Here is a 115,343-nt window from a genome sequence, read left to right on the forward strand (position 1 = left end):
GCCAGGCGCTGCATGCCCAGCCGCCGCGCGTCCGTGTGGCCAGCACCGTGGGCGCCGGTGATTCGCTGGTGGCGGGCATGGTCCACGGCCTGCTGCTGGCCGAAGCCCCGGCGCAGACCCTGCGCCGCGCCACCGCCATCGCCGCCCAGGCGGTGACTCAGGTCGGCTTCGGTATCAGCGACCGCGAACAACTGGCGCGCCTGGAAGCCGCCGTGCAACTGACAGAACAACAAGAGGGTTGCCGATGAACATTGCCATTGTCACCGCCTGCCCCAACGGTCAGGTGTCCAGCGTGCTGAGTGCGCGCTTGCTGGCGGCGGCCGCGCAGCGCCGCGGCTGGAATACCTGCGTCGAAGTCGTGGACGCCGAACATCCCGAGCGCCAGCTCACCCCCGAGCAGATTGCCGATGCCGACTGGGTGTTGGTGGTCAGTACCGGTGCGCTGGACCTGGCCCGGTTTTCCGGCAAGCGTGTGTACCAGAGCACGCCGGCCCAAGCCCTGGCCGACCGCGAAGGGTTTCTCGACCAGGCTGCCGCCAACGCCCAGGTTCACGTCGACGTGCCTGCCCTCGTGCAGCCGCCCGCGGCTGCGCGCATTGTCGCGGTCACCGCTTGCCCGACCGGCGTGGCGCACACCTTCATGGCTGCCGAGGCCCTGCAGCAGGCCGCCCAGCAGCTGGGCTATTCGCTCACCGTGGAAACCCAAGGCTCGGTTGGTGCGCGCAACCCGCTTTCGGCCCAGGCCATCGCCGAGGCCGATGTAGTGCTGTTGGCCGCCGATATCGAGGTGCCCACGGCCCGTTTCGCTGGCAAGCGCATTTACCGCTGCGGCACGGGCATCGCGCTCAAGCAGGCGCGGGCGACGCTGGACAAGGCCCTGGCCGAGGCCAAGGTGGAAAGCGCAGGCGACACGGCTGCCAGCGCCGCTGCCGGCAAGGCCGAGAAGGCTGGGGTCTACAAGCATCTGCTCACGGGCGTGTCGTTCATGCTGCCGATGGTGGTGGCCGGCGGCCTGTTGATCGCGTTGTCGTTCGTCTTCGGTATCGAGGCCTACAAGGAGCCCGGCACCTTGCCGGCCGCCTTGATGCAGATTGGCGGCGAGGCCGCGTTCAAACTGATGGTGCCGCTGCTGGCGGGCTACATCGCCTGGTCCATCGCCGACCGTCCGGGCCTGGCCCCGGGGATGATCGGCGGCTTGCTGGCCGGCACCCTGGGCGCCGGTTTCATCGGCGGCATCATCGCCGGCTTTCTGGCCGGTTACAGCGCCAAGGCCATCGCCCGTTGGGCGCGCTTGCCGAGCAGCCTCGATGCGCTCAAGCCGATCCTGATCATTCCGCTGCTGGCCAGCCTGTTCACCGGCCTTGTGATGATCTACGTGGTCGGCCAGCCGGTGGCGGCCATGCTCGAAGGGCTGACGCACTTTCTCGACAGCATGGGTACAACCAATGCGATCCTCCTTGGCCTGCTGCTGGGCGGCATGATGTGTGTCGACCTGGGCGGGCCGATCAACAAGGCCGCCTACGCCTTCTCGGTCGGGCTGCTGGCTTCGTCGAGCTACGCGCCGATGGCTGCGACCATGGCTGCCGGCATGGTGCCGCCGATTGGCCTGGGGATCGCCACGTTCCTGGCCCGGCGCAAGTTTGCCCAGAGCGAGCGCGAGGCGGGCAAGGCGGCGTTGGCGTTGGGCTTGTGCTTCATCTCGGAGGGGGCGATCCCCTTTGCAGCCAAAGACCCGCTGCGGGTGATCCCGGCGAGCGTGGCCGGTGGCGCGTTGACCGGGGCGCTGTCGATGTATTTTGGCTGCAAGCTGATGGCGCCGCATGGGGGGCTGTTCGTGCTGCTGATCCCCAATGCGATCAACCATGCGCTGCTGTATCTGCTGGCGATCGTGGCGGGCAGCCTGCTGACAGCGGTGGTGTATGCCTTGATCAAGAAAAGTGAGCGGGTGGAGTTGGCGGTGGCGCCGGTGAAGGGTTGAGCCCTTCGCTGTCATGACGGGCCTCATCGCCGGCAAGCCGGCTCCCACAGTGTCCGCGGAGCTGTGAAACCTGTGGGAGCCGGCTTGCCGGCGATAGGGCCTCAACGTCGATGCTTCTGCCGCAACGGCACCAGCAAATCCCCCAGCCCGTTGTGGTCGATCTCGTGCATCAACGCCAGTAACCCTCCCAGTTCCCCCGCCGGAAACCCCTTGCGCGCGAACCACGCCAGGTAGTCACCTGGCAGATCGGCAATGATCCGCCCCTGGTATTTACCAAAGGGCATGGTGCGCGTGACCAGCAGTTCGAGGGTTTCCGGATTCATGGGGAATACCTGCAAGAGAAATGCGCCGACCATACTGCAATCTGCACGAGCGCCCAAGCGGCAATCATGCATAACGCCGTTTCCCCAATTTTTTAGTCAATCACTAACTAATTGATTCAAAAGGGATTTATTTTTATTAACGGCTTGGCACGAAGGCTGCTCCGGTATAGCTGACCTTCACCTGCCAAGGAGTTTTGCCATGAGCAACCCCAACAAAGACGTGATCGACGTACTCAACGACCTGATCGAGTACAGCAAGGACGGCGAGAAGGGCTTCAAGACCTCGGCCGATGATGTGAAAAACCCTGAACTCAAAGCATTCTTCGTTCAGCGTGCGGGTGAGTGTTCCGCTGCTGCAAGCGAGTTGCAGAGCGAAGTGCGCCGGCTGGGTGGGGATCCTGAAACGTCCACCAGCATCAGCGGTGACATGCACCGTGGCTGGGTCAACCTCAAGTCGATGGTCACCGGCAAGGACGAGGAAGCTGTGCTCAATGAAGTAGAGCGCGGCGAGGACCATGCCCTGAAGGCCTACAAGGAAGCACGCGAGAAGCTGGTCAAGCTGGGCCGTGCTGCCAGCGACCAGAGCTACGCGCTGGTCGAGAAACAGTTGCAAGGCGTGCAGCGCAACCATGATCAGGTGAAAGCGCTGCGTAACGCCGCCCGCGCTCGCTCCTAGGTGGCAGGCCCCTCGACTCGGTTGCGGCCATTGGCCTTGGCTCGGTAGAGGGCTTCGTCCGCCGCCCCCAGTACCTGGGCCAGGTCGTGCTGGGTACCTGGGTTGTACACGCCGATGCCGACGCTGACCGTGACCGAACGGGCATCGTCGGCAAACGCCGTCAGGGCTTCGACGCTTGCCCGAATGCGCTCCGCCAGGAGCAGGGCACCCGACAGTTCAGTTTCCGGCAAGATCACCTGAAACTCCTCCCCACCGTAGCGTGCCGCAAGGTCCGCGGGACGGCGCAAGCACTGTTCGAGGGCTTTGGCCACTTCACGCAATGCATGGTCGCCACCGGCATGGCCATGGCGTTGGTTGAATGCCTTGAAATGGTCCACATCCACCATCAGCACCGCCAATGACTTGCGGTTACGCTGGGCGCGGGCCCATTCCAGACGCAGCACCTGGTCCAGCCGACGACGGTTGGCAAGGCCCGTGAGGCTGTCGGTAGCGGCCAGGGTGGCCAGGCCTTGTTCGGCTTCCTGGCGGCGCTGCAGTTCGCGGCCCAGCAGCAAGGTCAGCCAGAGGATGCCGATGCACAGCACGCCCGTGGCGACACTGACCAGAATCGCCGTGCGCCGCCATGATTCGAACACCTCGTCGGCCGAATGCACCACCAGCACGATCAAGGGCAAATCCGCGACCCGGGCGAAGGTGTACATGCGCTGGGCACCGGTACGGGCCGAACGTGCCGTGAAGCTGCCACTGCGCTCGCCGAGCACGCGCTTGAAGTTCGGTCGCTCGCTGTAGTCGTTGCCGATCAGTGGGTCTTGCGGGCGGGTGGGTTGCCGGGCGAGCAACTGGCCGCTGGTGTTGAACAGGTTGATGCTGCTGTCGTCACCGATATCCAGGCGTTGGAACAGCTCGCTGAAATAGGAGAGGCGCAAGGCGCCCGCGGCCAACCCGGCGAATTCGCCCGAGGGGCCGGAGATTCGCCGGCTGAAACTGATGCACCAGTCCAGGTCGCCCAGCCTGGCCTTGAACGGCGGGCCCACCAGCAAACCGAGGTTGGGGTCATTCAGATGGGCCTGGAATACCCCGGTGTCGGCGAAGTTGGCCTTGCGCGGCACACTGCTGGTGGAGTCGCCCACCACATCGCCTTGTTTGTCGAGCCACAGCACATCGCCGCGTTTCTTGTCGACGAAGGCTTCATTGAACAGCAGGCGCTGGCGCAGTGGCCCGGGAATCTCGGGCAGTTCCTTGCGGTTGACCGCCCAGATCAGGCCTTGCAGGGACTGATCGTAGAGTTCGGCGTTGCGCAGGATATCGCTTTCGATCAGCTGCACGATGTTGTTCGAAGCGCGGATGGCCGACAGCTCGACACTGTCGCGCTCACGGGCCAGCAGGTAGCTGACGATGGCCACGATAGCGAGCACGGCAAGGCAACTGCCCAGGTTGAGGATCAGCTCGGGGTGCGACCTGTAGAGTGCGAGACGCGGTAATGGAGTGGGCATGCGCGCTACTGCTGAGGCAGGGCCATTTGCGGCGGCGACATTCTAGGGAAGCGGGGGTTGTCGGACAAGATTTGTCCGACGGAATCGTGCGGGGGCTGCTTTGCAGCCCAACCGCCGGCAAGCCGGCTCCCACAGGTACAGCGGTGAGTTCTTGTGGGAGCCGGCTTGCCGGCGAAACGGGGGACAAGCCCCCCGCCTGCCATCTCAGATCAGAACACGTTCAATGGATAATCGATGATCACCCGCAGCTCGTCGTTGTCGCTGTTGCTGTCGATCGACGCATACCCCTGGCTGCCACGGTGGGTGGCATAACGCACCAGCACCGACAGGTCCTTGAGGTTGCCTTCCTGGAACACGTACTTCACGTCCAGGTCTCGCTCCCAGTGCATGGCGTTCTTGCCATCGGCGCGGTAGTAGTCGTAGTGGCTGGTGTCCTGGGTAGCCTTGGTCAGGTCTGCCTCACCGCGCGAGTACGACACGGTGGTGCTCAACCCAGGCACGCCGACACCGGCGAAGTTGTAGCCGTACTGCAGCTTCCACGAACGCTCGTTGGGGGCGTTGAAGTCCGAGTACATGCGCGAGTTGTCCAGGTACACGCTGTCGCCCAGGTTGATGTAGTCGAACGGCGTGTTGCCGTTGACCCGCTGGTAGGCGGCGGTGACGCTGTGGTAACCGGCATTGACCGTGAAGTGCAGGCTGTAGGTGTTGTTGTCGATCTTGCCCAGCAGCGCCTGGCCGGTGTCCTGGGTGTGGTAGAAGTGCACGCCCGGGTTGAGGCTGACCAGGTCGTTGACCACGTAGGTGTAGTCGAAGTCGGCGTAGTACTGGTTCCAGATGTCCTTCAGCTCGGCGGCATACAGGTTGGCGCTGAAATTTTCGGTGCCGGTCCAGGAGGCGCCAGCCCAGTTCAGGTGCTCGCTCTTGTCGCCGTCGGCCAGCGCACCGTAGTAGGTGTCGATGCGGCGGTGGCCGCTCTGGTTGTACGGTTTGGTGAAGCTGGCCTGGCCACCTTCGAGCAGCAGGCCGTCGATGCTGGTGTTGGTCAGGCTCACACCACGGAATGTCTGCGGCAGCATGCGGCTTTCGCCGCCAGCGATCACCGGGTTGGTGAGGAACAGGTCACCGGCCTTGAGCTCGGTGTCGAATGCCTTGAGCTTTACCGCCGCGCCAGCGGTGGAGAACGAGTGCGGGGCAGCGCCCAGCTCGCCGTCGTCCTTCACATGCGAAGGCAGGATGCTGGTACCGGCATGGCCGCCACCACCGTCGAGCTTCAGGCCCAGCATGGCATGGGCGTCGAGGCCGAAACCGATCACGCCAGGGGTGTAGCCGGACTCGAATCGCGCGACCGCGCCCTGGCCCCATTCGCGCTTGTCACGCGCGCCAGGGTTGAGGTTGTTGCGGTTGAAGTAGGCGTTACGGAAATGCAGGTTGAACGACGAGCCTTCGATGAAGCCATCAGCCTTGTCTTCATCTGCCTGGGCGGCGAGGGGCATCGTTGCAGTCAATGCAATGAACAGCGGGGTAAAGCGAAACGCGGAAGACACCGGTACAAGCTCCTTTGGTCTGACGTTGAGGCAGTTTTTATTTTTGAATGTGCAACTTTCTTGTTGGAGACGTAACAACCGGGCTGATCGTCAAAGCACATAAAAAAAGCCGCTGATCGGCAGCGGCTTTAAGAGGCTAACATATCGACAGCGGTGCTGCCCATGACGTAGCCGAGGGAAAACTTACGCGACAACGAGTTGAACTCAGCTGTCGGCGTTGGTATCGATGGATACTTTTGAAACTCTCTGTTCCGGGGTTTTCACGGCATCGTTCTGATTGGCGACGGCTTCGCGAGCTTCCTGATGAACAGCGGCGAGTTCTGCGTTACGGGCGACGAAGGCCTGGGATTCTTCAGCCATGGCCAGGGGCGACAACAACAGGGAAGACAGAACGAAAACGCTGGCAATACCCATACTGTTGGACATTTTGAAACTACCTTCTTGCGCTGCAAGTGCTAATGAGGACAGGGCTAAAGTTAGTCCTTTAAAGGCCCTGGAAACAGCGTCCCCGGTGATAAGCACTATTGCGCAAAAGGTAACGATCTTGCTGGAAAGCCATTAGACTTTCGCCCCAAACCCGCGAGTTTGAGCGCTTGGCAGGCGAATGCCGAAGGTGTTCGCGCCTGCCTCGCTGTACACAAAAACTTCGCCGCCATGCATCACCGCAATCGCCTTGACGATCGCCAGCCCCAACCCATGGTTGCCCCCGCCACTGTTGCTGCGGGCCGCATCCACGCGATAGAACCGCTCGAACAGCAGTGGCAGGTGGGCATCGTCGATCGCCGGCCCCGGGTTGCTCACGGCAATGCTGACCTGCTGCGGTCCGGCATCGATATGCACGCGGATGATCTGGTTCGGCGCGGTGTGCTGTACCGCGTTGTTCAGCAGGTTGATCAGTGCCCGGCGCAGTTGGGCCTTTTCGATCGGGGCCTGGGCATCGCCATCGACACTGACGCTGACCTGGGCGTCTTCGAGGATGTAGTCCAGGTAATCGAGGGTGGTGGCTACCTCTTCGGCCAGCGACGCCTGGGTCAGTGCCGTGGCCTTGCTGCCCTGGTCGGCGCTGGCGAGGAACAGCATGTCGTTGATGATGCTGCGCAGGCGCTCGAGCTCCTCCAGGTTCGATTGCAGCACTTCGAAGTAATGCTCGGCACTGCGGCCACGGGTGAGGGCGACCTGGGTCTGGCCGATCAGGTTGGTCAGCGGTGAGCGCAGTTCGTGGGCGACGTCGGCGTTGAAGGCTTCCAGCCGGGAATAGGCCTGGCTGACCCGGTCGAGTGCGGCATTGAAGGCGCCGGCGAACTGCGCCAGTTCCGGTGCCAGGTCGCTGGTTTGCAGGCGGCCATCCAGGCGCGGCGGCGCCAGCGCCTGGGCTTCGTTGGACAGGGCCAGCAGCGGGCGCAGGCCGATACGCGCCACCCAGTAACCCAGCACCGATGCCAGCAGCACACCCAGCACCGCGAGGCCGACGATGGCCACCAGCAGGCTGTGCTGCGCCTGCCAGAAGGTTTCGGTGTCGATGCCGATCAGAAAGCGCAGCGGCGGTCGGTCGCCCAGGGCCGGCAGTTCGCTGACCAGCACCTTGTACGGATAGGGGCGGTCGGGCAGGCGCAGGTCGCGCATGCCTGGCGGGCCCTCGGCGAAGGCCCGTACCAGCTCGCTGGGGTGGCCGTACTCGAAGGCCGGGTTGCTGCTCACGACCCAGAAGCGGATACGTTTGTCTTCTTCGCTGAGTAGGTTGAGCTTGTTGTTGATCTTGGCCCAGTGCTCGGGCGTACCGAAGCGGTTGAGGGTGGATTCGAGCACGCTGTAGCGGGCGTCCAGCTCGGCCTGGGGCAACAGGTCGAGGCTGCGGTCGACCTGGCGGTACAACGCCGAGCCGATCAGCACGAACACCCCCAGCGCCACCAGGATGAACAGCGCCGACAGGCGCAGCGCGATGGAGTTAACCGGCACGGTTTTCCAGGACATAGCCCATGCCTCGGATGGTATGCAGCAGCTTGTTGTCGAACGGCCCATCCAGCTTGGCGCGCAGGCGTTTGATCGCCACCTCGACGACATTCGCATCGCTGTCGAAGTTGATGTCCCAGACCAGCTCGGCGATGGCGGTCTTGGAGAGGATTTCGCCCTGGCGCCGGGCCAGCACGCTGAGCAGCGAGAACTCCTTGGCGGTCAGCTCCAGGCGGGTGCCGGCGCGGCTGGCCTTGCGCGCCATCAGGTCGATCCACAGGTCGCCGACCTGGATCTGCAGCGGCTCGTGGCTGCTGCTGCGGCGGGTCAGGGCCTGCAGGCGGGCGACCAGTTCGAGGAAGGAAAAGGGCTTGCCGAGGTAGTCGTCGGCGCCTTCGCGCAGGCCATGGATGCGGTCTTCGACGCGCTCGCGGGCGGTGAGCATGATCACCGGCGTCTGCTTGCGCGCACGCAGGGCACGCAACACCCCGTAGCCGTCCAGGCCCGGCAACATCACATCGAGCACGATCACGGCGTAGTCGCCTTCAAGGGCCAGGTGCAGGCCGTCGATGCCGTCACGCGCAAGGTCGACGTTGAAGCCCTGCTCGCTCAGGCCGCGATGCAGGTAGTCGGCGGTTTTCTCTTCGTCTTCGATGATCAGCACACGCATGGTCTTGTCTCAGCTGGTACTTGGCGCGGCCGCGCGGGCCGCCTGACGGCGATGGAACAGGCGTTCCAGGGCCAAGTATATGACCGGGGTGGTGAACAGCGTCAGCGCCTGGCTCACCAACAGGCCGCCGACCACGGCGATACCCAGCGGCTGGCGCAGCTCGGCGCCGGTACCGAAGCCGAACATCAGTGGCACCGCGCCCAGCAGGGCGGCCAGGGTGGTCATGATGATCGGGCGGAAGCGCACCAGGCACGCCTGGCGAATCGCCTGCTCGGGTGTCATGCCCTGGTGGCGCTGGGCTTCCAGGGCGAAGTCGATGAGCAGGATGCCGTTTTTCTTGACGATGCCGATCAGCAGCACCACGCCGATCAGCCCCATGATGCTGAAGTCCTGGCCGCTGCCCCACAGCAGGATGATCGCACCCAGGCCTGCCGAGGGCAGTGTGGAGATGATGGTCAGCGGGTGGACCAGGCTCTCGTAGAGCACACCGAGGATGATGTACACCGCCACCAGGGCGGCGAGGATCAGGTAGGGCTGGCTCGACAGCGAACTCTGGAACGCCTGGGCGGCCCCCTGGAAATTGCCGGCGATGGCGTCGGGCATACCCAGCTCGCGCTGGGTGCGTTCGAGGATCTGCACCGCATCGCCCAGGGCCACGCCGGGCGCCAGGTTGAACGACAGGTTGGCGGCCGGGAACAGGCCGTCATGGCTGATCGACAGCGGCCCGGTGCTGGGCGCGGCCACATGCGCCAGGGCCGACAACGGCACCATTTCGTTGGTCAGCGGCGAGCGCAAGTAGAAGAAGTTGAGGCTTTCGGCCTTGCCGCGCTGGCGGGCGTCCAGTTCGAGGATCACTTTGTACTGGTTGGTCTCGGTCTGGAATTCGCTGATCTGCCGCTGGCCGAAGGCGTCGTACAGCGCCTGGTCGACGTCGGTGGTGGTCAGGCCGAAGCGCGCCGCGGCCTGGCGGTCGATGTCGATGCGCGTGACGCTGGCGCCCAGTTGCAGGTCGTTGGACAGGTCGCGGAACGCCGGGTTTTCACGCAGGCGCTCGGTCAGGCGCTGGGTCCACAGGTTGAGGGCGACGCCGTCATTGCTCTTGAGCACGTACTGGTACTGGGTGCGCGAAGGGCCGGAGCTGAGGTTGATGTCCTGGCCGGCGCGCAGGTACAGGACGATGCCGGGCACCTGGGCCAGCTTCGGGCGGATCCGGTCGATCCATTCGCTGGCCGACACATCGCGATCGCCGCGCGGCTTGAGGGAGATCCAGAAGCGGCCGTTGGCGATGGTCTGGTTGCTGCCGGTGACCCCGACCGAGTGCGAGTAGGCGCGCACCGCCGGGTCATCGCCGATGATCTTCGCCACCGCCAGGTGCTTTTCGATCATCGAGGGGTAGGAAACGTCCGCTGCTGCTTCGGTGGTGCCGAGGATAAAGCCGGTGTCCTGCAGTGGGAAGAAGCCCTTGGGGATACCCACGTAACCGGCCACCGCCAGCGCCAGGGTAATGCCGAACACCCCCAGGGTCAGGCGCCGATGGGCCAGGGCACGGTCCAGGCCTTTTTCGTACCAGTGCAGCAGGCGCGTGCCGAAACCGCCGGCATGTTCGGCGGGTGGGCGGCGCATGAACAGGGCCGCGAGGGTCGGGGCCAGGGTCAGCGACACCACCACCGAGATCAGGATGGTCGCCGTGGCGGTCAGGGCGAATTCCTTGAACAACCGCCCGACCACGCCACCCATGAACAGCAACGGAATGAAGGCGGCGATCAGCGAGAAACTGATCGAGACCACGGTGAAGCCGATTTCGCCGGCGCCCTTGAGCGCGGCGGTGCGGCCGTCGTCGCCGGCTTCCAGGTGGCGATGGATGTTCTCCACCACCACGATGGCATCGTCCACCACGAAGCCCACGGCGATGACGATGGCCACCAGCGTCAGGTTGTTGAGGCTGAAACCGAGCACGTACATCAATGCGCAAGTGGCGATCAGCGACACCCCCAGCACGCTGGAAACGATGAAGGTGGCCGACCACTGGCGCAGGAACAGCGCCATCACCCCGATCACCAGCACCACGGCGATCATCAGCGTCAGCTCCACTTCGTGCAGCGAGGCGCGGATGGTCTGGGTGCGGTCCTGCAATATCGACACTTGCACCGATGCCGGCAGCATCTCCTGCAGGCGGGGCAGGGCGTCGAGCACCCGATCGACGGTATCGACGATGTTGGCCCCAGGTTGGCGGAAAATCACCAGGTTCAGCCCAGGCTGGTCGCCCGACCAGGCCTTGACGTAGGCGTTCTCGGCACCGTTGATCACCTTGGCCACGTCGGCCAGGTGCACCGGCGCGCCGTTGCGGTAGCTGACGATCAGCCTGGCGTAGTCCTCGGGGTGGAAAAGCTGATCGTTGGCGGCGATGGTCGATACGCTGTGCTCGCCATACAGCGCACCCTTGGCCAGGTTGAGGCTGGTCTGCTGGATGGCCTGGCGCATGTCGGCCAGGGTCAGGCCGATGGCTGCCAGCTTCTCGGGCTGCGCCTGCACCCGGATCGCCGGGCGCAGCTGCCCGGTGATGTTGATCAGGCCGACGCCTTCGATCTGGCTGAGCTGACGGGCAAGCAGGGTCTCGGCGTAGTCGCTGAGTTCGTTGCCCGGCATCTGTGCGGAGCTGACGGTGAGGATCACCACCGGGCTGTCGGCCGGGTTGACCTTGCGCCAGGTCGGCGGGCTGGGCAGGTCCTGGGGCAGGCGCGCGGTGGCGGTGTTGATCGCCGCCTGGACCTCCTGGGCGGCGGTGTCGATGTTCTTGTCGAGGGTGAACTGCAGGATCAGCGTGGTCGAGCCCAGGGCGCTGCTGCTGGTCATCTGGGTCATGCCGGGGATGGCGCTGAACTGCACCTCCAGGGGCGTGGCGACCGAGGAGGCCATGGTTTCGGGGCTGGCGCCGGGCAACTGCGCGGTGACCTGGATGGTCGGGAAGTCGGCCTCAGGCAAGGGCGCCACGGGCAGGCGCGGGAAGGCGATGGCACCGAGCAGCACCAGGGCGAAAGTCAGCAGCAGGGTGGCGATGGGGTGGTCGATGCACCAGGCAGAAACGCCATTGCGGGTGTTCATGGCTGGCTCCTGCGTTCGGCCATCTCGGCCTGCGTCGGCGCGTCCGGGGTGATCTCGACCCGGGCGCCGGGCTTGAGGCGTGACTGGCCGTCGAGCACCAGGCGGTCACCGGCCTTGACCCCGGCGACTATGTTCAGCGTGCTGTCCTGGTACAGCACCTTGACCGGCACACTGGTCACCTTGTCGCCGTCCACACGGTAGACGAAATGGCCATCGATGCTGCGTTGCACCACTGGCGGCGGCACCACCAGGGCGTCTTCGTCTATCGCTGTGCGCAGGTGCACGGTCACCAGCTGGCCTGGCCACAGGCGGCCGTCCTTGTTGTCGAACTCGGCTTTCACTCGCACGGTGCCGGTGTTGGCGGAGATCTGGTTGTCGATCAGTGCCAGGTGGCCTTCGCCGAGCAGGCTGCGCTCGCCATCGGCATCCATGTAGGCCTGCACCAGCGCCGGTGTGGGCGCCTTGAGCAGGCTCTGCAGCGTCGGCAGCATCTGCTGCGGCAGGGAAAATTCCACGGCGATCGGGTCGATCTGGGTCACGCTGAACAGGCTCTGGGTTTCGCTGGTGCGCACCAGGTTGCCGGGGTCGATATTGCGGATGCCGACCCGTCCGGTGACCGGCGAGCGGATCTGTGTGTAGGAGAGCTGGACTTCGGCATTGGCGATGGCCGCCTGGTTGCCCTTGACCGTGGCCTGCAGCTGGTTGACCAGCGCCTGTTGCTGGTCGAGGGTCTGCTTGGACACCCCGTCATCGGTGCTGAGCAGCCGATAGCGCTTGAGGTCGACACCGGCCACCTGGATCTGCGCCTGGCTCTGGCCGAGCTGGGCGCGGGCCTGGTCGAGCGAGGCGCGGATGCTGCGGTCGTCGAGGGTGGCGAGCAGGTCGCCTTGCTTGACCCATTGGCCTTCCTTGACCAGCACCTGGGTCAGCACGCCCTCGACCTGGGGCCGCACCTCGACACTGTGCAGCGACAGCACCGAGCCGATGGCACTGGCGTAGCGGGGCACGTCCTGCTGGGTGACGCTGACCACGCGCACCGGGATGGCCGGCTGTGCGCGGGCTACCGGCGCCTGCCGCTGCTGGCCGTACCAGATACCCAGGAACGCCAGGGCGAGCAGTGCGGCGGCGGCCAGGAGGAGAGAGCGGGAAGGACGTCGCATCGGTGCGGGCACCTTGGCCAAGGGTAGGGGGAAGGAGTGTCAGTACTCCATCTTATAGCCCCCTGACCGGGTCGGCAGCGTGACCGCTGGCTGACAGCGCTGACAGTTTCGGACGTTTCCCAGTGCCTCATCGCCGGCAAGCCGGCTCCCACAGGGTCAGCCAGCGCCTGCGATTCCTGTGGGAGCCGGCTTGCCGGCGATGAGGCCTGACCTGCTCACTTGGCCTCAGGATTCCACTCACTGACAAAGGCATGCTGCTGCTTGCGGTCATACAGGCACAGCTCCGTACCCGTACGCCCCTGCATGTGCTTCTGTGGATAAACCCCTTCGATCAGCAGGGCACTGAACCCCACCTGGTCATCGAACTCCACAGGTTTGCCGCGGGCGTGGGCATCCTTGAACTGGCTGGCCGCCAGGCAAGCCTTGAGCATCTGCTGGCGCTGCTCGTTCCAGGCCTGGCTGCTGGAGGCCTGGGCGTTAACGCTGAAGAGGGCGCAAGCGATCATGAGAGAGCTGAAAAACTTCATGGCGCGGTTCCGACGAAGATCCGAGGGGCGCGAATTATGCCCAGTCATCCCCGGCATCGGGCCGGGGAGTTTGTCGCCGAATATGACAGCACGGACCGTCAGCGCTCGGCAAACACCACGGTACGAGCGGCCACCACCAGGCAGTCGGTAAGCTCGGGCGAAGAGAACTTGGTGAGGATGGCATTGGCCCCGGCCAGCCTGGCTTTTTCGGCGCTCATCACGCTGTCCAGCGAGGTGTGCAGCAGCACGTAGAGGTGCTGGAAGTCCGGTGTCTCGCGCAGGGTGCGGGTGAACGCGTAGCCGTCCATTTCCGACATTTCGATGTCGGACACGATGATGTTGATCTCCTGCGCGGTGCCCTGCAGTTCGAGCAGCACGTTGATCGCATCCTTGGCGCTGCGTGCGGTGTGGCAGTCGATGCCGAGGTTGCGCAAGGTGTGGACCGACTGCTGCAGCGCTACCTGGCTGTCGTCCACCACCAGGATGTTGGCGGCGGCCAGCAGGCTGGCGTCTTCTTCGCTGAGTGCGCCCGGGTGCGCCACGGGTTCGGGCGGGGTGATGGCGTGGATGACCTTTTCGATGTCCAGCACCTGTACCAGGTTGTCGTCGACCCGGGTGACGCCGGTGATGTACGAGCGGTTGCCCGAGCCGAAGGGCGGCGGCTTGATGTCGGTACTCAGGCAATGAACGATGCGGCTCACGGCCTGTACATGCAGGCCCTGGCGCGAACGGCTGACCTCGGTGACGATCAGGCAGCCGCCGTCGGGGTCGGCCAGCGGACGTTCGCCGATGGCCCGGGACAGGTCGATGACCGACAGCGAATTGCCGCGCAGGGTCGCTACGCCTTTCACATGCGGGTGCGATTCGGGCAGCTTGGTCAGCGATGGGCAGGGAATGATCTCGCTGACCTTGAGCAGGTTGATTGCCATCAGCTTACCGCTGCGCAGGGTGAACAGCAGCAGGGAGAGCGAGTCCGCGCGGGCGTTTTGCGTGGCCATGGGGACCTTCGTGGTGGGAGACAGGGGTAACGGGTTATCGGCCTGATTGCGTGGGGCTTTAACTTTGCTGCGGGTTTGATGGCCCTATCGCCGGCAAGCCGGCTCCCACAGGAATCGCAGGCGCTGCTTGACCCTGTGGGAGCCGGCTTGCCGGCGATGGCCGCGCAGCGGCCCCTAGCGCTCGCGCAAGGCCTCCCTGGCCCGGTTCAGCGGCTTGATCAGGTAATCGAGAATGGTCTTTTCACCCGTGCGGATATCCACCGTGGCAATCATCCCCGGCACGATGGCAAAGCGCTTGCCGGCCTTGTTCTGCAGGCTGTCCTGCTCGGTACGGATGAACACCCGGTAATAGTAGATTTCCGGCTTCACCTCATCTTGCAGGGTATCCGGCGAAATCCCCACCACCTTGCCATCCAGCCCGCCATACACCGAGTAGTCATAGGCACTGATCTTCACCTTGGCCGCCTGGTCGGGATGGATGAAGGCGATGTCCCGTGGCGCGATGCGGGTTTCGATCAGCAGCCGCTCGTCCATCGGCACGATCTTCATCACCTGCCCGCCCGGCTGCACCACACCGCCCAAGGTGTTGACCTCGATGTCCTTGACGATGCCGCGCACCGGCGAGCGCAGGGTCAGGCGCGACAGCGAATCGCTGCGCCCGCGGATCACTTCCGACAGGCTGTCGGCCTCGGCGCTGGCCTTGGCCAGCTCTTCCCGGGCGCGTACCAGGTAGTCGGAACGCGCTTCGTTGGCCTTGAGCTCCAGCTCCGAGCGCTGGCGGTTCAGGCGGATCACCTCGACCCGGCTGGAGGCGCCCATCTTGGCCAGGTTTTCGGTGATCTTCAGCTCGCTGCGCACCAGCCGCAGCGAGTCCTCGATGCCCGCCAGGGTCTGCTCCAGGCCGCGACGCCGGGTTTCGTACAGGGCGGTTTCGGCCTCGATCAGCTCGGGCGAATCACGCAGGCTGTCGGGGAAGCTCAACGGCTTGCCGGTCACCTCGGCGCGCAGCCGCGCCACACTGGCCTTGGCCGCGCGGTACTTGGCCTCGCTTTCGCCGACGCTGGAAGCGGTCTTGGTCGGGTCGAGCTGGGCCAGCACCTGACCGCGCTCGACCAGGTCGCCCTCGGCCACGTTCATCTCGGCGACGATGCCGCCTTCGAACGATTGGATCACCTGCTCCCGCGAGCTGGGGATTACCTTGCCGGTGCCGGTCGACACTTCGGTCACCTCGAACCAGGCGGCCCAGCCGAGGAACGCGGCGAGCATCAGCGCACACAGGATGATGACGCGCCCGGCGCGCAGCACGGCCTGGTCGTCCTGGCCATCCAGGTAGGACGCGGGCAGTTCATGGTTGCTCATGCCTGGCCTCCTTGCAGTTTCGCCAGGGCCGCGTCGCGGCTGTCGTCGATGACGATGCGCCCGCCATCGAGCACGATGATCCGCTCGACCCGCTGCAGCACGCTCAAGCGGTGGGTGGCGATCACCAGCGTGCGGCCCTGGCAGAAGCGGTCGAGGTTATCGAGCAGCTTGCGCTCGGTCATGTCGTCCAGCGAGGCAGTGGGTTCGTCCAGCAGCAGCACCTGCGGCTGGCGCACCAGCAGGCGAGACAGCACCAGGGCCTGGCGCTGGCCGCCCGACAGGCCCAGCCCGCCTTCGAGAATCAAGTGGTCCATGCCCTTGGGCAGGCGCCGGACGAAGTCCAGGGCGCCGGTGGCGGCCAGCGCGGCGACCAGTTCCTGATCGCTGGCCTGGCCGGCGCCGAGGGTGAGGTTTTCCCGCAGGGTGCCGTGGAACAGCTTGGCGTACTGGGGCAGCAGGCCGACGTCGCGGCGCAGGTCGGCCGGGTCGAGGTGGGCCAGGGCGATGCCGTCCAGGCTGACCTCGCCCTGGGCCAGGTCCATGGCCCCGCCCAGGGCCTGCAGCAAGGTCGACTTGCCCGCGCCATTGCGCCCCAGCACGGCGATGCGTTCGCCCGGCTGGATGTCCAGCACGCCGATGTTCAGCACCGGGGGCGCTTCGGCCTCATAGCGGAAGTTGGCCTGGCGCAGCTTGTACTCGCCGCGGATCGCCGGCAGGTGCACCCGGGCTTCGCCCTCGGGGTGGTCGACCGGCGACTGCATCAGCTTGTCCAGGCCTTGCAGCGCCACCTTGGCCTGCTGCCAGCGGGTCAGCACATGGGTGAGCTGGGCCAATGGCGCCATCATTCGCGACGACAGCATCGACGCGGCCACCAGGCTCCCGGTGGTGAGGTCGCCGGCAATCACCATGGGCGCACCGATGACGATGACCACCGCAAACACCGCGCCCTGCACGTTCTGTGTCCAGGTCACCAGGCCGTTGGTCAGGGTACGCAGGCGCAGGTTGGTGTGGGCGCAGGCGGCGTTGTACTGGTTCCACTGCCGCTCGAACCGCGCCTCGGCCTGTAGCGCCTTGATTTCGTCCAGGCCCTGGATGCTTTCCACCAGCATGGCATTGCGCAGCGACGACTCGCGCATCGAGGCGTTGGCCAGGCGCGCCAGCCGCCGCTGCGCGAGCAGGCCGGGTAGCACCATGGCCAGCAGTGCCACCAGCGGAATGAGCACCAGCACCCCGCCAATCAGCCAGAACACGAACAGGAACAGCAAAAAGAACGGCAGGTCGGCCAGCGCCGTGGCGGTGCTCGACGTAATCAGGTCGCGGATCGACTCCAGCTCGCGCAATTGCGAGATGAACGAGCCGGTGGACTTGGGCCGTGCCGAGTTGCGCAGGCGCAGGGCATGGCCATAAACCAGGTCCGACACGCGCAGGTCGGCGCGCTTGCCGAGCAGGTCGGTCACCTTCAGGCGCAGCAGGCGCATGCTGAAATCGAACACCAGCGCCAGCACCACGCCGCCGAACAACACGTACAGGGTCGGCAACGATTCGGCGGGGATCACCCGGTCGTACACCTGCATGGAAAACAGCACGCCGGCCAGGGCCAGCACGTTGGCCACCAGCGACGCGACCATCACTTGCCCGTAGGGGCGCAGGTCGCGCAGCACGATGCGGGCGAACCAGTGGCGGTCGTAGGGCGCGGTGTAGTCGTCGGTGCGCACATCGCGCAGGGGCCGCGCCGGGCGCATCAGCGCGACCCGGTTGATGCGCCCTTCGAGCGCGGCGCGCGGCAGGCGCGAGGTCAGCCGCTGGTCGCCGGCGAACACCACTGCCAGCTCGTTGTCCTCGGTCACCGCTTCGACCACCGCCAGTTGGCCATCATCGAGCTCCAGCACCAACGGCGTGCGCCACTGCTTGAGGGCCTTGGCATCGAAACGCACGAAGCGCAGCGCAAGGCCCGCCTGGCGCGCCATGTGGCGGAGGATCTCGTCCAGCGGCCGGGCATCCTCCACCGCCGCCAGGCGGATGCGCTGGGGCGAGACGTCCAGGCGGTAGTGGTGGGCGACCTGAAGCATCACCTCCAGCCAAGGCCCGAGGTCGGGGCGTTCGGCCACTGCCTGTTCGGCGTTGGGCTGTGGATTGGCCTGGCTCGCATTGACGGTTGGGTTCATGGCTCGATCTCCACCCCTTGCAGGTTGCGCCCTTCCAGACCCAGCGCGCTGCGCAGGGCGCCGGTGTTGTACAGGCAGTCGACATCCAGGCGCAGCAGGTCGGAGCGCGTGCCGGCGAGGTCGAAACGTGACTGATAGATTTCCTGCTCGGCGTTGAGCAGGTCGAGCAGCGGCCGTGTGCCCAGGTCCAGGTACTGCCGGCCATAGAGCATGCGCGCCTCCTGGATACTGACCTGACGGGCTTCCAGCGAACTCAGCCGACGGCCCAGCCCGGCGGTCTGCGCCATGGCTTCGGCGAGGCCACGACGGGCCTGCAGGCGCGCGGCATCCTCGGCCGAATCGGCGGCGCTCAGGGCATGGCCGGCGGCGCGGGTGCGGGCGCTGATGGCGCCGCCCTGGTAGATCGGCACCTCGAGGTTCAGGTAGATGCCGGCCTGGGTCCGGTCGAGGCTGTGGTTGTCGCGGTTGTAGTCGTTGTCCAGGTAATGGTTGACCTGCGGTTGCAGCGACAGGGTCGGGTAGGCTTCGGCCTTGGCCTGGGCCAGCTCCGCCTTGGACTGCGCGCGCAGGGCCAGGGCCATGAGCACGGCGGGCAGGCGGTCGTCGCCCTGGGCCGGGCGCTTGCAGGCCTGGTTCAGTTCAGGGGGTGTTTCTTCGGCCAGTGCCGGTGGCGACACGCGGCCAAGCAGGGCGGCCAGGATCGAGCGCCAGCGCTGGTACTGCGCCTGGTACTCCTCGAGGGTGGCGCGTGCGCCTTCTACCCGCGACTCGGCCTGGACCACATCGGAGCGGGTGCTGGCGCCCATGTCGCTGCGCTGACGGGCCATGCCGGCGATGTCATCGACCCCGCGGATCTGCTCGCGGGCGATGATCATCAGCTGCTCGTAGCGGCGGGTTTCGATCCAGGCGTAGGCGGTGTCACGGGCCAGGTCATCGAGTACCAGCAGGATATTGGCCTGGGCGCGGGTGGCGGCGGCGTGGGCCGCATCGACGGCGCTGTCGACCTTGCCGAAATCGTAGAGCATCTGTTTAAGCGACAGGTTCAGGGCCTGGCTGTTGCGGTCGCCGCCGTAACCACTGTCGTAACCGGTGCGGATGCCCCCGGAAATCTGCGGGTAGTAACCGGCGCGGGCAACGTTGATGCCTTCGCCTTGCTTGTACAGGTTGCCGATGGCCTCGGCGATGCTCGGGTGCCACTGCGCGGCGGCCAGCACGGCCTCGGCCAGCCCCAGCCGGTCGCCCTGGAAGGGGGCCTGGCCGGACGGGGGACGGGCGGGGATGGCGTCGGGGGCATCGCGCAGCAGCGATGGCCCGATGGTGCGCAGCGTGGGATCTATGTCATCGGCTGCCAGGGCGACCGGGTGGGTAGTAATCACCAGGAGCCCAAGGGCTCCCAGCAACAGCGGTGACAGCGGACTGCGTCGCTTCACGAAATGCCCTTACTGCTGTTCGTCCATGCCGCCGGGCGTGATGCCCGGCGGGTTGCTGCGCCTTCAGACGACATGGATGCCGTTCTGTACCCACAGGTGGTGGCTTGGGTCCTCCTGGGCCGTGTATTGGTTGTAGTCGACGCCGTCTGCGCTCTGGTTGCCGGTCAGGGTCCAACTGTCGGTGAGGTGAACCGAGTCTTTTTCATCCCCTTTGATGATCAGGGTGTCCTTGCCGGTTTCGGTGATTGCCACCACGTCCGCCAGGTTGAGGGTCAGCGCTACCGAACTGGTGTCGTTGAGGTCGATGACTTCGATGTCGTGGACGCGCCCGACCAGGTTGCCCAGGTCGATGCTGGCATCGCCCCCGCCCCACAACAGGGTGTCGGTGCCGGTGCCGCCGTCGATGCTGGCGAACTGCTGGTCGACCACCACCAGGGTGTCGTCCCCTGCGCCGCCTTGCAGGGTGATGTGGCCACCCTGACTGCCATCGAGGTGGTCGTTGCCGTCGGTGCCGGCGATGACTTCGCTGGAGGCCGCCGCCGCGACCAGTGCCGTGCCGTCGTCGCCGCTGTCGGCCAGCATCGAGGAGGTGGCAGTGAAGCCGCTGGCGCCGTCCAGGTTGATGGTGAGGGTGGCGGTGTCGCTGGTGCCGTTGGGGTGGGTCAATTCGTAGGTGAAGGTGTCGTGCTGGCCGATCACCGCCGAAGTGAGCCCATTGTTGAGGGTGTAGGTGTAGCTGCCGTCCGCATGCACCAACAGCGAACCGTAGGTGCCGGCCACGGTGATGCCGTTGTAGCCAGGGACGGCGTAGGTATTGCCCGCGACCAGCACGCTCAGCACGGTGAGCGAGGAACCCAGGTTGTCGGCCCCGGCGGGGTCGGTGATCAGGTTGCCGTTCACGGCGGTGTAGCCGCCGACCACGAACTCGGTGAGGTGCGTGGTGGTGGTGTTGAGGCTGGTGGTGATCGAACTGAGCAGGCCGATACCGCTGGAACCGACGCGGACCTGGTAGCTGCCGGCACCCTGGCCGGTGAAGGTATAGGCGGCGCCACCGCCCAGCAGGGTCAGCAGCGAGCTGCCCGGTACCGACTGCACCAGGACGTATTGGCCGGTGCTGGTATTGAGCTTGTACAAGGCGATGGTGGTGTTGCCGAGCAGGGTCAGCAGGTTGGTCGAGTTGATCACCACTTGCAGGTCGGCGCTGGTGTCGGCGGCGACCGTGGTGGTGTAGATGGCCTGGCGCGAGCCGATCACCGGCAGGCTCAGCGTGCCCAGGGTGGCGCTGCTGCTGTCGACCCGGTTGGCCAAGGTGATGTGGGTGCTGTCGACATCGTTGACCGCATCCACCACCGTGGCCGGTGCGCTGAGGTTGCTGTCGCTCCAGATCTCCGAGGCTTGCGGGCTGTCGATGCGCACATAGAGGTTGGCGACATCGGTCAGGCCGTTGCTGTGTACCAGCTGGTAGCTGAACACATCCACCTTGCCGACGCTGGACGGCGTGCCGTTGGGCGTATAGGTGTAGGTGCCGTCGGCGCGGATCACCAGGGTGCCGTACAAGCCTTGCACTTCGGTGGCGCTGCCGGCGCTGACATAGCTGCCGTTCTTCAGCACCTGGAGTACGGCGGCGCTGTCCGGGCCGCGGGCATCGGTGCTGCCATCGACACCGGGATCGCTGATGACGTTGCCGGACACCGGTGTGCCGGTGCCGGTGAACTGGGTCAGGTTGGTGGTATCGATGTCCAGGGTGGTGGTGACGTTGGTGATCAGGCCAATGCCGCCACTGCCGACGGTCAGGCGGTATTCGCCGGCCTGCAGCACGCCGATGTCGACGCGGATGCCCTGGCCCAGCGGCAGCAGGATCAGGTCGAGCAGGCCCTGGCTGGTGCCGGTGGCCAAGGTTATCCAGGCGCCGGAGGCGTCCTTCACCTGCAGGGTGAAGGTGGCGTTGTTGAGCAGGGCCAGGGCGCTGTTGGTGGTCAGGGTCAGGGTCGGGTCCACCGTGGCGCCGGCGCCGACCGTCCAGGTAAAGGTCTTGCTGAAGCCGGACAGCAAGGTGGTGAAGCTGTCGTTGTAGGTCTGGTGGCTGACCACCGGCGCCAGGTTGACGGTGGCCGTGGCCAGGTTGTCGCTGGCGATCACCGGGGCATTGGCATCGATGTCCGGGGCGGTGACGTTGACGTTGCCGGAGGTGTTGTTGCGTGGGTCGGTCAGGGTTATCGACAGCACCTGGCCGTTGTCCTGGGCAGGGCTCAGGGTGACGGTGAAGGTGCCGTCGGGTTGTACGGTCGCGGTCTGCAGCACGGTGCCGCTGGCACTGCGCACGGTGACGGTGGCGCCGGGCTCACCGCTGCCGCTGAGGGTGCTGCCATCGGCACTGATCACCAGGTTGCTGGCGACTGCAGGCGGGGTGAGGTCCGGTGCGGTCAGTGAAGTACCGGTCGAGACATTGCCGGTGGCATCGGTGAGGGTGACGCTCAGGGCCTGGTGGTCGATCTGCGCCGCGGCCAGGCTGACCACGAACAGGCCGTTGCTGCCCACGATGGCGGTGCCGAGCACGGTGCCGGCACTGTTGCGCACGGTGACCGTGCTGCCGATCTGGCCAGAACCGGTCACCGTGGTGCCGGTGGCGTTGATGCTGGCCACCGGCGCGGCTGGCGGTGTCGTGTCTGGCGCGGTGATGGCGGTGCTGGTGGACGAGTTGCCGGCGGCGTCCGACTGGCGAACCACCAAGGCCTGGCCGTCGTTTTGGGGGGTGGTCAGGGTGACGCTGAAGGTGCCGTCGCTTTGCACGATGGCAGTGCCCAGCTGGCCACCGGGGCCTTGCACGGTCACGGTCGCACCCGGCTCGCCGTTACCGGTGAGCACGGTACCACCGGCATTGATCGACAGGTTGCTCGGCGCCAGCGGCGCCTGGGTGTCCGGCGCGGTGAAGCTGGTGCTGGCGGACACGTTCTGCGCGGCATCGGCCTGGCTCAGGCTCAGTACCTGGCCGTTGAGCTGGGCGCTGCCGAGGTTGATGCTGAATCCCCCCGCACCGTTGACCAGGCCAGTGCCGAGCACGTTGCCGGCCGCGTCCCGCACGGTGACTGTCGCGCCGGCTTCACCGGTACCGCTCAGCGCCAGGCCGTTGGCCGACAGCGCGGTGACCAGCGGGTTGGCCGGAGGCGTGATGTCGGCCGCCGTGACGAATATCGGCTGCGACTCGCCACCGAGCAGCGACACCGCCGTCACCGTCAAGTGTTGCCCGTTGAGCTGGGCGGTGTTCAGGGTCAGGGTGAAGCCACCGTCAAGGATGTTCGCCACACCGCTGCCGATCAGATTGCCGGCGGCGTCGTAGACGCGGATCGACGCGCCGGTGGCGGCGGTACCCGACAGGGTCAGGCCGTCGGCGGCCAGCGCTACATTGGTGGGTGGTTCTGGTGGTGGTACCAGTGGTGTGGAATAAGTCGCTACCGCCGAGGTGTTGTTGGCAGCATCGGTCTGGGTAACGGCCAAGGACGCGCCTGAACCGGGTGCCGGTTGCAGGTTGATCGAAAAATTGCCGCCGCTGTCGACCTGACCGGTGCCGATTACCACGCCGCCGAAGCTGACCGTCACGGTCGCACCCACTTCTCCACGTCCGGTGAGGATGTCATAGGTGTTGTTGACGGCGAGGTTGGTCACGGTGCCGGGCGGGGCGGTGTCGACGGTCTGGTACTCGGCCGGCAGCGAAGTGTTGCCTGCCGGGTCGGTAGCGATCACCGTCAGCAGTTGGCCGTTGTTCTGCGCCGGGCTGAGAGAGACGGTGAATTCGCCGCCTGCCGACACGGTGACGGTACCGACCACCGTGCCGGAGGGGTCGCGTACGGTGATGGTGGTGCCCGCTTCACCCGTACCGCTGAGCAATGTGCCATTGCCGGTCAGGGTCAGGTTGCCGGGCTGTACCGGCGGGGTCAGGTCGGGCGCGGTCAGCTGCAGCGGTGGCGAAGGGTTGCCGGTGGCATCCTGGGCAATGACGGTCAGTACCTGGCCATTGATCTGTGCCGCAGTGAGGTTGAGCACGAAGGTGCCGTCGGCACCGACCACACCTTGGCCGACCAGATCGCCTTGGTTGTTCATCACGGTGACGCGAGTGCCCGCTTCGCCTGTGCCGATGAGCTGCGTGCCACCGGCATTGAGCGCAGCTATCACGCTTGCCGGTGGCGTGATATCGACCGCCGTGATCGTGCTGATCGGCGAAACGTTGCCGCTGGCGTCCAGCAGGCTCACTTGCAGCAGTTCGCCATTGAGTTGCGGTGTATTGAGGTTGACCACGAACGTGCCGTTGGCGGCGACCGTGGCGGTGCCGATCTCCAGGGTGCCGACGAACACGCGCACGGTGGTGCCGGCCTCGCCTGTGCCGATCAGCTGGTCGCCGCTGGCGTTCAGGTGCAGCCCGACTGCTGCTGCGGGCGGCGTCAGGTCCGGTGCATCGACCGTGACCGGTGCGCTGATGTTGCCGGGTGGGTCGGCCTGCTGCACCGACAGCACTTGCTGGTTGATCTGCGGTGGCGTCAGCTGAACGCTGAAGCTGCCATCGGCGAGCACCAGGGTGGTGCCCAGGACCACGCCGGCGGCGTTGGTCACAGTCACGGTCGCTCCCACTTCGCCGCGACCGCTGACGACGCTGCCGTCGGCGTTGATCAGCACATCGGTGAGGGCGGCAGGCGGCGTGAAGTCAGGGGTTTGCAAGGTGGCGATGGCCGACACGTTGCCGGCGGCGTCGGTCTGGGTGAGGCTCAGCAGCTCGGCATTGCCCAGCGCCGGGTTGAGGGTGATGGTGAAATGGCCGCTGGCATCGACCTGCGCCGTGCCAATCTCGACACCGGCCGGGTTGCGCACGCTGACCAGCGCCCCCGCCTCGCCACGGCCGGTCAGGGTAAGGCCATCGCTGGAGATCGCCAGCTCGGTCGGCGCGGCGGGTGGGGTGGTGTCTGGCGCGGTGATCGGGCTTGGATTCGACTGGTTGCCGGCGGCGTCGGTCAACACCACTTGCACGGGCTGGCCATTGGCTTGGGGCGCACTGAGGCTGACCTGGAAGGTGCTGTCGCCACGGACCACGGCGGTGCCCAGCACGCTGCCATCGGCGGCCAGCACTTTCACCGTGGTGCCGGCCTCACCGGTACCGTTGAGCAAGCTGCCACCTGCGCTGAAGGCAAGGTCGGCGGCGGCATCGGGGGCCACGCGGTCGGGCGCGGTCAGGCTGACACTGTTCGACTCGTTGCCGGCGGCGTCCGTCTGGCTGGCACTGAGGTGTTCGCCGTTGATCTGCGCGCTGCTCAAACCAATGCTGAAATTGCCGTTGGCATCGACCACGCCACGGCCCAGGTCGATCCCGCCTTCACCGATCACGGTGACGGTGGCGCCCGGCTCCCCGCGGCCGCTGAGGGTCAGGCCGTCGTTGGCCAGTACCAGGTTGGTCAGCGGTAGCGGGGCGGTGCTGTCCGGTGCCTGCAAGGTGGCCGGCAGCGAGGCGCTGCCATCCGTGCCCACGGCGCTGACCTGCAGCACTTCGCCATTGGCCTGGGCGCTGCCGAGGTTGACGCTGAAAGTGCCATCGTTGCCGACCAGGGCCGTGCCCAGCAGCGTGCCGCCGGGACCGTAGACATTGACCGTGCTGCCCGGTGTGGCGCTGCCAGTGATCACCAGGCCATCGGCAGACAGCACCAGGTTGTCGGGCGTGTCGGGTGCCAGGTTGCCCGGCGCGCTGACCGTCTGTGGCGGCGAGACGTTCTGCGCGGCATCGGCCTGGGTGACGCTGAGGCTTTCACCGGCAGACGCCGCCGGGGCGAGGCTGACGCTGAAGCGGCCATCGCTGCCGACCGTGGTCGTACCGAGGGCGCTGCCGTCTGGGGCGCGCACGGTAACCGTGGCACCCGCTTCACCCGTGCCGGTCAGGGTGGCGCCATCGACCGAGACGGCCAGGTTGGCGACGGCGGCGGGTGGGGTGGTGTCGGCAGCGGTGTACGGCGTGCTGGCCGAGACGTTGCCTGCGGCATCGGTGGCGCTGACCTGCAAGGTCTGGCCGTTGGTCTGGGGACTGTTCAGGGTGACCTGGAAGGTGCCGTTGGCGTTGGCCACGGCAGTGCCGAGCAGATTGCCCGCAGCATCGCGCACACTGACCGTGCTGCCCGCTTCGGCGTTGCCGCTCAGTTGCAGGCCGCTGCCGGCCAGGGCCAAGGCGCTGGGCGCTGGCGGTGGGGTGAAGTCCGGCGCGGTGACGGCGACGGCGACCGAGGTGTTGTTGCCGGCGTCGGTCTGGGTCACGCTCAAATGCTGGGCATTGAGCTGGGCGCTATCGAGGGTGAGGGTGAAGCTGCCGTTGGCGGCCACCAGGCCGCTGCCGATGATAGTGCCGTCGGGGCCGCGCACGGTCACGGTGGCACCGGCTTCGCCCAGGCCGGTCAGGGTCAGGCCATTGTTGTTGAGCACCACGTTGCTCAGCGCGGCCGGTGGCGTCAGGTCCGGGGTGCTCAGGGAAACGGCAGGCGAGGCATTGCCTGCGGCATCCACCTGGCTCACGCCGATCGCCTGGCCGCTGGACTGTGGCGTATCGAAGGTCACCGTGAAACGGCCATCGGCCCCTACGCTGGCGCTGCCGACCACGTTGCCGGCGGCATCGCGCACCTGCACGGTGGCGCCGACTTCGCCGCTGCCGGACAACTGCTTGCCATCGGCGCTGAGCGCTACGTCGCTGACCGCGGCTGGTGGCGTGCGGTCGGGGGTCGCCAGGCTGACGGGCCCGGACACGTTGCCGGCGGCATCGCTGAGGGTGACTTGCAAGGGACTGCCGGTGGTTTGCGCACTGGGCAGGGTGATCTGGAACTGGCCGCTCTGGTTGACCGTACCGGTGGCCAGGATCGCACCACTGGCATCGCGCACGGTGACCGTCGCGCCCGCTTCGCCCTGGCCGCTGACCACGGTGGCGGCGCTGTTCAGGCTCAGCCCGGTGGCCGCGTTCGGCGCCTGCAGGTCGAACGCCTGTAGGGTGGCGGCGAGCGAGGTGTTGTTGGCGGCGTCGGCCTGGGTAATGGTGAGGGTCTGGCCGTTGGCCTGGGGCGGCACCAGGCTCACGCTGAACAGCCCATTGCTGCCCACGGTCGCGGTACCCAGCACGGTCCCTTGTGCATCCACAACGCGCACGGTCGCGCCCACTTCGCCGTGGCCGGTGAGGGTGGTGCCGCTGCGGTCGAGGCCGAGCTGGTCCGGCGCATCCGGCGCGGTGCTGTCTGCGGCCACGATGGTCGCCGGTACCGAAAGCTTGCCGTCCAGCGAGGCGCTGACCTGCAGCGTTTGCGCATTGAGCTGGGCGTTGCTGAAGAACACCCGGAACGTGCCGTCACTGCCGACCGTGGCGGTGCCCAACGTGGTGCCGTTCGAGGTCACGGTGATCAACGAACCCACGGTGCCTTCGCCGATGAGCAGGAAGCCGTCGCTGCTGATGTGCAAGTCGCTAGGGGTGGCTACTTCAGTGCCATCAGGGCCGTTGAGCGTGGTGGGGGTTTCATGACCGGCCCCATCGTCCACCACCACTTGCACGACATCGCCGCTGGCCAGCGGCGGGTTCACCGTGATCACGAAGGTGCCGTCAGGCCCGGCAGTGGCGGTGCCCAGAATTGTGCTGCCATCGCGCACGGTGACGGTGCTGCCAGGCTCGGCGTTACCGCCGACAGTGGTGCCATCGGCGCTCACGGTCAGGTCGGTAGCCGCTGCGGGTGGGGTGATATCCGGGGCGGTGATGTTCGACGGCGCGGACGCGTTGACCCCGTCGGTGACGACCACGCTCACGGTTTCGCCATTGGCCAGTGGCGGGGTGAGGGTCACGGTGAAGCTGCCGTCAGGGTTCACGGTCGCGCTGGTCACCGTGCCGCCGGGGCCGGTGATGGTGACGTTGCTTGCACCTGGCGCATGGCCGGTGATGGCGGTGCCGTCCGCGCTGAAGGTGACATCGACCAGTGTGGGCGGTGTGTGATCGGGTGCAGTGGCCTGGCCTGCGCTGGAAACATTGTTGGCTGCATCGGTCAGGGTGATCTGCAGTTGTTGGCCATCCAGCTGTGCAGGCGACAGCGCCACCGTGAAGTTGCCACCTGCGGGGACCACCACGGTGCCCAGCAAGTCACCGTTGGCATTGCGCACTTGCACGGTCGAACCGACTTCGCCGGTGCCGTGCAACAGGGTGCCGTCGGCGCTCACCTGCAGACCGGTCGGCGTGGCTGGAGCGGTCGTGTCGGCGGCGGTGATGGAAGCTGATGGCGAGAGGTTGCCAGCCGTGTCTTCCAGCACCACCGACAGCACTTGGCCGTTGGCCTGGGCCGGGCTCAGCGTGATGCTGAAGGAGCCATCCTGGGCGACTGTGCCACTGCCCAGCACTTGCCCGGCCGCGTCGCGCACGGTCACCGTAGCACCGGCCTCGCCCTGACCACCGAGCAATGTCCCGCCAGCGGTCAATGTCAGGCCCTGGGCGATTCCCGGTGCTTCAAGATCGCTGGCGGTCAGGGTCTCGGCGCCGGAGGTATTGCCTGCCGCGTCTGCCTGAGTGACCGACAAGGTTTGGCCGTTCAGCTGCGCAGGGTCGAGGGTCACGTGGAAACTGCCGTCGGCTGCCACCACGGCGGTGCCCAGTACCACGCCGCCAATTCCGGTGACCTGCACCGTGGCGCCGGGTTCACCTGTGCCCGAGACAACCGTGCCATCGGCGGACAAGCTCAGCCCTCCGGGCGTACCGGGTGCCACACTGTCCGGCGCGGTCAGGTCGGCCGCTGCAGAGACGTTGCCGGTCGGGTCTTGCTGTTCAACGGTCAATGCCTGGCCGTTGGTCTGCGCCGGCGTGAGGGTGATTTCGAAGCGACCGTCGCCCGCCACTACTGCAGTGCCCAGCACGCTGCCATCCGGGCCGCGCACGGTGACCGTGGCGTTCGGTTCGCCGGTGCCGGTGACGGTGGTGCCGCTGGCATCGATGCTCGGGTTGGCGACAGCTTGCGGCGGTGTGCTGTCCGGCGCCGTGAAGCTGACCGGGCCGGCGCTGTTGCCGAGGCTGTCGGTGGCCTCCACGCTCAGGCTTTCGCCGTTGCGCCGGGGCTGGTCGAGGGTCACGTCGAAGTGCCCGTCGGCGCCCACCTGCGCGGTACCCAGCACACTGCCATCGGCGCCGCGCACGGTGATGGTCGAGCCCGCCTGGCCAAGGCCGGTGAGGTGCAGGCCGGCGCTGTCGATGGCCAGCGCCGAGGGTTGCTGCGGACCGTCCAGGTCAGGGGCGACGAGGGTCGCGGTCGAACTGTTGCCCATTGCGTCACGCAACACCACGTCCAGTACCTGGCCGTCGGTCTGGGCCGGTGCCAGGGTGAGGGTGAACTGGCCATTGGCGTCGACCACGGCCGTCCCCAGCACCGTGCCCTGGGCATCGCTGACCTGCACGCTGGCACCCGGTTCGCCGCGTCCGGTGAGCGTGATGCCATCGGCACTGAGTTGCAGGTCGCTGGCTTGGTTGGGCGGGGTGATGTCCGGTGCCGTGATGGGGGTTGGCAGCGAGCTGTTGCCCGCGGCATCGATTAGCGTGATGGTCAGTTGTTCGCCATTGGCTTGAACGGGGTCAAGGGTGACGCTGAAGCTGCCATCGGCCTGGACGATGGCGGTGCCCACCACCTGGCCCTGGTCGTTCAGGACCTTGACCGTGGCACCCACTTCACCATGGCCGGAGACGGTGCGCCCGTCGGCGCTGATCTGCAGACCGCTGGCCGGTGCTGGCGGGGTCGTGTCTGCGCCACCGGGGTCGATGTCCGGCGCAGTGACCACGGCAGCCGTGGAGGTGTTGCCGGCGGCATCGGTGGCCGTTACCTGCAACTGTTCGCCATCGACCTGCGGCGGAGTGAGGGTAATGCTGAAATTGCCATCGGCCCCGACCAGGCCGCTACCGATCAGGTTTCCCTGGGCATCACGTACCTGCACCGTGCTGCCGGCCTCGCCACGGCCACTGAGTTGCCGGCCGGTCGGATCGATCAGCAGGCCGCTGGGCGCATCGGGTGGCGTGCTGTCCGGCGGGTTGCCCAGGCCATCGTCCGGGGCGCTGATGGTGCCGGCGGCGGAGGTGTTGCCAGCGGCGTCCTGGGCCGTGACTTGCAGTGCCTGGCCGTCGGTCTGGGGGGGTTGCAAGGTAACGCTGAACGCGCCGTCGGCGCCTGCCACCGCGGTGCCCAGCAGCGCGCCGTCGGCACCGCGCACTTGCACGGTGGCGCCGGGTTCGGTGCGCCCGCTCAGGGTCGTGCCTTGCCCATTGATCGCCAGTTCGCCGGGGGCCTGCGGCGCGGTCATGTCCGGTGTGCCGACGGTGCCTGCCTGCGAGCTGTTGCCCGCGCCATCGGTCAGGGTGACATCTAGGTTGCCACCGTCGAGCTGGGGCGCACTCAGCGAGACGTCGAAGGTGCCGTCGGCGCCCACTGTGCCGCTGCCGATCACATTGCCGGCGGCATCGCGCACGGTGATCGTGGTGCCCGTTTCGCCACGGCCGGTCAGGTGCAGGCCATCGGGCGATACCAGCAGATCGATGGCACTGGCGGGTGGCGTGGTGTCGCCAGGTGAGGAACCGCCACTGCTGCCACCACTGCTGTGGTGGTCTGCAGCGGCGGCCGCGCCGCCGACACCGAGCAGGCTGAGGCCGGCAATCGCCCAGGTCGGCGTGGCACTGCCGGCCACCCCGACGCCGGCCACCAGCTCATCGAGCGAGGCCACTTCGTCGAAGGTGAAACCGGTAAAGGCAGCGGCGTCATAGTTGGCGTGCCACAGGGTACCGTCTTCGCCAACGAACACCATGTCACTGCCGACGCCGGCCTGGTCCACGGCGAAGAAGTTGCCGACGGTGACCTTTTCCCCTGATTTGAGGGTGACGATCAGGTCCTGGCCACGGCGGGTGACGGTCGCCACCTGGTCGGGAGCCACCGGCATCTGCACGACACCCGGGCTGTTGAGCGTGATATTGCCCCAGGCACTCTGGGTGGCGACGGCGGATTGCTTGTCGGCGACGACGATGTTGTCCATGGTTGCTCCCTGCTGGTGTGCGGTACGGGTCGGCTTCTGCGACCCTTGCCTCGCGCAACCTCCCCCCGCGAGCGGACCTGTTGCGCGCAACGGGGCCGTGTAACGGCCCTGTGACCGGTGGTTAGGGAGATATAGCAGTCCAGCAGGAAGCAACCAGAGGCTTTCTGGGTTAATCCTTTGGTAAGAATGCGTCTAGCGCAGGCCTAAGCGCTTGGCCAGGCGGCTCAGATTGGCACGGTCCAGGCCCAGCTCGCGGGCGGCGGCGGCCCAGTTGTCCTGATGGCGCTGCAGGCAGGCGTCGATCACCTGGCGCTGATAGGCGTCGATGGCGTCGCGCAGGCCACCCTCGGGCAGCGAAGGCGCAGGCAGCAGGGCAGGGGAGGGCGCCGCCGCCGTGGCGGGGACGGCGCGCAGGTCGAGGTCGCTGGCTTCAAGGGTGAGAATGCGAGGGCGCTGTGGATGTTGGCCCATGGCCTTGAGCGACGAGCGGCCGATCAGATGTTCCAGCTCACGCACATTGCCGGGCCAATCATAGGCCAGCAGCGCAGCCTGGGCTTCGCTGCTCAGGCGCAGGCTGTTGAGGCCCAGGCGCGATCGGTTCTGTTCGAGGAAGTAACCGGCCAATAGCAACACGTCGCGGCCACGCTCGCGTAAAGGTGGCACCTGCAGCGGGTAGACGCTCAAGCGGTGATAGAAGTCGGCGCGGTAGTTGCCGTTGCGTACTTCCGCCGCCAGGTCGCGGTTGGTGGCGGCGATCAGGCGCACATCGACTCGGTGATCGCGGTCCGAACCCAGGCGCTGCAGTTGCCCGCTCTGCAGCACCCGCAGCAGCTTGGCCTGCACGGCCAGCGACAACTCACCGACTTCGTCGAGAAACAGCGTGCCGCCATTGGCCAGCTCGAACTTGCCCCGGCGCTCGCCGTGGGCACCGGTGAAGGCGCCACGCACATGGCCGAACAACTCGCTCTCCACCAGGGTATCGGGCAGGGCGGCGCAGTTGAGACTGACCAGCGGCTTGTCGGCGCGGCTGCTGGCCTGGTGCAGGGCTTGCGCCACCAGTTCCTTGCCCACGCCGGTTTCGCCGGTGATCAGCACGGTCAGGTCGCTGCTGCCGACCAGGCGGATTTCTTCCACCAGTTGTTTGTGGGCCTTGCTCTGGCCGATCAGTTCCCGGTCCTGGCCGCTGGCCTGGCGGTAGATCTCAGCGCGGTAGTGTTCGTCTTCGGCGCGCAGGGCCAGGTGTTCGATGCGCTCGGCTACGGTGACGGTGGCGGCCGCCAGGCTTGCGAAGGCCTGCAGGGCGTCCAGCTCCAGGCTCTGGAACTGCCCGGGGGTGAGGGCGTCGAGGGTCACCAGGCCCCAGGGCCGTTCATCGACCATCAGCGGGCAACCCATGCAGTCGTGCACTTCCAGGGCGGCGTCGTGGGCGTTGACCAGGCCATCGTAGGGGTCGGGCAGCTCGGAGTCGCTGGCAAAGCGGGTGGGTTCGGCGCGGCTGAGGAGGATCTGGAAGCGCGGGTGTTCACTGACCTTGAAGCGCCGCCCCAGGGTGTCGGCGCTAAGGCCATCGACGGCCAAGGGCACCAGCCATTCGCCGTCCAGGCGCAACAGCGCGGCGGCGTCGCATGGCAGCAGGCCACGCATGGCCTGGAGCAGGCGCCGGTAACGTTCCTGGTCCGGCAGGTCGCGGGAAAGGTCGCTGACCAGAGGGAGCAGGGCGGTGAGCAAGGGCTTTGCGGTCATAAAGACTCCTATTGGTCGTTATGACTATACGCCGGGGTAGGTCGTTTTGACATGATCGGCGTCAATCCCCTGATTTTGCTGGCGCCAAAAGTTGGCACGATTGCTGTAGTGGTCAACGCAACTTATTCAAGCCCCGTGCTCAGGAGTCGTTGCAAATGCTCAATGCCGAACAACGTGCAATCATCAAAGCTACCGTGCCCCTGCTGGAAACCGGCGGCGAAGCGCTGACCACCCACTTCTACAAGATGATGCTCAGCGAGTACCCCGAAGTGCGCCCTCTGTTCAACCAGGCCCACCAGGCCAGCGGCGATCAGCCGCGTGCCTTGGCCAATGGTGTACTGATGTACGCGCGCCACATCGACCAACTGGAGCAGCTGGGCGGCCTGGTTGGCCAGATCATCAACAAGCATGTGGCCTTGCAGATTCTGCCGGAGCATTACCCGATCGTCGGTAGCTGCCTGCTGCGCGCCATCGAGGAAGTGCTGGGCAAGGAAATCGCCACCCCTGAGGTGATCGCTGCCTGGGGCGCTGCCTACGGCCAGCTGGCCGACATTCTGATCGGCGCCGAAGAAGGCTTGTATAAACAGAAGGAAGAGGCCGCGGGTGGCTGGCGCGGCACCCGCGAGTTCCAACTGGTACGCCGTGAACAGGAAAGCAGCGAAATCGTCTCCTTCTATTTCGCTCCGGTCGACGGCAAGCCGGTGCTCAAGGCCGAGCCAGGCCAGTACATCGGTCTGCAGCTGTTCATCGACGGTGCCGAGCAGCGTCGCAACTATTCGCTGTCGGCCCTGTGCGATGGCCAGCAGTACCGCATCAGCGTCAAGCGCGAAGCGGGCGGCAAGGTTTCCAATTACCTGCATGATCAGCTGATGGTCGGCGAAACCCTGCAACTGTTCCCGCCGTCCGGTGACTTCACCCTGGCTGCCAGCGACAAGCCGCTGGTGCTGATCAGCGGCGGTGTGGGTATCACGCCCACCCTTGCCATGCTCGAGTCTGCGCTCAAGACCCAGCGTGCGGTGCATTTCATTCACTGTGCGCGCAATGGCGCGGTGCATGCCTTCCGTGACGTGATCGACGGGTTGGCCGAGCGCCATCCGCAACTCAAGCGCTTCTATTGCTATGCCGAGGACGATGGTTCGCGTGATGCCAATGCCGTTGGCCTGCTGAGCCAGGAACTGCTGGCCGAGTGGTTGCCGCGCGAGCGTGATGTGGATGCCTACTTCCTTGGGCCCAAGGGCTTCATGGCGGTGATCAAGCGTCACCTGAAGGGGCTGGGCGTGCCGGAAGGGCAGAGCCGTTACGAGTTCTTCGGGCCGGCGGCTGCGTTGGAGTGATGTTGGCAGGGGCCGCTTTGCGGCCCTTTCGCGACACAAGGCCGCTCCTACAGGACTGCGCGATCCCTGTAGGAGCGGCCTTGTGTCGCGAAAGGGCTGCGCAGCAGCCCCATCCTCTTCTTCTCTATATATAAGGAAGCATCAGCCGCAACGGCCATCTTTCACCTTAATCCTCCTTTAATCACTGTATCCTTCACTCCCGGGTGTCGAGGGGCTTGCCCCTGCGCGGCACCTGATCTGCCGCTTTTCACCGGCCGACGTTGAACCGACGTTGCCGCAGCCGGTCTGAAGCCATCTCCGGATAGTCCTGCGCAGTGCTGTCTCGCGCTTCCTCGACACGCTACAAGGCCCTGCCTGCGTGTAGACTTGCGCCAGGCAGGCACATGACGCTGCCCTCTATCCATCGAAGGAACCGGCAATGAACGAACTGACACTGCGCCTGAATCGGGAACGGCGCTTTCTGGTGCTGCTGGGGCTGATCTGTCTGTCCCTGATCGGCGGCGCGTTGTACATGCAGGTCGTGCTGGGCGAAGCGCCCTGCCCACTGTGCATCCTGCAGCGCTATGCCCTGCTGTTCATCGCGGTCTTCGCTTTCATTGCCGCGGCGATGCCTGGACGTCGCAGCCTGACCTTCTTCGAGTGCCTTGTGGTACTCAGCGCGATTGGCGGAATCGTTGCGGCCGGCAACCATGTGTATATACTCGCCAACCCCATGGTCAGCTGCGGTATCGACACCCTCCAGCCGATCGTCGATGACCTGCCCCTGGCCAAGCTCTGGCCATTGGCGTTTCAGGTAGACGGCTTCTGCAGCACGGCATACCCGCCGATCCTCGGCCTGTCGCTGGCGCAATGGGCACTGGTGGCATTCGTGCTCACGGCCATCCTGGTTCCGCTCGGCATCTACCGCAATCGGCGCCATCGTTAGACATTAGTCCCGAATTCAGTGAGGTCTTTTGCACCCACAGAGAAGAGGGAAAATCCTGCTCCCGCTTGATCCAGATCAATCACAAACCCTTGCCACATGCGGCTTTGAGGTCTATCAAGCGGGGTGCGACAAACTGTCGCGAAGTTGAATTTCAGATCCCTATTGTTACGCATTCTGTAAAAGACTGTTGCTCAATAAGTCATAGTCAAGGGTTGGCGACCTCACTACAATCGCCCCCAATTTCCGTTCGGCACTGCTTGCGAGTCGCAGGATTGAAGGAAGCCCAGCGCTTTCTTTTGCTGACTTCGTCAAGTTTCGCCCAGCGGCGATACCGAGCGGATACCCCTCCGCGTTTTCCCGCACCAAATGGACTTGGTCTGAAGTACAGGCCTGTTGCCTACGAAACCATAAGCACCGCTAACCCGCTTGAGCCAAGGTCCTGCAGTCGGACCCCAGGCAGGAGCGAGTACGGGCGTGAATTGCCTCACTTGGCAGGACGAAGTGCTGGCTACCAAAACACAAATTGCATTGAAGCAAGCTGATCTAGAGGTCGTGAGATGAGTAAAAAGCGTTACCCCAGACTGTTTGGCATATTGCCCTTTTTAGGCATGCTTTTACTCAGTGGGTGCAACTGGACCCTGCTCGACCCGAAAGGTCAGGTCGGCATTGAGCAAAAGAACCTCATCCTCATCGCTACCGGCCTGATGCTGCTGGTGGTGATCCCGGTCATCCTCATGACCGTGGCGTTCGCCTGGAAGTACCGTGCTTCCAACAAGGCGGCCACCTACACCCCCGACTGGTCGCACTCGACCAAGATCGAGGCTGCGGTGTGGATCATCCCGATCATCATCATCATCGCCCTGGGTTATGTCACCTACCACTCCACCCACAAGCTGGACCCATACCGTCCACTGGATTCGGACGTGAAGCCGATTCAGATCGACGTGGTCGCTCTGGACTGGAAGTGGCTGTTCATCTACCCGGAGCAGGGCATCGCGACGGTCAACAAGATCAACTTCCCGGCTAACACCCCGGTCAATTTCCGCGTCACTTCCGACGCCGTGATGAACTCGTTCTTCATCCCGGGCCTGGGTGGCCAGATCTACGCCATGGCCGGCATGACCACCAAGCTGCACCTGATCGCCAACGAAAACGGCGAGTTCGACGGTATCAGCGCCAACTACAGCGGCGCTGGCTTCACCGGCATGAAATTCAAGGCTACTGCAACTTCCCAGGAAGACTTCGACAAGTGGGTCGCCGAGGTCAAGCAGTCGCCGTTGAAACTGGGCGAGGCAGAGTACGAAGCTCTGGCCAAACCTAGCGAATACAACCCAGTCGCGCTGTACAGCGAGGCACCAGCAGAGCTGTTCCAGTCGATCGTTGACAAGTACGAAGGCATGAACCGCGGCAAGCCGGTCCACGAAGAAGCAGGCAGCAAAGATCTGGCCACTACCAAGGGTGTGGAATCGAGTATGCAACCAGCTGCCGGGGCAGAGGAGTAAGAGATGTTCGGTAAATTAAGCCTGGAGGCGATACCCTATCACGAGCCGATAGTCATGGTGACGCTTGCCATGATCGCGCTCGGCGGTATCGCTGTCGTCGGTCTAATCACCTATTTCCGCAAGTGGACCTACTTGTGGACCGAGTGGCTGACCACGGTCGACCACAAGAAAATCGGGGTGATGTACATCATCGTCGCGATGATCATGCTGCTGCGCGGCTTTGCCGACGCCATCATGATGCGTACACAGCTGGCTGCTGCTACCGGCGGCTCCGAAGGCTACCTGCCGCCTGAACACTATGACCAGATCTTCACCGCCCACGGTGTGATCATGATCATCTTCATGGCGATGCCGTTCTTCACCGGCCTGATGAACCTGGCGGTTCCTCTGCAGATCGGTGCACGTGACGTTGCCTTCCCGTTCCTGAACTCCCTGAGCTTCTACCTGCTGCTGGCAGGCGTGCTGCTGGTCAACATCTCGCTGGGCGTTGGTGAATTCGCCAAGACCGGCTGGGTTGCCTATCCGCCGCTCGCGGGCATTCAGTACAGCCCTGGGGTGGGTGTCGACTACTACATCTGGGCGCTACAGCTCTCAGGCTTGGGTACGACGCTTACCGGTGTGAACTTCCTCGTCACCGTGATGAAGATGCGCGCACCTGGCATGAAACTGATGGACATGCCGATCTTCACCTGGACCTGCACCTGGGCCAACGTTCTGATCGTCGCTTCGTTCCCGATCCTGACCGCCGCACTCGCTCTGCTGACTGTTGACCGTTATCTGGACTTCCACATTTTCACCAACGAGCTTGGTGGGAACCCGATGATGTACGTCAACCTGTTCTGGGCGTGGGGTCACCCTGAGGTTTACATCCTGATCCTGCCGGCCTTCGGCGTGTTCTCGGAAGTGACTTCGACCTTCTCCGGCAAGCGTCTGTTTGGCCACCACTCGATGATCTATGCATCGGGCGCGATCGCCATCCTGGGCTTCGCTGTATGGCTGCACCACTTCTTCACCATGGGTGCCGGCGCCAGCGTCAACACCTTCTTCGGCCTGGCGACGATGCTGATCTCCATTCCGACCGGTGTGAAGCTGTTCAACTGGCTGTTCACCATGTACCAGGGCCGTGTGCGCTTCACCGCACCGATGCTGTGGACCCTGGGCTTCATGATCACCTTCTCCATCGGTGGCATGACCGGTGTTCTGCTGGCTGTTCCAGGTGCTGACTTCGTGCTGCACAACAGCCTGTTCGTTATCGCTCACTTCCACAACGTGATCATCGGTGGTGCGGTGTTCGGCTACATCGCCGGCTTCGCCTTCTGGTTCCCGAAAGCCTTCGGTTTCACCCTGAACGAGAAGTGGGGCAAAGCTGCCTTCTGGTTCTGGATCTCGGGCTTCTACGTAGCGTTCATGCCGCTGTACGCCCTGGGCTTCATGGGCATGACCCGTCGTCTGAACCACTCCGACAACCCACTGTGGGAACCCTACCTGTACGTTGCCGTCGTCGGCGCCGTGCTGATCCTGTTCGGTATCGCTTGCCAGCTGATCCAGCTCTACGTTTCGGTCCGCGACCGCAACCAGAACCTGGACGTGACCGGCGACCCATGGGGCGGTCGTACTCTGGAATGGTCGACTTCGTCGCCACCTCCGTTCTACAACTTCGCCCACATGCCTGAGCAGGTTGGCCTGGATGCCTGGCACGAAACCAAGCAGACCGGTAACGCCTACAAGCCAGCGAAGAAGTTCGACGCGATCCACATGCCGAGCAACACCTCCACCGGTTTGTTCATGGGCCTGTTCCTGACCGTCTTCGGCTTTGCCTTCATCTGGCACATCTGGTGGCTGGTCGGCGCAAGCCTGCTGGCAACCATCGCAGTCTTCGTTCGCCACGCTGCGCGTGATGACCAGGGCTACATGGTTCCGGCCGAAGAAGTGGCGCGCATCGAAGGCGAGCGCATGAAAGCGCTGGCCAAAGCAGGTGCTCTGCCTGCCGGCGCACGTGTCGAATCGTTTGAGCGGGTGTAATCAATGTCCAGTCAAGTAATGCACGGTGCTGCTCATGGTCACGACCATGGGCATGACGACCACCACCACGACTCGGGCCAGATGACCGTACTCGGTTTCTGGCTGTACCTGATGACCGACTGCATCCTGTTTGCGTCGCTCTTCGCCACCTACGCGGTGCTGTCCGGCAGTTTTGCCGGCGGCCCGTCGGGTCATGACATCTTCCAGCTCGATTTCGTAGCTGTTGAAACGCTGTTCCTGCTGCTGTCCTCGATCACCTTCGGCTTCGCCATGCTGAAGATGTTCGACGGCAAGAAAGCAGGCGTGCTGGGCTGGTTGGCTGTGACCTTCCTGTTCGGTGCAGGCTTCATCGCGATGGAAATCTATGAGTTCCATCACCTGATCGCCGAGGGCTTCGGTCCTCAGCGCAGTGGCTTCCTGTCGGGCTTCTTCGCCCTGGTAGGCACCCACGGTCTGCACGTGACCGCCGGCCTGATCTGGATGGCAATCATGATGTACCAGATCAACAAGCACGGCATCACGCCGACCGCCAAGACCCGCATGAGCTGCCTGAGCCTGTTCTGGCACTTCCTGGACGTGGTCTGGATCTGCGTATTCACCGTCGTTTACCTGCTGGGGGTTCTGTAATGGCTAACGCACACGACACTCATCACGAAGGTAATCACGGTAGCGTCAAGTCCTACATGGTCGGCTTCGTACTGTCGATCATCCTGACTGCGATCCCGTTCGGCCTGGTGATGTTCCCAAGCCTGCCGAAGAACCTGACCGTCCTGGTCGTGGTGGCCATGGCCGTCATCCAGGTGGTAGTGCACCTCGTGTACTTCCTGCACATGGACCGCTCGAAAGAGCAGCGTTCCAACGTGTCGACGTTCCTGTTCACCGCCATGGTAATTGCACTGCTGGTCGGCCTGTCGCTGTGGATCATGTTCAGCATCCACTTCGAAATGTTGGCCAAGTGAGGTAAGACTGCATGTCCGTTAAGCACTTTATCCAAATCACCAAACCGGGGATCATTTTCGGTAACGTGCTTTCCGTGGCAGGCGGTTTCTTCCTTGCCTCGAAGGGCCATGTGGATTTCGCCTTGTTCCTGGCGGTGGTGATCGGTACTTCGCTGGTGGTCGCGTCCGGATGCGTGTTCAACAACTGCATCGACCGTGACATCGACCACAAGATGGAGCGCACCAAGAACCGCGTCATGGTGCAGGGCGGCATGTCGCTGCCCCTCGCGCTGATCTACGCCACCCTGCTCGGGGTGGCGGGTTTCAGCCTGCTGTATGTCCAGGCCAACCCACTGTCGGCGTTCTGCGCGCTGATTGGCTTCATCGTCTACGTCGGTTTCTACAGCCTCTGGCTGAAGCGCAAATCGGTGCACGGCACCTTGGTCGGCAGCCTGTCCGGTGCCATGCCTCCGGTGATCGGCTACTGCGCCGTGAGCAACAGCTTCGACCTGGCTGCGGTAACCTTGCTGGTGATGTTCAGCCTGTGGCAGATGCCGCACAGCTTTGCCATCGCGATCTTCCGCTTCAAGGACTACAGCGCTGCCAACATTCCGGTCCTGCCGGTGGCGCGCGGCATCCTCGCGGCGAAGAAGCAGATCGTGCTGTATGTGCTGGCCTTCGTGCTCGCGACCCTGATGCTCACCCTCGGCGGTTACGCCGGCCTCGGCTACCTGGCCGTGGCAGCAGCCATGGGCCTGTACTGGCTGTACATGGCTTGGGGTGGCTACAAGGCCGAGGACGACAGCAAGTGGGCGCGCAAGGTATTTGGCTTCTCCATTCTCACCGTCACTGCGCTTAGCGTGATGATGTCGGTGGACAGCCAGACTGCCGCGGACGTGCTGATGACGTACGCGCGCTGATACAGTCGCCTGTTACACGAAAACCCCGGCCTTGGTGCCGGGGTTTTTTTATGCCTGCTCCGGCCCTATCGCCGGCAAGCCGGCTCCTACAGGTACGCCACTGCGCTTGAGGGCTGTGATGTACCTGTGGGAGCCGGCTTGCCGGCGATGAGGCCAGTGCAGCTACTGAAAATCTGAAATATTCAAAGCATAAGTTTGAAAAGATCTAACAAAACAGGTAGTTGTCCTTTACAGATGATATCCAGCGGCATTATCTTCTGATTCGGCCGCCGCAGCGGCCAGCGTCGCTCGGACGGTTCCGGGCGCTTACGTCTCCAGAGGAAGCCATGGCCAACCCAGGTTCGCCGCGCCGCTTTGCGCGCATCGATCGTCTCCCGCCCTACGTCTTCAACATCACCGCCGAACTCAAGATGGCAGCCCGTCGCCGTGGCGAGGACATCATCGACTTGAGCATGGGCAACCCCGATGGCGCCACGCCGCCGCACATCGTCGAGAAGCTGGTGCAAGTCGCCCAGCGGGATGACACCCACGGTTACTCTACGTCTCGCGGTATCCCACGCCTGCGCCGTGCCATCTCCAACTGGTACAAGGAGCGCTACGACGTCGCCATCGACCCGGAAAGCGAAGCCATCGTCACCATCGGCTCCAAAGAGGGCCTGGCGCACCTGATGCTTGGCACCCTCGACCATGGCGACACCGTGCTGGTGCCCAACCCGAGCTACCCGATCCACATCTACGGCGCGGTCATCGCCGGTGCCCAGGTGCGTTCGGTGCCGCTGGTGCCGGGCGTGGACTTCTTCAACGAGCTTGAGCGCGCGATCCGCGAGTCGATCCCCAAGCCGAAGATGATGATCCTTGGCTTCCCGTCCAATCCCACCGCCCAGTGCGTCGAGCTGGACTTCTTCGAGCGCGTGGTGGCCCTGGCCAAGCAATACGATGTGCTGGTGGTGCATGACCTGGCCTATGCCGATATCGTCTACGACGGCTGGAAGGCACCGTCGATCATGCAGGTGCCGGGCGCCAAGGACATTGCGGTGGAGTTCTTCACCCTGTCCAAGAGCTACAACATGGCAGGCTGGCGGATCGGCTTCATGGTCGGCAATCCCGAGCTGGTGAGTGCCCTGGCGCGGATCAAGAGCTACCACGACTACGGTACGTTCACCCCGCTGCAGGTTGCGGCAATTGCTGCGCTTGAAGGGGACCAGCAATGCGTGCGTGACATCGCCGAGCAATACCGCCAGCGTCGCAACCTGCTGGTCAAGGGCCTGCACGAACTGGGCTGGATGGTCGAGAACCCCAAGGCGTCGATGTACGTCTGGGCCAAGATCCCGGACCAGTATGCCCATCTCGGGTCGCTGGAGTTTTCCAAGAAGCTGCTGGCCGAGGCCAAGGTTTGCGTTTCACCGGGGATCGGTTTCGGTGACTACGGCGATGACCATGTGCGCTTTGCCCTGATCGAAAACCAGGATCGCATTCGCCAGGCCATTCGTGGCATACGGCAGATGTTCCGAGCCGATGGCCTGATCCGCAAGTAGGCATCAGGCGCTTGGCCAAAAAGCCGCGAGCAGGTTTAACCTCTCGCGGCTTTTTTCGGGTGACCGGCAAGTTTTCCGGCTGCTCGCGAGTGAGAACAATCAATAGCTTTGCGCACTTCATTCGATAGACGAGGTGTGCAAATGAGTGTTTTCACAGCTTATTTCTGCGGTACCGGGTCCCATCGGTTCGATGATTCGAACCCCAATTTCTGGAACGGCGAGTTGGTATCGACGCTGGCCAGCAATGACCAAAGCCGCGAGTTCGCGCACTGGATTGCGGTCGACGGCCCCGGCAGTGGCAACCAGCAGGATGACAATCTGTTCGTCGAACCCGGCAGCTATTTCAACTGGTCAGGCACATTGTTCGGGCGAGGTTGGGAAGAGAACGTCTCCCATGCGCTGCACGTCATCAAGGGCAAGAGCGACTGGCAGCGTACCGAACTCTCCGAAGACGAATACGAGAAGTTGAAGGCTGCCGGTGTACCCATTCCCGAAGCCACTTCCACAAGCTCCTGGTTCTGGCGCACCTACAGCTATGGTCAGCGTCAACCAACCCCGCAGGCGCTGCAGGAGCAGATCATCAAACAGTTCCGCAAGCCAGTCATTCCAACCCAGGTCAACCTGGTAGGCTGGAGCCGTGGTGGTATCAGTTGCCATATGCTTGCCAATGCGATGGCGGAAGATCCTCAACTCAAGCATGTTCCCGTCAACATTTTCGCCATCGACCCGGTACCTGGGGTCGGCAATTTGCAATCGCATCGAATCAAATTGGCTGGCAATGTCAAAGAGTACGTCGGCTTCTTCTCGCGTGACGAGCGGTCCAAAGGCTTCGCCTGCGTCATACCTTCCGCTGAAAGCAGCACACGCATGTGCATCTATCCAATGCCTGGACGCCATGCCACGCTGGTGGGCAATGCTTCGCTCGATGGTGCAGGTAGTGGCAAGGTACTTGTCGAACCGGGGCTCATCGTGCGGCATTTTGCAGAAGTCTGCCTGTTGCGCTGGGGGGTGAAACTGGACAAATGCCTGGGGCTCAGTGATAGCCAGTTGAACGATTATCTCAACGCCATCGGTGCTGATGACAACAGGTACGAGGCGATGCGTAGCCAGTCCTATACCGTGATCACTGAGGGCAACAAGGCCGATCGCTTTGTTCACCATGGCCAAGCCCAGGCCCATTTCAGCGGGGTGCGTGGCGATCATTTCGTGCCGAGCGAGGGCCTCAGCCAGCAGTGTCGGGATGCCGACAGTTTCAAGGCCCTGCGCTGATCCTCACCGGCGGCCATCGCTGAGGTGGTCGCTTTTTCAGCGGTAGCACAATGCGCTGCTACAGCGGTCGGATCAGTGGCCATGTTTTTTTGCATCAGCCCCTTCTCAGCAGCACTGGCTTCGATTACAAATGGCGCCGCGGGCCTCGCCCCCATAACAACAACCTTCCCTCCGTGCCATCATGTCCGAATATAACCCTTGCCTTGACTGCGGCGCCTGCTGCGGGTACTTCCGTGTGTCCTTCTTCTGGGGCGAATGCCAGTCTGCCGGCGGCCTCGTGCCTGACGACCTGGTGGTGCAGATCAACCCGACCCGGGTTGCGATGATCGGCACCGATGCCAAACCTTGCCGTTGCGTGAGCCTTCAGGGCGAGATCGGCAAAGAGGTGGCTTGTACCATCTACGCCAACCGTTCCAGCCCTTGCCGCGAATTCGACGCGTCGTGGGAGGGTGGGGTGCATAACCCCAGCTGTGACGATGCGCGGGCGGCCTATGGGTTGCCGCCGCTGACACCGCCGGGGGCCAACGAGCCGCATTGGCCGGATGATGGGGCCGAGGTGGCCTGATCGTGCATCGATAGTCTGTTCGGGCCCTGTCGCCGGCAAGCCGGCTCCCACAGGTACAGCGCAAGGTCCTGGCCTGCGCGGAACCTGTGGGAGCCGGCTTGCCGGCGATTGGGCTGCAAAGCAGCCCCGGGATGCTCGAACCGGGCACAAGACGTTAGACTGTCCGTTCCCCAGCAATGGACAGGAGATCCGGCGTGACCCCACCCCGCAGTTTCCCCAGCGACCTGTGTCTCGACAGCCCGCGCCTTCAGCTACGGCCCATGCGCCATGCCGATGCCGCGCAATGGCTGGCGATCATGGCCGACCCCGAGGTCATGCGCTATTGGCATCACGCGCCCTGGCAGAACCTGGCCGAGGCCGAAAGTGCCCTCGCTGCCGACCGTGAGGCCTATGCCAATGGTGACCAGCTCAAGCTGGGCATGTACCGCCGCGACAATGGCGAACTGATCGGTATGGTTCAGCTGTTCAACATCGACGATGTCTCGCGCCGTGGCGAGATCGGCTATTGCCTGGCCAGTGCAGTGCAGGGCAGGGGCTATATGGACGAAGCGCTGACCTGTTTCATCGACTACCTCGCCCATACCCTGCACATGCGCCGCCTGGAAGGCGAGATCGACCCGCGTAACCAGGGCTCGGCGCGTACCCTCGAACGCCAGGGTTTCGTCCTCGAAGGCACCTTGCGCGCGCGCTGGTGCGTGGCGGGCGAGCTGTCCGATTCCGGCATCTACGGCTTGCTGCTCGAGCCGCCTGTGGCATGACGGCTTTCTACCTGACCTGCAGCCTTGCCCTTTACCTGCTTGCCCTGTGCTTCGACGGCGCGCTGATGAGCGCTGGCAGGCACATGCCAGCCTTGCAGATGTTGCTGTATGGGCCATGGGGTGTGCCGTTCGGGCTGTTTCAATGGTTTGCCAACCCGCTGCTGGCCGTGGCCATCCTTGCCCATCGGCGTTATCGCCGATTGGCGCTGCTGGCCGGATTGGGTGCGTTGTACCTGGCGGCCAGCAGCTTCGGCATCGAACGGCTGCCGGATAACATCAGCTATGCGTTCCAGGCGCGTACGGGCTTCGGTGCAGGTTTCTACCTGTGGTTGGCGTCTATTGCCGTGTTCTGTGCAGGGCAGGCCTGGTATTGCTGGAAGGCGCGCAGCAGTGCCGACATGCCGGGCTGGCATTGGCTGGATGTGACGTTGATCGCGGCGCTGGCGCTCGCCCTGTATGCCGCCACGCAGATGCCGTCGCTGCGCTTCGAGCCGGGCAAGGTGCTGATGCCGCCGGAACAGTTGCAGGCATTTTGAGGGATTGCGATGAATAAGCAGTATCTGATGGGGTTGGCCTTGGCCGGTTGCATGCCGCTGGCGATGGCTGGCGACAACTCGCCGGCGTATACCCAGTGCATGGACAAGGCGTCCAGCACGGTAGCCATGAGCAGTTGCATCCAGGTCGAGACCAAGCTCCAGGATGAGCGCCTGAACCGCGTCTACAAGCAGTTGATGGGCAGGCTGGATGCCGGGCAACAGAAGAGCTTGCGCGAGGTGCAGCGGCAATGGATTGGCTATCGTGACGCCAACTGCAGATTTCATGTGCAGGCCAGTGGCGGGACCCTGGCTCAGCTTGAAGGGGGGATGTGTGTGCTGGACATGACCCGGGAGCGGGCGTCGGAGCTGGAGCGGGTGCTCAGCCCGGGGCAGTGATGTGTTCTGTGCTGGCCTCATCACCGGCAAGCCGGCTCCCACAGGTATGGCAGCGCTGCTGATCCTGTGGGAGCCGGCTTGCCGGCGATTGGGGCGCAAAGCGGCCCTCAGCGTTTGCGGGCTTTGAGATACTCGCGCACTTCCACGGCATCCCCCGCAAACTCGATACGATCAGCCTTGGCCTCGCGCTGGTAGGCATACATCGGATCGTAATATTCCTTCAGCAACCCCTCGATCCAGCCCCGGTGCAAGTCCACCGCACCGCTACGCGCTTGCTCTTCCAGTGCCTGGCCCAGGATCTCGTGCAAGCGCTGGAAGCGCTCTCCGCCCAAACGCTTGTGGATATTGGCCATGCTCTGCAGCAAGCGCTCGGCGAACAGCCGGCGACCATCTTCCTCGCCATGCAGCGCGACGAACTCGGCGCAGAGGTTGATCACATAATCGCGCAGAATACGTTCCACACGGTTTTCGAAGCTGTCTTCCAGCCACACCATCGGGTACTGCTGCATGCCCTGGTACAGCGCCAGTGGCACTGTGCAACTGCCGACGATACGGCCTTCGTCCTCCAGCACGAACTGTTCGATGCCGCGGGCGCGCTTTTTCAGCACATCAATCGCCAGCGTGTTCTCGAAGTCGATCTGCGCCGGCTGCGCGGTGGCGCGCTTGCCGAAGCTGGAGCCACGGTGGTTGGCGTGGCCTTCGAGGTCGAGCACATTGTTCAGCTGGTGCAGCACATCGGTCTTGCCGGTGCCGGTCAGGCCGCCGACCAGCACGAAATCGCACTGCTCGACAGCGTGCTGGGTGGTCTCCAGCAGGAAGGTGCGCAGGGCCTTGTAGCCACCCTTGATCCGGGGGTAGGCGATGCCGGCCTCATCGCGCAGCCATTGCTGGACGATCAGCGAACGCAGGCCGCCACGGAAGCAGTACAAGTAACCATTGGGGTGCGCCTTGGCGAAGCTGGCCCAGGCATGCAGACGCTCTCGCTTGATGGCGCCGCTGACCAGTTGATGGCCGAGGGTGATGGCGGCGGCCTGGCCTTGCTGCTTGTAGCAGGTGCCGACCTTCTGCCGCTCCTGGTCGGTCATCAGCGGCAGGTTGACGGCGCCGGGGAAGGCGCCCTTGGCGAATTCGATGGGCGCGCGCATGTCCATCATGGGCGTGTCATCGAGGAACAGCTGGCGGAAGTCGGTGCAGTCGGGGCGCATCAGTTCACCTCGACTGCGTGGCTCTGTCGCTCGACCAGCTTGCCGATCGGCGACAGTTGCAGGCCCAGTTCGGCTGCCAGTGCAAGGAACTCGGCTTCGCCTTCAGGGCTGACGGCTACCAGTAGGCCACCGCTGGTCTGCGGGTCGCACAGCAGGTGCTTCTGCTCGTCGCTCAGCGGGCCGAGCTTGTGCCCGTAGCTGTCGAAATTGCGCAGGGTGCCACCCGGGATGCAGCCTTCGGCCAGGTAATGCTCGACGCTGGGCAGGCGGGGCACGGCGGCGTAGTCCAGGTGCGCGGTAAGGCCGCTGCCCTCGGCCAGTTCGACCAGGTGGCCGAGCAGGCCGAAACCGGTCACGTCGGTCATCGCCTTGACGCCGTCGAGCTTGCCGAAGCGGCTGCCCGGGGTATTGAGGGTGCACATCCAGTCACGGGCCAGGCCTTGGTCCTGTTCACGCAGCTTGGCCTTTTTCTCGGCGGTGGTGAGGATGCCGATGCCCAGTGGCTTGGTCAGGTACAGACGGCAGCCGACGGTGGCGGTGTCGTTGCGCTTGAGGTGGCGTTTGCTGACCACGCCAGTCACCGCCAGGCCGAAGATCGGCTCGGGCGCGTCGATGGAGTGGCCGCCGGCCAAGGGAATGCCGGCCTCGGCGCAGACCGCGCGGCCGCCGCGGATCACCTCGCGGGCAACTTCCGGTGGCAGCACGTTGACCGGCCAGCCGAGGATGGCGATGGCCATCAGCGGGTCACCCCCCATGGCGTAGATGTCGCTGATGGCGTTGGTCGCGGCGATACGGCCGAAGTCATACGGGTCGTCGACGATGGGCATGAAGAAGTCGGTGGTGGAGACCACACCACGCTCGTCATCCAGGGCGTAGACGGCGGCGTCGTCGCGCGAGGCATTGCCGACCCAGAGTTTCGGGTCCAGGGCCTGGGCACCGCTTTCGGCCAGGATCACATCCAGCACCTTGGGGGAAATCTTGCATCCACAGCCGGCACCGTGGCTGTACTGGGTCAGGCGAATCGGCTCGCTCATACGCACCTCAAGATCAAATTGTTGCGCGATTGTAGCAAAGCTGGTCTTTGCGCCTGTGGCTCTTATACTTCCCACGGTCGGCAGGTTGCCGCAATTTCCCCGCTATTGAACCGGAGAACTCCCATGCTCAAACGCCCATTGGCGCTCGCCGCCGGCCTCGTGCTGTCCTGCTGTGCCGTTGTCGCCCAGGCTGCTGACACCTTGCGAGTCAGTGCCATTCCTGACGAGGCGCCGACCGAACTGCTGCGCAAGTTCGAGCCACTGGGCCAGTACCTGTCCGCGCAACTGGGCATGGACGTGAAGTTCGTACCGGTGGCCGACTACCCGGCGGTGGTCGAATCGCTGGCCAGCGACCGCCTGGACCTGGCCTGGCTGGGCGGCTTCACGTTCGTTCAGGTGCACCTCAAAGACCCGACCGCCACGCCGCTGGTGCAGCGTGAGCAGGACGCCCAGTTCACCTCCAAGTTCATCACCGCCAACCCCAACGTGAAGAGCCTGGCTGACCTGAAGGGCAAGTCGTTCGCCTTCGGTTCGATCTCGTCCACCTCGGGCAGCCTGATGCCGCGCTACTTCATGCTCAAGGAAGACAACATCAAGCCCGAGAGCTACTTCAGCCGCGTGGCCTATTCCGGTGCCCACGACGCAACCGTGGCCTGGGTGCAGGCCGGCAAGGTCGATGGCGGCGTGCTCAACGCCAGCGTCTGGCAGAAACTGGTCGATGCCGGCAAGGTCGACACCAGCAAGGTCAAGGTATTCGCCACCACGCCGGCCTACTACGACTACAACTGGACCGTGCGCGGCAACATGGAGCCGGCGCTGAAAGAGAAGATCAAGAAGGCCTTCCTCGACCTCGATCCGGCCAACCCGGAGCACAAGAAGATCCTCGACCTGCAGGCGGCCAGCCGCTTCATCGAGACAAAGCCCGAGAACTACCAGGGTACCGAGCAAGCTGCACGCGAGGCCGGCCTGCTCAAGTGACTATTCATGTACACGGCGCCGGCCTGAGCCACGGCCAGGTCCGCGCGCTCGAGGCGGTGAGCCTGCGCATCGACAAGGGTGAACGGGTGGCGATCATCGGCCCTTCGGGGGCTGGCAAGTCCAGCCTGCTGCACCTGATGGCCACGGCAGTGCAGCCCAGCAGTGGTCACCTGGAGTTGCTCGGCGAACAGCCTTGGGCGCTGTCATCCGGCGCCCGCCAGCGCTTGCGAGCCAGGATCGGCCTGGTGCATCAGGCGCCGCCCCTGCCGCCGCGCCAGCGGGTGGTCACGGCAGTGCTGGCCGGCCGGCTGGGGCAGTGGGGCACCCTGCGCGGCCTGCTCAACCTGGTCTACCCCACCGATGTGCCGGGCGCGCGACAGGTACTGGCGGAACTGGGCCTGGCCGACAAGCTGTTCGTCCAGTGCGGGCAATTGTCCGGTGGCCAGTTGCAGCGAGTCGGTATCGCCCGGGCCCTGTATCAGCGCCCCGAAGTGCTGCTGACCGATGAGCCGGTGTCGGCCATGGACCCGGTGCTGGCCGAGCATAGCCTGGCACTGCTTAACCGCCATGCCCAGGCTAACGGCGTCACACTGGTGGCCAGCCTGCATGCGGTCGAACTGGCCCTGGCGCATTTCCCACGGGTGATCGGCATTCGTGAGGGGCGGGTGGTATTCGACTGTGCGGCGCACGCCGTGAGCGAGCAGCTGCTCGATGCCCTTTACGCCAACGAACAGCTGGCCTCGCCGGTTGTTCAGGGGCCGACCCTGACTGTGCAGATTCCCCGATGCTGAAGGTTGACGCCCGCGACCCGGCGCTATTGCCGCGGTTGTTGTTCACGTTGCTTGCCCTGGCCGTGTTGTGGCCAGGGTTGCAGTTGAGCGAGCTGAACCCTGGGGTCTTGCTGCAGGCGGAAAACCGTCAGCAGATCGCCAACTTCACCCGCGCCTTCTGGCCCCCGGCGCACGATGCCGAGTTCCTCCAACTGCTGTACACCGCGACCTTGCAGACCCTGGCTGTTGCCACCGCCGGCATGGCCTTGGCGCTGCTGCTGGCGATCCCCACCAGCCTTCTGGCCAGCCGCGCCCTGTCGCTGCGCGCGGCGTCCCGGAGCGGGCGTGCGGGCGGGTGGTCGCGCCTGGTGCGCATGCCGGTGCGGGGCTTGCTGATTTTTCTGCGCAGCGTGCCGGAAATCGTCTGGGCACTGCTGTTCGTTCGCGCCGTGGGCCTGGGGCCGACTGCGGGTGTACTGGCCATCGCCATCACTTACAGCGGCATGCTCGGCAAGGTCTATGCGGAAATCTTCGAGTCGGTCGACCAGCGTCCCGCGCATGCCTTGATGCAGGCCGGCAGTGGCCGGCTGGCAGCATTCGGCTATGGCATCTTGCCGAGTGCCGTGGCGGAGCTGGTGTCCTACACCGTCTATCGCTGGGAGTGCGCAGTGCGTGCGTCGGTGGTGATGGGCTTTGTCGGCGCTGGCGGGTTGGGGCAGCAGATCGACCTGTCCATGCGCATGTTCGCCGGCGGTGAGGTGGCGAGCATGTTGCTGGCCTTTTTCGGCCTGGTACTGCTGGCTGACCTGCTGAGCCGCTTCCTGCGCGGGAGGCTGGCATGAACCGGCTGGTCAACCTGCTGGTCATCAGCGCCATTGTCGCGGCGGTGGTGGCGTCGTTTGGCTATCTGCAACTGGACCTGCACGCGCTGGTTGGCGATGGCGGGTTGGGGCAGATGGGCGAGTATGCGGGTCGATTCCTGCATCCGGACTTATCCACAGAGCATCTGCGCGCGGTGGGTCATGGCGCCCTGGAAACCCTGGCGATGTCAGGGCTGGGTACGCTGCTGGCGATGGGGCTGGGCATGCTCCTGGCCTTGCCGGCGGCGGGGCGTTTCGGCTGGCCGCTGCAATCGGTGGCGCGGTTGTTGCTCAATGCCTTGCGCGCCATCCCTGAGCTGGTGTGGGCGGCACTGACGGTGCTGGCAGCCGGGTTGGGTCCCAATGCCGGTACGCTGGCCCTGGCCCTGCACACGGCAGGGGTGTTGGGACGGTTGTTCGCCGAAGCGCTGGAGAATGCTCCGGTGGAGCCGGCAGCGGCGATACGCCTGCAGGGGGGCGGGCAGGTCGCGGCGTTCTGCTTCGGCACCTTGCCCAATTTGTGGCCGCAGTTGCTGGCCTACAGCTTGTACCGCTGGGAAAACAACATTCGCATGGCCAGTGTGCTGGGCTTTGTTGGCGCAGGGGGGCTCGGGCAGATGCTCTATACCACCCTGAGCCTGTTCCAGGAGGCGCAGGCCAGTACGGTGATCATGGCGATGCTGGTGCTGGTGTTGCTGGTGGATGCTTTCAGTGATGTGCTGCGCCAGCGCTATGTGCGAGCTTGATCCATAGCTGGGGCCGCTGTGCGGCCCAATCGCCGGCAAGCCGGCTCCCACAGGGTTCCCGCAATCCTGCGGCCTTGCACTGTACGTGTGGGAGCCGGCTTGCCGGCGATTGGGCTGCAACGCAGCCCCCTTAACGCTGCAACTCCCCACACTGCTGCATCGACGCCAGGTTGCGCTCGATCGTTTCGCAAATCGTATCCATCTGAATCTGATGCTCGCTGAAGCGAAACGGGCTTTGCAGGTCGGTGCCGATCCGCTCGATCGCCAGCAGCATGAACCCGACCACCGTGGACGCCAGCGGCGTGAACCAACCCAGCGACTCCACCAGCCCCACCGGCACGATCAGGCAGAAGAGTGTGATGAACAGCCGCGGAAAATACACATAAGGGTAGGGCAGTGGCGTGTTGGCGATCCGCTCCATGCCACCCTGGGCGTTGGACAGGTCCACCAGCGTCGACTCCAGTCGCGCCAGGCGAATGCTGTCCAACCGCCCGGCCTGGTACTCGCGCGCCAACAGGGCCGCCGAGCCACCGAGAATGTCGTTGGCGAAGTTGTTCGAACGGTTGCGCCGCTCGAATTCCCCCGGTGGGATGAACGCCATCAGCTCATCTGGGCAGGCTTCGCCCTTGAGGTGTGCCGCCAGGCAGTTCACGTAGGCGATATGCCGGCGCAGCAAGGTGGCCTTGACCGGGTTCAGCCCGTCGTCCGGGTCGTCGATCAGCGTCAGCGTCTGCCGGGCGAAGCTGCGCGAGCCGTTCACCAGCGCGCCCCACAATGTGCGCGCCTCCCACCAGCGGTTGTAGGCGCTGCTGTTACGAAAGCTCACCAGCACCACCAGCGACGAACCGAGCAAGGTCAGCGGGATCAGCGGCAGGGTGAACTTGCTGTTGAAGAACAGCATGAAGTCGATGGTGACCAGCACGTCCCAGAGCAGCAGCCAGAACAGCGACCAGCCGATGTAGCCGAAGGTCTTCACCATCAGGCGGTACTTGCGGGCGATGATGTCTTTCACGCGGGGTGCCTCGAAACGGGGGCGATGCAGGATCGGACGTCGAGGGGCCTCGAAGGTTCGGCGTTGGATGTTGCAAGAGATTTTTGTAGCTATCGCTGTGAAGACAATGCTGACGCAGGTAACGGACGCAGCCGAATTTCTATTTTCGTCGAGCGTCGCCAGAGTGGAATTACTTCCAAATTTTGCTAGTTCGTATCCGTATGGATACGATTGGAGTGGCCAGAAAACTGGCGAAGGAGCTGAAATGAACGAGAACCTCATTCCTTTTGATATGGCAACATTGTTAGACAGCGACGAGGCTATCAGCGAGTACCTGAGCCAGGTTCTGGCTGATGGTGATACAGATGAAATCATCCGTGCGCTCGGACATATCGCCCGGTCGCGAGGGATGTCTCAGATAGCGGCAGCGAGCGGTTTGGGCCGGGAGAGCCTCTACAAAGCGCTCAGTCCTGGAGCGAAGCCACGTTTTGACACTGTATTGAAGGTCATTCGTGCACTGGGCGTCGACCTCTTCGCTCAGCCTCACATTGCGGCGCGGTGAGTATTCAAAGATTGCTGAACGCACCTGCCCGGATTCAAGGCTTGCCCGCAACCGCCACATACCCCTTGACCGGGGCAGGCCTGCCGCTGGGTTTGTTCTTCTGCGCCAGGTACTGGAATCGCCGCCATTCCTTGTCGATCTCGCTGTACGACATGAACACGCTGACGCGCGCCTTGTCAGCCAGATCGGGCCGGTTGCGCCTGTCGATCTCATCCTTGGGGATGAACGCGACATTGATCCCGACCACCTTGCCATCCTCGGCGAACACCGGCCCACCGGACATGCCTTTGACCATCGGGCCGTCGTGCACCGAATAGAAGACACTGCCGGGCGTGCCTTCCAGGCGTACCAGCGAATCCAGGGTATGGCCCTTGCCCTGCACAGGCATCATCAGGCTGTTGAAACCGACCGCTGTCACCGACTCGCCCGGCACGTACTGGCGCCAGAGGGGGACCTGGGTGGCCTTGTGCTTGAAAAACACCACGTCACCGAGGCCTTCGTGGACCACGTTGCGCAGGAAGGGCGTGTGTTTGGCGGTGACGGCGTAGTCTTCGTTCCACTGGATGGCAGTGGCCATCAGCAGCATCGGCAGCGGGGCGCCGGAGGTGACGACGAAAGCCTGGTCGTAGACAGGGTTCGATACATAAGCGGTCGGCATTCCATTGCACCCACTCAGCAGCATCATTGCTGCCAGACAGGGCACGGTTGGTTTCATGATCTGCACAGGGGGTGAGAAGTGGGGTCGCAAGCATGGCTAAGCGCCATCATGCCGGCAATACTTTCTGTGTATATCAGATGAGTGACATCTTAAGTATTAGCTAGAGTGATGGCCAATAGATTGCACCCATTGCAGGAGGGGCAGGGGGCGACGGGCTGGCGTCAAGCAAACAGTCTCCTGTCGACACCCAAATCGCAGGCACAAAAAAACCGACCATAAGGTCGGTTTTTTCTGGATTTGGTGCCCCGAGGGAGACTCGAACTCCCACTCCTTTCGAAAACGGATTTTGAATCCGCCGCGTCTACCAATTCCGCCATCAGGGCTTGTGGCGCGCAGTATAGAGAGGTGCCTTCGGTCGGTCAATCGGCTTTCATGGTCAATTTTCACGCATTGGGCTAAACTTCCCGGCCCTGCCGAACCCGAACATCATCATGCGCGTCGCCGATTTTTCTTTCGAACTCCCCGATTCCCTGATCGCCCGCCACCCACTGGCCGAGCGCCATGGCAGCCGACTGCTGGTCCTCGATGGGCCGAGCGGGGCGCTGGCGCACAAGCAGTTCACCGACCTGCTCGACTTCCTGCGCCCTGGCGACCTGATGGTGTTCAACAACACCCGGGTGATCCCGGCGCGGCTGTTCGGCCAGAAAGCCTCCGGCGGCAAGCTGGAAGTGCTGGTCGAACGCGTGCTCGACAGCCACCGGGTGCTCGCCCATGTGCGTGCCAGCAAGGCGCCCAAAGAGGGCGCGATGATCCTCATCGACGGCGGTGGCGAGGCCGAGATGGTCGCGCGCCACGACACGCTGTTCGAGCTGCGCTTCACCGAAGAGGTGCTGCCGCTGCTTGAACGTGTCGGCCACATGCCGCTGCCGCCGTACATCGACCGCCCCGACGAGGGCGCCGACCGTGAGCGCTACCAGACGGTGTACGCCGAACGTGCTGGCGCCGTGGCAGCCCCGACTGCTGGCCTGCACTTCGACGAGGCGCTGCTGGAGAAGATCGCCGCCAAGGGCGTCGAGCGCGCCTTCGTCACCCTGCACGTGGGCGCCGGCACCTTCCAGCCGGTGCGGGTCGACAAGATCGAAGACCACCACATGCATAAAGAGTGGCTCGAAGTGAGCCAGGACGTGGTCGACGCCATTGCCGCCTGCCGCGCCCGAGGCGGGCGCGTGGTCGCGGTCGGCACCACCAGCGTGCGTTCGCTGGAGAGTGCGGCCCGCGATGGCGTACTCAAGGCCTTCAGTGGCGACACCGACATCTTTATCTACCCGGGCCGACCGTTCCACGTGGTCGATGCCCTGGTCACCAACTTCCACCTGCCGGAGTCCACGCTGCTGATGCTGGTCTCGGCTTTCGCCGGTTACCCCGAAACCATGGCTGCCTACGCGGCGGCGGTCGACAACGGTTACCGCTTCTTCAGTTACGGTGATGCCATGTTCATCACCCGCAATCCGGCGCCGCGTGGCCCCGAGGATCAAGCATGAGTCGCACCTGTCGAATGTCCTTCGAACTGCTGGCCACCGACGGCAAGGCCCGTCGTGGTCGCCTGACCTTCCCCCGTGGCACGGTCGAGACCCCGGCCTTCATGCCGGTGGGTACCTATGGCACGGTCAAGGGCATGCTGCCGCGTGACATCGAGGCCATCGGTGCCGAGATCATCCTCGGCAACACCTTCCACCTGTGGCTGCGCCCGGGCACCGAGGTGATCAAGAAGCACAACGGCCTGCACGATTTCATGCAGTGGAAAGGCCCGATCCTTACCGATTCCGGTGGTTTCCAGGTGTTCAGCCTGGGCGCGATGCGCAAGATCAAGGAAGAGGGCGTGACCTTCGCCTCGCCGGTCGACGGCTCCAAGGTGTTCATGGGCCCCGAAGAGTCCATGCAGGTTCAGCGTGACCTGGGTTCGGACATCGTGATGATCTTCGACGAATGCACGCCGTACCCGGCCGAGCATGACGTGGCGCGCACCTCCATGGAGCTGTCGCTGCGCTGGGCACAGCGTTCGAAGAACGCCCACGGTGACAACACCGCGGCGCTGTTCGGCATCGTCCAGGGCGGTATGTACCAAGACCTGCGCATGCGCTCGCTGGAAGCGCTGGTCAACATCGACTTCGACGGCCTGGCCATCGGCGGCCTGTCGGTGGGCGAACCCAAGCATGAAATGATCAAGGTGCTGGATTACCTGCCGGCACAGATGCCTGCTGACAAACCTCGTTACCTTATGGGGGTAGGCAAACCGGAAGATCTCGTTGAGGGTGTGCGCCGCGGCGTCGACATGTTCGACTGCGTGATGCCTACGCGCAATGCGCGCAACGGCCATCTGTTCGTCGATACAGGGGTGATCAAGATCCGCAATGCGTTCCATCGCCACGATGATTCGCCGCTGGATCCGACCTGTGATTGCTACACCTGCACAAACTTCTCCCGCGCCTACCTGCATCACCTGGACAAGTGCGGCGAAATGCTGAGCAGCATGCTGAATACCATCCACAACTTGCGCCATTATCAGCGCTTGATGGCCGGTTTACGCGAGGCTATTCAACAGGGTAAATTGGCCGCCTTTGTCGACGCCTTCTACGCCAAGCGCGGGCTTCCCGTGCCGCCCTTGGACTGACTGTTCGCACTAATCTATTAGAACTTTACAACTGGAGTGCCCAATGAGCTTCTTGATCCCCGCCGCCTATGCGGACGCTGCTGCACCCGCCGCTGGCCCTGCCGGCACCGGCTTCGAGTGGATTTTCCTGGTTGGTTTCCTGGTCATCTTCTACTTGATGATCTGGCGTCCACAGGCCAAACGCGCCAAAGAGCAGAAGAACCTGCTGAGCAACTTGCAAAAAGGTGACGAAGTTGTCACCAACGGCGGCATCGCTGGCAAGATCGTCAAGGTTTCCGATGATTTCGTGGTGCTGGAAGTTTCCGACACTGTCGAGCTGAAGTTCCAGAAGGGCGCCATTGCCGCGACCCTGCCAAAAGGTACGCTCAAGGCTATCTGAGTTACCGGTTTTTCTTTCCAGTCGGGGCGCGCAACGCGCCCCGCGTCTTGAACGGGCGGCGTGATGCTGAACAAATACCCTCTGTGGAAATACGCACTGATCGTGTTGGTACTGGCGATCGGTTTTATTTATTCCGCTCCCAACCTCTACCCGGATGATCCTGCGGTGCAGATCAGCGGTGCCAGCTCGGCGCTGCATGTGAGCCAGTCCGAGCTCGATCGCGTCACCAAGGCGCTGACCGATGCCGGTATCACCGTCAAGGGCGCGAGCCTGGGCGAGAAGGGCAGCGGGCTGGTACGCCTGACCAACCAGGAAGACCAGCTGCCAGCCAAGGATGTAGTGCGCAAGGCACTGGGCGATGATTACGTCGTGGCCCTGAACCTGGCCCAGACCACTCCGCAATGGCTGCGTAACCTGGGTGCAAGCCCGATGAAGCTGGGCCTGGACCTGTCCGGTGGTGTGCACTTCCTGCTGGAAGTGGACATGGACAAGGCCATGAGCGCCCGCATGAAAGTCTACGAAGGCGAGGTCAAGACCTTGCTGCGCAAAGAGCGCATCCGCTACCGCAGCCTGCCACAGCAGGATGGCGGCATCATGCTGGGCTTCGCTGACGATGCTACCCGCGAGCAGGCACGTGCCCTGATCCGCAAGAATTTCAGTGATTTCGACCTGACCACCACCGAGCGCAACGAGCTCGCCGTGCTGCGTCTGGCGCTGACCCAGGCGAAAGTCGCCGAGATCCGCGAATACTCGATCAAGCAGAACCTCACCACCGTGCGCAACCGGGTCAACGAGCTGGGCGTGGCCGAGCCGCTGGTACAGCGCCAGGGCGCCAACCGCATCGTGGTCGAGCTGCCAGGCGTGCAGGACACTGCCGAAGCCAAGCGTATCCTCGGCAAGACCGCCAACCTGGAGTTCCGCTTCGGTGCTGAGCCGGGTGCCTCCAAGGCCACTACCGAGGTCTTCGAGTTCCGTGAAGGCGGCCGTTCCGCCCAGGTCGAGCGTGGCCTGATCATCACCGGTGACCAGGTCACCGACGCCCAGGCCAGCTTCGACGAGCACGGTCGCCCGCAGGTGAACATCCGCCTCGATGGCCATGGTGGCGAGCTGATGAGCCGCGCCACGCGCAGCAACGTCGGGCGCAGCATGGCGGTGATCTTCATCGAGCAGAAGCCGGTCACCCGCTACGTCAAGCAGACCGTCGACGGTGTCGAGAAGGAAGTGCCGGTACAAAGCTTCCAGGAAGAGAAGAAGATCATCAGCCTGGCGACCATCCAGTCGCCGCTGGGCAGCCAGTTCCGCATCACCGGCCTCAACGGCCAGGGCGAATCGTCCGAACTGGCCCTGCTGCTGCGTGCCGGTGGTCTGGCCGCACCGATGTACTTCGCCGAAGAACGTACCATCGGCCCAAGCCTGGGTGCCGACAACATCACCAAGGGTATCGATGCATCGCTGTGGGGCATGCTGTTCGTCTCGCTGTTCATCATCGCCATCTACCGTGGCTTCGGTGTGCTGGCCACCATTGCGTTGGCGGGCAACATGGTGCTGCTGCTGGCGTTGATGTCGCTGCTGGGTGCGACCCTGACCCTGCCAGGTATCGCCGGTATCGTGCTGACCATGGGTATGGCGGTAGACGCCAACGTGCTGATCTTCTCGCGTATCCGCGAAGAGCTGGCTGCAGGCATGTCGGTGCAGCGCGCCATCCATGAAGGCTTCAATCGCGCCTATTCGGCGATTGTCGATGCCAACCTGACCACCTTGCTGGTGGGGGGCATCCTGTTCGCCATGGGTACCGGGCCGGTCAAAGGCTTCGCGGTGACCATGTCCCTCGGGATTTTCACATCGATGTTCACTGCCGTGATGGTGACCCGTGCCTTGGTCAACCTGACCTGCGGCGGGCGTGACATCAAGAAGCTGTGGGTTTGAGGGAGCTACGATGAAAACCATCAATTTCATGGGCGTGCGCAATGTCGCGTTCGCCGTTACCGTGCTCCTCACCGTGCTGGCGCTGTTCAGCTGGTGGCAGAAAGGCCTGAACTTCGGCCTGGACTTCACCGGCGGTACGCTGATCGAGCTGACTTACGAGCGGCCTGCCGATCTGCAGAGCGTGCGTAGCGAGCTGGTCAAGTCCGGCTTCCACGAGGCCATCGTGCAGAGCTTTGGCGCTACCACCGACCTGCTGGTGCGTATGCCGGGCGACGATCCTCAGCTGGGCAACCGCGTGGCTGAAGCGCTGCAGAAGATCGGTGGCGACAACCCGGCGACGCTCAAGCGTGTCGAGTTCGTCGGCCCGCAGGTGGGTGAAGAGCTGCGTGACCAGGGCGGCCTCGGCATGCTCCTGGCGCTGGGCGGCATCCTCATCTACCTGGCGTTCCGCTTCCAGTGGAAGTTCGCGGTCGGCGCCATCGTGTCGCTGATCCACGACGTGGTGGTGACCCTGGGTATCCTGTCGTTCTTCCAGATCACCTTCGACCTGACGGTGCTGGCGGCAGTGCTGGCGATCATCGGTTACTCGCTCAACGACACCATCGTCGTGTTCGACCGGGTGCGTGAGAACTTCCGCGTCATGCGCAAGGCTTCGCTGATCGAGAACATCAACATCTCGACCACCCAGACCCTGCTGCGCACCGTCGCCACCTCGGTTTCGACCTTGCTGGCGATCGCCGCGCTGCTGTTCTTCGGTGGTGACAACCTGTTCGGCTTCTCGCTGGCACTGTTCATCGGCGTCATGGCCGGTACCTACTCGTCGATCTACATCGCCAACGTGGTACTGATCTGGCTCAACCTGAACAGCGAAGACCTGATCCCGCCAGCCAAGAACGAGGGCGTGGATGAGCGTCCGTAAGGGCTGATTCCTGAACGTTCGGTAGGACAAAAGGCGCGAGTGTTGAACTCGCGCCTTTTTTTTCGCTCCAAGGCAGGGAGAAGGCGGGTTGACCCCCGCAGGTACGATCAGGAGGTTCAAGTGAACAAATCAATGCTGGTGGGTGCGGTACTGGGTGCTGTCGGTGTAACTGCCGGAGGTGCTGTGGCGACCTACAGCTTGGTGAACAAAGGGCCTGAATACGCCCAGGTCACCGACGTGCAGCCGATCAAGCAGCAGGTGAAGACGCCGCGTGAAGTCTGCAAGGATGTCGCCGTGACCCGTCAGGCGCCGGTCAAGGACCAGCACCAGATCGCCGGTACCGTGGTCGGTGCTATCGCCGGCGGCTTGCTGGGTAACCAGATCGGCGGTGGCACGGGCAAGAAGATCGCTACCGTGGCCGGTGCGGTCGGTGGTGGTTATGCCGGTAACAAGGTGCAGGAAGGCATGCAGGAGCGTGACACCTACACCACCACGCAAACCCGCTGCAACACGGTCAATGACATCAGTGAGAAGGTCGTCGGTTATAACGTCACCTATTCCATCGGTGACCAGGTGGGCAAGGTGAAGATGGATCGCGAGCCGGGCCAGACCATTCCGCTGGACAAGAATGGCAAGCTGATCCTCAGCGAAGCTGGTCAGTGAATTGATGTCGCCTGTCTGGCCTCATCGCCGGCAAGCCAGCTCCCACAGTTGAAGGCAGCGCAGCCCCTGTGGGAGCCGGCTTGCCGGCGATGAGGCCGGTACAAGCAACACAAAATACGGGCATAAAAAAAGCACCCTCGAAGGGTGCTTTTTTGTGCCTGCAATCGGCGCTTAGCGCTTCATGTGCTCTGGCAGGTGCGGCTGGATAGCGGTCAGCACGGCCTTGAAGCACTTGATGTTGCCAGCGACGATGTGGCCCTTGTCGAGGAAGTCGTGGCCACCGTTGAAGTCGCTCACCAGGCCGCCCGCTTCCTGGATCAGCAGCACACCGGCTGCCATGTCCCACTCGGACAGGCCCGACTCCCAGAAGGCGTCGAAGCGGCCAGCGGCGACGTAGGCCAGGTCCAGGCTGGCGGAGCCGGCGCGGCGGATGCCGGCGGTCTGGCCAGTCAGGGCGCGGAACATGCCCAGGTAGTTGTCCATGTCAGCCATCTGGTTGTCACGGAACGGGAAGCCGGTGCCGAGCAGGGCGCCGTCCAGGCTGGTACGCGAGCTGACGCGCAGGCGGCGGCCATTGAGCTGGGCGCCACGGCCGCGGCTGGCGGTGAATTCTTCCTGGCGCACAGGGTCGATGATGACCGCATGCTCAAGGCGACCGCGGTATTTGCAGGCGATGCTGACAGCGAAGTGAGGAATGCCGCGCAGGAAGTTGGTGGTGCCGTCCAGCGGATCGATGATCCACAGGTAGTCCTTGCCTTCTTCGCCGGTGCCCGCGTGCAGGCCGGTTTCCTCGCCCTGGATGGAGTGGTTCGGGTAGGCCTTGCGCAGGGCGTTGACGATGCTCTGTTCGGCGGCGCGATCGACCTCGGAAACGTAGTCCTTGGCCTCTTTCTCGTCGACCTTGATGGTATCCAGGCGTTCGATGGAGCGGAAGATCAGTTCACTGGCGCTGCGAGCGGCGCGCAGGGCGATATTCAGCATAGGCTGCATGGGCGGGTCACCTGGAGATGTTAAAGAAGAAAGCCGAATATTCTAGCAGAAAAGTTTGGCGGCAGAAGTGTCACATTTGCTTTCATAGCGTTACGCTGGTCGGTTCTGTAAGATCGAAACCTCTAAATCCTGCCTCTGTGAGCACAACACCTTGCTGCAAAATATTCGTGTTGTTCTGGTCAATACCAGCCACCCCGGCAACATCGGCGGCGCTGCGCGTGCCATGAAAAACATGGGCTTGTCGCGTCTGGTGCTGGTGCAGCCAAAAGAGTTTCCGGCCGCTGACGCCAGTGCGCGCGCCTCGGGTGCCGACGACGTGCTGGCCAATGCCCAGGTGGTCGACAGCCTCGAAGACGCATTGGTCGGCTGCAACCTGGTGATGGGCACCAGCGCCCGTGAGCGCAGCATCCCCTGGCCGCTGATCGACCCCCGTGAATGTGGGGCCAAGGCCGTGGAGCACGGCATCGGCGGCGAAGAGATCGCCCTGGTGTTCGGGCGCGAGCACGCCGGCCTGACCAACGAAGAATTGCAGCGATGTCACTTCCACGTGCACATTCCCTCGAACCCCGACTTCAGTTCGCTGAACTTGGCCGCCGCCGTCCAGGTGCTCTCGTATGAGGTGCGCATGGCCTGGCTGGCAGCTGAAGGTTCGGCGCCGCAAGCCGAGAAGGTCGACGCCAGCGAGCTGGCGACCATGGACGAAATGGAGCTGTTCTATGAACACCTGGAGAAAACCCTGGTGGACATCGGCTTCCTTGATCCCGAGAAACCCAAGCACCTGATGGCGCGCCTGCGCCGGCTGTATGGGCGAAGCTCGGTCGAGCGTCCGGAAATGAGCATTTTGCGCGGCATCCTCACCGAGACCCAGAAGGTCGCACGAGGCGAGCCGCATAAACGGAAGGACTGACAGATGTTCGAACGTCTGCGTGAAGATATCCAGAGCGTTTTCCATCGTGACCCGGCGGCGCGCAACGCTTTCGAGGTATTGACCTGCTACCCGGGCATGCACGCGATCTGGCTGCATCGCCTGGGCAACGCGCTGTGGAAGCGCGACTTCAAATGGCTGGCGCGCCTGGTGTCCAACTTCGGGCGCTGGATGACCGGCATCGAGATCCACCCCGGCGCCACCATCGGCCGGCGCTTCTTCATTGACCACGGCATGGGTATCGTCATCGGCGAAACCGCCGAGATCGGTGACGATGTCACCCTTTATCAGGGCGTGACCCTGGGCGGCACCAGCTGGAACAAAGGCAAGCGCCACCCGACCCTGGAAAACGGTGTGGTGGTCGGTGCCGGCGCCAAGGTACTGGGGCCGTTCACCGTCGGTGCCGGGGCCAAGATCGGTTCCAACGCGGTGGTCACCAAGGCGGTGCCGGCCGGCGCCACGGCGGTGGGTATTCCGGGGCGGATCATCGTCAAGAGCGAAGACAGCGAGCTCGAGGCCAAGCGCAAGGCCATGGCTGAGAAGATCGGCTTCGATGCCTATGGTGTCAGCGGCGACATGCCCGACCCGGTGGCACGGGCCATTGGTCAGATGCTCGATCACCTGCAGGCGGTCGATGAGCGCCTTGAAGGCATGTGTGGTGCGCTGACCAAGATGGGTAGCGACTACTGTGCCAAGGAGTTGCCGGCGTTGCCGGAAGACGACTTCAGCGAAGTGGCCCAGGAAGCTCGGCGCGACACTCAGTCGCATTGAAAACGCCCCGCTGACCCCGTGCTGACATATGGGGCGTGTGCTCACGCCCCTTTGCTGCTACAATCGCGCCCGCCTCCCAGATGCCAAACCCGACTAAAGCAGTAGGTCTAATAGTTGACTTAAATGCTCGGGAATCGCATACTCGCACACATCCTGTAACTCCCGTGGTACCCACTAGCCATGCGACTGACTACCAAAGGCCGATACGCCGTGACCGCCATGCTCGACCTGGCGTTGCACGCGCAGCATGGGCCGGTGTCTTTGGCCGACATTTCCGAGCGCCAGGGCATATCCCTCTCTTATCTGGAACAGCTGTTCGCCAAGCTGCGCCGTAGCAGCTTGGTCTCCAGCGTGCGCGGTCCGGGTGGTGGCTACCAGCTGTCGCGCGGTATGGAAACCATCCAGGTGGCCCAGGTCATCGACGCGGTCAACGAATCGGTCGATGCCACCCGTTGCCAAGGCCTGGGGGATTGCCATGCCGGTGACACCTGTCTGACCCACCACCTGTGGTGCGACCTCAGCCAGCAGATCCATGAATTTCTCAGCGGCATCAGCCTGGCCGACCTCGTCATGCGCCGTGAGGTGCAGGAAGTCGCCCAGCGCCAGGACCTGCGTCGTGTCGCAGGCCGTACTGCCCAGCTGGACAAGATTGAGACGTCCGCCGTCGACTGACCCTTTATTAAGTGACGACGAGCGACGCCACCGCCTGATAGGAGATACTCAATGAAGTTGCCGATCTACCTCGATTACTCCGCGACCACACCGGTCGATCCCCGCGTCGCCCAGAAAATGGCCGACTGCCTGCTGGTCGACGGAAACTTCGGTAACCCGGCCTCGCGCTCCCACGTGTTCGGCTGGAAGGCTGAAGAAGCGGTCGAGAATGGCCGTCGCCAGGTGGCCGAGCTGATCAACGCCGACCCGCGCGAGATCGTCTGGACCAGCGGTGCCACCGAGTCCGACAACCTCGCCCTGAAAGGCGTGGCGCACTTCTATCAGACCAAAGGCAAGCACATCATCACCTCCAAGATCGAGCACAAGGCGGTCCTGGATACCGCTCGCCAGCTGGAGCGTGAAGGTTTCGAAGTCACCTACCTCGAGCCAGGCGAAGACGGCATCGTCACCCCGGCCCAGGTCGAGGCGGCGCTGCGCGACGACACCATCCTGGTCTCGCTGATGCACGTGAACAACGAAGTCGGCTCGATCAACGACATCGCCGCCATCGGTGAGCTGACCCGTTCGCGCGGCGTACTGTTCCATGTCGACGCCGCCCAGTCGGCCGGCAAGGTCGAAATCGACCTGCAGAAGCTGAAAGTCGACCTGATGTCGTTCTCCGCGCACAAGGTCTACGGTCCGAAAGGTATCGGCGCGCTGTACGTCAGCCGCAAGCCGCGTGTGCGTCTGGAAGCGATCATCCACGGCGGTGGCCATGAGCGCGGCATGCGTTCGGGCACCCTGCCGACCCACCAGATCGTCGGCATGGGCGAAGCCTTCGCCATCGCCAAGCAGGACATGGCTGCTGAAAACGTACGCATCAAGGCCCTGAGCGACCGCTTCTTCCAGCAGGTCTCGGACCTCGAAGAGCTGTACGTCAACGGCAGCCGCACCGCACGCGTGCCGCACAACCTGAACCTGAGCTTCAACTACGTCGAAGGCGAGTCGCTGCTGATGTCGCTGAAAGACATCGCCGTATCGTCTGGTTCGGCCTGTACCTCCGCTTCGCTCGAGCCGTCGTATGTACTGCGCGCGCTGGGCCGTAACGACGAGCTGGCGCACAGCTCGATCCGCTTCTCCTTCGGCCGTTTCACCACCGAAGAAGAAGTCGACTACGCCGCGCAGAAAGTCTGCGAGGCGGTGAACAAACTGCGTGAGTTGTCGCCACTCTGGGACATGTACAAAGACGGCGTCGACATCTCCAAGATCGAGTGGGCCGCCCACTAAGCAGTCGCCGGCAAGAGCGGCTCCCTGATGAGGAAGGAATTGCACCATGGCATACAGTGAAAAGGTCATCGACCACTACGAAAACCCACGCAACGTCGGCAAGATGAATGCCGAGGACCCGGATGTCGGTACCGGCATGGTCGGCGCCCCTGCGTGCGGTGACGTGATGCGTCTGCAGATCAAGGTCAACGAGCAAGGCATCATCGAAGACGCCAAGTTCAAGACCTACGGCTGCGGTTCGGCCATCGCTTCCAGCTCCCTCGCCACCGAGTGGATGAAGGGCAAGACCCTGGACGAAGCCGAAACCATCAAGAACACCCAGCTGGCGGAAGAACTGGCGTTGCCGCCAGTGAAAATCCACTGCTCGGTTCTCGCCGAGGATGCCATCAAGGCAGCCGTACGCGATTACAAGCAGAAGAAAGGCTTGATCTAAGTCGCCTGCAAGGTAATAGGTAAGGAGTTCCGATGGCTATCAGCATGACAGAAGCCGCCGCCAACCATGTGCGGCGTTCCCTCGAAGGGCGCGGCAAGGGCGAGGGCATCCGCCTGGGCGTGCGCACCACCGGTTGCTCGGGCCTGGCCTACGTGCTGGAGTTCGTCGACGAACTGGCGGACGAAGACACCGTGTTCGAGAACCATGGCGTCAAGGTGATCATCGATCCCAAGAGCCTGGTCTACCTTGACGGCACCGAGCTGGACTTCGTCAAGGAAGGGTTGAACGAAGGCTTCAAGTTCAACAACCCCAACGTGCGCGGTGAGTGTGGCTGCGGCGAAAGCTTCAACGTCTGAGGCTGGCTGTGGGTACTCCTTGTCATTACGCTCTGTTTGATCTCCAGCCGTGCTTTCGTCTGGACCTCGACAAGCTGGCCACTCGCTATCGCGAGTTGGCCCGCGAGGTTCATCCTGACCGTTTTGCCGACGCCTCCGAGCGCGAGCAACGGGTAGCGCTGGAGAAGTCCGCGGCCCTTAACGACGCCTACCAGACACTGCGCAGTGCGCCTCGCCGTGCCCGCTATCTGCTGGCCATCGGTGGCCACGAAGTGCCCCAGGAAGTCACGGTCCACGACCCCGACTTCCTGTTGCAGCAGATGCAGTGGCGCGAAGAGCTTGAAGAGCTGCAGGACGAAGCCGACCTCGACGGTGTTGCCGTGTTCAAGAAGCGCCTCAAAGGTGCCCAGGACACGCTGAACGAGGATTTCGCCGCCTGCTGGGATGTGCCTGCCGAGCGTGATCAGGCCGAGCGCCTGATGCGCCGCATGCAGTTCCTCGACAAGCTCGCCCAAGAAGTGCGCCAACTGGAAGAGCGCCTCGACGATTAACCCGGCGCCTCCCGTGATGACGCCTAAGGTAATTAGATAAGCATGGCCCTACTGCAGATCGCCGAACCCGGTCAAAGTCCTCAGCCGCACCAGCGCCGCCTGGCGGTTGGCATCGACTTGGGTACCACCAATTCTCTGGTCGCTGCCTTGCGCAGCGGTCGCAGCGAGCCCCTGCCCGATGCGCAGGGCAACGTCATTCTGCCCTCGGCAGTGCGTTACCTGGCCGGCCACAGTGAGGTCGGCCTGGCGGCGCGCGAGGCAGCTTCCAGCGACCCGCTGAACACCGTGCTGTCGGTCAAGCGCCTGATGGGGCGTGGCTTGGCTGACGTCAAGCAGCTTGGCGAGCAGCTGCCGTACCGCTTCATTGGTGGCGAGTCGCACATGCCGTTCATCGACACTGTCCAGGGGCCGAAGAGCCCGGTGGAAGTGTCTGCCGACATTCTCAAGGTGCTGCGCGAGCGTGCCGAACAGACCTTGGGCGGTGAACTGGTAGGTGCGGTGATCACCGTGCCGGCTTACTTCGATGACGCCCAGCGCCAGGCGACCAAGGATGCGGCCAAGCTGGCCGGCCTTAATGTACTGCGCCTGCTCAACGAGCCGACCGCTGCAGCCGTGGCCTACGGCCTGGACCAGAATGCCGAAGGCCTGGTGGCCATCTACGACCTGGGTGGCGGTACGTTCGACATTTCCATTCTGCGCCTGACCGCCGGCGTGTTCGAAGTGCTGGCCACCGGTGGCGACACTGCCCTGGGCGGTGACGACTTCGACCACGCCATTGCCGGCTGGATCATCGAGCAGGCGGGTCTTTCTGCCGACCTCGATCCGGCCACGCAGCGTCAGCTGCTGCAAGCCGCCTGCGCCGCCAAAGAAGCCCTGACCGACGCCGACGTGGTCAGTGTCAGTCATGGCGCCTGGCAGGGCGAGCTCAGCCGTACTGCTTTCGAGGCCATGATCGAGCCGATGATCGCCCGCAGCCTCAAGGCCTGCCGCCGCGCGGTGCGCGACAGCGGTATTGAGCTGGAAGAAGTAGGTGCGGTGGTAATGGTCGGTGGTTCGACCCGTGTACCGCGTGTGCGTGAGGCTGTCGGCACGCTGTTCGGCCGTACCCCGCTGACCTCGATCGATCCTGACCAGGTGGTGGCCATTGGCGCCGCGATCCAGGCCGATACCCTGGCTGGCAATCGTCGCGAAGGTGGCGAATTGTTGCTGCTCGACGTCATCCCGCTGTCCCTGGGCCTTGAGACCATGGGCGGGTTGATGGAGAAGGTGATCCCGCGCAACACCACCATTCCGGTGGCCCGCGCCCAGGAATTCACCACTTACAAAGACGGCCAGTCGGCCATGATGATCCACGTCCTGCAGGGCGAGCGCGAGCTGATCAGCGACTGCCGCTCCCTGGCGCGCTTCGAGCTGCGCGGCATTCCGGCCATGGTCGCTGGCGCGGCGAAGATCCGCGTCACCTTCCAGGTCGATGCCGACGGTCTGCTCAGCGTCGCGGCCCGCGAGCTGGGCTCGGGCGTTGAAGCCAGCATCCAGGTCAAGCCGTCCTACGGCCTGACCGACGGCGAGATCGCCCGTATGCTCAAGGACTCCTTCGAGCACGCCGGCTCCGACAAGCAGGCCCGCCAGCTGCGCGAGCACCAGGTCGATGGCGAGCGTCTGCTCGAAGCGGTACAGGGCGCCCTGGACGCCGATGGCGAGCGCCTGCTCAGCAGCGAAGAGCGCGAAGCCATCGAATTCCAGATGCAAGAACTACGTGATTTGCTGACCGGCACCGATGGCCCAGCCATCGAGCAACAGACCAAGCGTCTGTCGCAGGTGACCGATGCATTTGCCGCCCGTCGCCTTGATTCGACGGTCAAAGCCGCACTGGCCGGGCGCAACCTGAATGAGATCGAGGAGTAACCGATGCCGCTGGTGACATTCCTGCCGCACGAGAAGTTCTGCCCTGAAGGGCTGACCGTGGAAGTCGAGCCCGGGACCAACATCCTGGAGCTGGCCCACGACCATCACATCGAGATGGAAAGCGCTTGCGGTGGCGTCAAGGCCTGCACCACCTGCCACTGCATCGTCCGCAAGGGCTTCGATTCGCTCGAAGAAGCCGACGAGCTGGAAGAAGACATGCTGGACAAGGCCTGGGGCCTGGAGGCTCAATCGCGCCTCGGCTGCCAGGTGGTGGTCGCCGACCAGGACCTGACCATCGAGATCCCCAAGTATTCGCTCAACCACGCTGCCGAAGCGCCGCACTGAGGTTTGCCCCGATGAGCCTGAAATGGATTGATGTACTTGAGATCGCCATCCAGCTTGCGGAAAGCAAGCCGGAAGTCGATCCTCGTTATGTGAATTTCGTCGATCTGCACCGCTGGGTGCTGGCCTTGCCAGACTTCAGCGACGATCCGTCACGTGGCGGTGAGAAAGTGCTCGAGGCCATCCAGGCGGCCTGGATTGATGAAGCCGACTAAGCGCGACGCTGCAGGTTAGGCAATCCCCTGGAACCCGCGTATAATTCGCGGGTTTAATTTTTCGTAACACTCATATTCTGGAGTTTTCCATGGCTGTTCAACGTACTTTCTCCATCATCAAGCCTGACGCCGTTGCCAAGAACGTAATCGGCAAGATCACCACCCGCTTCGAAGAAGCTGGCCTGAAAATCGTTGCTTCGAAAATCAAGCAACTGTCCAAAGCCGAAGCCGAAGGCTTCTACGCCGAGCACAGCGAGCGCGGCTTCTTCGGTGACCTGGTTGCCTTCATGACTTCCGGTCCGGTTGTCGTTCAGGTTCTGGAAGGTGAAAACGCTATCGCTCTGAACCGTGAGCTGATGGGCGCTACCAACCCTAAAGAAGCTGCTGCCGGCACCATCCGTGCTGACTTCGCCGAGTCGATCGACGCCAACGCCGTACACGGTTCGGACTCCGAAGCGGCTGCTGCTCGCGAAATCGCTTACTTCTTCGCTGCTACCGAGGTAACCACTCGCTAAGCGAAAGCTTACGGGTGAGGGTGAATCCATGACGACATCTACTGGCAAAATCAACCTGTTGGGTCTGACCCAGCCGGAAATGGAAAAATTCTTCGACTCTATCGGGGAGAAGCGCTTCCGTGCCGGCCAGGTGATGAAATGGATTCACCATTTTGGCGTCGATGATTTCGCCGCCATGACGAACGTCGGCAAGGCCTTGCGCGAAAAGCTCGAGGCTGTTGCCGAAATTCGCCCTCCGGAAGTGGTCAGTGAAGACATTTCCGCCGACGGCACCCGCAAGTGGGTGATCCGCGTTGCCTCCGGCAGCTGCGTCGAAACCGTCTACATCCCGACCGACGACCGCGGCACCCTGTGCGTCTCGTCGCAAGCCGGCTGCGCCCTGGACTGCAGTTTCTGCTCCACCGGCAAGCAAGGCTTCAACAGCAACCTCACCGCCGCTGAAGTGATCGGCCAGGTGTGGCTTGCGAACAAATCCTTCGGCACCGTCCCGGCCAAGATCGACCGCGCGATTACCAACGTGGTGATGATGGGCATGGGCGAGCCACTGCTGAATTTCGACAATGTCATCGCCGCCATGAAGATCATGATGGATGATCTGGGCTATGGCATTTCCAAGCGTCGCGTCACCCTGTCCACCTCGGGCGTGGTGCCGATGATCGACGAACTGGCCAAGCACATCGACGTGTCGCTGGCCCTGTCGCTGCACGCCCCGAACGACGAACTGCGCAACCAGCTGGTCCCGATCAACAAGAAGTACCCGCTCAAGGTGTTGCTGGAGTCCTGCATGGGCTACATGGCCACCCTCGGTGGCAAGCGCGTGCTGACCGTCGAGTACACCCTGCTCAAGGACGTCAACGACCAGCCTGAGCATGCTGCGCAGATGATCGAACTGCTGCGCGACGTACCGTGCAAGATCAACCTGATCCCGTTCAACCCGTTCCCTCATTCGGGTTACGAGCGGCCTAGCAACAATGCTATCCGCCGCTTCCAGGACCTGCTGCACCACGGTGGCTTCAACGTCACCACCCGTACCACCCGTGGCGAGGACATCGACGCCGCCTGTGGTCAGCTGGTCGGCCAGGTCAACGACCGTACCCGCCGCAGCGAGCGCTACATCGCGGTACGTCAGCTCTCTGCCGACGCTGAGCTTTCAGACAGCGCCGTGCGCCACTGAGACCGGCCCTCGCCATGAGCCTGCGCGCCGCGCTGTCGATCCTCGCGCTTTTGCTGCTGGCCGGCTGCGTGTCGGGCGGCGCGAACGACCCCCTGGCCAACCGCCAGGGCAGGGCGCAGGCAGGGCAGGCCTACGTACAGCTTGGGCTGGGCTATTTGCAACAAGGTTTGACCGAACAGGCCAAGGTCCCCCTGGGCAAGGCCCTGGCTCTGAATGCCAGTGACGCTGATGCCCACGCGGCTTTGGCGCTGGTGTTTCAGGCCGAAGGCGAACCCGCGCTGGCTGAGGGCCACTTCAAAAAAGCGTTGGAAACGCGCCCGGGCGATACGCGAATTCGCAACAACTACGGCAGTTTCCTATATGCTCAGCAACGTTTTGCCGAAGCCGAGCAGATGTTTCGCCTGGCCAGCGCCGATAGCCTGTATCCTGAACGTTCGCGGGTATACGAGAACCTTGGCCTGACGGCGCTGAAGCTGGACAATCGCGACCAGGCCACTGCGTATCTGTCCAAGGCCCTGCAACTCAACCAGCGGCAGCCCAGGGCGCTGCTGGAAATGGCTGAGTTGTCCTACGAAAACAGGCATTATGTGCCGGCCCGGGACTACTACGATCGTTTCAGCCAGTTGAGCGACCACAGCGCCCGCAGCCTCCTGCTGGGCAGCCGTCTTGCCCGGGTGTTCGACGAGCAGGGCACACTGGCCGAGATGGGCCAGCAATTACAACGACTTTATCCCGGTACGCCGGAATATCAGCAATACCTGTCGGAGCAACGATGAAAGCCGCGCATCCCGAAGTAGCAGCAGCGACCGGCCAGAACCCCGGTGAGCTGTTGCGCCAGGCCCGCGAAAAACGGGAGTGGTCGCAAGCCGAGGTGGCCCGCAAGCTCAACCTCACCGTAAGTTCGCTGAACCACGTGGAAACCGGCGCCTTCGACAAGCTGCCAGGTCACACTTTCGCCCGTGGCTACATTCGCGCCTACGCCAAACTCATGGACCTGGACCAGGCACCGCTGGTCGAGGCCTTCGACCAGTACACCGGTACCCATGCCAAGGGCAGCGAAGTGCATTCGCTTGGCCGTATCGAGGAACCGGTGCGCCTGTCGCATAACATCCTGCGCGGTGTCAGCCTGTTGCTGCTGGTTGCTGTCGTTGGCGGCAGCTTCATCTGGTGGCAAGACCAGGGCAGCCTGCGTGGCAAGGACCTGGCCAAGATCGCCCTGGAACACGTCGAGGTCGAGAGCGCTGACGGCACCACCCAGATTCACCCGCTGGACGAGCCTGAAGACCAGGCCGTGAGCGCCGGCCAGCAGGCTGAGAGCGCACCGCTGCCGTTGGAGCAGGCCCCGGCCGAGCAGGTCACCGAGACTACCGCCGAAGCTGCGCCTGCGGTACCTGCCCCGGCGCCGGTTCAGCAAGCACCCGCAGCGTCGACGCCTGCAGTATCGGCTCCGGCTGTGCCGGCCGCCCCTGCAGCGCCCACCGCACCTGTAGCACCCGTGGCCAGCGTGCCGGCTGTAGCCGCCGCAGCGCCCGCCGCCGTACCGGCCGGCAGCGCCAAGGTCGCCATCCAGTTCATCGCCGATTGCTGGACCCAGGTCACCGATGGCAACGGCAAGGTGCTGTTCAGCGCCGTCAAGCGCAAGGGTGACAACCTCGAACTGACCGGCAAACCGCCGTTCGCGGTGCGCCTGGGCTTTGCCCGCGGCGCCCAGGTCAGCTACAACGGTCAGGCCGTCGATGTTGCTCCGTTCACCAGTGGCGAGACCGCTCGCCTGAAGTTGGGACAGTAAGTCATGCACGGCGAATCTCCGATCAAACGTCGCGAATCCCGCAAAATCTGGGTCGGCAATGTGCCGGTGGGTGGCGATGCCCCCATCGCGGTGCAGAGCATGACCAACACCGACACCAACGATGTCGCGGCCACCGTGGCGCAGATCCAGCGCCTGGTCGACGCCGGCGTCGACATCGTGCGCGTTTCGGTGCCCGACATGGACGCCGCCGAGGCGTTCGGCAAGATCAAGCAGTTGGTCAGCGTGCCGCTGGTCGCCGATATCCACTTCGACTACAAGATCGCCTTGCGCGTGGCCGAGCTGGGTGTCGACTGCCTGCGCATCAACCCGGGCAACATCGGCCGTGAAGACCGTGTGCGCGCGGTGGTCGATGCCGCCCGTGACCGGGGTATCCCGATCCGTATCGGCGTCAACGCCGGTTCCCTGGAAAAAGACCTGCAGAAGAAGTACGGCGAGCCGACCCCGGCCGCGCTGGTCGAGTCTGCCTTGCGCCATGTCGAGCACCTCGACCGTCTGGACTTCCAGGACTTCAAGGTCAGCGTCAAGGCCTCCGACGTGTTCATGGCCGTCGAAGCCTACCGCCTGCTGGCCAAGCAGATCATCCAGCCGCTGCACCTGGGCATCACCGAAGCCGGTGGCCTGCGCTCCGGGACGGTGAAATCCGCTGTCGGCCTCGGTATGCTGCTGGCCGAGGGTATCGGCGATACCATCCGTATTTCGCTGGCCGCCGACCCGGTCGAAGAAGTGAAGGTCGGCTACGACATCCTCAAGTCGCTGCACCTGCGTTCGCGTGGCATCAACTTCATCGCCTGCCCGAGCTGCTCGCGGCAGAACTTCGATGTGGTCAAGACCATGAACGAGCTGGAAGGGCGCCTGGAAGACCTGCTGGTCCCGCTGGACGTGGCGGTGATCGGTTGCGTGGTCAACGGCCCCGGCGAAGCCAAGGAAGCCCACGTGGGGCTGACCGGCGGCACGCCGAACCTGATCTACATCGATGGCAAGCCGGCGCAGAAGCTGACCAATGACAACCTGGTCGATGAGCTGGAAAAGCTCATCCGCCAGAAAGCGGCCGAAAAGGTCGAGGCTGACGCGGCGCTGATCGCCCGCAGCTGACACACAGATTCGTAAGGACTTTTCGTGAGCAAATCGCTGCAAGCCATCCGTGGCATGAACGACATCCTGCCAGAGCAGTCGCCGCTGTGGCGCTACTTTGAAAGCACCGTTGCCGGCCTGCTGGACACCTACGGGTACAGCCAGATCCGCACGCCGATCGTCGAGTTCACCGAGCTGTTCAAGCGCTCCATCGGTGAAGTCACCGACATCGTCGAAAAAGAGATGTACACCTTCGAGGACCGCAACGGCGATTCGCTGACCCTGCGCCCCGAGGGCACCGCTGCCTGCGTACGTGCCGTGCTTGAGCACGGCATCACCGGCAACGGCCAGGTGCAGAAACTCTGGTACATCGGCCAGATGTTCCGCCACGAGCGCCCGCAGAAAGGCCGCTACCGTCAGTTCCACCAGATCGGCGTGGAAGTGTTCAACCTGGACGGTCCGGACATCGACGCCGAACTGATCATGCTGACCTGGCGCCTGTGGGGCCTGCTGGGCATCCAGGACGCGGTCAAGCTCGAGCTGAACAGCCTGGGCACCAGCGAAGCCCGCGCCCGCTATCGCGACGCGCTGGTCGAGTTCCTCTCGGCGCGTCTGGAGCAGCTCGATGAAGACAGCCAGCGTCGCCTGAAGAGCAACCCGCTGCGCATCCTCGACAGCAAGGACCAGGGCACCCAGGCGGTGCTGGTCGGCGCGCCGAAGCTCGAAGACTACCTGGACGAAGATTCCCGTGTGCACTTCGAGGGCCTCAGGGCACGCCTCGACGCCGCCGGTATCCCGTTCGTGATCAACACCAAGCTGGTGCGTGGCCTGGACTACTACAGCAAGACCGTGTTCGAGTGGGTCACCGACAAGCTCGGCGCCCAGGGCACCGTCTGTGCCGGTGGCCGCTATGACGGCCTGGTCGAGCAGATGGGCGGCAAGCCGACCCCGGGCGTGGGTTTTGCCATGGGTATCGAGCGACTGATCCTGCTGCTGGAAACCCTCGAGAAGGTACCGGAGTCCATCAACCGTCAGATCGACGTCTACCTGTGCGCCTTCGGCGAGCAGGCCGAGATTGCCGGCCTGCGCCTGTCTGAAGGCCTGCGTGATCGCCTGCCGGGCCTGCGTCTGGCAGTCAACGCCGGTGGCGGCAGCTTCAAGAGCCAGTTCAAGAAGGCCGACAAGAGCGGCGCGCTGTTCGCCCTGATTCTGGGCGACGACGAGCTGGTCAAGCAAGAGATTGGCCTGAAGCCCCTGCGTGGTCAGGGCGAACAACAGCACATTGCCTGGGATGCTCTGGCTGAGCACCTGGAAACCGCGATCGCACAGGCGTAACGCGGTTCAACAAGCGAATAGGCGAAAAGGAGTATTGGGGTGTCGAGTACCGATGATGATGACCTGGCAGGGGTCAAGGACTGGTGGAACCGCAACGGCAAGCCGCTGCTGACCGGCGCGCTGCTGGCCGGTGTGGTGGTGCTGGGCTGGAATACCTGGCACAAGTACCAGAACAACCAGTCGCAAGGCGCCTCGCAGCTGTACCAGGCCCTGCTGGAAACCAGCCTGACGCCGAGCGGCCAGCCTGACGCGACCAAGGTCGCGGAACTGGCCGGCAAGCTCAAGAGCGAGTTCGGCGGTACCGCCTACGCCCAGTACGGCAGCCTGTTCGTGGCCAAGGTCGCGGTCGAGAGCGGCAAGCTCGACGACGCCGCTGCCGAGCTCAAGGGTGTGCTGGACAAGCCGGCCGACGTGACCCTGGGCGAAATCGCACGCCAGCGCCTGGCGCGCGTGCTGGCCGCCCAGAACAAGGCCGATGACGCCCTGAAACTGCTCGACGGCGACGCCGACAAAGCGTTCCTGGCCAGCCGTGAAGAATTGAAGGGCGACCTGCTGGTACAGCTGGGTCGCGCCGACGATGCCCACAGCGCATACGAAAAAGCCAAGGCCGCGCTGTCCGATGACGCCGCAGTCGGTGGCTTGCAACTGAAGCTGGACGACCTGGCCAAAGGGGACGCGTGACGTGATCGGTTGGAAACAAGCAGCAGTGCTGACCCTGGCCGTACTGGCCGCAGGTTGCAGCAGCAACAGCAAGAAGGAACTGCCTCCGGCCGAGCTGACCAAGTTCACCGAAGAAGTGGTGCTGAAGAAGCAGTGGAGCCGCTCGATCGGTGACGGCCAGGGCGAGACGTACAACACCCTGGTACCGGCCATCGAAAACGACCGTATCTACGCCTCCGACGTCAACGGCGAAGTCTTCGCCCTCGACCGCAACACCGGTGACGTGGTGTGGAAGAAGGACCTGGACAAGCCGGTTTCCGGCGCAGTCGGTGTCGGTTATGGCCTGGTCATGCTCGGCACCCTCAAGGGTGAAGTGATTGCCCTGGACTCCAGCACCGGTGAGGAGCGCTGGAAAGCGCGTGTGACCAGTGAAGTGCTGGCGCCGCCTGCCAACAACGGTGACGTTGTGGTGGTGCAGACCCAGGACGACCGCCTGATCGGCCTGGATGCCGCCACTGGCGACCGCCGCTGGATCTACGAGAACACCCCGGCCGTACTGACCCTGCGTGGTACCGGTGCACCGATCGCGACCAACCGCCTGGCCGTCGCCGGCCTGTCCACCGGCAAGGTGGTCGCAGTGGACATCAACAACGGCGTGCCGGTGTGGGAGAGCCGTGTGGCCATCCCGCAAGGTCGTTCCGAGCTGGACCGCGTGGTCGATATCGACGGCGGTCTGCTGCTGTCGGGTGGTACCCTGTACGTCAGCACCTATCAGGGCCGCGTCGCGGGCCTGGACCTGGAAAGCGGCCGCGTGCTCTGGCAGCGTGATGCTTCCAGCTACGTGGGTGTCGCCCAAGGCTTTGGCAACGTCTACGTCAGCCAAGCCTCGGGGACTGTCGAGAGCGTCGACGAGCGCTCTTCCAGCGCCCTGTGGACCAACGACTCGATGGCTCGCCGTCAGTTGTCGGCACCAGAGGTTTATTCCAGCTACGTGGCAGTAGGTGATTTCGAGGGTTACCTGCACCTGCTCAGCCAGGTCGATGGCCGTTTCGTCGGCCGTGAACGTATCGACAGCGATGGCTTGCGTGCCCGACCCCTGGTGGTCGGCGACACCATCTACGTCTTTGGCAACAGCGGCAAGCTCGAGGCACTGACGCTGCGCTGAAGCTATGCTCAAGACCGCTATGGGTCTTGAGTTGCGGCGTAGGAAACGCCGCCCGAACTCCGGCCGCTGCCTTGCAGCGGCCTTTGCATTTTCAAGAATTCAAGAGTGGAGAGCCGCATGGTTCCCGTAATCGCCCTGGTGGGCCGGCCGAACGTCGGCAAATCCACCATGTTCAACCGCCTGACCAAGACCCGCGATGCCATCGTCGGTGACCTCTCGGGTCTGACCCGTGACCGCCAGTATGGTGATGCCAGCTGGCAGGGTCGTTCGTACATCCTGATCGACACCGGTGGTATCACCGGTGACGAAGTGGGCATGGACGAGAAGATGGCCGAGCAGTCGCTGATGGCCATCGAAGAAGCCGACTATGTGCTGTTCCTGGTCGACGCCCGCGCCGGCATGACCGCTGCCGACCAGATGATTGCCGAGCACCTGCGCAAGCGCAACAAGTCGGCAATCCTGGTCGCCAACAAGATCGACAACATCGATGCCGACGTCGCCCGCGCCGAGTTCTCGCCGCTGGGCATGGGCAACGCCATTCCGGTGGCCGGCTCCCAGGGCCGTGGTATCAACCAGCTGATGGAGTCGGTACTGGGTCATATTCCTCGTGATGCCGAGGAAGAAGCCCTTGACCAGGAAGTCGCCGAAGGCGAAGAAGCGGTCCGCATTCCAGGCCCGAGCGAGAAGGATGGCATCAAGATCGCCATCATCGGTCGCCCGAACGTCGGCAAGTCGACCCTGGTCAACCGCATGCTCGGCGAAGAGCGCGTGGTGGTCTATGACCAGCCGGGCACCACCCGTGACAGTATCTACATCCCGTTCGAGCGTGATGACGAGAAGTACACCTTCATCGACACTGCCGGGGTGCGCAAGCGCGGCAAGATCCATGAGGAAGTCGAAAAGTTCTCGGTGGTGAAGACGCTGCAGGCGATCAAGGACGCCAACGTGGTGATCTTCGTCATGGATGCCCGCGAAGGTGTGGTCGACCACGACCTCAACCTGCTGGGCTTCGCCCTCGAAGCCGGCCGTGCCATCGTCATCGCCCTGAACAAGTGGGACGGCATGGAGTCGGGTGAGCGCGACTACGTGAAGACCGAGTTGGAGCGCCGGCTGTTCTTCGTCGACTTCGCCGACATCCACTTCATCTCGGCGCTGCACGGCACTGGCGTGGGCCACCTGTACAAGTCGGTGCAGGCCGCGTTCAAGTCGGCGGTGACCCGCTGGCCGACCAGCCGCCTGACGCAGATCCTCGAAGATGCAGTCAGCGAGCACCAGCCGCCGCTGGTCAATGGTCGCCGGATCAAGCTGCGCTATGCCCACCTGGGTGGGGCCAACCCGCCGCTGATCGTGATCCACGGCAACCAGACCGAGAAGATTCCCAAGTCGTACTCGCGTTACCTGGAAAACACCTACCGCCGCGTGCTCAAGCTGGTCGGTACGCCGATCCGTATCGAATACAAGGGCGGTGAGAACCCGTACGAGGGCAAGAAGAACACCCTCACCGATCGCCAGGTCAACAAGAAGCGCCGCTTGATGTCGCACCACAAGAAGGCCGAGAAGAAGCGCCGCGACAAGCGCTGATACCGGGCTGGATTCATCGCCGGCAAGCCAGCTCCCACAGGTAACCCACTGAGCTCAAGAGCGGTGGAGCCCCTGTGGGAGCCGGCTTGCCGGCGATAGGGCCTTTTGATCCAGCGCAATCCCCCCATTGTTTCTGCCTTTTTCCTGACTGCTCGATCCGCTATGCTCGGTTTCCACCCCGTGCCGGATACACCCCAGGAAAGAGGGCTCCATGATCCGCAGCAAACTGCCGAATGTCGGCACGACCATCTTCACCACCATGTCTCAGCTCGCCGTGCAAACCGGTGCGCTCAACCTCTCCCAGGGGTTTCCCGACTTCAATGGCCCGCAGTCACTGCTCGATGCAGTCGGCCGCCATGTCGCCGCCGGGCATAACCAGTACGCACCGATGACCGGTCTGCCGGCCTTGCGCCAGCAGGTGGCCGCCAAGGTCGAACGTCTGTACGGCGCCAAAGTCGATGTCGACCAGGAAGTGACCATCACCCCGGGTGCCACCGAAGCGATCTTCTGTGCCATCCAGGCGGTCATCCAGGCCGGTGACGAGGTCATTGTCTTCGACCCTTGTTACGACAGCTACGAGCCTTCCGTGACGCTGGCGGGCGGCCGTTGCGTGCACGTACAGCTCAGCGCCAGTGACTTCCGTATCGACTGGCAGAAGTTCAGCGATGCCCTGAGCCCGCGCACGCGCATGGTCATTCTCAACTCGCCGCACAACCCCAGCGGGGCACTGGTCACGCGGGAAGACCTGGACCAACTGGCCCAGCTGATCGCCGACCGCGACATTTACGTGGTCAGCGACGAAGTCTACGAGCACTTGGTCTACGACGGCGTGCGCCATGCCAGCGTGCTGGCCCACGAAGCGCTTTACCAGCGCGCGTTCGTGATCAGCTCGTTCGGCAAGACGTATCACGTCACGGGCTGGAAGACCGGCTATGTGATTGCGCCGCCGGCCTTGAGCGCAGAACTGCGCAAGGTGCACCAGTACGTCAACTTCTGCGGCGTGACGCCGCTGCAGTGCGCACTGGCCGACTTCATGGCCGAGCACCCCGAGCACATCGATGAACTGCCGGCCTTCTACCAGGCCAAGCGTGACCTGTTCTGCGACCTGCTCGAAGGCTCGCGGCTACGCTTTACCCGCACGGCGGGTACCTATTTCCAACTGGTGGACTATTCGCAGATCCGTCCGGACTTGAACGACGTCGACATGGCCATGTGGCTCACCCGTGAGCACGGTGTCGCGACCATTCCGGTATCGGTGTTCTACCAGCAACCTATCCCCGAGCAACGCCTGGTACGCCTGTGCTTTGCCAAACGTGAGGAGACGCTGCGTCAGGCAGCGGAAAAACTATGCGCGATCTGAGTGCACTGCCCAATCTGAGAATCGCCCTGGTCCAGACCACCCTGGCCTGGCACGACCGCGAAGCCAACTACGCGCACTTCGAGGTGTTGCTGGACCAGGCTGGCGATGTCGACCTGGTGATCCTGCCGGAGATGTTCACCACTGGGTTTTCCATGGAGTCCGAGCGCCTGGCCGAGCCTGAGAACGGCCCGACCTACAAGTGGCTCAAGGCACAGGCCAAGCGGATCGGCGCGGTGATTACCGGCAGCGTCATCGTCCAGGCCGCCGATGGCAGCCACCGCAATCGCCTGCTGTGGGCGCGGCCAGACGGCGAGATCCTGCACTACGACAAGCGCCACCTGTTCCGCATGGCCGGCGAGCACAAGCACTTCACCCCGGGCGAGCGCCAGGTGCAGTTCGAGATCAACGGTTGGCGGGTGCGCCCGCTGATCTGCTACGACCTGCGCTTCCCGGTGTGGAGCCGTGATGCCCAGGACACCGACCTGCTGCTGTACACCGCCAACTGGCCGGCAGCGCGTCGCCAGCACTGGAACCGTCTGTTGCCCGCACGGGGCATCGAGAACCTGTGCTACGTGGCGGCGGTGAACCGGGTGGGCACCGATGGCAAGGGCTTTGCCTATTCCGGCGACAGCCAGGTGCTGGACTTCCAGGGCGAGAGCCTGCTGAGTGCAGGGGAGGCGGACGGGGTGTTCACGGCGGTGTTGAGTGCGGCGGAGCTGGCGGCCTACCGCACGCGCTTCCCGGCCAACCTGGATGCCGATACCTTCGAGCTGAACTGAGTCAGGGCCGGCCCTATCGCCGGCAAGCCGGCTCCCACAGGTACTGCACAGGTCTCAGGCCTTGTGCTGTCCTGTGGAGCCCAGGTACAGCACAGGTCTCAGGCCTTGTGCTGTCCTGTGGAGCCCAGGTACAGCACAGGTCTCAGGCCCTGTGCTGTCCTGTGGAGCCCAGGTACAGCACAGGTCTGGGCCTTGTGATGTACCTGTGGGAGCCGGCTTGCCGGCGATTGGGCCTGAACTGACCACATCACTTGACGATCAGTACACATCCCGCCGATACCGCCCATCCTCGATCAGCTGCTGTACTGCTGCTTCTCCAAGAATACCGATCAGCGCCGCATCCACCCCCGCCGCCATCCCCTGCAGGCTGCCGCAGACATACACACAGGCCCCTTCGGCCACCCAGCGCTTGAACTCATCGGCCTGCTGCAGCAACACATCCTGCACATACACCTTCTCAGCCTGATCCCGCGAAAACGCCAGGTCCAGCCGCGCCAGGTCGCCGCTATCCAGCCAACCCTGCAGCTCTTCGCCACACAGCAAGTCATGTGCCCGGTTGCGTTCACCGAACAGCAGCCAGTTGCGCTGTTCACCGGCATTGATCCGCGCCTTGAGCAAGCTGCGCAGGCCTGCCAGGCCCGTTCCGTTGCCGATCAGGATCACCGGCGCTGCAGCTTCCGGCAGGTGGAAGCCGCTGTTGCGGCGTACCCGCAGGCTCAGCGTGCCGCCTTGCGGCAGATACTCGGTCAGCCAACCAGAACCCAGGCCCAGGTTGCCGTCGCTGTGGCGCTCCTGGCGCACGATCAGCTCCAGCACGCCATCGCTGGCGATCGAGGCGATGGAGTATTCACGGCTGCCGATGGGCACCAGTGCATCGACCAGCGCTTGCGGCTGCATGCCCACCAGGTGGTCACGGCGTGCCGGCAACTGGCGGCCAGACAGCGCCTGGGCGAGGGTTTCCTGCAAGCCGTCCAGCTGTACTTTGGCGTTGGCATCCAACGCCATGCCGCTGAGAAACGCATCGATCCGTGGCTGGCCGTTGAGTGGCAGGACTTCCACCAGGTCACCGGCCTCCCAGCTGGCAGGTTGTTCCGGGTGCAAGCCGATCATGTACACCGGCTGGCCCTGGCTGCCCGGGTTGAGCAGCTCGCGGCGTACCAGGTTCCAGCTGCCGAAGCTCGGCGCCTGCCAGGGGGCGATCGGCTTGGCTCCGGTAAGGTGTGCCAGGGCTTGCTGCCAGTGTTGCAGTGCCGTCGGGTCGGCGTTGTCCACTTCCACGGCGCTGAACGCACTGCTGGCCCCGCGCTCGCCAAGCCAGGCCTGCAGGCGCCGGGCAAAGCCGCAGAAGTGCGGGTACTGGCGGTCACCCAGGGCAAGCAAGGCATAGCTGAGGTTGTTCAGCGCCCAGGGCTGGCCCAGTACCTTGCGTTCGAAGGCCCGCGCGCTGTCGGGCGCTTCACCGTCGCCAAAGGTGCTGACCACGAACACTGCGCGACGCGCCTGGCGCAGGTCGTCTTCGCCCAACTCGGCCAGGGCGCGCACTTGTACTGGCAAGCCGGCGGCCTGCAGTTGCCCGGCGCTTTGCCAGGCCAGTTGCTCGGCCAAACCGCTCTGGCTGGCGAAACCGATCAGCCAGCTGTCGGCGCCGGCGTTGGCGCTGTCGACGTTGCCACGGGCGGCGCGCACCTGGCGCTTCTTGCGGCGGCGGTCGAGGTACAGCAGCCAGCCGGTGACGAAGAACAGCGGCATGGTCAGGCTGGCGAGGGTGACGATGATGCGCCCCGGCAGCCCGAAGTACTCGCCGACGTGCAGGGCGTAGACGCTCTGCAGCAGCTGGGCCTTGAAGGATTTGTCGGTGTAGCGGTCGTGGCTTTTCACCTGGCCGGTGGCCGGGTCGAGTACCAGGGTGTTGAAGGCGCGAGGGTGCGCCGCGTTGTCTTGCAGATAGAACAGGTTGGCCGGCTGGCCGCCCACTGGCGGCAAGCGCAGGTTGTAGGTGGCAAGGCCGGGCCCTGCGGCATCCTTCAGGGTGGCCCAGATGGCGTCATAGTCGACCACCCGCGGCGGCGCGTTCTTGTCGACTTTCTGTGGCCCGTGACGGCCACGGCCTTCACCGCGTTTTTGCTGCTGGCCGGCGGCGGGCGCATCGCCCAGCAGCTTGTTCAAGCCTTCGCGGTACCACTCGTAGGACCAGAACAGGCCAGTGAGCGCGAACAGCAGGTAGAACAGCAGGCACCAGGTGCCGGCCACCGCGTGCAGGTCCCAATTGAAGGCACGGCCCTTCTTGGCCCAGTCGAAGGTCAGCCAGGTGCGCCAGTTCAGCGCCTTGCGCGGCCAGCGCAGGTACAGCCCGGAGAGGCAGAAGAAAATCAGCATCAGGGTGCAGGCGCCGGTGATCTGCCGGCCGCTGTCGCCCATGGCCAGGAAGCGGTGCAGTTGCAGCATCAGGTTGAAGAAGCCCTGCCCGGCGACTTCACCCTTGAGCTCGCCGGTATACGGGTCGGCGTAGCGCAGCTCGCCCCGGCGTTCGCCGGGGGCAGGGGTGAAGAAGATGCGAGCGGCATTGCCCTCGCGGATATCGACCCACAGCATCGATATCTTGTCCCCTTGCTCGGCCTCGACCCGGCGCACCAGTTCGGCGGGCGGCAGCACGCCTTCGGGGCGCACTTCTACCTTCAGCACATCCGGGTTGAACGCCCGCAGCAGTTCTTCCTGGAACGAGTAGAGCGCCCCGGTGATGCCCATCAAGGCCAGCACCAGGCCAGCGGTGATGCCAAAGAACCAGTGCAATTGGAACAGCGTCTTCTTCACCACATCGATCACCTTGTCTTGCTGCCGCGCGTTACGCGGGGTGCATTATGCCTTGGTACGCAAAAGCCCCGCTCATGGGAATGAACGGGGCTTGGGGGTGCTGCTTTAGAAGTGGACGGCGGTGGTCAGCATGGTGGTCCGCCCGGCCGCCTGGTTGGCGAAGTGGGTGGAGAATGCCTTGTCGTAGTAGACCTCGTTGGTCAGGTTCTGCACGTTCAGCTGCAGGTCGACGTTCTTGGTCAGCTTGTAGGCGGCCATGGCGTCGTAGCGCACGTAGCTGTCGACCATGGTGGTGTTGGCCACGCTGCCGTACACATCATCCACGTAGAACGCGCCGCCACCGATGGTCAGCTTCGGCGTGATCGAGTAAGTGGTCCACACGCTGGCGCTGTTGTTCGGCGTGTTCGGCAGCTGGTTGCCGTCGTTGGCCTTGCCCAGCGGGCCGCCGTCGATCTGACGGGCTTCCATGTAGGTGTAGCCGGCGAACACCTGCCACTTGTCGGTGATCTTGCCGCTGGCCGACAGCTCGACGCCCTGTACGCGGGTTTCGCCGACGTTTTCGTAGCTGTCGGTGTCTACCTGGACGCGGGCATTTTCCTTCTCGGTGCGGAACAGCGCAGCGGTCAGGGACAGGCGCTGGTCCAGCAGGTCCCACTTGGTGCCGATCTCGTAGTTGGTGGTTTCCTCTGGCTCCATGTCGCTGCTCAGGAGGTTGCCGTTGCGGTCGGTGGTGTTGCCCAGCGGGTTGCCTTCCGTGCCTTCGCCCAGCATTGCGCCCGGTGGCGTCGCGGAGGTGGCGTAGGAGACGTAGATGCTGCCGTTGTCTGCGGGTTTCCACACCAGTCCCAGCTGGCCGGTCACGAACTCGCTGGTGTCCTTGCCCTTGGCGACGACGCCTTTGGTGTTCACCACGGTCGCGCCGGAAGCATCGTAGCTACGGTACTGGGTGTCGAAGTGGTCGTAGCGCAGGCCCATGTTCAGCAGCCAGTCAGGCGACAGCTCCAGGGTGTCGAACACGTAGAGGGCGCGGGTGTTGCTCTTGGTATCGGTGCCCGCGTAGTTGCGTGCGATGCTGCCGTTCCACGGATCGTCCGGGTTTGGGTTGCCCAGCGAGGTGCAGTTGTAGCCGCTGTTGGCGCCGATCATGCCTGGGGTGCAGTTGTTGCTGGCGTTGCCTGGGGTGCCCGGCGTGGTGTCGGTGTTAACGGTGTACGACGAACGCTTGCTCTCTTCACGGCTCAGCTCGATACCGGTGGAGAAGCTGTTCTTCAGCCCGCCCAGGTAGAACTCGCCGAACAGGTCGGTCTGGTTGGTGGTGGTGGACGTGTTGCCCACACGGGTGTTGGCCCGGCGCCAGACGCTGCCATTGTTGACGTTGCCCTTGCTGTCGTCCGGCTGGGTCAGGATGTAATCCTGCATGCTGTTGCCGTGACGCAGGGTGTTCTTGATGGTCAGCGCGTCGGTCAGGTCGTGCTCGATGGCGAAGGTGGCGATGTCCACGCGGGTCTTGCGGAAGTCGCGATCGGTCAGGCCGTAGAAGTTGTCGCTGTCGCCGCCGTCGTTGGGCTTGCTCGGGTGCGCCGAGGTGCGCGCGCCGCTGCCGCCAGTCGGGATGGTGTACGGAATACCCGAATCCGGCAGGTCGTCGCTTTCCAGGTGGTAGTAGTCAAGGTTGACGCGGGTCGGGGTGCCGAGGCCGAAGGCCAGGGACGGGGCGATACCCCAGCGGTCGTAGTTGACCTTGTCACGGCCGGCGACGTTGCTTTCGTGGGTCATCAGGTTGAGACGACCGGCAACGGTGTCGCTGAACTGGTAGTTGCCATCGAAGGTGTAGCGCTGGGTCTGGTCGCTGCCCCAGGTCCAGGCACCGTCCAGCGAGTTGCCCAGGTGGGCGCGCTTGCTCACCAGGTTGATGGTGCCGCCTGCGGCGCCGCGGCCACCGATGGCCGAGTTCGGGCCCTTGGCCACTTCGACCGATTCGATGGCGAAGATTTCACGGGTTTGCGCGCCGGTGTCGCGCACGCCGTCCAGGTAGGTGTCGCCCTGAGCGTCGAAGCCTCGGATGAACGGGCGGTCGCCTTGCGGGTTGCCGCCTTCGCCGGCGCCGAAGGTGATGCCTGGCACGGTGCGCAGGGCGTCCTGCAGGGTCAGGGCGTTGGTGTCCTTGATCACCTGCTGCGGGATCACGGTGATCGAGCGCGGGGTGTCCACCAAGGGTGCGGTGTACTTCTGCGAGGAGGCTTTCTCGACTTTGTAGTCGGTGCTGGCCTGTTCAGCCTTGCCATTGACGCTGGTGGCGTCGAGGGTGATCGCGCTGTTGGCGGCCGGGTCGGCGGCATAGGCGCCGGAGGCGCTGAGTGCGACGCCAATGGCGGACACGAGCAGGCGTGGTGAACTCACTGCAGATGGTACGTTACGCATTGTTATGGACCTTCCCCAAGGTGTGAAGGCCGCGGATCATAGTGTAAGCGATTGTAACTAGCAATTGAGAGTCGTTACCATTCGCTATTAATTTACAATCTTTACAAATTCTCTTTACGTTTTGGGTAGGCTGAAACGTCTTAAGCGCCGAAAGGGCTTGTGCGGCGTAAAAGGGAATCAATATCATTGGCGCCTTTACACTTTCTGACGGTGCCGTCGCCATGCTGCTTCACATTCCCGGTCTGTTCGACAACGACGAACTCGCCCGCATCCGCGAGGCCCTGGAGCAAGCCGACTGGGCGGACGGCAAGGTCACCGCCGGTTACCAGTCGGCCAAGGCCAAGCACAACCTGCAACTGCCGGAAGGGCATGCGTTGGCCAAGGAAATCGGCAGTGCGCTGATCGACCGGCTGTGGCAAACCCCGCGCTTCATGTCGGCCGCGCTGCCGCACAAGGTGTTCCCGCCGTTGATCAACTGCTACCGCGAAGGTGGCAACTTCGGCTTCCACATCGACAACGCCCTGCGCCAGCCCAAGGGCAGCCCGGAGCGGGTGCGCACCGACCTGTCCTCGACGTTGTTTCTCAGCGACCCGGACAGCTACGACGGTGGCGAGCTGGTGATCCAGGACACCTACGGCATTCAGCAGATCAAGCTGGCCGCCGGCGACCTGGTGCTGTACCCCGGCACGAGTTTGCACAAGGTCAACCCGGTGACTCGCGGCGTGCGTTATGCGGCGTTCTTCTGGACCCAGAGCCTGGTGCGCGAGGACAGCCAGCGGGCGTTGCTGTTCGAGATGGACAATGCCATCCAGCAATTGACCGCCGATGTGCCGGATCACCCGTCGTTGCTGCAGTTGACCGGCACTTACCACAACCTGCTACGCCGCTGGGCCGAGGTCTGAGCCGTGTCCTACCAGTTGCGACGTGAAGAAGAGGTAAATGTGGCTGGCCTGCGAGCAATGCTCGAACACAGCCCAGGCCAGGCTGCCCAGGCGATCCTTGCGGCGGCGGGGGAGGGCGTGGTCGAGGCGCAGTCGTTGCTTGGGCAGATTTTGCTCGACGGGCGCGGTATCGAAGCGGATGAGGGCGTGGCCCGGCGCTGGTTCAGCATCGCCGCACAGGGAGGCAGTGCCATGGCGCACAACATGCTTGGGCGTTGCCTGGAGCATGGCTGGGGTGGAGATCAGGATTTGTCGCAGGCCGCCATCCATTATGCGCATGCGGCCGACGCTGGCCTGGACTGGGGCCTTTACAACCTGGGCAACCTGTTGGCCACGGGGCGTGGGGTGCCTGCTAACCAGGCCCAGGCGTTGCTCTGTTACGAGAAGGCCGCGCAATTGGGCCATGCCAAGTCGATGAATCTGTACGGGCGGTATCTGGAGCAGGGTATCGCCACGGCCCCGAGCCCGGTACGGGCGGTGCGCTGGTATCGGCGCTCGGCCGAGGCGGGGGATTTTCGCGGGATGTTCAGCCTGGCGATGGTGCTGGCCGAGCGTGGGCAGGTCGCCGAGGCGGGGCCTTGGCTGGAGCGGGCGCGGGTCGAGGGGAACCTGAACTTTCTGCGCAGTGCGTTGGTGACCCTGCAGCGGGCGGGGCCGATGTTGATGGCCTTTGCGGCGCGGTATGCCGAAGAGTTGGAACAACGCGAGACTTGAGGTGATTGTACTGGCCCTATCGCCGGCAAGCCGGCTCCCACAGGGAACGCCTTGTGCAGTACCTGTGGGAGCCGGCTTGCCGGCGATAGGGCCGGTACAGACAAAACAAAACGGGGCCTTTCGGCCCCGTCTTGCATTACAGGTAGTAAGCCTTCAGCGGCGGGAAGCCGTTGAATTCCACCGCGCTGTAGCTGGTGGTGTAGGCACCGGTCGACAGCCAGTACAGGCGGTCGCCGATCGCCAGGTTCAGCGGCAGGCCGTACTTGTAGTTCTCGTACATGATGTCGGCGCTGTCGCAGGTCGGGCCGGCGATGACCACTTCTTCGGCTTCGCCTTTCTTCTCGGTCCAGATCGGGAACTTGATGGCTTCGTCCATGGTTTCGATCAGGCCGGAGAACTTGCCCACGTCGGTGTAGATCCAGCGCTCGACCGCGGTGCGCGACTTGCGCGCCACCAGCACCACTTCGCTGACCAGGATACCGGCGTTGGCGATCAGCGAACGGCCAGGCTCCAGAATGATTTCCGGCAGCTCGTCACCGAAGTCTTCCTTGAGGAAGCGGATGATCTCTTCGGCGTAGGTTTCGAGGCTGTTGGTGCGGGTGATGTAGTTGGCCGGGAAGCCGCCACCCATGTTGATCAGCTTCAGCTCGATGCCGTCTTCTTCCTTCAGGCGCTCGAAGATCACCTTGACCTTGGCGATGGCCGCGTCCCACACGCTGATGTCGCGCTGCTGCGAGCCTACGTGGAAGGAAATGCCGTATGGCACCAGGCCCAGGTCACGGGCGAGGATCAGCAGGTCCATGGCCATGTCGGTCTGGCAGCCGAACTTGCGCGACAGCGGCCAGTCAGCAGTGGTGGAGCCTTCGGTGAGGATACGCACATAGACCTTCGAGCCCGGTGCGGCCTTGGCGATGTTGCGCAGGTCGGCTTCCGAGTCGGTGGCATACAGGCGCACGCCCTTCTCATAGAAGTAGCGGATGTCCTTGGACTTCTTGATGGTGTTGCCGTAGCTGATGCGGTCGGCGCTGACGCCGCGGTCCATGACCTTGTCCAGCTCGTAGATCGAGGCGATGTCGAAGCTCGAGCCTTTCTCTTTCAGCAGGTCGATGATCTCGACGGCCGGGTTGGCCTTGACCGCGTAATAGACCTTGGCGAACTCGAACCCGGCGCGCAGGTCGTCATAGGCCTGGCTGATCATCTGGGTATCGATGAGTACGAACGGGGTTTCCTGTTTGTCGGCGAATGCCTTCATTTTCTGGAAAGTGTCGCGCGCGAAATAGTCTTCGACCTGGATCGACATGCTCAGGGACTCCATGGGCAAACTGAAAAAGTAAGTGGCTGCAACTGAACGTCCTCCGTATCCCCACTTTGGTTCGCCTACTCAGTACTTGAGCCGGATGGATCGTTTCCAGCATGGACGTTCGGCGCGCACTTTAGGGCGTGAAGAATGCAGAATCAACAGGCAATCCGGGGGTGATCGGCGTTGATTGACGCCCCATCGTTTGAATAACCGACTCGTGTGACCGGCAGACGTTCCCTGGGATGTTTCAAGCGTAAAAAATTGTGGAATGGACCGCAGGGAGGCCATCGCGGATGAATCCGCTCCTACGGGCTTTTCCGGTTTTCTGTAGGAGCGGATTCATCCGCGATGCGGCATCAAGTGTTCATATTTATGGCCACGCAAGCTGGCACTTCGGTGCATGAAATTCGCCATAAATTTTTTGTTACCGATCGGCGGATTTGCCCCTATTGATGAGAAACATTACTATTCGCACCCTTATCCGCCTCCCTGACGACCCTGACCGTGTCCGGACACAAAGGCTTTCTCGACCACTACCACGAGCTGATCGGCACCTGGACGCGCAAGCTGCGCAGTCGACAGCAGGCCGAGGACCTCACCCACGACGCGTTTGTCCGGGTACTGGAAAATCCGCGCGAGCAGGTCGAGCAGCCGCGTGCCTATCTGCATCAGACCGCGCGCAACATCGCGGTTGACGGTTTTCGCCGCGAAGACCGGCGCCAGGCCCTGGAGCTGGAAGCCTTCGAGGAGGGCGCCAGCGGTGCCAGCGACCCGGAAGCCTACGTGCATGCCCTGGAGCTGGCCGACAGCGTCGAACGGGCGCTGGCCGAGCTACCCGTCAACTGCCGCCGGGTGTTCATCTGGCAGAAGATCGAAGGCCTGAGCCAGGCCGAGATCGCCGAGCGCATGGGTTTGACCAAGAACATGGTCGAAAAGTATATGATCCGCACGCTCCGACATCTGCGTGAGCACCTGGATGTGTCGGCACGATGAGTCAGGAGACCTTGCCCATGAAACAGCACGCTACCGATAGCGTCCGCGAGCAGGCGGCCGAATGGTTCGCCCGCGTGCAGGATGCACCTCGCGATGCAGGGCTGCAGGCAAAGCTCGATGCCTGGCTGGCCGTCGACCCGCTGCACCGTGAGGAATACCAGCAGCTCGCACGGCTGTGGCAGGCCACCGACTTCATTCCACGCCAGCGACTCGAAGCGTTGTGCCAGCCCGAGCCGGTACGGCAGTTGCCACGTCGGCGCCTGTTGCGCCAGGCATTGGCGGCCAGTGTGGCGGTGGTGGCGTTGGGGCTCGGCTGGGGCGGCTGGAAGTACCAGCAACTGAATCATCAGGACACCTTGCAAACCGCGTTCGGTGAGCGCCGCCAGGTGGTGTTGCCGGACGGCTCGCACCTTGACCTCAATGGCGCTACCGAGCTGCAGGTCGACTTCAGTCCAGGCCGGCGGCATATCGTGCTGCGTGCGGGCGAAGCGATGTTCAGCGTCGCCCATGACAGCAGCCGCCCGTTCGTGGTCGATACCGCCCAAGGCAGCGTGACGGTCACAGGTACCCGTTTCGATGTGCGTCAGGATCCGGCCGCCACCCGTGTGGCCGTCGAGCAAGGCTCGGTGCGTGTGCAGGGCATGGGCATGGGCACCGCGCTGGCGCAACTGGGTGCCGGGCAAGGTTCGCATATAGATGAACAAGGCAACGTAGCGGCCCCCTATACGGTCAATGCCGCCGCGCTGACCGCCTGGCGCCAGGGCAAGCTGGTGTTCGACAACGCCACCTTGGCCGACGTGGTGGCGGAAGTGTCGCGCTACCGTACCGAGCCGCTGCGGGTCGCCCCCGGCAAAGTGGCGCAGCTGCGCGTGTCCAGTACCTTCAGTACCGACGACACCGATGCCTTGTTACGCGCGTTGCCGAGCATCCTGCCGGTGGCCATCAAAGCCCACGAAGATGGCTCACGCGAAATTATTGCGAAATAGATTCAGGTTTTTTTCCGCTCGTTCGTCTTCCCCGCCAGCTGCAACTGCCAAGCATTTCCATTTGCATGCGATTGGCGTTATCTCGACCATCAGGAAGTTTCGACGACGTGAACAACAACAAGCCTTTTCCACCCTTGCGCGCCCTGGCGCTGGCCCTGGCGGTAAGCTCGGTGGCCGTCAACAGCCAGGCCGCGCAGGCCGGCAGTGCTATCCAGATCCAGGCACAACCACTGGCCTCGGCGCTAAGCCAACTGGGCCAGCAGACCAACCTGCAGTTGTTCTTCAGTCCTGAGCTGGTGGCAGGCAAGCAGGCGCCGGCGGTTTCCGGCCAACTGACGCCGGTCGAGGCCCTGCAACAGTTGCTACAGGGCAGCGGGCTCACTTACGAGATGTCTCAGGACACCGTGGTGGTAAAGCCCCTGCCGACCACGCTGGATCTGGGCAGTGGCAGCCTGGAGCTGGCGCCCACCGATATCAAGGTGGTCGGTGACTGGCTGGGCGATGCCGACGAAGCAGTGGTGCAAAATCACCCCGGTGCACGCACCGTGGTGCGCCGCGAGGCGATGGTGGAAAAGGGCGCGATGAACGTGCGTGATGTGTTGCGCGGCATCCCGGGTGTGCAGGTGCAGGACTCCAACGGCACCGGCGGCAGCGACCTGTCGCTCAACGTGGGTGTACGCGGCCTGACCTCGCGCCTGTCGCCACGCTCGACGGTGCTGATCGATGGCATCCCGGCCGCCTTCGCCCCCTATGGGCAGCCGCAGCTGTCGATGGCGCCGATCTCCTCGGGCAACCTCGACAGCATCGACGTGGTGCGCGGTGCAGGTTCCGTGCGCTACGGCCCGCAGAACGTCGGCGGGATCATCAACTTCGTCACCCGGGCCATCCCTGAAAAGCCCTCGGCCCAGTTGTCCACCACCCTGGAAACCTCCCAGCACGGTGGCTGGAAGCACACCGAGTCGGCCTTCGTCGGCGGCACCGCCGACAACGGCATGGGCGTGGCCCTGCTGTACACCGGGGTGAATGGCAACGGCTACCGGGAAAGCAACAACGGCAACGACATCGATGACGTCATCCTCAAGACGCACTGGGCCCCGACCGACGTCGACGAGTTCTGGCTCAACTTTCACTACTACGATGGCCGCGCCGACATGCCCGGCGGCCTGACCCAGGCGCAGTACGACAGCAACCCGTACCAGTCGCTGCGCGACTACGACTATTTCGCCGGGCGGCGCAAGGACGTGTCGTTCAAGTGGCAACGCCAGCTGGACGACGCTACCCAGTTCGAAGTGTTGACCTATTACACCGACAGTTTCCGTGGCAGCGCCATTGCCTCGCGCGACATGAAGACCCTCTCGTCGTACCCGCGCAACTACCACACCTTCGCCATCGAGCCCCGTGTGTCGCGGATCTTCTTCACCGGCCCCGCCACCCAGGAAGTCAGCGTCGGCTACCGCTACCTGAAAGAAGCCATGCGCGAGCAGGCCACCCGCCTGGCCTTGATCGACAACGTGCCGACGCAAACCCCGACGTCCGATGGCCATGTGTTCCAGGACCGCAGCGGTGGTACCGAAGCCAGCGCCTACTACATCGACGACAAGATCGACATCGGCAACTGGACCATCACCCCCGGCCTTCGCTTCGAGCACATCAACACCGACTGGCGCGACCGCCCGGTGCTGGACGCCAACAACCGGCCGGTGCCGGAGAAGAAGCGCAGCATCAGCAGCGACGAGCCGCTGCCGGCGCTGAGCGTGATGTACCACATCTCCGATGCCTGGAAAGTGTTCGCCAACTACCAGACCTCGTTCGGCAGCCTGCAGTACTTCCAGCTGGGCCAGGGCGGTGTCGGCAACAACACGGCCAACGGCCTGGAGCCGGAGAAGGCCAAGACCTACGAGATCGGTACGCGCTATGACAACGGCGGCTTCGCTGGTGAGTTGACCTTGTTCTACATCGACTTCGACGACGAGCTGCAGTACATCAGCAACGATGTCGGCTGGACCAACCTGGGTGCCACCAAGCACCAGGGTATCGAGGCCTCGGCGCGGTATGACCTGGCCGGGTTGGACCCGCGCCTTGAAGGTTTGTCGGTCAATGGCGGCTACACCTACACCCGCGCCACCTATGAGGGGGATATCCCTGGCTTCGAAGGCCGTGACCTGCCGTTCTACTCGCGTCAGGTGGCTACGGCCGGCGTGCGCTATGCGGTGAACCGCTGGACCTGGAACCTGGATGCCTACGCCCAATCCAAGCAGCGCGCGCCAGGCACCGGGATCAATGCCGATGGCAGCTTCAACGGCGACTACATCACCGAGCCGAGCGCCGATGGGCAGTTTGGCGACATTCCGGGTTACGTGACCTGGCATGCCCGTGGCGGGTACGACTTCGGGCCGAAGCTGTCGAACCTGACGGTGGCCGCGGGGGTGAAGAACCTCTTCGACAAGCAGTACTTCACCCGCTCCAGCGACAACAACGCCGGCATTTATGTGGGTGAGCCGCGCACCTTCTATGTGCAGGCCAGTGTAGGGTTCTGATACCGCGGCGCCCCAATCGCCGGCAAGCCGGCTCCCACAGGTATTGCACAAGGCTTGAAGCCTGTGGAGTTCCCTGTGGGAGCCGGCTTGCCGGCGATTGGGGCGCAAAGCGCCCCTCGGTTACGAAACCACCGCCTCGGCCGGCGACACGATGCTGGTCTTGCCCCCCCGCGATCTCCCCGAACTCAGGTAAGCCGCAATCGACTCCTGGGTCACCTCTCCCAGGAACACCTGCTCGGCATCCAGCACCGGCAACCACGCCCGGTTGTACTCATACATCCGCGACAACAGGATGCGCAGGTGCTCATCGTGCGAAGCCGTGGCATTGAACGGTCTGAGGAAGTCCCCACACACACCCTGCTGGCGATGCATGTCACGCCGGCGCACATAGCCCAGCGCCTTGTTCTGCGCATCGGTCACCACCACGTAGCGGCGGTCATGCTCATCCAGCAATTCCAGGGCATCGCTGACCGGCGTCTCGGGGCTCACCGACGGGGCGTTGTCCGCCGCATCCTCGGCGCGCACCAGCAACAGGCGCTTCAAGGTGCTGTCCTGGCCGACGAAGTTGCTCACGAAATCATCCACCGGATGCGCCAGCAAAGTGTCCGGATGATCCAGCTGCAACAGCTTGCCGGCACGGAAGATGGCGATCTTGTCACCCAGCTTGATCGCTTCGTCGATGTCATGGCTGACCATGATCACGGTCTTGTTCAGCGCCCGTTGCATCTCGAAGAACTCGTTCTGGATCATCTCGCGGTTGATCGGGTCGACCGCGCCGAACGGCTCGTCCATCAGCAGCACCGGTGCTTCGGCGGCGAGCGCGCGGATCACGCCGATGCGCTGCTGCTGGCCGCCCGACAGTTCTCGCGGGTAGCGCTGCAGGTACTGCTTGGGTTCGAGCTTGATCATGCTCATCAGCTCGCGGGCACGGTCGTGGCAGCGTTGCTTGTCCCAGCCCAGCAGGCGGGGGACCACGGTGATGTTCTCTTCGATGGTCATGTTGGGGAACAGGCCGATCTGCTGGATCACATAGCCGATGTGCCGGCGCAGGGTCACTTCATCCAGGCCGCTGGTGTCTTCGCCATTGATGAACACCTGGCCGGAGGTGGGCGTGATCAGCCGGTTGATCATTTTCAGCGTGGTGCTCTTGCCGCAGCCCGAGGGGCCGAGGAACACGCAGATTTCGCCTTCGTTGACGGTGAGGCTGACCGCGTCGACGGCTTTGACGTCCTTGCCGTTGACGTTGAAGGTCTTGCTGAGGTTCTTGAGTTCGATCATGAGCGCAGTCCTTCTGGAGTCAGGGCACGTTGCAGGGTTTGCAGGAGCAGGTCGGCGATGATCGCCAGCAGGCTGACCAGCACGGCGCCGACCAGCAGCATCGACATGTCGCTGCGGCTGATGGAGGTGAGAATGAGCACGCCCAGGCCACCGGCACCGATGGTGGCGGCAATGGTCATGACGCCGATGTTCATCACCACGGCGGTGCGTACCCCGGCGAGGATCACCGGTACCGCGATGGGCAACTCGACCATGCGCAGGCGCTGGCCGAAGGTCATGCCGATGCCGCGTGCGGCTTCACGGATGCCGGGCTCGACGTTGGTCAGGGCCAGGTAGGTATTGCGCAGGATCGGCAGCAGCGAATAGAGGAACACGGCGGTGATTGCCGGCAATGGCCCGAGTCCCTGGCCGAACTTGGAGTAGAACGGCAGCAGCAGGCCAAAGAGGGCGATCGACGGGATGGTCAGCAGCACCGTCGCGCTGGCCTGCAGCGGCCCGGCCACGGCCGGGAAGCGGGTCATCAGGATGCCCAGTGGCACGCCGACGAGGATCGCCAGGCCCACGGCGATGCCGACCAGCATGATGTGCTGCCAGGTCAGCTGCAGCACCTGGGCCCAGTCGAGATGGGCGAACGTATCGAGCAGGCTCATGGCTGTACCTCCTTGAGGGGATGCTCACGCAGGAATGCGGCGGCGACGGCAGTCGGGTTCTGGTGCTCGACATCGACCTTGGCGTTGAGCTGGCGCATGGTCTCGTCATCGAGCTGCTCGGCCAGCGGCTTGAGCAGGCCGACCAGTTGCGGATGGGCGTCGAGCACGGCCTTGCGCACCACCGGCGCGGCGGTGTAGTCGGGGAAGTAATGCTTGTCGTCTTCCAGCAGCTTGAGGTTGAACGCGCTCAAGCGCCCGTCGGTGGTGTAGACCAGGCCGGCGAACACCTGGTTGTTGTGCATGGCGGTGTAGACCAGGCCAGCGTCCATCTGGCGGATGTTGGCGCGGCCCACTTGCAGGTCGTACATGTCTTTCAGACCGACCAGGCCATCCGGGCGGTTGGCGAACTCGGTGTCCAGGGCCACCAGATGATTACGCTTGTGCTCGTCACGCAGCACCTGGTTGAGGTCGCTGATCGTGTTGACCTGCGGGTAGGCCTCGGCGATCTGCTTGGGCAGCCCCAGGGCGTAGGTGTTGCTGAACTTGGATGGGGTCAGCCAGATCAGGTCTTTCTTGGCGTCCAGTGCCTTGACCCTGGCATAGGTAGCCTCGGCGCTGGGCATGCGCTCATCGATGTGGTTGTAGGACACCAGCGACACGCCGGTGTATTCCCACATCAGGTCGAGTTGGCCGGTTTCCTGGGCCTGGCGGGCGATGCTGCTGCCAAGGCCCGTGGTGACGCGCACCTCGAAGCCGTTGGCGCGCAGGTATTGGGCGGTGATTTCGGCGAGCACGGTCTGTTCGGTGAACATCCGCGCACCGATGTGCAGCTGGGGTTTGTCCGCCGCCTGGGCAAATCCTGCGAACAGCAGGGCCGCGCCCAGCAGCAAGGCGATTCTCTTCTTCATACGTTCCCTCTGGTTATCGGGCCAGGCCACGTTCCAGCCAGCGCTTGCTGGAGAAACTCACCGCGGCGTCCAGCAGCAGTGCCAGCAACGCGGTGCAGGCCGCGCCGAGCAGCAGCTGTGGCTGGTTGTTCAGGGCGATGCCCGGGAAGATCAGGCTGCCCAGGCTGTTGGCGCCGATCAGGAACGCCAGTGGCGCGGTACCGACGTTGAGCGCCAGGGCCACCCGCACACCGCCGACGATGATCGGCACGGCGTTGGGCAGCTCCACCTGCCAGAGTTGCTGGCGCGGGGTCATGCCGATGCCGGTGGCGGCTTCCTTGAGCGAGGCGGGGACGTTTTTCAGGCCCTCGTAGGTGTTGCGCACGATGGGCAGGAGGGAGGCGAGGAACAACGCGAAGATCGCGGGCCCGGCGCCGATGCCCAGGATACTCAGGGCGATGGCCAGAACGGCCAGGGGAGGGATGGTGTTGCCAACGTTGAAGAACTGCATGAAGCGCTCGGCTTTGTCGACCCGGTGCGGTCGACTCAAGGCAATGCCAGCGGGGATGCCCACGGCCAACGCCGCCGCCATCGAAGCCAGCACCAGTACCAGGTGCGCTTGCAGGTAGAACCCAAGATCGTCGCGGTAGCGCGCGATCGTGTCGATGCCGATCCAGTGGATCAGCAGGGCCAGGATGACGAGCACGGCGGCCCATCCCAACAGCCCTTTTCCGTAGCGTGTTGCCACAGGCGGACTCCTTGTGTTGTCGGCGAGCACACTCTTTTTTTGGCCGCCATACCTGGCAGCGAGTGGTGTGTTCGCGAGTAGCAGCGAGAGGCAACCGAAGGCTGCGATCAGGCCATGAGCCGAACCCCGTCGGGCCCGAAAATGCTGATGAAACCAGTCCCCAAGCGAAGCGGTTTGCAGGGGAGTGGACGTCTCCGTGGGCGTAAAGGTTCCCATCTGATGAGGCATTTGGCCAGTGTTAATCACTGGGTGGCTGGAATCCTGGCGAGAAAAAACAGCGGTTTAAGGCGCTGAAGGCGTTGAAATAACTGCCCTGCGGCCATTTATCGTGATAAAGCGATTGGAGGATGAATTTGTTGTGGCAGTGCGGGCCCTATCGCCGGCAAGCCGGCTCCCACAGGTACTGCACAGGGCCTGAAGCTTGTAGAGGTCCCTGTGGGAGCCGGCTTGCCGGCGATAGGGCCGGAACAGGCACCACTCGTTCGGCAGATTTTGGTCCCGGCCCAACTTCAGGTATGATATCGCCCCTTTTTGAATCCCCCAGTCAGGCGATTTCCCATGACCAACCAGGCCGCCGAAGTCGCGAAGCGCCGCACTTTCGCAATCATTTCCCACCCCGACGCCGGTAAGACCACCATCACCGAGAAGCTCCTGCTGATGGGCAAGGCCATTGCCGTCGCCGGTACCGTGAAGTCGCGCAAGTCCGACCGCCACGCCACCTCCGACTGGATGGAAATGGAGAAGCAACGCGGCATCTCCATCACCACCTCGGTGATGCAGTTCCCGTACCGCGAGCACATGATCAACCTGCTCGACACCCCCGGCCACGAAGACTTCTCCGAAGACACCTACCGCACCCTGACCGCGGTGGACTCGGCGCTGATGGTGCTCGACGGCGGTAAAGGTGTAGAGCCGCGGACCATCGCCCTGATGGACGTGTGCCGCCTGCGCGACACGCCCATCGTCAGCTTCATCAACAAACTCGACCGTGATATCCGCGACCCGATCGAACTGCTCGACGAGATCGAAGCCGTTCTGAAGATCAAGGCCGCGCCAATCACCTGGCCGATTGGTTGCTACCGCGACTTCAAGGGCGTGTACCACCTGGCCGGCGACTACATCATCGTCTACACCCCGGGCCACGGCCATGAGCGTACCGAGGCGAAGATCATCGAGAAGCTCGACTCCGATGAAGCCCGCGCGCACTTGGGTGACGAGTACGATCGCTTCCTCGAACAGCTTGAGCTGGTGCAGGGCGCCTGCCATGAGTTCGACCAGGACGAGTTCATCAACGGCCAGCTGACGCCGGTGTTCTTCGGTACTGCACTGGGCAACTTCGGTGTCGACCATGTGCTCGATGCCGTTGTCGACTGGGCGCCGCGCCCGCTGGCCCGTGTGGCCCATGAGCGTACCGTGGAGCCGGTGGAAGAGAAGTTCACAGGCTTCGTGTTCAAGATCCAGGCGAACATGGACCCGAAACACCGCGACCGTATCGCCTTCATGCGCATCTGCTCGGGCAAGTACGAGAAGGGCATGAAGATGCGCCACGTGCGTACCGGCAAGGACCTGCGCATCGGTGACGCGCTGACCTTCTTCTCCTCCGAGCGTGAGCAGCTGGAAGAGGCCTACGCTGGCGACATCATCGGCCTGCACAACCACGGCACTATCCAGATCGGCGACACCTTCACCGAAGGCGAGGCGCTGGGCTTCACCGGTATCCCGCACTTCGCCCCGGAGCTGTTCCGCCGTGTGCGCCTGAAGGACCCGCTCAAGTCCAAGCAGCTGCGTCAGGGCCTGCAGCAGCTGGCCGAAGAGGGCGCGACTCAGGTGTTCTTCCCCGAGCGCAGCAACGACATCATCCTGGGTGCGGTCGGTGTGCTGCAGTTCGACGTGGTCGCCAGCCGCTTGAAGGAAGAGTACAAGGTCGAGTGTGCCTACGAGCCGATCACCGTCTGGTCGGCGCGCTGGATCACCTGCGATGACAAGAAGAAGCTCGAGGAATTCCAGAACAAGGCCATGGAGAACCTGGCCATCGATGGCGGCGGTCACCTGACCTACCTGGCGCCGACCCGGGTCAACCTGGCGCTGATGGAAGAGCGCTGGCCGGACATCAAGTTCCGCGCGACTCGCGAGCATCACTGATCTTCATAGCCAGGTTGTCTGCACTGGCCCTATCGCCGGCAAGCCGGCTCCCACAGGTACTGCACAAGGCTTGAGGCCTGTGCAGATCCCTGTGGGAGCCGGCTTGCCGGCGATAGGGCCGGTGCAGCCAACCTAGTTACCTGCCTTGATACTGGTCCAGATCCGCGTACGAATGCGGTCGATCTTCGCCGGCATCGCCTCCAGCGCATACAGCTTGCTCATCACCTCGTCGCTCGGGTAGATCATGCTGTTGTCTTTCATCGCCGGGTCCACCAGCCCGTCAGCCTTAAGGTTGCCGTTGGCGTACTGCACATGGTTGCTGATGTTGGCCATCACCTCCGGCTGCAGCAGGTAGTTCATGTAGGCATACCCCGCCTTCTCATCCGGCGCATCGGCCGGCATGGCGACCATGTCGAACCACATCGGCGCCCCTTCCTTGGGGATCGCATATCCCACCTTCACGCCATTTTTCGCCTCGTCCGCACGGTTCTTCGCCTGCAGCACGTCCCCCGAGAAGCCCACCACCACGCAGATGTCGCCATTGGCCAGGTCGCCGGTGTACTTCGATGAGTGGAAGTAGTTGATGTACGGCCGCACCGTCATCAGCAACGCCTTGGCCTTTTCATAATCCTTCGGGTCCTGACTGTGGTGCGGCAAGCCCAGGTAATGCAGGGCGATCGGCAGCAACTCGGGGCCATTGTCGAGCACTGCGACGCCGCAGCTTTTGAGCTTGCTCATGTACTCGGGCTTGAAGATCAGGTCCCAGGAGTCGACCGGCGCGTTGTCACCAAGCACCGCCTTGACCTTGTCGATGTTGTAGCCGATGCCGGTGCTGCCCCACAGGTACGGGAAGCCATGCTGGTTGCCCGGGTCGTTGACCTCCAGCGCCTTGAGCAGCACCGGGTTGAGGTTGTGCCAGTTGGGCAGCTGCGACTTGTCGAGTGGCTTCAGGGCCTTGCCCTGGATCTGTCGGGCCATGAAGTGGTTGGAGGGGAACACCACGTCGTAGCCGGAGTTGCCGGTCATCAGTTTGCCGTCGAGGGTCTCGTTGCTGTCGTACACGTCGTAGGTCGGCTTGATCCCAGTGGCCTGCTGGAAATTCTGCAGGGTATCGGGCGCAACGTAGCTGGACCAGTTGTAGATCTTTACCGTGTCGGCGGCGCTGGCCACGCTGGCGGCCAGCATCAGGGGGGCGAGGAGGAGCGTACGCATGTCGGGTTTACCTTGCTTTGTCTGTTGTTATCGAAGGCAGGCGATCAGCGGATCAGAAGATCAGAACGTAGGTCTTGCGCACGGTCTCCTGGATATCCCAGGTGCCGGTGCTGTTGGCCGGTAGCATCAATGCGTCTCCGGCTTCTATGAACAGGGTTTCGCCACCGTCGGGGGTGAAGGTGCAGCGGCCCTTGATGAAATGGCAGAACTCCTGTTGCACGATCTGCCGCCGCCAGCGGCCGGGCGTGCACTCCCAGATGCCGGCTTCGACGCCATCGCTGCGCTCCACGCAGGTGACCGAGGCCACTGCCACGGGCTCGCCAATGGGCACAGCGACCGGGTTGGCGCTGTCCAGCACGACGCTGTCGGTGTGTTTGAACTGGGTGATGCTCATTGCTGGTGGATCCTGTGCAGGGGAAAGGGAAGTCAGTGCATGAAACCTTCCATGAAGTCCGCAAGGGAGCTGGCCAGGCGCCGCCTCCAGGGCGCGCTGGCGGGGTTGGCGAGGGTCCGGTCCTCGTGGACGAAACTCTGGATGATGGCGTTGTAGCCCAGCCAGCGGCAGGGCTCGGGCGGCCAGCTGGCCAGGCTCGATAGCGGGCGGTTGTCGAGCACCCAGGGCTGGGCGGTCAGTGCGTTCTGTTGGTTGAGGATCAGCGCGGCCAAGGTGCGCCCACCGAGGTTGGTAGCGCCGACGCCTTCGCCGCCATAACCCCCGGAAAGGGCGATGCCACGCTGGCGGTCGCACAGCATGTGCGGGCGGAAGCGTCGGGCCATGCCCAGGTTGCCGCCCCAGGAATGGGTGATGCGCACATCCTTGAGCTGGGGGAACAGCTCGCTGAACAGGTAGCGGCGCAGGCCGACTTCGGCCTCGGTGAGGGTGAAGTTTTCGCGCAGCCGGCCGCCGAAGCGGTAGCCACCGCGGGCGCCGAACACCAGGCGGTTGTCGGCGGTGCGCTGGCCATAGGTGACCTGACGGCTGCTCTCGCTGAAGGCCTGGCCCCGGTCCAGGCCGATCTGTTGCCAGGTCGATTCAGGCAGCGGTTCGGTGGCCAGCAGCAGGCTTTGCACCGGTAGCTGGTGCTTGCCCAGCGGCGGCAGGCTGGCGGCATAGCCTTCGACAGCGGGCACCGTCCATTGGCAGCGGATGCGCGCCAAGGGCGAGCGCACTTCGCCCGGCTGCCAGTCGATGGCCGGGGTGTTCTCAAAGATGGGCACGCCCAGCGCCTCCACCGCCCGGGCCAGCCCTCGCGCCAGCTTGGCCGGTTGAATGGTCGCGGTGTGCGGGCTGTAGATGGCGCCGTAGGCGTTGCTCAGCCGCAGCTGTTCAGCCAGTTTCTCGGGGCCCAGCCAGTGGTAGTCCTCCTCGCGCATGCCCTGGCGGTACAGGTCGTCGAGGTAGGCGCGCAGGCTGCGTTCCTGTTCCGGGTAGCGAGCGGCGCAATACAGCACGCCACCTTTGCGAAAATCGCAGTCGATGGCCTCGCGCTGCAGCACGGCATGGACTTCATCGGGTATGCCCTGCAGCAGGTCGATGCTGCTGCGGCGTTGCTGCGGCGACAGGCTGGCCAGCAGCCGGTCCTCGCCGAGCAGGTTGCCCATCAGCCAGCCGCCGTTGCGCCCGGAGGCGCCGAATCCGGCGATGTTGGCGTCGATCACTACGATGTTCAGGTGCGGGGCCTGGCGCTTGAGGTAGTAGGCGGTCCACAGGCCGGTGTAGCCGGCGCCGATGATGCACACGTCGACGTCTAGGTCTTCGTGCAGGGCCGGGCGGGCGCACAGCGGCTCGTCGAGCTGGTCCATCCACAGGCTGAGCGTGCGCAGGGGTTGCATCGGGTGGGCTCCACATCCGTCAAGGTCTGTGGGCGATGCTAGTGGCGTTGGGCGCTGGCTGTCTTACGTGCGTGCACGCAGGGAAATTTGCTTGAGGTAGGCCTTGGGCGTGAGCCCTGTGTGTTCGCGAAAGCACTTGTAGAAGGCCGACAGGGAGTTGAAGCCGGCACTGAAGGCCAGGTCGTCGATCGACGCCGCAAGGCTGTGGTCGTCGAGGCTGGCCATCAGGTGTTGCAGGCGCGCCTGGTTGACGTAGCGGTAGAAGCTTTGGCCGAGCACCTGGTTGAGCAGGTAGGAGATCTGGTTGCGGCTGTAGCCACTGGCGCCGGCGACCTGTTGCAAGTCGAGTTCAGGGTCGAGGTAAGGGCGTTGGCGCTGGAAGTAGTGCTCCAGGTCCTGGGCCATGGTCGACAGTTGCCGAGGCGACAGTCCCAGGCGGCTGGTGGCCGGACGCGGACCCGCGCTGGGCAGGCCCTTGCTGTTCTGGCGTACCAGCGTGGCGTATTCGTTGACCCGCCAGATCAGGCCGTCCTTGACCGTGATCGCTTCGCTCGACTGGAAGGCCACCAGGCCTTCACCGCCCTGCACCGTGACCTGGTACTGGATGAACGCAGTGCAGCCATCGACGCGGATGCGGTCGCTGTGGACGATGTCCTCGCCGGCCTCATGCGGCAGGCAGGCACGCACGTAGTCGCGCAGCTCGCGGTAACCGAGCACGCGGTTCTGGAAGAAGTCGTGGTACTGGATGTCGGGGTGGTAGAGCGCGATGACGCCGTCGAGGTCGCGGTGCTTCCAGCACAGGTGGTAGCGCAGGACCGTTTCGGCGGTGATCGGCGTTTGTTCGGGGCCGTCTGGGCGTGTGTTCAGGCTCATGTGCAGATAGTGCCGAGGGGCGGGAATGGAGGCAAGTCAGTGCCGGGCCTTTTCGCGGGGCAAGCCCGCTCCCACAGGCCGCCTCCACAGGTTCATTGCGCATTGCATAAACCCAGAGCCATTTGCCGCTATCCGGGTGTTTTGCACGATTCCGAGACTGCTCTGCGCGCTAACTCCTTGATTCGCATTGATGTCATTTTTTGACACATTTGGCACAGCCTCTGCAGCGGTCAGGGTGCGACTGGTCCTGTTGCTCACAACAAAGGCGAAAATCCCATGATCCCCTCTGTCGACTACCCCTATGCCGATGCTCAGTCACGCTCAGGCGTATCCTGGGCGGCCATCTTTGCCGGTGCCGCTGCTGCGGCGTCCCTTTCCCTGATCCTGGTGGTGCTCGGTGCAGGTCTTGGCTTTGCCGCGACCTCGCCTTGGGCCAATGAAGGTGCCAGCGCCAAGGCGTTGGGCATTTCAACGATCATCTGGTTGCTGTTGACCCAGATCCTGGCTTCCGGCCTGGGTGGCTACATTGCCGGTCGGCTGCGGGTGAAATGGGCCAACCTGCATGGAGACGAAGTGTATTTCCGCGATACGGCACACGGTTTTCTCGCCTGGGCGGTGGCAACGCTGGTGGCGGCCATGCTGATCGTCAGTACCGCCGGCGGCCTTGCCAGTGCCGGTGTGCAGGCCGGGGCGAGCGCCGTAGGGGCTGCCGCCAGCATGGTGCCCAAGCCTGACCCTAACGCCTATTTCGTTGACAGCCTGTTCCGTGGCGACGCCTCCGCTGCGGTGAGTGATGATGCCGCCAACGGTGTTGCGGCGCGGATCATCGCCAAGTCCATCGCCCAAGGAACGCTCGCCGAAGGTGATCGCACCTATCTGGCGCAGTTGGTGGCGCAACGTACTCGCCTGACCCAGCCCGAGGCCGAGGCACGGGTGGACCAGGTATTCGCTCAAGTGCAGCAAGCCAAAGTGCAGGCACAGCAAGCAGCCGATACCGCAGCCAAAGTGGCGGCATGGACCGCACTGTGGACCTTCGTTGCGCTGTTGTGTGGGGCGTTCTTTGCCAGCGTGGCCGCGTTGTTCGGTGGCCGTCAGCGTGACCGTGTGCTGTGGCTGGAAGGGGAAGGGGTGGATTACACCGCGCGTCGTACTGTTCAACGTTGAGGAAGGAGAAACGTCATGCGCTCATTACTGCTGTGGATGCTTGGGGTGCCGATTCCGGTGATTATCCTGATCGCGATATTCATGCATTGAGATTGTGGGGCCGCTTTGCGGCCCTTTCGCGACACAAGGCCGCTCCTACAGGTATGCGTGATGCTCTGTAGGAGCGGCCTTGTGTCGCGAAAGGGCTGCGCAGCAGCCCCGGCTATCTACAAGAATTGCTCTGCGTAGTGGCAAGCCACCTGCCGACTACCCACCTGTCGAAACGCCGGCACTTCCTTCCCACACCGCTCCGTCGCATAAGGGCAGCGCTTGTGAAACGCGCACCCATCTGGCGGATTCAGCGGATTGGGCAACTCCCCGGCAATGCGAATCTTCGGCTTCAGCGGGTCCGGATGAATCGCCGGGGTGGCCGACAACAACGCCTGGGTATACGGGTGCAGCGGCTTCTCGTAGATATCCTCCTTCGGCCCCATCTCCGCCGGCCGTCCCAGGTACATCACCAGCACCTGGTCCGCCACATGGCGCACCACCGCCAGGTTGTGGGAGATGAACACATACGCCGTGTTGAACTCTTTCTGCAGGTCCATGAACAGGTTCAGCACCTGCGCCTGGATCGACACGTCCAAGGCCGAAGTCGGCTCGTCGGCCACCAGCACCTTCGGCTGTAGCATCATCGCCCGGGCCAGGGCGATGCGCTGGCGCTGGCCACCGGAGAACATGTGCGGATAACGCTGGTAGTGCTCGGGGCGCAGGCCCACCTGCTCCATCATCTTCTGCACTTTCTCGCGCCGCTCGGCCTTGCTCAGCGAGGTATTGATCAGCAGCGGCTCGGCCAACTGGTCGCCGATCTTCTGCCGTGGGTTGAGCGAGGCGTAGGGGCTCTGGAACACCATCTGCACATCGCGGCGCAGCTGCTTGCGCTCGACCTTGCTGGCGCCCTTGACCTCGGTGCCGGCGATTTGCAGCGACCCCGAGGAAGGCTCTTCGATCAGGGTCAGGGCGCGCGCCAGGGTCGACTTGCCGCAGCCGGACTCACCGACCACGGCCAGGGTCTTGCCGGCCTCCAGTTCGAACGACACCCCATTGAGCGCACGCACCAGGGCGTGGCCCTTGAACAGGCCACGTGAAACCTCGTAATGCCGGGTCAGCTCCCGGGCACAAAGAACCACGGCCATCACGCCACCTCCTGGTTCAGCGGGTAGAAGCAACGCACCAGGCTATGGGCCTGGGGATCGAGGGGCGGGCGCTGGTGCCGGCAGTTGTCCTGCACATACGGGCAGCGCGGCGACAGCAGGCAGCCGTCGGGACGATCGTAGCGGCCGGGGACGATGCCGGGCAGGGTGGCCAGGCGTTCGGCACCGATGCTGTGTTCGGGGATCGCCGCCAGCAGCGCTTCGCTGTAGGGATGGGCCGGGACGTCGAACAGCTCCGGCACCTGCCCCACCTCCACGGCTTGCCCGGCGTACATCACGCACACGCGCTTGGCCGTTTCGGCGACCACGGCCAGGTCGTGGGTGATCAGGATGAGCGCCATGTTGCGCTCTTTCTGCAGGTTCACCAGCAGCTCCATGATCTGCGCCTGGATGGTCACGTCCAGCGCCGTGGTCGGTTCGTCAGCGATCAGCAGCTTGGGTTCGCCGGCAATCGCCATGGCGATCGCCACGCGCTGGCTCATACCGCCCGACAGCTGGTGCGGATAGGCGTCCAGGCGGCTTTCGGCGGCCGGGATCTCGACTTTTTTCAGCAGCTCCAGGGCGCGCTGGCGAGCGGCCTTGCCCTTCAGGCCCAGGTGCTGGCGCAGTACCTCCTCGATCTGGAAACCCACGGTGTAGCTCGGGTTGAGCGCGGTCATCGGGTCCTGGAAGACCATGGCGATGTCCTTGCCCACCACCTTGCGCCGCTGGCGACCGCTGAGCTTGAGCATGTCGGTGCCGTCGAAGCTGAGGGTATCGGCGGTGATTCGCCCAGGGGCGTCGATCAGGCCCATCAGGGCCATCATGGTCACCGACTTGCCCGAGCCGGACTCGCCGACGATGGCCAGGATTTCGCCGGCGTCCACCGCCAGGTCCAGGCCGTCCACCACAGGCACGGCATTGGCGTCGCCGAAGCGCACGTTCAGGTTGTTGATCTGCAACAGTGACATGGCGCTCTCCTCAGGCGGCGTTCTTGAGTTTCGGGTCCAGCGCATCGCGCAGGCCGTCGCCCATCAGGTTGATTGCCAGGACACTGAGCAGAATCGTCAGGCCGGGCAGGCTCACCACCCACCAGGCGCGCTCGATGTAGTCACGCGCCGACGCCAGCATGGTGCCCCATTCCGGGGTCGGCGGTTGTACGCCCAGGCCCAGGAAGCCCAGTGCTGCGGCGTCGAGGATGGCCGAGGAGAAGCTCAAGGTGGCCTGCACGATCAGCGGTGCCATGCAGTTGGGCAGCACGGTGACGAACATCAGCCGCGGCAGGCCGGCACCGGCCAGGCGTGCGGCGGTGACGTAGTCGCGGTTGAGCTCACCCATCACCGCGGCGCGGGTCAGGCGCACGTAGGAAGGCAAGGAGACGATGGCGATGGCGATCACCGTGTTGATCAGGCCTGGGCCGAGGATGGCGACGATCGCCACTGCCAGCAGCAGCGACGGCAGGGCCAGCATCACGTCCATCAGGCGCATGATCGACGGGCCGAGAAGGTGCGGGAAGAAGCCGGCCAGAAGGCCCAGCAGGATGCCGGGAATCAGCGACATCACCACCGACGACAGGCCGATCAGCAAGGACAGCCGGGCACCCTGGATCAACCGCGAGAGCAGGTCGCGGCCCAGCTCGTCGGTGCCGAGGATGAACTGCCAGGTACCGCCTTCGAGCCACACCGGTGGCGTGAGCAGGAAGTCGCGGTATTGCTCGCTCGGGTCGTGCGGGGCGACCCACGGCGCGAACAGGGCGCAGAACACCACCAGGCACATGAAGGCCAGGCCCATCACCGCGCCCTTGTTGCGCGAGAAGGCATGCCAGAACTCTTTGTACGGCGAGGGGTAGAGCAGGCTCTGGTCCACCGGGCTGGCCGGCGCGACGGATTTCGGAATCGGGCTAGTCATGACGAGGGCCTCAGCGCTGATGACGGATGCGTGGGTTGGCCAGGCCGTAGAGGATATCCACGACGAAGTTGACCAGGATCACCAGGCAGGCGATCAACAGGATGCCGTTCTGGACCACGGGGTAGTCACGGGCGCCGATGGCTTCGATCAGCCACTTGCCGACGCCCGGCCAGGAAAAGATGGTTTCGGTGAGCACGGCCCCGGCGAGCAGGGTGCCGACCTGCAGGCCGAACACGGTCAGCACCGGGATCAGTGCGTTGCGCAGGCCGTGCACGAACACCACCCGGGCCGGCGACAGGCCCTTGGCACGCGCGGTACGGATGTAGTCCTCGCGCAGCACTTCGAGCATCGACGAGCGGGTCATGCGGGCGATCACCGCCAGGGGGATGGTGCCCAGCACGATGGCCGGCAGGATCAGGTGCATCACCGCGTCCTTGAACGCGCCTTCTTCGTCGCTGAGCAAGGTGTCGATGAGCATGAAACCGGTTTTCGGCTCGATGTCGTAGAGCAGGTCGATGCGCCCGGAGACGGGCGTCCAGCCGAGGCTGACAGAGAAGAACATGATCAGGATCAGGCCCCACCAGAAGATCGGCATGGAATAGCCGGCCAGCGATATGCCCATGACCCCGTGGTCGAACAGCGAGCCGCGCTTGAGCGCGGCGATCACCCCGGCCAGCAAGCCGACGGTACCGGCGAACAGCAAGGCCGCGAACGACAGCTCCAATGTGGCCGGGAACAGCGTGAGGAACTCGGTCCACACGCTCTCGCGGGTGCGCAGGGACTCGCCCAGGTCACCCTGGGCCAGCTTGCCGACGTAGTCCAGGTACTGGACCGGCAGTGGCTTGTTCAGGCCCAGGCGCTCCATGGCCTGGGCATGCATTTCGGGGTCGACCCTGCGCTCGCCCATCATCACTTCCACCGGGTCGCCGGGGATCAGGCGTATGAGCGCGAAGGTCAGCAAGGTGATGCCGAAGAAAGTCGGAATCAGCAAGCCCAGGCGCCGGGCAATAAAACTCAACATTGTCGGGGTTACCTCATCGGCCGTTGTACGGCTGTGCCGCCGGTGCCCGTGTGGGTTGCCGGCGATCGTTGTTGTTCTACTTCACCTTGGTGGTGGCGAAGTTGTTGTTGGTCAGAGGGTTGATCACGTATCCCTCCACGTTTGCACGCATGGCGGTGAACATCTTCGGATGGGCCATGCTGATCCAGGGTTGATCGTCATCGTACACCTTCAATGCCTCGGCATAGAGCCTTGCGCGTTCGTCGTTGTCGATCACTTCGCGGGCGCGGGTGATTAGTTCCTGGAATTTCGGGTTGCACCAGCGGGCGTAGTTCTCGCCGGTCTTGGCGGCATCGCAGCTGAGCAGGGGACTGAGGAAGTTGTCCGGGTCGCCGTTGTCGCCGGCCCAGCCGGTGGACACCAGGTCGGCCTCGCCTTTCTTGGCCCGGCGCAGCATTTCGGCCCACTCCATCACGCGGATATCCAGCTTGAGGCCGATCTGCTTCAGGTCGGCCTGGAGCATTTCGGCGGACAGGCGCGGGTTGGGGTTGGTCGCGCCACCGCCGTTGCGGGTGAACAGGGTGATCACCGTACCTTCCGGCACGCCAGCTTCCTTGAGCAGTTCGCGCGCCTTGGCCAGGTCGCGGGGCGGGTTCTGGTTGTCGCTGTTGTAGCCGATCATGGTCGGTGGATACGGGTTCACGCCCACCAGCGCGTTGCCCTTGCCGAACAGCTGGTCGACGTGGGTCTGGCGGTCGAAGGCCATGTTGATGGCCTTGCGCACGCGCACGTCGCTCAGGTACTTGTGCTCGGTGTTCATGGCGATATAGCCGGTGACCAGGGCTTCGATCTCGGCCACCTTGAGCGTGGAGTCGGCCTTGATCGACGGTACGTCGTCCGGTTTTGGGTACAGCGCCACCTGGCATTCGTTGGCGCGCAGTTTCTGCAGGCGCACGTTGCTGTCGGTGGCGATGGCGAAGATCAGCGCATCGCTTGGCGGCTTGCCACGGAAGTAGTCCGGGTTGGGCTTGTAGCGCACCTGGGCGTCCTTGTTGTAGCGCTGGAAGATGAACGGACCGGTGCCGATCGGCTTGCTGTTGAGCTCGCCGGTTTTGCCGGCCTTGAGCAACTGGTCGCCGTACTCGGCGGAGTAGATCGAGGTGAAGCCCATGGCCATGTCCCGCAGGAAGGGCGCTTCCGGGCGCGTGAGGGTGATGACCACGGTGTGCGCGTCGGTCTTTTCCACCGACTTGAGCAGGTCCTTGAAGGCCATGCTCTCGAAATACGGGTAGCCGACGCTGGTCTTGGCGTGCCAGGGGTGGTTCGGGTCGAGCTGACGGTTCAGGCTCCACAGCACGTCGTCGGCGTTGAAGTCGCGGGTTGGCGTGAAGTAGTCGGTGGTGTGGAACTTCACACCTTGGCGCAGGTGGAAGGTGTAGGTCAGGCCGTCAGGCGAGATGTCCCAGCGTTCGGCCAGGGCCGGCTGGATGTCGGTGGTGCCCGGCTTGAAATCGACCAGGCGGTTGAACACCGTCTCGGCCGTGGCGTCGAAAGTGACCGCGGTCGTGTACTGGACCACGTCGAAGCCTTCCGGGCTGGCTTCGGTGCACACCACCAAAGGCTTGGCCGCCAGTTGTCCGGCAGCGCCCAGGATGATCGCGGCCAGGGCCGCGCGCAGTGCTAGCGATGTCATGGAACCTCCCTGCATGCATTGTTTCCAGCGTAGCCGCCACGGCCCGGTTCGAAGCGGGCCGGGGCGTCAACGGTCAGAGGATGTTGAACGGAATGGTGGTGACGATGCGCAGTTCGTCCAGGCTGCCATCGCCCTGGGCCTTGCTGGCGCGGTGCGCGGTATAGGTGGCGCGGATGCTGGTGTCCTTCAGCGGCCCGCTCTGCACTGCGTAGCTGGTGCCGATGCCCCACTCGTAGTGGTTCTCGCCATCGAGGCCGTTCACGTCATAGGCCGTGCCACGGTAATGGGTGCCGTCGATGCCCCAGCCACGGGCGTTGTACAGGTTGAACTTGAGGCCTGGCACGCCGTAGGGCGCCATGTTCAGCACATAGGAAAGCTGCACGGATTTCTCGTTGGGGCCGTTGAAGTCCGACAGCAGCGAGTTGGCCAGGTAGATGCCATTGGTTTCGTGCAGGTAGTCGAAGTATTCGTTGCCGTTGACCTGCTGCCACGAGGCCGTGAGGGTGTGCGCCTGGTGGGTCAGGCCGAGCGACAGGCTGTAGGTGTCGTTGTCGATCTCGCCCATCTTCTTGCTGCCTTCGTCCACGGTCTTGTAGTAGTTCAGACCGGTGCTCAGGCTCAGTACCGCGCTGTCGCCCAGTACGTGGTTGGCGCCGAAGTAGTACTGGTTCCAGAAGTCGTCGACCTTGCTGGCATAGAGGCTGGTGGTCAGGCTCTTGAACGGCTGGTAGTTGACCCCGGTCGTGCTGGCGCGGTCGGTTTCCACGCCGGTGGCGCTGTATTCGCTGCGGAACTTGCTCAGGCTTTGTTCGGTACGCGGCGAGACGCGGTCGAAGGTGCCCAGGTCGAACGACAGGTTGTCGAATTCGGCGCTGTGCAGGAACGCACCCTGGAAGCTCGACGGCAGAGCACGGTTGCCGATGTAGGCGATCATCGGCGTGTCCACCGATTGGCGGCCCACGGTCAGGGTGGTGTTGGACACCCGCGCCTTGAGGTTGGCCAGGCCCATCTTGCTCCACTGGCCGATGGGGTCGCCGTCGCTGTGGGTCAGGGTGCGGTTGTTCGGCCCGGCCACGGCGGCGCGGCCTTGTTCCAGGGCGATGGCGTTGTAGCCGGCGGCTTCCACGGCAAAGCCCACGGTGCCCTGGGTGAAGCCCGAGCTGTAGTTGAGGATGGTGCCCTGCACCCAGTTGTCGCGGCTGTGGGTGTCGTGGCGCGTGCCGTCGCTCTTGGTGTACTTCCACAGCGGCGCGCGGGTGGCGCGTTCGCGGGCGTACCAGTTGCGGGTGCTGCCGGACAGGCTCTGGCCGTCGATGAAGCCTTGGGCCTGGTCTTGCTCGCTGGCGGCTTTGAGGCTGAACGGGACGTAGTCCTGGCTCTGGGTGTCGGCCTGGGCTGTGGTGCAGTAAGTACCGATAGCCAAGGCCAGTGCGGTGAGAGTGAAAAGTCTCAAGGTTAAAGCTCCCTTTCTGTTTTTGTAGTTATTGCCTGGCCTTGTGGGCCGGGTGTTTGCTGCGGTGTTGCCAGGGTTGCCACGGGATCGCCGGGCAAAATCGGGGGAGTTGTGTTGTTCGTGCTGGCCTTATCGCCGGCAAGCCGGCTCCCACAGGGATCGGCACGGATCCCAAGGCTTGTGCAACCTTTGTGGGAGCTGGCTTGCCAGCGATAGGGCCGGAACGGGTCAGAACCTAATCAACACTCACACCGGAAAAGTCATTGCGGCCAAAGGGGCTTACCTTGAAGTCGGCCACCTTGACGCTGATCGGCTGGTTCACCGTGGAATGCGCCACCGGGGTGATCGGTACCTGTTGCTTGAGGCGCTGCTGGGCCTGCTGGTACAGGGCGGTGCGCTGGGCCGGGTCGGTGACTTGCTTGGCCTGCTTGACCAGGCTGTCGTACTGCGGGTCGCACCACAGCGAGTAGTTGTTGCTGCCAATGGCGTCGCAGTTGTAGAGCGTGCCCAGCCAGTTGTCCGGGTCGCCGTTGTCGCCCGTCCAGCCAATCAGCGCGATGTCGTGCTCGCCGCTTTTCATGCGCTTGAGGTATTCGCCCCACTCGTAGCTGACGATCCGCACCTTGAAGCCGAGCTTGCTCCAGTCGGCCTGGAGCATCTCGGCCATCAGCTTGGCGTTGGGGTTGTAGGGGCGCTGCACGGGCATGGCCCACAGGGTGACTTCAGTGCCTGGCTTGACCCCGGCCTGTTCGAGCAGCTGCTTGGCTTTTTCCGGGTCGAAGGGGGCGTCCTTGAGGCTGTTGTCGTAGGACCACTGGGTCGGCGGCATGGCATTGACCGCCAACTGCCCGGAGTCCTGGTACACCGCCTGCAGAATCGCCTGCTTGTTCACCGCCATGTCCATGGCCTGGCGCACCTCCAGGCGGTCGAACGGCGGGTGCTGGGTGTTGTAGGCGATGTAGCCGAGGTTGAAACCCGGTTGCTGCAGCACCTGCAGCTTGCTGTCGGCGTGCAGCGCCGGCAGGTCGGCCGGACGTGGGTGCAGGGTGACCTGGCACTCGTTGCGGCGCAGCTTCTGGATGCGTACCGAAGGGTCGGTATTGATCGAGAACACCAGGTTGTCGATCTTCACTTCGTCGGGCGCCCAGTAGTCCTTGTTGCCTTTGAAGCGGATCTGCGAGTCCTTCTGGTAGCGCTGGAACACGAAGGGGCCGGTGCCAATCGGTTGCTGGTTGATATCGCTGGGCCGGCCGCTGGCCAGCAGTTGTTCGGCGTACTCGGCAGACAGGATCGAGGCGAAGCTCATGGCCAGGTTCTGCACGAAGGCGGCGTCGACCTTGTTGAGGGTGAACACCACGGTCAGCGGGTCGGTCTTTTCGACGGCGGCGATGTTCTTGTCCAGGCCCATGCTGACGAAGTAGGGAAACTCGGTGGGGTAGGCCTGACGGAACGGGTGGGCCTTGTCGAGCATGCGGTTGAAGGTGAACAGCACGTCGTCGGCGTTGAAGTCACGGCTCGGGGTGAAGGTTTTGCTGGTGTGGAACTTCACCCCTTGGCGCAGGTGGAAGGTGTAGCGCAGGCCGTCGTCGGTCACCTCCCACTTGGTTGCCAGCGCGGGGTGCACGGCGGTGCCGCCGCGCTCGAATTCCACCAGGCGGTTGTAGATCGGTTCGGCTGCGTCGTTGTCGGTGGCGCTGGTGTACTGGGCCGTGTCGAAGCCAGCCGGGCTGCCCTCGGAGCAGAACACCAGGTTGTTGGCCAGCAGGGCAGGGGCCTGGCCCATGAGGCCGAGGCCGAGCAGGCTGGAAAGCAGTGTGATGTGGCGCATGTGCAGGTCCTTCTCCGTCTGTTTTCGCCGCCTCGGGGTACGAATGGCGGCAACAGGGGCCCATCCCCGACGCGGGTAGCGTCGGGGTGGGTGTGGTTTACGGGAATGGGTGAGGGTGGCTCGGTGCTACTTGTCCACGCTGACCCCGTAGAACGCGTTCAATGCGAACGGACTGATCTTGAAGTCCTTCACCTTGGCGCTCATGGGCTGGTACACGGTGGAGTGGGCGATCGGGGTGATCGGCACCTGCTCTTTGAGGATGTGCTGCGCCTTCTGGTACAGCTCGGTGCGCTTGGCCTGGTCGGAGGTGGCCTTGGCCTGCTTGATCAGGTCGTCGTAGGGCTTGTAGCACCACTTGGAGAAGTTGTTGCCGTCAACGGCATCGCAACCGTACAGGGTGCCCAGCCAGTTGTCCGGGTCACCGTTGTCACCGCTCCAGCCGATCAGCATGGCGCCCTGTTCACCGCCTTTGGAGCGCTTGATGTACTCGCCCCATTCGTAGCTGACGATCTTGGCCTTGATGCCGATCTTGGCCCAGTCCGATTGCAGCATCTCGGCCATCAGCTTGGCGTTGGGGTTGTAGGGGCGTTGTACGGGCATGGCCCACAAGGTGATCTCGGTGCCCTCCTTGACGCCGGCTTTCTTCAGCAGTTCCTTGGCCTTTTCCGGGTCGTAGGCGGCGTCCTTGATGCTGTCGTCGTAGGACCACTGGGTCGGCGGCATGCCATTGACGGCGAGCTGGCCGGCGCCCTGGTACACCGACTCGATGATCTTCTTCTTGTCGACGGCCATGTCCAGTGCCTGGCGCACTTCCAGCTTGGCCATCGGGTTGGGCTCGTTGCTGCCCTTGATCTTGTCCATCACGTTGTAGGCGATGTAGCCGAGGTTGAAGCCGGCCTGCTGCGGCATCTGCAGGTTCTTGTCGGCCTTGAGCGGCTCGATGTCGGCCGGTCGCGGGAACAGGGTGACCTGGCACTCGTTCTTTTTCAGCTTCTGCATGCGCACCGAGGCATCGGTGGTGATGGCGAAGATCAGGTTGTCGATCTTCACGTCTTCGGGCTTCCAGTAGTCCTTGTTGCCCTTGAAGCGGATCTGCGCGTCTTTCTGGTACTTGCTGAACACGAACGGGCCGGTGCCGATCGGCTTCTGGTTGATGTCGGCGGCCTTGCCACCCTTGAGCAGTTGGTCGGCGTACTCGGCCGACTGGATCGAGGCGAAGCTCATCGCCAGGTTCTGGATGAACGCGGCATCCACTTCGTTGAGGGTGAACTTCACCGTGTGATCGTCGAGTTTCTCCACCTTGGCGATGTTCTTGTCCATGCCCATGTCGGTGAAGTAGGGGAATTCGGTGGGGTAGGCCTTACGGAACGGGTGGTTCTTGTCGAGCATGCGGTCGAAGGTGAACAGCACGTCGTCGGCGTTGAATTCGCGGCTGGGCTTGAAGTAGTCGGTGGTGTGGAACTTCACGCCTTCACGCAGGTGGAAGGTGTAGGTCTTGCCGTCGTCGGACACGTCCCACTGGGTCGCCAGGCCCGGGATGACGGCGGTGCCGCCTCGTTCGAACTGGGTCAGGCGGTTGAACACGGTCTCGGCCGAGGCGTCGAAGTCGGTTCCGGTGGTGTACTGCCCCGGGTCGAAGCCCGCCGGGCTGCCTTCGGAGCAGAACACCAGGTTGGATGCGGCGTGGGCTAGCGGTGCGCCGGCTAGCAAGCCTGCACCGAGCAGGAACGGAATGACTGCGTGTTTGAGCATGGTGGCCTCATTGTTGTCATTTTTGGTTTGAGGTGGCCTCGTGAGCCGACCTGCGGATACTTATGCAGGGGGGATTCCCAATGCAACCATCAGAAGGATAGTTGGCGTCAGAAAGGTAGTACGAGCGTACATGGATGTCGCATTCGTATAACTTTCGAGGAAGTTGAACGTTTGCGCAGGCGAAATGATGGCTTTTTGCAGAATATTTCGAGGAGGGGGATTTTGTAGGGGGGCACCGTTGCAGTGCGTAGGAAAATTCTAAAACCTTTGTAGTCAGCGCTGGCCTCATCGCCGGCAAGCCGGCTCCCACAGGACTCCCGCAGGGTCCAACAGGCTCCCAGGGTTAGGGGCAGTGTGCTCTTGTGGGAGCCGGCTTGCCGGCGATCGGGCCGCAAAGCGGCCCGCTCAGGTCAAGGCATCAGCACTTCAATCTGCCCATCGGCATTCATGCTGACTTCGCTTGTACCCGCTTCGATATCCGGCGCAGGCGCCGCTTCATCGGCGGCCATGGCCTTCATCGCCATCGGTGCACTGCGCAGGTACGGGCGTGGATAGCCGCTGCTGTTGAGGTTCAGGCTGACCACTTTATAGCCTTTGCCACCCAGGGCCTCGGTGGCCAATTGGGCACGGGCCTTGAAAGCGTCGACCGCATCCTTGAGCAGCGCGTCTTCGCTGGCCTTGCGCGTGGCGGGGGCAATGGAGAAGTCCATGCCGCCCATTTTCAGGTCCTGCAGCAGCTCGGCGGTGAGCTGGGACAGGGCCGGGAAGTCGGCAGCTTCAAGGCGCAACTCGGCGCGCTCGCGCCAGCCGGTGATCTTCTGGCCCTTGCTGTCGTAGATCGGATAGCTGTTGCGGCTGCCCTGGCTGATCTTCACATCCTTGACCTGGCGCGCCTGCTGCACGGCCTTGTTCATGGTCTCGGTGATCTGCTTGGCGAGCTTGCCTGGGTCGTTGTCCTGCGCTTCGCTGTACAGGGTCACGACCATCAGGTCGCGCGGCACTTCCTTGCTGACTTCGGCGCGCAGCGATACCTGGTTGTAGCGTGGCTCATCGGCTGCCAGCGCGGGCAGGCTGGCGAGCAGGCCGCAAGACAGGATCAGGGCCGCGCTGCGACGTGGGATTTGCATGGGTTACTCCTTGGCATCAAAAGGCGTGGGGTCTGGCCATCCATTCCACGCATGGCCGATCAGACCGAATCCAGTGTAGTGGGTTCAAAAGTGCCATCATGAACCTGTGTCAAAGTGTGGCGGTTTGCCGCATCACTGCAGTGAAGGGCCTGGCTTCGGTATACTCCAGCCGATTTTTCTGGAGCACTCATCAGGAGAGCTCATGCTCGCCGCCGCACAACCGCTGTCCGCTACACGCCAGAATCTCTGGCGCCTGACCGTCATTCGGGTTCTGGTCCTCGCCGCTCAGGCTGGCTCCGTGGGCGTGGCCTACTGGACCGAACTGCTGCCGCTGCCCTGGCTCTCGCTGGCCGCCACCCTGGCGCTGTCGTCCTTGCTGTGTGCCTTCACGGCGCTGCGCTTGCGCCTGTCGCTGCCGGTCACCGAACTCGAATACGCCCTGCAGCTGGCCTGCGACCTGTTGATCCACAGTGCCTTGCTTTATTACTCGGGGGGGTCGACCAACCCGTTCGTGTCCTACTACCTGGTGCCGCTGGCGATTGCCGCGGTCACCTTGCCGTGGCTGTATTCGCTGATTCTCTCGGGCATCGCGCTGACCGCCTACAGCCTGTTGCTGGTGCAGTTCTATCCGCTCGAAGGGCTGCCGATGGCGCGGGACAAGATGCAGGTCTATGGCATGTGGCTGAGCATCGCCCTGGCGGCTGCGGTCATCACCTTCTTCGCCGCGCGCATGGCCGAGGAGTTGCGCCGCCAGGAGCAATTGCGTTCCGAGCGGCGCGAAGAAAGCCTGCGCGATGAACAACTGCTGGCCGTGGCGACCCAGGCCGCCGGTGCTG

At 63.8% G+C, this 115,343-nt stretch carries 95 protein-coding genes, 1 tRNA gene and 1 pseudogene (2 of these 97 only partly in view); 56 read left to right on the forward strand and 41 right to left on the reverse strand.

All coding sequences use genetic code 11. The features are described 5' to 3' along the window. Both pfkB and ACIPZB_RS03815 read left to right on the forward strand, forming a co-directional pair. Positions 1 to 248, forward strand: partial view of a 1-phosphofructokinase gene (gene pfkB / locus ACIPZB_RS03810; RefSeq protein ID WP_400639060.1) — the 3' end only. It extends 700 nt beyond the left edge of the window; the window shows 248 of its 948 coding nt (coding positions 701-948); its start codon lies off the left edge, out of view; its stop codon occupies positions 246 to 248. Next, positions 245 to 1,978: a PTS fructose-like transporter subunit IIB gene (locus tag ACIPZB_RS03815; RefSeq protein ID WP_400639061.1), complete on the forward strand. Its 1,734-nt coding sequence runs from the start codon at positions 245 to 247 to the stop codon at positions 1,976 to 1,978. The genes pfkB and ACIPZB_RS03815 overlap by 4 nt, the downstream gene beginning before the upstream one ends. A gap of 101 nt (positions 1,979 to 2,079) precedes the next feature. Here ACIPZB_RS03815 and ACIPZB_RS03820 read toward each other — a convergent pair whose 3' ends face one another. Then, a complete protein-coding gene (locus tag ACIPZB_RS03820) occupies positions 2,080 to 2,301 on the reverse strand; it encodes a DUF3820 family protein (RefSeq protein ID WP_008097095.1) in 222 nt (73 codons plus the stop codon). A 199-nt stretch (positions 2,302 to 2,500) separates the two neighbouring features. Here ACIPZB_RS03820 and ACIPZB_RS03825 point away from each other — a divergent pair, with 199 nt between their 5' ends. Then, complete coding sequence (locus ACIPZB_RS03825) at positions 2,501 to 2,977, forward strand: PA2169 family four-helix-bundle protein (RefSeq protein ID WP_008097096.1); 477 nt, start codon at positions 2,501 to 2,503, stop codon at positions 2,975 to 2,977. Here the strand turns inward: ACIPZB_RS03825 and ACIPZB_RS03830 are convergent. The 14 genes and pseudogenes from ACIPZB_RS03830 to norR all read right to left on the reverse strand — a co-directional run bounded on the left by ACIPZB_RS03830 (position 2,974) and on the right by norR (position 32,167). Beyond that, the gene (locus ACIPZB_RS03830; protein WP_400639062.1) at positions 2,974 to 4,470 is read right to left on the reverse strand and encodes a sensor domain-containing diguanylate cyclase; all 1,497 of its coding nucleotides are present in this window, start codon (positions 4,468 to 4,470) and stop codon (positions 2,974 to 2,976) included. The two genes, ACIPZB_RS03825 and ACIPZB_RS03830, sit on opposite strands and share 4 nt — an antisense overlap. A 209-nt stretch (positions 4,471 to 4,679) precedes the next feature. Next, a complete protein-coding gene (locus tag ACIPZB_RS03835) occupies positions 4,680 to 6,014 on the reverse strand; it encodes an OprD family porin (RefSeq protein ID WP_400639063.1) in 1,335 nt (444 codons plus the stop codon). A gap of 204 nt (positions 6,015 to 6,218) precedes the next feature. Further along, positions 6,219 to 6,440, reverse strand: a complete 222-nt coding sequence (locus tag ACIPZB_RS03840; RefSeq protein WP_400639064.1) for a hypothetical protein — start codon at positions 6,438 to 6,440, stop codon at positions 6,219 to 6,221. A gap of 132 nt (positions 6,441 to 6,572) precedes the next feature. After that, positions 6,573 to 7,985 (reverse strand): heavy metal sensor histidine kinase, encoded by a 1,413-nt coding sequence (locus ACIPZB_RS03845; protein WP_400639065.1) that lies wholly within the window; start codon positions 7,983 to 7,985, stop codon positions 6,573 to 6,575. Further along, the gene (locus ACIPZB_RS03850; RefSeq protein WP_008097103.1) at positions 7,960 to 8,634 is read right to left on the reverse strand and encodes a heavy metal response regulator transcription factor; all 675 of its coding nucleotides are present in this window, start codon (positions 8,632 to 8,634) and stop codon (positions 7,960 to 7,962) included. Before ACIPZB_RS03850 ends, ACIPZB_RS03845 begins: the two co-directional genes overlap by 26 nt. 9 nt (positions 8,635 to 8,643) lie before the next feature. Continuing rightward, positions 8,644 to 11,736, reverse strand: coding sequence for a multidrug efflux RND transporter permease subunit (locus tag ACIPZB_RS03855; RefSeq protein WP_400639066.1), 3,093 nt, complete (start codon positions 11,734 to 11,736; stop codon positions 8,644 to 8,646). After that, positions 11,733 to 12,896 carry an efflux RND transporter periplasmic adaptor subunit gene (locus tag ACIPZB_RS03860; protein ID WP_400639067.1) on the reverse strand — a complete coding sequence of 388 codons (1,164 nt, stop codon included), beginning with the start codon at positions 12,894 to 12,896 and terminating at the stop codon, positions 11,733 to 11,735. Before ACIPZB_RS03860 ends, ACIPZB_RS03855 begins: the two co-directional genes overlap by 4 nt. 215 nt (positions 12,897 to 13,111) lie before the next feature. Then, on the reverse strand, positions 13,112 to 13,423 hold the full coding sequence (locus ACIPZB_RS03865; RefSeq protein ID WP_400639068.1) for a hypothetical protein: 312 nt from the start codon (positions 13,421 to 13,423) through the stop codon (positions 13,112 to 13,114). Positions 13,424 to 13,521: 98 nt separating this feature from the next. Further along, positions 13,522 to 14,421: a chemotaxis protein gene (locus ACIPZB_RS03870; RefSeq protein WP_400639069.1), complete on the reverse strand. Its 900-nt coding sequence runs from the start codon at positions 14,419 to 14,421 to the stop codon at positions 13,522 to 13,524. 174 nt (positions 14,422 to 14,595) lie between these two features. Next, positions 14,596 to 15,780: an HlyD family type I secretion periplasmic adaptor subunit gene (locus ACIPZB_RS03875; RefSeq protein ID WP_400639070.1), complete on the reverse strand. Its 1,185-nt coding sequence runs from the start codon at positions 15,778 to 15,780 to the stop codon at positions 14,596 to 14,598. Next, complete coding sequence (locus ACIPZB_RS03880) at positions 15,777 to 17,945, reverse strand: type I secretion system permease/ATPase (protein ID WP_400639071.1); 2,169 nt, start codon at positions 17,943 to 17,945, stop codon at positions 15,777 to 15,779. Before ACIPZB_RS03880 ends, ACIPZB_RS03875 begins: the two co-directional genes overlap by 4 nt. Next, complete coding sequence (locus ACIPZB_RS03885; RefSeq protein ID WP_400639072.1) at positions 17,942 to 19,375, reverse strand: TolC family outer membrane protein; 1,434 nt, start codon at positions 19,373 to 19,375, stop codon at positions 17,942 to 17,944. The genes ACIPZB_RS03880 and ACIPZB_RS03885 overlap by 4 nt, the downstream gene beginning before the upstream one ends. A gap of 63 nt (positions 19,376 to 19,438) precedes the next feature. Next, positions 19,439 to 30,424 (reverse strand): annotated as a pseudogene (locus ACIPZB_RS03890) (BapA/Bap/LapF family large adhesin); the annotation flags it as partial. A gap of 192 nt (positions 30,425 to 30,616) precedes the next feature. Then, positions 30,617 to 32,167, reverse strand: a complete 1,551-nt coding sequence (gene norR, locus ACIPZB_RS03895; protein WP_400639073.1) for a nitric oxide reductase transcriptional regulator NorR — start codon at positions 32,165 to 32,167, stop codon at positions 30,617 to 30,619. 155 nt (positions 32,168 to 32,322) lie between these two features. Here norR and hmpA point away from each other — a divergent pair, with 155 nt between their 5' ends. The 13 genes from hmpA (at position 32,323) to ACIPZB_RS03960 (ending at position 44,867) form a co-directional block, all read left to right on the forward strand. After that, entirely contained in the window at positions 32,323 to 33,501 is a 1,179-nt protein-coding gene (gene hmpA / locus ACIPZB_RS03900; protein ID WP_400639074.1) for an NO-inducible flavohemoprotein, read from the forward strand. 418 nt (positions 33,502 to 33,919) lie between these two features. Beyond that, the gene (locus tag ACIPZB_RS03905; protein ID WP_008093818.1) at positions 33,920 to 34,426 is read left to right on the forward strand and encodes a disulfide bond formation protein B; all 507 of its coding nucleotides are present in this window, start codon (positions 33,920 to 33,922) and stop codon (positions 34,424 to 34,426) included. Between the two features lie 557 nt (positions 34,427 to 34,983). Further along, positions 34,984 to 35,928 carry a ubiquinol oxidase subunit II gene (gene cyoA, locus ACIPZB_RS03910; RefSeq protein ID WP_400639075.1) on the forward strand — a complete coding sequence of 315 codons (945 nt, stop codon included), beginning with the start codon at positions 34,984 to 34,986 and terminating at the stop codon, positions 35,926 to 35,928. 3 nt (positions 35,929 to 35,931) lie between these two features. Further along, a complete protein-coding gene (cyoB, locus tag ACIPZB_RS03915) occupies positions 35,932 to 37,950 on the forward strand; it encodes a cytochrome o ubiquinol oxidase subunit I (RefSeq protein ID WP_400639076.1) in 2,019 nt (672 codons plus the stop codon). A 3-nt stretch (positions 37,951 to 37,953) separates the two neighbouring features. Continuing rightward, positions 37,954 to 38,577, forward strand: coding sequence for a cytochrome o ubiquinol oxidase subunit III (cyoC, locus tag ACIPZB_RS03920; protein WP_025337745.1), 624 nt, complete (start codon positions 37,954 to 37,956; stop codon positions 38,575 to 38,577). After that, on the forward strand, positions 38,577 to 38,909 hold the full coding sequence (gene cyoD / locus ACIPZB_RS03925; RefSeq protein ID WP_008093827.1) for a cytochrome o ubiquinol oxidase subunit IV: 333 nt from the start codon (positions 38,577 to 38,579) through the stop codon (positions 38,907 to 38,909). The genes cyoC and cyoD overlap by 1 nt, the downstream gene beginning before the upstream one ends. Before the next feature lie 11 nt (positions 38,910 to 38,920). Continuing rightward, positions 38,921 to 39,808: a heme o synthase gene (gene cyoE, locus ACIPZB_RS03930; protein WP_400639077.1), complete on the forward strand. Its 888-nt coding sequence runs from the start codon at positions 38,921 to 38,923 to the stop codon at positions 39,806 to 39,808. 326 nt (positions 39,809 to 40,134) lie between these two features. Next, on the forward strand, positions 40,135 to 41,343 hold the full coding sequence (alaC, locus tag ACIPZB_RS03935; protein ID WP_400639078.1) for an alanine transaminase: 1,209 nt from the start codon (positions 40,135 to 40,137) through the stop codon (positions 41,341 to 41,343). 141 nt (positions 41,344 to 41,484) lie between these two features. Further along, complete coding sequence (locus tag ACIPZB_RS03940; RefSeq protein WP_400639079.1) at positions 41,485 to 42,612, forward strand: hypothetical protein; 1,128 nt, start codon at positions 41,485 to 41,487, stop codon at positions 42,610 to 42,612. A 181-nt stretch (positions 42,613 to 42,793) separates the two neighbouring features. Beyond that, complete coding sequence (locus tag ACIPZB_RS03945; protein WP_008093837.1) at positions 42,794 to 43,177, forward strand: YkgJ family cysteine cluster protein; 384 nt, start codon at positions 42,794 to 42,796, stop codon at positions 43,175 to 43,177. A gap of 194 nt (positions 43,178 to 43,371) precedes the next feature. Further along, on the forward strand, positions 43,372 to 43,935 hold the full coding sequence (locus ACIPZB_RS03950) for a GNAT family N-acetyltransferase (protein WP_008093840.1): 564 nt from the start codon (positions 43,372 to 43,374) through the stop codon (positions 43,933 to 43,935). Beyond that, positions 43,932 to 44,471 carry a hypothetical protein gene (locus tag ACIPZB_RS03955; RefSeq protein ID WP_400639080.1) on the forward strand — a complete coding sequence of 180 codons (540 nt, stop codon included), beginning with the start codon at positions 43,932 to 43,934 and terminating at the stop codon, positions 44,469 to 44,471. Before ACIPZB_RS03950 ends, ACIPZB_RS03955 begins: the two co-directional genes overlap by 4 nt. Positions 44,472 to 44,480: 9 nt before the next feature. Next, positions 44,481 to 44,867, forward strand: coding sequence for a lysozyme inhibitor LprI family protein (locus ACIPZB_RS03960; RefSeq protein WP_400639081.1), 387 nt, complete (start codon positions 44,481 to 44,483; stop codon positions 44,865 to 44,867). A 107-nt stretch (positions 44,868 to 44,974) separates the two neighbouring features. Here the strand turns inward: ACIPZB_RS03960 and mnmH are convergent, their stop codons facing one another. After that, positions 44,975 to 46,072: a tRNA 2-selenouridine(34) synthase MnmH gene (gene mnmH / locus ACIPZB_RS03965; RefSeq protein ID WP_400639082.1), complete on the reverse strand. Its 1,098-nt coding sequence runs from the start codon at positions 46,070 to 46,072 to the stop codon at positions 44,975 to 44,977. Beyond that, complete coding sequence (gene selD, locus ACIPZB_RS03970) at positions 46,072 to 47,106, reverse strand: selenide, water dikinase SelD (RefSeq protein ID WP_008093849.1); 1,035 nt, start codon at positions 47,104 to 47,106, stop codon at positions 46,072 to 46,074. Before selD ends, mnmH begins: the two co-directional genes overlap by 1 nt. A gap of 123 nt (positions 47,107 to 47,229) precedes the next feature. Between selD and ACIPZB_RS03975 the strand changes: the two genes are divergently transcribed. From ACIPZB_RS03975 to phnE, 4 genes are read left to right on the forward strand one after another with little or no spacing between them, the layout of a single operon-like run. Further along, positions 47,230 to 48,084 (forward strand): putative selenate ABC transporter substrate-binding protein, encoded by an 855-nt coding sequence (locus ACIPZB_RS03975; RefSeq protein ID WP_400639083.1) that lies wholly within the window; start codon positions 47,230 to 47,232, stop codon positions 48,082 to 48,084. Further along, entirely contained in the window at positions 48,081 to 48,875 is a 795-nt protein-coding gene (locus ACIPZB_RS03980; RefSeq protein WP_400639084.1) for a phosphonate ABC transporter ATP-binding protein, read from the forward strand. Before ACIPZB_RS03975 ends, ACIPZB_RS03980 begins: the two co-directional genes overlap by 4 nt. Further along, complete coding sequence (locus ACIPZB_RS03985; RefSeq protein WP_400639085.1) at positions 48,869 to 49,696, forward strand: PhnE/PtxC family ABC transporter permease; 828 nt, start codon at positions 48,869 to 48,871, stop codon at positions 49,694 to 49,696. Before ACIPZB_RS03980 ends, ACIPZB_RS03985 begins: the two co-directional genes overlap by 7 nt. After that, positions 49,693 to 50,460 carry a phosphonate ABC transporter, permease protein PhnE gene (gene phnE, locus ACIPZB_RS03990; RefSeq protein WP_400639086.1) on the forward strand — a complete coding sequence of 256 codons (768 nt, stop codon included), beginning with the start codon at positions 49,693 to 49,695 and terminating at the stop codon, positions 50,458 to 50,460. The genes ACIPZB_RS03985 and phnE overlap by 4 nt, the downstream gene beginning before the upstream one ends. 130 nt (positions 50,461 to 50,590) lie before the next feature. On the opposite strand, the gene ACIPZB_RS03995 is transcribed toward phnE, so the two are convergent. Then, complete coding sequence (locus ACIPZB_RS03995) at positions 50,591 to 51,472, reverse strand: bestrophin family protein (protein ID WP_400639087.1); 882 nt, start codon at positions 51,470 to 51,472, stop codon at positions 50,591 to 50,593. A 244-nt stretch (positions 51,473 to 51,716) separates the two neighbouring features. On the opposite strand from ACIPZB_RS03995, the gene ACIPZB_RS04000 reads away from it, so the two are divergent. Further along, on the forward strand, positions 51,717 to 52,013 hold the full coding sequence (locus ACIPZB_RS04000; protein WP_400639356.1) for an addiction module antidote protein: 297 nt from the start codon (positions 51,717 to 51,719) through the stop codon (positions 52,011 to 52,013). 34 nt (positions 52,014 to 52,047) lie between these two features. Here the strand turns inward: ACIPZB_RS04000 and ACIPZB_RS04005 are convergent, their stop codons facing one another. Then, positions 52,048 to 52,695: a trypsin-like peptidase domain-containing protein gene (locus tag ACIPZB_RS04005; RefSeq protein ID WP_400639357.1), complete on the reverse strand. Its 648-nt coding sequence runs from the start codon at positions 52,693 to 52,695 to the stop codon at positions 52,048 to 52,050. 274 nt (positions 52,696 to 52,969) lie between these two features. Further along, positions 52,970 to 53,054 (reverse strand) — tRNA-Leu (locus ACIPZB_RS04010). Positions 53,055 to 53,162: 108 nt separating this feature from the next. Between ACIPZB_RS04010 and queA the strand changes: the two genes are divergently transcribed. The 6 genes from queA to ACIPZB_RS04040 all read left to right on the forward strand — a co-directional run bounded on the left by queA (position 53,163) and on the right by ACIPZB_RS04040 (position 59,229). Beyond that, positions 53,163 to 54,212, forward strand: a complete 1,050-nt coding sequence (gene queA, locus ACIPZB_RS04015) for a tRNA preQ1(34) S-adenosylmethionine ribosyltransferase-isomerase QueA (protein WP_008092594.1) — start codon at positions 53,163 to 53,165, stop codon at positions 54,210 to 54,212. A gap of 14 nt (positions 54,213 to 54,226) precedes the next feature. Further along, positions 54,227 to 55,342, forward strand: a complete 1,116-nt coding sequence (gene tgt / locus ACIPZB_RS04020; RefSeq protein ID WP_162144435.1) for a tRNA guanosine(34) transglycosylase Tgt — start codon at positions 54,227 to 54,229, stop codon at positions 55,340 to 55,342. A gap of 43 nt (positions 55,343 to 55,385) precedes the next feature. Then, positions 55,386 to 55,721 carry a preprotein translocase subunit YajC gene (yajC, locus tag ACIPZB_RS04025; protein ID WP_008092587.1) on the forward strand — a complete coding sequence of 112 codons (336 nt, stop codon included), beginning with the start codon at positions 55,386 to 55,388 and terminating at the stop codon, positions 55,719 to 55,721. 63 nt (positions 55,722 to 55,784) lie between these two features. Beyond that, entirely contained in the window at positions 55,785 to 57,647 is a 1,863-nt protein-coding gene (gene secD / locus ACIPZB_RS04030) for a protein translocase subunit SecD (RefSeq protein ID WP_400639088.1), read from the forward strand. 10 nt (positions 57,648 to 57,657) lie between these two features. Further along, positions 57,658 to 58,566 (forward strand): protein translocase subunit SecF, encoded by a 909-nt coding sequence (gene secF / locus ACIPZB_RS04035; protein ID WP_400639089.1) that lies wholly within the window; start codon positions 57,658 to 57,660, stop codon positions 58,564 to 58,566. 120 nt (positions 58,567 to 58,686) lie between these two features. Beyond that, on the forward strand, positions 58,687 to 59,229 hold the full coding sequence (locus ACIPZB_RS04040) for a glycine zipper 2TM domain-containing protein (protein WP_400639090.1): 543 nt from the start codon (positions 58,687 to 58,689) through the stop codon (positions 59,227 to 59,229). A 171-nt stretch (positions 59,230 to 59,400) separates the two neighbouring features. On the opposite strand, the gene suhB is transcribed toward ACIPZB_RS04040, so the two are convergent. After that, the gene (suhB, locus tag ACIPZB_RS04045) at positions 59,401 to 60,219 is read right to left on the reverse strand and encodes an inositol-phosphate phosphatase (protein WP_008092580.1); all 819 of its coding nucleotides are present in this window, start codon (positions 60,217 to 60,219) and stop codon (positions 59,401 to 59,403) included. 151 nt (positions 60,220 to 60,370) lie between these two features. On the opposite strand from suhB, the gene trmJ reads away from it, so the two are divergent. The 21 genes from trmJ (at position 60,371) to ACIPZB_RS04150 (ending at position 79,084) form a co-directional block, all read left to right on the forward strand. Beyond that, positions 60,371 to 61,126 (forward strand): tRNA (cytosine(32)/uridine(32)-2'-O)-methyltransferase TrmJ, encoded by a 756-nt coding sequence (trmJ, locus tag ACIPZB_RS04050; RefSeq protein ID WP_400639091.1) that lies wholly within the window; start codon positions 60,371 to 60,373, stop codon positions 61,124 to 61,126. 3 nt (positions 61,127 to 61,129) lie between these two features. Beyond that, positions 61,130 to 61,915 carry a serine O-acetyltransferase gene (gene cysE, locus ACIPZB_RS04055; RefSeq protein WP_400639092.1) on the forward strand — a complete coding sequence of 262 codons (786 nt, stop codon included), beginning with the start codon at positions 61,130 to 61,132 and terminating at the stop codon, positions 61,913 to 61,915. Between the two features lie 180 nt (positions 61,916 to 62,095). After that, a complete protein-coding gene (gene iscR / locus ACIPZB_RS04060; protein WP_008092572.1) occupies positions 62,096 to 62,587 on the forward strand; it encodes a Fe-S cluster assembly transcriptional regulator IscR in 492 nt (163 codons plus the stop codon). 51 nt (positions 62,588 to 62,638) lie between these two features. Continuing rightward, positions 62,639 to 63,853: an IscS subfamily cysteine desulfurase gene (locus tag ACIPZB_RS04065; RefSeq protein WP_008092569.1), complete on the forward strand. Its 1,215-nt coding sequence runs from the start codon at positions 62,639 to 62,641 to the stop codon at positions 63,851 to 63,853. Positions 63,854 to 63,899: 46 nt separating this feature from the next. Then, positions 63,900 to 64,286: a Fe-S cluster assembly scaffold IscU gene (gene iscU, locus ACIPZB_RS04070; RefSeq protein WP_007929523.1), complete on the forward strand. Its 387-nt coding sequence runs from the start codon at positions 63,900 to 63,902 to the stop codon at positions 64,284 to 64,286. A 32-nt stretch (positions 64,287 to 64,318) separates the two neighbouring features. Further along, positions 64,319 to 64,642: an iron-sulfur cluster assembly protein IscA gene (iscA, locus tag ACIPZB_RS04075; protein WP_008092567.1), complete on the forward strand. Its 324-nt coding sequence runs from the start codon at positions 64,319 to 64,321 to the stop codon at positions 64,640 to 64,642. Positions 64,643 to 64,650: 8 nt separating this feature from the next. After that, positions 64,651 to 65,172, forward strand: a complete 522-nt coding sequence (hscB, locus tag ACIPZB_RS04080) for a co-chaperone HscB (protein WP_008092565.1) — start codon at positions 64,651 to 64,653, stop codon at positions 65,170 to 65,172. Positions 65,173 to 65,214: 42 nt separating this feature from the next. Beyond that, positions 65,215 to 67,077 carry a Fe-S protein assembly chaperone HscA gene (gene hscA / locus ACIPZB_RS04085; protein WP_400639093.1) on the forward strand — a complete coding sequence of 621 codons (1,863 nt, stop codon included), beginning with the start codon at positions 65,215 to 65,217 and terminating at the stop codon, positions 67,075 to 67,077. A gap of 3 nt (positions 67,078 to 67,080) precedes the next feature. Further along, on the forward strand, positions 67,081 to 67,422 hold the full coding sequence (fdx, locus tag ACIPZB_RS04090) for an ISC system 2Fe-2S type ferredoxin (RefSeq protein ID WP_008092562.1): 342 nt from the start codon (positions 67,081 to 67,083) through the stop codon (positions 67,420 to 67,422). Positions 67,423 to 67,433: 11 nt separating this feature from the next. Then, positions 67,434 to 67,634, forward strand: a complete 201-nt coding sequence (iscX, locus tag ACIPZB_RS04095) for a Fe-S cluster assembly protein IscX (protein ID WP_008092561.1) — start codon at positions 67,434 to 67,436, stop codon at positions 67,632 to 67,634. A gap of 89 nt (positions 67,635 to 67,723) precedes the next feature. Further along, on the forward strand, positions 67,724 to 68,149 hold the full coding sequence (ndk, locus tag ACIPZB_RS04100) for a nucleoside-diphosphate kinase (protein ID WP_012316140.1): 426 nt from the start codon (positions 67,724 to 67,726) through the stop codon (positions 68,147 to 68,149). A 28-nt stretch (positions 68,150 to 68,177) separates the two neighbouring features. Next, on the forward strand, positions 68,178 to 69,323 hold the full coding sequence (rlmN, locus tag ACIPZB_RS04105; RefSeq protein ID WP_008092559.1) for a 23S rRNA (adenine(2503)-C(2))-methyltransferase RlmN: 1,146 nt from the start codon (positions 68,178 to 68,180) through the stop codon (positions 69,321 to 69,323). Positions 69,324 to 69,337: 14 nt separating this feature from the next. Beyond that, positions 69,338 to 70,099: a type IV pilus biogenesis/stability protein PilW gene (gene pilW / locus ACIPZB_RS04110; protein WP_400639094.1), complete on the forward strand. Its 762-nt coding sequence runs from the start codon at positions 69,338 to 69,340 to the stop codon at positions 70,097 to 70,099. Then, complete coding sequence (locus tag ACIPZB_RS04115; RefSeq protein ID WP_400639095.1) at positions 70,096 to 71,112, forward strand: RodZ domain-containing protein; 1,017 nt, start codon at positions 70,096 to 70,098, stop codon at positions 71,110 to 71,112. Before pilW ends, ACIPZB_RS04115 begins: the two co-directional genes overlap by 4 nt. Before the next feature lie 3 nt (positions 71,113 to 71,115). Continuing rightward, complete coding sequence (ispG, locus tag ACIPZB_RS04120; protein WP_008092556.1) at positions 71,116 to 72,225, forward strand: flavodoxin-dependent (E)-4-hydroxy-3-methylbut-2-enyl-diphosphate synthase; 1,110 nt, start codon at positions 71,116 to 71,118, stop codon at positions 72,223 to 72,225. A 24-nt stretch (positions 72,226 to 72,249) separates the two neighbouring features. Further along, positions 72,250 to 73,539: a histidine--tRNA ligase gene (gene hisS, locus ACIPZB_RS04125; RefSeq protein WP_400639096.1), complete on the forward strand. Its 1,290-nt coding sequence runs from the start codon at positions 72,250 to 72,252 to the stop codon at positions 73,537 to 73,539. 39 nt (positions 73,540 to 73,578) lie between these two features. Then, the gene (locus ACIPZB_RS04130; protein WP_008092554.1) at positions 73,579 to 74,220 is read left to right on the forward strand and encodes a tetratricopeptide repeat protein; all 642 of its coding nucleotides are present in this window, start codon (positions 73,579 to 73,581) and stop codon (positions 74,218 to 74,220) included. Position 74,221: 1 nt separating this feature from the next. Next, a complete protein-coding gene (gene bamB, locus ACIPZB_RS04135; RefSeq protein WP_400639097.1) occupies positions 74,222 to 75,364 on the forward strand; it encodes an outer membrane protein assembly factor BamB in 1,143 nt (380 codons plus the stop codon). A 117-nt stretch (positions 75,365 to 75,481) separates the two neighbouring features. Continuing rightward, positions 75,482 to 76,945, forward strand: a complete 1,464-nt coding sequence (der, locus tag ACIPZB_RS04140; RefSeq protein ID WP_400639098.1) for a ribosome biogenesis GTPase Der — start codon at positions 75,482 to 75,484, stop codon at positions 76,943 to 76,945. Between the two features lie 211 nt (positions 76,946 to 77,156). Continuing rightward, the gene (locus ACIPZB_RS04145; RefSeq protein WP_400639099.1) at positions 77,157 to 78,305 is read left to right on the forward strand and encodes a pyridoxal phosphate-dependent aminotransferase; all 1,149 of its coding nucleotides are present in this window, start codon (positions 77,157 to 77,159) and stop codon (positions 78,303 to 78,305) included. Then, the gene (locus tag ACIPZB_RS04150; RefSeq protein ID WP_400639100.1) at positions 78,293 to 79,084 is read left to right on the forward strand and encodes an amidohydrolase; all 792 of its coding nucleotides are present in this window, start codon (positions 78,293 to 78,295) and stop codon (positions 79,082 to 79,084) included. Before ACIPZB_RS04145 ends, ACIPZB_RS04150 begins: the two co-directional genes overlap by 13 nt. A 258-nt stretch (positions 79,085 to 79,342) precedes the next feature. Here ACIPZB_RS04150 and ACIPZB_RS04155 read toward each other — a convergent pair whose 3' ends face one another. Then, a complete protein-coding gene (locus ACIPZB_RS04155; protein ID WP_400639101.1) occupies positions 79,343 to 81,898 on the reverse strand; it encodes a PepSY domain-containing protein in 2,556 nt (851 codons plus the stop codon). A 102-nt stretch (positions 81,899 to 82,000) separates the two neighbouring features. Further along, complete coding sequence (locus tag ACIPZB_RS04160) at positions 82,001 to 84,316, reverse strand: TonB-dependent receptor (protein ID WP_400639102.1); 2,316 nt, start codon at positions 84,314 to 84,316, stop codon at positions 82,001 to 82,003. A 221-nt stretch (positions 84,317 to 84,537) separates the two neighbouring features. On the opposite strand from ACIPZB_RS04160, the gene ACIPZB_RS04165 reads away from it, so the two are divergent. Then, positions 84,538 to 85,218, forward strand: a complete 681-nt coding sequence (locus ACIPZB_RS04165; protein ID WP_400639103.1) for a Fe2+-dependent dioxygenase — start codon at positions 84,538 to 84,540, stop codon at positions 85,216 to 85,218. A 3-nt stretch (positions 85,219 to 85,221) separates the two neighbouring features. Continuing rightward, positions 85,222 to 85,971, forward strand: a complete 750-nt coding sequence (locus tag ACIPZB_RS04170; RefSeq protein ID WP_400639104.1) for a tetratricopeptide repeat protein — start codon at positions 85,222 to 85,224, stop codon at positions 85,969 to 85,971. A 136-nt stretch (positions 85,972 to 86,107) separates the two neighbouring features. Here the strand turns inward: ACIPZB_RS04170 and ACIPZB_RS04175 are convergent, their stop codons facing one another. Then, a complete protein-coding gene (locus tag ACIPZB_RS04175) occupies positions 86,108 to 87,271 on the reverse strand; it encodes a type III PLP-dependent enzyme (RefSeq protein ID WP_012270610.1) in 1,164 nt (387 codons plus the stop codon). 504 nt (positions 87,272 to 87,775) lie between these two features. On the opposite strand from ACIPZB_RS04175, the gene ACIPZB_RS04180 reads away from it, so the two are divergent. From ACIPZB_RS04180 to ACIPZB_RS04190, 3 genes are all read left to right on the forward strand, one after another. Beyond that, the gene (locus tag ACIPZB_RS04180; RefSeq protein ID WP_400639105.1) at positions 87,776 to 88,264 is read left to right on the forward strand and encodes an RNA polymerase sigma factor; all 489 of its coding nucleotides are present in this window, start codon (positions 87,776 to 87,778) and stop codon (positions 88,262 to 88,264) included. 17 nt (positions 88,265 to 88,281) lie between these two features. Beyond that, entirely contained in the window at positions 88,282 to 89,250 is a 969-nt protein-coding gene (locus tag ACIPZB_RS04185; RefSeq protein WP_400639106.1) for a FecR family protein, read from the forward strand. A gap of 107 nt (positions 89,251 to 89,357) precedes the next feature. After that, a complete protein-coding gene (locus ACIPZB_RS04190) occupies positions 89,358 to 91,787 on the forward strand; it encodes a TonB-dependent siderophore receptor (RefSeq protein ID WP_400639107.1) in 2,430 nt (809 codons plus the stop codon). Positions 91,788 to 91,907: 120 nt separating this feature from the next. On the opposite strand, the gene ACIPZB_RS04195 is transcribed toward ACIPZB_RS04190, so the two are convergent. Genes ACIPZB_RS04195 through ACIPZB_RS04210 form a run of 4 tightly spaced genes read right to left on the reverse strand, consistent with a single transcriptional unit; the run spans position 91,908 to position 95,350 of the window. After that, positions 91,908 to 93,065 (reverse strand): betaine/proline/choline family ABC transporter ATP-binding protein, encoded by a 1,158-nt coding sequence (locus ACIPZB_RS04195; protein WP_400639108.1) that lies wholly within the window; start codon positions 93,063 to 93,065, stop codon positions 91,908 to 91,910. After that, positions 93,062 to 93,715, reverse strand: a complete 654-nt coding sequence (locus ACIPZB_RS04200) for an ABC transporter permease (protein ID WP_010952080.1) — start codon at positions 93,713 to 93,715, stop codon at positions 93,062 to 93,064. Before ACIPZB_RS04200 ends, ACIPZB_RS04195 begins: the two co-directional genes overlap by 4 nt. Further along, positions 93,712 to 94,623: a glycine betaine ABC transporter substrate-binding protein gene (locus ACIPZB_RS04205; RefSeq protein ID WP_400639109.1), complete on the reverse strand. Its 912-nt coding sequence runs from the start codon at positions 94,621 to 94,623 to the stop codon at positions 93,712 to 93,714. The genes ACIPZB_RS04200 and ACIPZB_RS04205 overlap by 4 nt, the downstream gene beginning before the upstream one ends. A gap of 13 nt (positions 94,624 to 94,636) precedes the next feature. Beyond that, positions 94,637 to 95,350, reverse strand: a complete 714-nt coding sequence (locus tag ACIPZB_RS04210; protein ID WP_400639110.1) for an ABC transporter permease — start codon at positions 95,348 to 95,350, stop codon at positions 94,637 to 94,639. Positions 95,351 to 95,908: 558 nt separating this feature from the next. On the opposite strand from ACIPZB_RS04210, the gene ACIPZB_RS04215 reads away from it, so the two are divergent. Next, positions 95,909 to 97,492 (forward strand): peptide chain release factor 3, encoded by a 1,584-nt coding sequence (locus ACIPZB_RS04215; protein WP_400639111.1) that lies wholly within the window; start codon positions 95,909 to 95,911, stop codon positions 97,490 to 97,492. 132 nt (positions 97,493 to 97,624) lie between these two features. On the opposite strand, the gene ACIPZB_RS04220 is transcribed toward ACIPZB_RS04215, so the two are convergent. The 4 genes from ACIPZB_RS04220 to ACIPZB_RS04235 form a co-directional block, all read right to left on the reverse strand. After that, positions 97,625 to 98,704, reverse strand: a complete 1,080-nt coding sequence (locus ACIPZB_RS04220) for a polyamine ABC transporter substrate-binding protein (RefSeq protein WP_400639112.1) — start codon at positions 98,702 to 98,704, stop codon at positions 97,625 to 97,627. 52 nt (positions 98,705 to 98,756) lie between these two features. Beyond that, positions 98,757 to 99,098, reverse strand: a complete 342-nt coding sequence (locus ACIPZB_RS04225; RefSeq protein WP_008090667.1) for a cupin domain-containing protein — start codon at positions 99,096 to 99,098, stop codon at positions 98,757 to 98,759. Between the two features lie 32 nt (positions 99,099 to 99,130). Beyond that, positions 99,131 to 100,537, reverse strand: a complete 1,407-nt coding sequence (locus ACIPZB_RS04230; RefSeq protein WP_400639113.1) for an NAD(P)/FAD-dependent oxidoreductase — start codon at positions 100,535 to 100,537, stop codon at positions 99,131 to 99,133. Positions 100,538 to 100,600: 63 nt separating this feature from the next. Further along, on the reverse strand, positions 100,601 to 101,410 hold the full coding sequence (locus tag ACIPZB_RS04235; RefSeq protein ID WP_400639114.1) for a helix-turn-helix domain-containing protein: 810 nt from the start codon (positions 101,408 to 101,410) through the stop codon (positions 100,601 to 100,603). Positions 101,411 to 101,686: 276 nt separating this feature from the next. Here ACIPZB_RS04235 and ACIPZB_RS04240 point away from each other — a divergent pair, with 276 nt between their 5' ends. After that, on the forward strand, positions 101,687 to 102,574 hold the full coding sequence (locus ACIPZB_RS04240) for a hypothetical protein (protein ID WP_400639115.1): 888 nt from the start codon (positions 101,687 to 101,689) through the stop codon (positions 102,572 to 102,574). Between the two features lie 206 nt (positions 102,575 to 102,780). Here ACIPZB_RS04240 and ACIPZB_RS04245 read toward each other — a convergent pair whose 3' ends face one another. From ACIPZB_RS04245 to ACIPZB_RS04285, 9 genes are all read right to left on the reverse strand, one after another. Next, a complete protein-coding gene (locus ACIPZB_RS04245; protein WP_400639116.1) occupies positions 102,781 to 103,749 on the reverse strand; it encodes a peptide ABC transporter ATP-binding protein in 969 nt (322 codons plus the stop codon). Continuing rightward, entirely contained in the window at positions 103,749 to 104,717 is a 969-nt protein-coding gene (locus ACIPZB_RS04250; protein WP_400639117.1) for an ABC transporter ATP-binding protein, read from the reverse strand. The genes ACIPZB_RS04245 and ACIPZB_RS04250 overlap by 1 nt, the downstream gene beginning before the upstream one ends. A gap of 10 nt (positions 104,718 to 104,727) precedes the next feature. After that, entirely contained in the window at positions 104,728 to 105,654 is a 927-nt protein-coding gene (locus ACIPZB_RS04255; protein ID WP_400639118.1) for an ABC transporter permease subunit, read from the reverse strand. 10 nt (positions 105,655 to 105,664) lie between these two features. Then, a complete protein-coding gene (locus tag ACIPZB_RS04260) occupies positions 105,665 to 106,675 on the reverse strand; it encodes an ABC transporter permease subunit (protein ID WP_008092542.1) in 1,011 nt (336 codons plus the stop codon). A gap of 76 nt (positions 106,676 to 106,751) precedes the next feature. Beyond that, positions 106,752 to 108,347 (reverse strand): ABC transporter substrate-binding protein, encoded by a 1,596-nt coding sequence (locus ACIPZB_RS04265; protein WP_400639119.1) that lies wholly within the window; start codon positions 108,345 to 108,347, stop codon positions 106,752 to 106,754. A gap of 73 nt (positions 108,348 to 108,420) precedes the next feature. Next, entirely contained in the window at positions 108,421 to 109,800 is a 1,380-nt protein-coding gene (locus ACIPZB_RS04270; RefSeq protein ID WP_400639120.1) for an OprD family porin, read from the reverse strand. Between the two features lie 235 nt (positions 109,801 to 110,035). Continuing rightward, entirely contained in the window at positions 110,036 to 111,628 is a 1,593-nt protein-coding gene (locus ACIPZB_RS04275) for an ABC transporter substrate-binding protein (protein ID WP_400639121.1), read from the reverse strand. 126 nt (positions 111,629 to 111,754) lie between these two features. Further along, entirely contained in the window at positions 111,755 to 113,380 is a 1,626-nt protein-coding gene (locus tag ACIPZB_RS04280) for an ABC transporter substrate-binding protein (RefSeq protein ID WP_400639122.1), read from the reverse strand. A 410-nt stretch (positions 113,381 to 113,790) separates the two neighbouring features. Further along, on the reverse strand, positions 113,791 to 114,507 hold the full coding sequence (locus ACIPZB_RS04285) for an SIMPL domain-containing protein (protein WP_400639123.1): 717 nt from the start codon (positions 114,505 to 114,507) through the stop codon (positions 113,791 to 113,793). A 202-nt stretch (positions 114,508 to 114,709) separates the two neighbouring features. On the opposite strand from ACIPZB_RS04285, the gene ACIPZB_RS04290 reads away from it, so the two are divergent. Next, on the forward strand, positions 114,710 to 115,343 hold the 5' portion of the coding sequence (locus ACIPZB_RS04290; protein ID WP_008092531.1) for an ATP-binding protein. Its footprint extends 623 nt past the window's final position; 634 of the gene's 1,257 nt are visible here — the first part of the coding sequence; its start codon is at positions 114,710 to 114,712; its stop codon lies beyond the right edge, outside the window.

The sequence above is a fragment of the Pseudomonas sp. NPDC089396 genome (assembly GCF_044749545.1).
Lineage (GTDB): Bacteria > Pseudomonadota > Gammaproteobacteria > Pseudomonadales > Pseudomonadaceae > Aquipseudomonas.

Bases quoted from the DNA above. Each gene is read 5' to 3' on its own strand.
- ACIPZB_RS03960 (WP_400639081.1), top strand. From the start codon at position 44,481: ATGAATAAGCAGTATCTGATGGGGTTGGCCTTGGCCGGTTGCATGCCG.
- phnE (WP_400639086.1), top strand. From the start codon at position 49,693: ATGAACCGGCTGGTCAACCTGCTGGTCATCAGCGCCATTGTCGCGGCG.
- ACIPZB_RS04265 (WP_400639119.1), bottom strand. From the start codon at position 108,347: ATGACATCGCTAGCACTGCGCGCGGCCCTGGCCGCGATCATCCTGGGC.
- ACIPZB_RS03945 (WP_008093837.1), top strand. From the start codon at position 42,794: ATGTCCGAATATAACCCTTGCCTTGACTGCGGCGCCTGCTGCGGGTAC.
- ACIPZB_RS03875 (WP_400639070.1), bottom strand. From the start codon at position 15,780: ATGAGCAACCATGAACTGCCCGCGTCCTACCTGGATGGCCAGGACGAC.
- ACIPZB_RS03850 (WP_008097103.1), bottom strand. From the start codon at position 8,634: ATGCGTGTGCTGATCATCGAAGACGAAGAGAAAACCGCCGACTACCTG.
- ACIPZB_RS04245 (WP_400639116.1), bottom strand. From the start codon at position 103,749: ATGGCCGTGGTTCTTTGTGCCCGGGAGCTGACCCGGCATTACGAGGTT.
- ACIPZB_RS04165 (WP_400639103.1), top strand. From the start codon at position 84,538: ATGCTGCTTCACATTCCCGGTCTGTTCGACAACGACGAACTCGCCCGC.
- ACIPZB_RS03905 (WP_008093818.1), top strand. From the start codon at position 33,920: ATGAACGAACTGACACTGCGCCTGAATCGGGAACGGCGCTTTCTGGTG.
- iscR (WP_008092572.1), top strand. From the start codon at position 62,096: ATGCGACTGACTACCAAAGGCCGATACGCCGTGACCGCCATGCTCGAC.
- ACIPZB_RS04220 (WP_400639112.1), bottom strand. From the start codon at position 98,704: ATGCGTACGCTCCTCCTCGCCCCCCTGATGCTGGCCGCCAGCGTGGCC.
- iscU (WP_007929523.1), top strand. From the start codon at position 63,900: ATGGCATACAGTGAAAAGGTCATCGACCACTACGAAAACCCACGCAAC.
- cyoA (WP_400639075.1), top strand. From the start codon at position 34,984: ATGAGTAAAAAGCGTTACCCCAGACTGTTTGGCATATTGCCCTTTTTA.
- pilW (WP_400639094.1), top strand. From the start codon at position 69,338: ATGAGCCTGCGCGCCGCGCTGTCGATCCTCGCGCTTTTGCTGCTGGCC.
- ACIPZB_RS04260 (WP_008092542.1), bottom strand. From the start codon at position 106,675: ATGTTGAGTTTTATTGCCCGGCGCCTGGGCTTGCTGATTCCGACTTTC.
- suhB (WP_008092580.1), bottom strand. From the start codon at position 60,219: ATGCAGCCTATGCTGAATATCGCCCTGCGCGCCGCTCGCAGCGCCAGT.
- ACIPZB_RS04115 (WP_400639095.1), top strand. From the start codon at position 70,096: ATGAAAGCCGCGCATCCCGAAGTAGCAGCAGCGACCGGCCAGAACCCC.
- ACIPZB_RS04000 (WP_400639356.1), top strand. From the start codon at position 51,717: ATGAACGAGAACCTCATTCCTTTTGATATGGCAACATTGTTAGACAGC.
- yajC (WP_008092587.1), top strand. From the start codon at position 55,386: ATGAGCTTCTTGATCCCCGCCGCCTATGCGGACGCTGCTGCACCCGCC.
- ACIPZB_RS04235 (WP_400639114.1), bottom strand. From the start codon at position 101,410: ATGAGCCTGAACACACGCCCAGACGGCCCCGAACAAACGCCGATCACC.
- ndk (WP_012316140.1), top strand. From the start codon at position 67,724: ATGGCTGTTCAACGTACTTTCTCCATCATCAAGCCTGACGCCGTTGCC.
- ACIPZB_RS03865 (WP_400639068.1), bottom strand. From the start codon at position 13,423: ATGAAGTTTTTCAGCTCTCTCATGATCGCTTGCGCCCTCTTCAGCGTT.
- ACIPZB_RS04175 (WP_012270610.1), bottom strand. From the start codon at position 87,271: ATGTCGATCCAGGTCGAAGACTATTTCGCGCGCGACACTTTCCAGAAA.
- ACIPZB_RS04200 (WP_010952080.1), bottom strand. From the start codon at position 93,715: ATGAGCCTGCTCGATACGTTCGCCCATCTCGACTGGGCCCAGGTGCTG.
- iscX (WP_008092561.1), top strand. From the start codon at position 67,434: ATGAGCCTGAAATGGATTGATGTACTTGAGATCGCCATCCAGCTTGCG.
- alaC (WP_400639078.1), top strand. From the start codon at position 40,135: ATGGCCAACCCAGGTTCGCCGCGCCGCTTTGCGCGCATCGATCGTCTC.
- ACIPZB_RS04150 (WP_400639100.1), top strand. From the start codon at position 78,293: ATGCGCGATCTGAGTGCACTGCCCAATCTGAGAATCGCCCTGGTCCAG.
- tgt (WP_162144435.1), top strand. From the start codon at position 54,227: ATGTCCTTCGAACTGCTGGCCACCGACGGCAAGGCCCGTCGTGGTCGC.
- ACIPZB_RS04065 (WP_008092569.1), top strand. From the start codon at position 62,639: ATGAAGTTGCCGATCTACCTCGATTACTCCGCGACCACACCGGTCGAT.
- ACIPZB_RS03955 (WP_400639080.1), top strand. From the start codon at position 43,932: ATGACGGCTTTCTACCTGACCTGCAGCCTTGCCCTTTACCTGCTTGCC.
- fdx (WP_008092562.1), top strand. From the start codon at position 67,081: ATGCCGCTGGTGACATTCCTGCCGCACGAGAAGTTCTGCCCTGAAGGG.
- ACIPZB_RS03845 (WP_400639065.1), bottom strand. From the start codon at position 7,985: ATGTCCTGGAAAACCGTGCCGGTTAACTCCATCGCGCTGCGCCTGTCG.
- secD (WP_400639088.1), top strand. From the start codon at position 55,785: ATGCTGAACAAATACCCTCTGTGGAAATACGCACTGATCGTGTTGGTA.
- ACIPZB_RS04160 (WP_400639102.1), bottom strand. From the start codon at position 84,316: ATGCGTAACGTACCATCTGCAGTGAGTTCACCACGCCTGCTCGTGTCC.
- ACIPZB_RS04250 (WP_400639117.1), bottom strand. From the start codon at position 104,717: ATGTCACTGTTGCAGATCAACAACCTGAACGTGCGCTTCGGCGACGCC.
- ACIPZB_RS04225 (WP_008090667.1), bottom strand. From the start codon at position 99,098: ATGAGCATCACCCAGTTCAAACACACCGACAGCGTCGTGCTGGACAGC.
- cyoD (WP_008093827.1), top strand. From the start codon at position 38,577: ATGGCTAACGCACACGACACTCATCACGAAGGTAATCACGGTAGCGTC.
- ACIPZB_RS03975 (WP_400639083.1), top strand. From the start codon at position 47,230: ATGCTCAAACGCCCATTGGCGCTCGCCGCCGGCCTCGTGCTGTCCTGC.
- ACIPZB_RS03855 (WP_400639066.1), bottom strand. From the start codon at position 11,736: ATGAACACCCGCAATGGCGTTTCTGCCTGGTGCATCGACCACCCCATC.
- cyoB (WP_400639076.1), top strand. From the start codon at position 35,932: ATGTTCGGTAAATTAAGCCTGGAGGCGATACCCTATCACGAGCCGATA.
- ACIPZB_RS03940 (WP_400639079.1), top strand. From the start codon at position 41,485: ATGAGTGTTTTCACAGCTTATTTCTGCGGTACCGGGTCCCATCGGTTC.
- rlmN (WP_008092559.1), top strand. From the start codon at position 68,178: ATGACGACATCTACTGGCAAAATCAACCTGTTGGGTCTGACCCAGCCG.
- ACIPZB_RS04285 (WP_400639123.1), bottom strand. From the start codon at position 114,507: ATGCAAATCCCACGTCGCAGCGCGGCCCTGATCCTGTCTTGCGGCCTG.
- ACIPZB_RS04280 (WP_400639122.1), bottom strand. From the start codon at position 113,380: ATGCTCAAACACGCAGTCATTCCGTTCCTGCTCGGTGCAGGCTTGCTA.
- mnmH (WP_400639082.1), bottom strand. From the start codon at position 46,072: ATGCGCCCCGACTGCACCGACTTCCGCCAGCTGTTCCTCGATGACACG.
- ACIPZB_RS03870 (WP_400639069.1), bottom strand. From the start codon at position 14,421: ATGGCCACGCAAAACGCCCGCGCGGACTCGCTCTCCCTGCTGCTGTTC.
- norR (WP_400639073.1), bottom strand. From the start codon at position 32,167: ATGACCGCAAAGCCCTTGCTCACCGCCCTGCTCCCTCTGGTCAGCGAC.
- ACIPZB_RS04145 (WP_400639099.1), top strand. From the start codon at position 77,157: ATGATCCGCAGCAAACTGCCGAATGTCGGCACGACCATCTTCACCACC.
- hscA (WP_400639093.1), top strand. From the start codon at position 65,215: ATGGCCCTACTGCAGATCGCCGAACCCGGTCAAAGTCCTCAGCCGCAC.
- ispG (WP_008092556.1), top strand. From the start codon at position 71,116: ATGCACGGCGAATCTCCGATCAAACGTCGCGAATCCCGCAAAATCTGG.
- ACIPZB_RS04215 (WP_400639111.1), top strand. From the start codon at position 95,909: ATGACCAACCAGGCCGCCGAAGTCGCGAAGCGCCGCACTTTCGCAATC.
- ACIPZB_RS03820 (WP_008097095.1), bottom strand. From the start codon at position 2,301: ATGAATCCGGAAACCCTCGAACTGCTGGTCACGCGCACCATGCCCTTT.
- ACIPZB_RS04275 (WP_400639121.1), bottom strand. From the start codon at position 111,628: ATGCGCCACATCACACTGCTTTCCAGCCTGCTCGGCCTCGGCCTCATG.
- ACIPZB_RS04195 (WP_400639108.1), bottom strand. From the start codon at position 93,065: ATGATCGAACTCAAGAACCTCAGCAAGACCTTCAACGTCAACGGCAAG.
- ACIPZB_RS04005 (WP_400639357.1), bottom strand. From the start codon at position 52,695: ATGCTGCTGAGTGGGTGCAATGGAATGCCGACCGCTTATGTATCGAAC.
- iscA (WP_008092567.1), top strand. From the start codon at position 64,319: ATGGCTATCAGCATGACAGAAGCCGCCGCCAACCATGTGCGGCGTTCC.
- ACIPZB_RS03860 (WP_400639067.1), bottom strand. From the start codon at position 12,896: ATGCGACGTCCTTCCCGCTCTCTCCTCCTGGCCGCCGCCGCACTGCTC.
- hmpA (WP_400639074.1), top strand. From the start codon at position 32,323: ATGCTCAATGCCGAACAACGTGCAATCATCAAAGCTACCGTGCCCCTG.
- ACIPZB_RS04255 (WP_400639118.1), bottom strand. From the start codon at position 105,654: ATGACTAGCCCGATTCCGAAATCCGTCGCGCCGGCCAGCCCGGTGGAC.
- ACIPZB_RS04185 (WP_400639106.1), top strand. From the start codon at position 88,282: ATGAAACAGCACGCTACCGATAGCGTCCGCGAGCAGGCGGCCGAATGG.
- queA (WP_008092594.1), top strand. From the start codon at position 53,163: ATGCGCGTCGCCGATTTTTCTTTCGAACTCCCCGATTCCCTGATCGCC.
- ACIPZB_RS03815 (WP_400639061.1), top strand. From the start codon at position 245: ATGAACATTGCCATTGTCACCGCCTGCCCCAACGGTCAGGTGTCCAGC.
- secF (WP_400639089.1), top strand. From the start codon at position 57,658: ATGAAAACCATCAATTTCATGGGCGTGCGCAATGTCGCGTTCGCCGTT.
- ACIPZB_RS04205 (WP_400639109.1), bottom strand. From the start codon at position 94,623: ATGAAGAAGAGAATCGCCTTGCTGCTGGGCGCGGCCCTGCTGTTCGCA.
- cyoE (WP_400639077.1), top strand. From the start codon at position 38,921: ATGTCCGTTAAGCACTTTATCCAAATCACCAAACCGGGGATCATTTTC.
- selD (WP_008093849.1), bottom strand. From the start codon at position 47,106: ATGAGCGAGCCGATTCGCCTGACCCAGTACAGCCACGGTGCCGGCTGT.
- ACIPZB_RS04230 (WP_400639113.1), bottom strand. From the start codon at position 100,537: ATGCAACCCCTGCGCACGCTCAGCCTGTGGATGGACCAGCTCGACGAG.
- der (WP_400639098.1), top strand. From the start codon at position 75,482: ATGGTTCCCGTAATCGCCCTGGTGGGCCGGCCGAACGTCGGCAAATCC.
- ACIPZB_RS03985 (WP_400639085.1), top strand. From the start codon at position 48,869: ATGCTGAAGGTTGACGCCCGCGACCCGGCGCTATTGCCGCGGTTGTTG.
- cysE (WP_400639092.1), top strand. From the start codon at position 61,130: ATGTTCGAACGTCTGCGTGAAGATATCCAGAGCGTTTTCCATCGTGAC.
- ACIPZB_RS03880 (WP_400639071.1), bottom strand. From the start codon at position 17,945: ATGAACCCAACCGTCAATGCGAGCCAGGCCAATCCACAGCCCAACGCC.
- ACIPZB_RS03840 (WP_400639064.1), bottom strand. From the start codon at position 6,440: ATGTCCAACAGTATGGGTATTGCCAGCGTTTTCGTTCTGTCTTCCCTG.
- ACIPZB_RS03825 (WP_008097096.1), top strand. From the start codon at position 2,501: ATGAGCAACCCCAACAAAGACGTGATCGACGTACTCAACGACCTGATC.
- ACIPZB_RS04240 (WP_400639115.1), top strand. From the start codon at position 101,687: ATGATCCCCTCTGTCGACTACCCCTATGCCGATGCTCAGTCACGCTCA.
- ACIPZB_RS03830 (WP_400639062.1), bottom strand. From the start codon at position 4,470: ATGCCCACTCCATTACCGCGTCTCGCACTCTACAGGTCGCACCCCGAG.
- cyoC (WP_025337745.1), top strand. From the start codon at position 37,954: ATGTCCAGTCAAGTAATGCACGGTGCTGCTCATGGTCACGACCATGGG.